The organism is Pseudomonas sp. W5-36 (assembly GCF_046540455.1).
Taxonomy (GTDB): Bacteria; Pseudomonadota; Gammaproteobacteria; order Pseudomonadales; family Pseudomonadaceae; genus Aquipseudomonas; species Aquipseudomonas graminis_B.
In genome coordinates, this window is record NZ_JAXCIQ010000019.1 from 1 (window position 1) to 111,158 (window position 111,158).

At 61.2% G+C, this 111,158-nt stretch carries 87 protein-coding genes and 1 pseudogene; 44 read left to right on the forward strand and 44 right to left on the reverse strand.

From position 1 onward, the window contains the following. Nucleotides 1–208: 208 nt before the first annotated feature. The 4 genes from SLW74_RS23010 to SLW74_RS23025 all read right to left on the reverse strand — a co-directional run bounded on the left by SLW74_RS23010 (nt 209) and on the right by SLW74_RS23025 (nt 3,677). Nucleotides 209–1,498: an Nramp family divalent metal transporter gene (locus SLW74_RS23010; RefSeq protein ID WP_410930273.1), complete on the reverse strand. Its 1,290-nt coding sequence runs from the start codon at nt 1,496–1,498 to the stop codon at nt 209–211. A gap of 172 nt (nt 1,499–1,670) precedes the next feature. Continuing rightward, entirely contained in the window at nt 1,671–2,336 is a 666-nt protein-coding gene (locus SLW74_RS23015) for a glycosyltransferase (RefSeq protein WP_065987137.1), read from the reverse strand. Nucleotides 2,337–2,546: 210 nt separating this feature from the next. Continuing rightward, nucleotides 2,547–3,110 carry a type 1 glutamine amidotransferase domain-containing protein gene (locus tag SLW74_RS23020; protein ID WP_065987214.1) on the reverse strand — a complete coding sequence of 188 codons (564 nt, stop codon included), beginning with the start codon at nt 3,108–3,110 and terminating at the stop codon, nt 2,547–2,549. Nucleotides 3,111–3,329: 219 nt separating this feature from the next. Beyond that, nucleotides 3,330–3,677, reverse strand: a complete 348-nt coding sequence (locus SLW74_RS23025) for a hypothetical protein (RefSeq protein WP_065987139.1) — start codon at nt 3,675–3,677, stop codon at nt 3,330–3,332. Nucleotides 3,678–3,977: 300 nt separating this feature from the next. On the opposite strand from SLW74_RS23025, the gene SLW74_RS23030 reads away from it, so the two are divergent. The 4 genes from SLW74_RS23030 to SLW74_RS23045 all read left to right on the forward strand — a co-directional run bounded on the left by SLW74_RS23030 (nt 3,978) and on the right by SLW74_RS23045 (nt 7,452). Beyond that, on the forward strand, nt 3,978–5,063 hold the full coding sequence (locus SLW74_RS23030) for a glycoside hydrolase family 3 N-terminal domain-containing protein (RefSeq protein ID WP_065987141.1): 1,086 nt from the start codon (nt 3,978–3,980) through the stop codon (nt 5,061–5,063). 116 nt (nt 5,064–5,179) lie between these two features. Next, on the forward strand, nt 5,180–5,944 hold the full coding sequence (gene tam, locus SLW74_RS23035) for a trans-aconitate 2-methyltransferase (RefSeq protein WP_410930227.1): 765 nt from the start codon (nt 5,180–5,182) through the stop codon (nt 5,942–5,944). A 72-nt stretch (nt 5,945–6,016) separates the two neighbouring features. Next, nucleotides 6,017–6,520: a cupin domain-containing protein gene (locus SLW74_RS23040; RefSeq protein ID WP_410930228.1), complete on the forward strand. Its 504-nt coding sequence runs from the start codon at nt 6,017–6,019 to the stop codon at nt 6,518–6,520. A 146-nt stretch (nt 6,521–6,666) separates the two neighbouring features. Next, on the forward strand, nt 6,667–7,452 hold the full coding sequence (locus tag SLW74_RS23045) for a sulfite exporter TauE/SafE family protein (RefSeq protein WP_410930229.1): 786 nt from the start codon (nt 6,667–6,669) through the stop codon (nt 7,450–7,452). A 187-nt stretch (nt 7,453–7,639) separates the two neighbouring features. On the opposite strand, the gene SLW74_RS23050 is transcribed toward SLW74_RS23045, so the two are convergent. Continuing rightward, nucleotides 7,640–8,071: a potassium channel family protein gene (locus SLW74_RS23050; protein ID WP_065987152.1), complete on the reverse strand. Its 432-nt coding sequence runs from the start codon at nt 8,069–8,071 to the stop codon at nt 7,640–7,642. Nucleotides 8,072–8,085: 14 nt separating this feature from the next. Beyond that, complete coding sequence (locus tag SLW74_RS23055) at nt 8,086–8,835, reverse strand: helix-turn-helix domain-containing protein (RefSeq protein ID WP_410930230.1); 750 nt, start codon at nt 8,833–8,835, stop codon at nt 8,086–8,088. 209 nt (nt 8,836–9,044) lie between these two features. Here SLW74_RS23055 and SLW74_RS23060 point away from each other — a divergent pair, with 209 nt between their 5' ends. The 4 genes from SLW74_RS23060 to adhP are packed head-to-tail and all read left to right on the forward strand — an operon-like array spanning nt 9,045 to nt 16,115. After that, complete coding sequence (locus tag SLW74_RS23060) at nt 9,045–10,247, forward strand: acetate/propionate family kinase (RefSeq protein WP_410930231.1); 1,203 nt, start codon at nt 9,045–9,047, stop codon at nt 10,245–10,247. Between the two features lie 59 nt (nt 10,248–10,306). Then, a complete protein-coding gene (locus SLW74_RS23065; protein ID WP_410930232.1) occupies nt 10,307–12,808 on the forward strand; it encodes a phosphoketolase in 2,502 nt (833 codons plus the stop codon). A 37-nt stretch (nt 12,809–12,845) separates the two neighbouring features. Then, on the forward strand, nt 12,846–15,029 hold the full coding sequence (locus SLW74_RS23070) for an ornithine decarboxylase (RefSeq protein WP_410930233.1): 2,184 nt from the start codon (nt 12,846–12,848) through the stop codon (nt 15,027–15,029). 54 nt (nt 15,030–15,083) lie between these two features. Beyond that, nucleotides 15,084–16,115, forward strand: a complete 1,032-nt coding sequence (adhP, locus tag SLW74_RS23075; protein WP_410930234.1) for an alcohol dehydrogenase AdhP — start codon at nt 15,084–15,086, stop codon at nt 16,113–16,115. 362 nt (nt 16,116–16,477) lie between these two features. On the opposite strand, the gene SLW74_RS23080 is transcribed toward adhP, so the two are convergent. From SLW74_RS23080 to glgA, 8 genes are all read right to left on the reverse strand, one after another. Then, nucleotides 16,478–16,783, reverse strand: coding sequence for a DUF6482 family protein (locus SLW74_RS23080; RefSeq protein WP_410930235.1), 306 nt, complete (start codon nt 16,781–16,783; stop codon nt 16,478–16,480). A 254-nt stretch (nt 16,784–17,037) separates the two neighbouring features. Next, nucleotides 17,038–17,367, reverse strand: a complete 330-nt coding sequence (locus SLW74_RS23085) for a hypothetical protein (RefSeq protein WP_065987159.1) — start codon at nt 17,365–17,367, stop codon at nt 17,038–17,040. Between the two features lie 685 nt (nt 17,368–18,052). Beyond that, a complete protein-coding gene (glgX, locus tag SLW74_RS23090) occupies nt 18,053–20,239 on the reverse strand; it encodes a glycogen debranching protein GlgX (RefSeq protein WP_192135929.1) in 2,187 nt (728 codons plus the stop codon). A 200-nt stretch (nt 20,240–20,439) separates the two neighbouring features. Then, nucleotides 20,440–20,892 carry a DUF2934 domain-containing protein gene (locus SLW74_RS23095; RefSeq protein WP_410930236.1) on the reverse strand — a complete coding sequence of 151 codons (453 nt, stop codon included), beginning with the start codon at nt 20,890–20,892 and terminating at the stop codon, nt 20,440–20,442. A 16-nt stretch (nt 20,893–20,908) separates the two neighbouring features. Continuing rightward, nucleotides 20,909–23,695 carry a malto-oligosyltrehalose synthase gene (locus SLW74_RS23100; RefSeq protein ID WP_410930237.1) on the reverse strand — a complete coding sequence of 929 codons (2,787 nt, stop codon included), beginning with the start codon at nt 23,693–23,695 and terminating at the stop codon, nt 20,909–20,911. Beyond that, nucleotides 23,692–25,776 carry a 4-alpha-glucanotransferase gene (gene malQ, locus SLW74_RS23105; protein ID WP_410930238.1) on the reverse strand — a complete coding sequence of 695 codons (2,085 nt, stop codon included), beginning with the start codon at nt 25,774–25,776 and terminating at the stop codon, nt 23,692–23,694. The genes SLW74_RS23100 and malQ overlap by 4 nt, the downstream gene beginning before the upstream one ends. Continuing rightward, nucleotides 25,766–27,592 (reverse strand): malto-oligosyltrehalose trehalohydrolase, encoded by a 1,827-nt coding sequence (treZ, locus tag SLW74_RS23110; RefSeq protein ID WP_410930239.1) that lies wholly within the window; start codon nt 27,590–27,592, stop codon nt 25,766–25,768. Before treZ ends, malQ begins: the two co-directional genes overlap by 11 nt. Nucleotides 27,593–27,617: 25 nt before the next feature. Beyond that, nucleotides 27,618–29,204, reverse strand: coding sequence for a glycogen synthase GlgA (gene glgA / locus SLW74_RS23115; RefSeq protein WP_410930240.1), 1,587 nt, complete (start codon nt 29,202–29,204; stop codon nt 27,618–27,620). A 604-nt stretch (nt 29,205–29,808) separates the two neighbouring features. On the opposite strand from glgA, the gene SLW74_RS23120 reads away from it, so the two are divergent. Next, nucleotides 29,809–30,300 carry a GNAT family N-acetyltransferase gene (locus SLW74_RS23120; protein WP_410930241.1) on the forward strand — a complete coding sequence of 164 codons (492 nt, stop codon included), beginning with the start codon at nt 29,809–29,811 and terminating at the stop codon, nt 30,298–30,300. Between the two features lie 437 nt (nt 30,301–30,737). Beyond that, complete coding sequence (locus SLW74_RS23125; RefSeq protein ID WP_410930242.1) at nt 30,738–32,294, forward strand: TerC family protein; 1,557 nt, start codon at nt 30,738–30,740, stop codon at nt 32,292–32,294. Nucleotides 32,295–32,385: 91 nt separating this feature from the next. On the opposite strand, the gene SLW74_RS23130 is transcribed toward SLW74_RS23125, so the two are convergent. Beyond that, a complete protein-coding gene (locus tag SLW74_RS23130) occupies nt 32,386–34,131 on the reverse strand; it encodes a phosphoethanolamine transferase CptA (RefSeq protein WP_410930243.1) in 1,746 nt (581 codons plus the stop codon). A 330-nt stretch (nt 34,132–34,461) separates the two neighbouring features. Continuing rightward, the gene (locus SLW74_RS23135; RefSeq protein WP_141695114.1) at nt 34,462–34,635 is read right to left on the reverse strand and encodes a DUF6026 family protein; all 174 of its coding nucleotides are present in this window, start codon (nt 34,633–34,635) and stop codon (nt 34,462–34,464) included. 321 nt (nt 34,636–34,956) lie between these two features. Here SLW74_RS23135 and gnd point away from each other — a divergent pair, with 321 nt between their 5' ends. From gnd to SLW74_RS23155, 4 genes are all read left to right on the forward strand, one after another. Continuing rightward, complete coding sequence (gene gnd / locus SLW74_RS23140) at nt 34,957–35,934, forward strand: phosphogluconate dehydrogenase (NAD(+)-dependent, decarboxylating) (protein ID WP_065987181.1); 978 nt, start codon at nt 34,957–34,959, stop codon at nt 35,932–35,934. Further along, nucleotides 35,934–37,457, forward strand: coding sequence for a glucose-6-phosphate dehydrogenase (gene zwf, locus SLW74_RS23145; protein WP_410930244.1), 1,524 nt, complete (start codon nt 35,934–35,936; stop codon nt 37,455–37,457). The genes gnd and zwf overlap by 1 nt, the downstream gene beginning before the upstream one ends. After that, entirely contained in the window at nt 37,454–38,272 is an 819-nt protein-coding gene (locus tag SLW74_RS23150; protein ID WP_192135946.1) for an HAD family hydrolase, read from the forward strand. Before zwf ends, SLW74_RS23150 begins: the two co-directional genes overlap by 4 nt. A gap of 97 nt (nt 38,273–38,369) precedes the next feature. Next, on the forward strand, nt 38,370–40,175 hold the full coding sequence (locus SLW74_RS23155; protein ID WP_410930245.1) for a glycoside hydrolase family 15 protein: 1,806 nt from the start codon (nt 38,370–38,372) through the stop codon (nt 40,173–40,175). 502 nt (nt 40,176–40,677) lie between these two features. Here the strand turns inward: SLW74_RS23155 and alkB are convergent. The 3 genes from alkB to SLW74_RS23170 all read right to left on the reverse strand — a co-directional run bounded on the left by alkB (nt 40,678) and on the right by SLW74_RS23170 (nt 41,951). Further along, on the reverse strand, nt 40,678–41,355 hold the full coding sequence (gene alkB / locus SLW74_RS23160) for a DNA oxidative demethylase AlkB (protein ID WP_410930274.1): 678 nt from the start codon (nt 41,353–41,355) through the stop codon (nt 40,678–40,680). 30 nt (nt 41,356–41,385) lie between these two features. Further along, nucleotides 41,386–41,565, reverse strand: a complete 180-nt coding sequence (locus SLW74_RS23165; protein WP_065987188.1) for a hypothetical protein — start codon at nt 41,563–41,565, stop codon at nt 41,386–41,388. A gap of 80 nt (nt 41,566–41,645) precedes the next feature. Next, nucleotides 41,646–41,951: a DUF1883 domain-containing protein gene (locus tag SLW74_RS23170; protein WP_037010615.1), complete on the reverse strand. Its 306-nt coding sequence runs from the start codon at nt 41,949–41,951 to the stop codon at nt 41,646–41,648. Between the two features lie 203 nt (nt 41,952–42,154). On the opposite strand from SLW74_RS23170, the gene SLW74_RS23175 reads away from it, so the two are divergent. Further along, the gene (locus tag SLW74_RS23175) at nt 42,155–42,511 is read left to right on the forward strand and encodes a hypothetical protein (protein WP_065987190.1); all 357 of its coding nucleotides are present in this window, start codon (nt 42,155–42,157) and stop codon (nt 42,509–42,511) included. Nucleotides 42,512–42,568: 57 nt separating this feature from the next. Here SLW74_RS23175 and SLW74_RS23180 read toward each other — a convergent pair whose 3' ends face one another. After that, nucleotides 42,569–42,850, reverse strand: coding sequence for a hypothetical protein (locus SLW74_RS23180; RefSeq protein ID WP_065987192.1), 282 nt, complete (start codon nt 42,848–42,850; stop codon nt 42,569–42,571). A gap of 202 nt (nt 42,851–43,052) precedes the next feature. Next, nucleotides 43,053–43,238, reverse strand: coding sequence for a hypothetical protein (locus SLW74_RS23185; RefSeq protein ID WP_065987194.1), 186 nt, complete (start codon nt 43,236–43,238; stop codon nt 43,053–43,055). A 349-nt stretch (nt 43,239–43,587) separates the two neighbouring features. On the opposite strand from SLW74_RS23185, the gene galU reads away from it, so the two are divergent. The 6 genes and pseudogenes from galU (at nt 43,588) to SLW74_RS23215 (ending at nt 50,809) form a co-directional block, all read left to right on the forward strand. After that, complete coding sequence (gene galU, locus SLW74_RS23190) at nt 43,588–44,418, forward strand: UTP--glucose-1-phosphate uridylyltransferase GalU (protein ID WP_065987196.1); 831 nt, start codon at nt 43,588–43,590, stop codon at nt 44,416–44,418. A gap of 147 nt (nt 44,419–44,565) precedes the next feature. After that, nucleotides 44,566–45,921, forward strand: coding sequence for a glutathione-disulfide reductase (gorA, locus tag SLW74_RS23195; protein WP_065987197.1), 1,356 nt, complete (start codon nt 44,566–44,568; stop codon nt 45,919–45,921). A 159-nt stretch (nt 45,922–46,080) separates the two neighbouring features. Beyond that, nucleotides 46,081–47,742 (forward strand): annotated as a pseudogene (locus tag SLW74_RS23200) (ATP-binding protein); the annotation flags it as partial. Nucleotides 47,743–47,989: 247 nt separating this feature from the next. Then, on the forward strand, nt 47,990–48,553 hold the full coding sequence (gene ahpC, locus SLW74_RS23205) for an alkyl hydroperoxide reductase subunit C (RefSeq protein WP_065987199.1): 564 nt from the start codon (nt 47,990–47,992) through the stop codon (nt 48,551–48,553). Nucleotides 48,554–48,710: 157 nt separating this feature from the next. After that, complete coding sequence (gene ahpF / locus SLW74_RS23210) at nt 48,711–50,273, forward strand: alkyl hydroperoxide reductase subunit F (RefSeq protein WP_296310009.1); 1,563 nt, start codon at nt 48,711–48,713, stop codon at nt 50,271–50,273. A gap of 230 nt (nt 50,274–50,503) precedes the next feature. After that, nucleotides 50,504–50,809 carry a DUF1883 domain-containing protein gene (locus SLW74_RS23215; protein WP_282373314.1) on the forward strand — a complete coding sequence of 102 codons (306 nt, stop codon included), beginning with the start codon at nt 50,504–50,506 and terminating at the stop codon, nt 50,807–50,809. A 69-nt stretch (nt 50,810–50,878) separates the two neighbouring features. Here SLW74_RS23215 and SLW74_RS23220 read toward each other — a convergent pair whose 3' ends face one another. Next, entirely contained in the window at nt 50,879–52,618 is a 1,740-nt protein-coding gene (locus tag SLW74_RS23220) for a dipeptidase (RefSeq protein WP_410930246.1), read from the reverse strand. A gap of 324 nt (nt 52,619–52,942) precedes the next feature. Here SLW74_RS23220 and SLW74_RS23225 point away from each other — a divergent pair, with 324 nt between their 5' ends. Beyond that, on the forward strand, nt 52,943–53,971 hold the full coding sequence (locus tag SLW74_RS23225) for an alpha/beta fold hydrolase (protein ID WP_410930247.1): 1,029 nt from the start codon (nt 52,943–52,945) through the stop codon (nt 53,969–53,971). A 219-nt stretch (nt 53,972–54,190) separates the two neighbouring features. After that, complete coding sequence (locus SLW74_RS23230) at nt 54,191–54,802, forward strand: hypothetical protein (protein ID WP_410930248.1); 612 nt, start codon at nt 54,191–54,193, stop codon at nt 54,800–54,802. A gap of 792 nt (nt 54,803–55,594) precedes the next feature. Here the strand turns inward: SLW74_RS23230 and SLW74_RS23235 are convergent. The 8 genes from SLW74_RS23235 to SLW74_RS23270 form a co-directional block, all read right to left on the reverse strand. Beyond that, nucleotides 55,595–56,530 carry a carbohydrate kinase family protein gene (locus tag SLW74_RS23235; RefSeq protein ID WP_410930249.1) on the reverse strand — a complete coding sequence of 312 codons (936 nt, stop codon included), beginning with the start codon at nt 56,528–56,530 and terminating at the stop codon, nt 55,595–55,597. Nucleotides 56,531–56,562: 32 nt separating this feature from the next. Then, entirely contained in the window at nt 56,563–58,056 is a 1,494-nt protein-coding gene (gene xylB, locus SLW74_RS23240; RefSeq protein WP_410930250.1) for a xylulokinase, read from the reverse strand. A 23-nt stretch (nt 58,057–58,079) separates the two neighbouring features. After that, nucleotides 58,080–59,597 carry a mannitol dehydrogenase family protein gene (locus SLW74_RS23245; RefSeq protein WP_410930251.1) on the reverse strand — a complete coding sequence of 506 codons (1,518 nt, stop codon included), beginning with the start codon at nt 59,595–59,597 and terminating at the stop codon, nt 58,080–58,082. 34 nt (nt 59,598–59,631) lie between these two features. Further along, nucleotides 59,632–60,735: an ABC transporter ATP-binding protein gene (locus SLW74_RS23250; RefSeq protein WP_410930252.1), complete on the reverse strand. Its 1,104-nt coding sequence runs from the start codon at nt 60,733–60,735 to the stop codon at nt 59,632–59,634. Nucleotides 60,736–60,826: 91 nt separating this feature from the next. After that, nucleotides 60,827–61,660: a carbohydrate ABC transporter permease gene (locus SLW74_RS23255; protein ID WP_065991391.1), complete on the reverse strand. Its 834-nt coding sequence runs from the start codon at nt 61,658–61,660 to the stop codon at nt 60,827–60,829. Between the two features lie 10 nt (nt 61,661–61,670). After that, nucleotides 61,671–62,603, reverse strand: a complete 933-nt coding sequence (locus SLW74_RS23260; RefSeq protein WP_065991392.1) for a carbohydrate ABC transporter permease — start codon at nt 62,601–62,603, stop codon at nt 61,671–61,673. Between the two features lie 81 nt (nt 62,604–62,684). Beyond that, nucleotides 62,685–64,007, reverse strand: a complete 1,323-nt coding sequence (locus SLW74_RS23265) for an ABC transporter substrate-binding protein (RefSeq protein WP_410930253.1) — start codon at nt 64,005–64,007, stop codon at nt 62,685–62,687. 242 nt (nt 64,008–64,249) lie between these two features. Then, the gene (locus tag SLW74_RS23270; RefSeq protein WP_065991394.1) at nt 64,250–65,155 is read right to left on the reverse strand and encodes an AraC family transcriptional regulator; all 906 of its coding nucleotides are present in this window, start codon (nt 65,153–65,155) and stop codon (nt 64,250–64,252) included. A gap of 247 nt (nt 65,156–65,402) precedes the next feature. Here SLW74_RS23270 and SLW74_RS23275 point away from each other — a divergent pair, with 247 nt between their 5' ends. The 3 genes from SLW74_RS23275 to cobF all read left to right on the forward strand — a co-directional run bounded on the left by SLW74_RS23275 (nt 65,403) and on the right by cobF (nt 66,854). Further along, nucleotides 65,403–65,585, forward strand: a complete 183-nt coding sequence (locus SLW74_RS23275; protein ID WP_296313294.1) for a type II toxin-antitoxin system HicA family toxin — start codon at nt 65,403–65,405, stop codon at nt 65,583–65,585. A gap of 36 nt (nt 65,586–65,621) precedes the next feature. Then, on the forward strand, nt 65,622–66,023 hold the full coding sequence (locus SLW74_RS23280; protein WP_296313292.1) for a type II toxin-antitoxin system HicB family antitoxin: 402 nt from the start codon (nt 65,622–65,624) through the stop codon (nt 66,021–66,023). 69 nt (nt 66,024–66,092) lie between these two features. Further along, nucleotides 66,093–66,854 (forward strand): precorrin-6A synthase (deacetylating), encoded by a 762-nt coding sequence (gene cobF / locus SLW74_RS23285; protein ID WP_410930254.1) that lies wholly within the window; start codon nt 66,093–66,095, stop codon nt 66,852–66,854. Nucleotides 66,855–66,863: 9 nt separating this feature from the next. Here the strand turns inward: cobF and SLW74_RS23290 are convergent, their stop codons facing one another. Next, nucleotides 66,864–68,177, reverse strand: a complete 1,314-nt coding sequence (locus tag SLW74_RS23290) for a glycosyltransferase (protein ID WP_410930255.1) — start codon at nt 68,175–68,177, stop codon at nt 66,864–66,866. Then, nucleotides 68,167–68,529 carry a response regulator gene (locus SLW74_RS23295; protein ID WP_369318135.1) on the reverse strand — a complete coding sequence of 121 codons (363 nt, stop codon included), beginning with the start codon at nt 68,527–68,529 and terminating at the stop codon, nt 68,167–68,169. The genes SLW74_RS23290 and SLW74_RS23295 overlap by 11 nt, the downstream gene beginning before the upstream one ends. A gap of 269 nt (nt 68,530–68,798) precedes the next feature. Here SLW74_RS23295 and SLW74_RS23300 point away from each other — a divergent pair, with 269 nt between their 5' ends. The 5 genes from SLW74_RS23300 (at nt 68,799) to SLW74_RS23320 (ending at nt 76,203) form a co-directional block, all read left to right on the forward strand. Then, entirely contained in the window at nt 68,799–72,308 is a 3,510-nt protein-coding gene (locus tag SLW74_RS23300) for a response regulator (protein ID WP_410930256.1), read from the forward strand. A gap of 49 nt (nt 72,309–72,357) precedes the next feature. Beyond that, nucleotides 72,358–73,179 (forward strand): CheR family methyltransferase, encoded by an 822-nt coding sequence (locus tag SLW74_RS23305; protein ID WP_065991398.1) that lies wholly within the window; start codon nt 72,358–72,360, stop codon nt 73,177–73,179. Continuing rightward, entirely contained in the window at nt 73,176–73,793 is a 618-nt protein-coding gene (locus SLW74_RS23310; RefSeq protein WP_065991399.1) for a chemotaxis protein CheB, read from the forward strand. The genes SLW74_RS23305 and SLW74_RS23310 overlap by 4 nt, the downstream gene beginning before the upstream one ends. Next, nucleotides 73,787–74,968: an ATP-binding protein gene (locus SLW74_RS23315; protein WP_410930257.1), complete on the forward strand. Its 1,182-nt coding sequence runs from the start codon at nt 73,787–73,789 to the stop codon at nt 74,966–74,968. Before SLW74_RS23310 ends, SLW74_RS23315 begins: the two co-directional genes overlap by 7 nt. Nucleotides 74,969–75,825: 857 nt before the next feature. Next, nucleotides 75,826–76,203 carry a response regulator gene (locus SLW74_RS23320; protein WP_065991401.1) on the forward strand — a complete coding sequence of 126 codons (378 nt, stop codon included), beginning with the start codon at nt 75,826–75,828 and terminating at the stop codon, nt 76,201–76,203. A 68-nt stretch (nt 76,204–76,271) separates the two neighbouring features. Here SLW74_RS23320 and SLW74_RS23325 read toward each other — a convergent pair whose 3' ends face one another. Both SLW74_RS23325 and SLW74_RS23330 read right to left on the reverse strand, forming a co-directional pair. Next, entirely contained in the window at nt 76,272–78,302 is a 2,031-nt protein-coding gene (locus SLW74_RS23325; protein ID WP_296308435.1) for a response regulator, read from the reverse strand. Then, nucleotides 78,299–79,783, reverse strand: a complete 1,485-nt coding sequence (locus tag SLW74_RS23330) for an ATPase domain-containing protein (protein ID WP_410930258.1) — start codon at nt 79,781–79,783, stop codon at nt 78,299–78,301. Before SLW74_RS23330 ends, SLW74_RS23325 begins: the two co-directional genes overlap by 4 nt. Before the next feature lie 280 nt (nt 79,784–80,063). On the opposite strand from SLW74_RS23330, the gene SLW74_RS23335 reads away from it, so the two are divergent. Together SLW74_RS23335 and nudC are read left to right on the forward strand one after the other, a co-directional pair. Further along, nucleotides 80,064–80,876, forward strand: coding sequence for a crotonase/enoyl-CoA hydratase family protein (locus SLW74_RS23335; RefSeq protein ID WP_410930259.1), 813 nt, complete (start codon nt 80,064–80,066; stop codon nt 80,874–80,876). A 90-nt stretch (nt 80,877–80,966) separates the two neighbouring features. Beyond that, the gene (gene nudC, locus SLW74_RS23340; RefSeq protein WP_065991405.1) at nt 80,967–81,833 is read left to right on the forward strand and encodes an NAD(+) diphosphatase; all 867 of its coding nucleotides are present in this window, start codon (nt 80,967–80,969) and stop codon (nt 81,831–81,833) included. Here the strand turns inward: nudC and SLW74_RS23345 are convergent. From SLW74_RS23345 to SLW74_RS23370, 6 genes are all read right to left on the reverse strand, one after another. Beyond that, nucleotides 81,795–82,568, reverse strand: coding sequence for a TSUP family transporter (locus tag SLW74_RS23345; protein WP_065991406.1), 774 nt, complete (start codon nt 82,566–82,568; stop codon nt 81,795–81,797). The two genes, nudC and SLW74_RS23345, sit on opposite strands and share 39 nt — an antisense overlap. A 141-nt stretch (nt 82,569–82,709) precedes the next feature. Next, complete coding sequence (locus SLW74_RS23350; RefSeq protein WP_410930260.1) at nt 82,710–83,849, reverse strand: Gfo/Idh/MocA family protein; 1,140 nt, start codon at nt 83,847–83,849, stop codon at nt 82,710–82,712. A gap of 126 nt (nt 83,850–83,975) precedes the next feature. Further along, on the reverse strand, nt 83,976–84,743 hold the full coding sequence (locus SLW74_RS23355; RefSeq protein ID WP_065991408.1) for an SDR family oxidoreductase: 768 nt from the start codon (nt 84,741–84,743) through the stop codon (nt 83,976–83,978). Nucleotides 84,744–84,768: 25 nt separating this feature from the next. Further along, entirely contained in the window at nt 84,769–85,836 is a 1,068-nt protein-coding gene (locus SLW74_RS23360) for a phosphotransferase family protein (protein WP_410930261.1), read from the reverse strand. A gap of 207 nt (nt 85,837–86,043) precedes the next feature. After that, nucleotides 86,044–86,358, reverse strand: a complete 315-nt coding sequence (locus SLW74_RS23365; protein ID WP_065991410.1) for an SCP2 sterol-binding domain-containing protein — start codon at nt 86,356–86,358, stop codon at nt 86,044–86,046. Between the two features lie 57 nt (nt 86,359–86,415). After that, nucleotides 86,416–87,126, reverse strand: a complete 711-nt coding sequence (locus SLW74_RS23370; protein ID WP_410930262.1) for a histidine phosphatase family protein — start codon at nt 87,124–87,126, stop codon at nt 86,416–86,418. A 206-nt stretch (nt 87,127–87,332) separates the two neighbouring features. Between SLW74_RS23370 and sohB the strand changes: the two genes are divergently transcribed. Beyond that, nucleotides 87,333–88,355 (forward strand): protease SohB, encoded by a 1,023-nt coding sequence (gene sohB / locus SLW74_RS23375; RefSeq protein ID WP_410930263.1) that lies wholly within the window; start codon nt 87,333–87,335, stop codon nt 88,353–88,355. Nucleotides 88,356–88,551: 196 nt separating this feature from the next. Here sohB and SLW74_RS23380 read toward each other — a convergent pair whose 3' ends face one another. Beyond that, nucleotides 88,552–89,046: a DUF934 domain-containing protein gene (locus SLW74_RS23380; protein WP_192135702.1), complete on the reverse strand. Its 495-nt coding sequence runs from the start codon at nt 89,044–89,046 to the stop codon at nt 88,552–88,554. Further along, nucleotides 89,030–90,688, reverse strand: coding sequence for a nitrite/sulfite reductase (locus tag SLW74_RS23385; RefSeq protein WP_065991414.1), 1,659 nt, complete (start codon nt 90,686–90,688; stop codon nt 89,030–89,032). Before SLW74_RS23385 ends, SLW74_RS23380 begins: the two co-directional genes overlap by 17 nt. 1,201 nt (nt 90,689–91,889) lie before the next feature. On the opposite strand from SLW74_RS23385, the gene tssL reads away from it, so the two are divergent. From tssL to tssF, 7 genes are all read left to right on the forward strand, one after another. Next, on the forward strand, nt 91,890–92,573 hold the full coding sequence (gene tssL, locus SLW74_RS23390; RefSeq protein WP_410930264.1) for a type VI secretion system protein TssL, short form: 684 nt from the start codon (nt 91,890–91,892) through the stop codon (nt 92,571–92,573). Nucleotides 92,574–92,575: 2 nt separating this feature from the next. Next, complete coding sequence (locus SLW74_RS23395) at nt 92,576–95,302, forward strand: type VI secretion system Vgr family protein (RefSeq protein WP_410930265.1); 2,727 nt, start codon at nt 92,576–92,578, stop codon at nt 95,300–95,302. Further along, nucleotides 95,299–97,221 (forward strand): phospholipase, encoded by a 1,923-nt coding sequence (locus SLW74_RS23400; protein WP_410930266.1) that lies wholly within the window; start codon nt 95,299–95,301, stop codon nt 97,219–97,221. The genes SLW74_RS23395 and SLW74_RS23400 overlap by 4 nt, the downstream gene beginning before the upstream one ends. 89 nt (nt 97,222–97,310) lie before the next feature. Beyond that, entirely contained in the window at nt 97,311–98,504 is a 1,194-nt protein-coding gene (locus SLW74_RS23405) for a DUF6396 domain-containing protein (protein WP_410930267.1), read from the forward strand. Next, entirely contained in the window at nt 98,501–99,349 is an 849-nt protein-coding gene (locus SLW74_RS23410; RefSeq protein ID WP_410930268.1) for a hypothetical protein, read from the forward strand. Before SLW74_RS23405 ends, SLW74_RS23410 begins: the two co-directional genes overlap by 4 nt. 300 nt (nt 99,350–99,649) lie before the next feature. Further along, nucleotides 99,650–99,913: a PAAR domain-containing protein gene (locus SLW74_RS23415; protein WP_410930269.1), complete on the forward strand. Its 264-nt coding sequence runs from the start codon at nt 99,650–99,652 to the stop codon at nt 99,911–99,913. A 52-nt stretch (nt 99,914–99,965) separates the two neighbouring features. After that, nucleotides 99,966–101,732 carry a type VI secretion system baseplate subunit TssF gene (gene tssF / locus SLW74_RS23420; RefSeq protein WP_410930270.1) on the forward strand — a complete coding sequence of 589 codons (1,767 nt, stop codon included), beginning with the start codon at nt 99,966–99,968 and terminating at the stop codon, nt 101,730–101,732. Between the two features lie 216 nt (nt 101,733–101,948). Here tssF and metH read toward each other — a convergent pair whose 3' ends face one another. Continuing rightward, nucleotides 101,949–105,659, reverse strand: coding sequence for a methionine synthase (metH, locus tag SLW74_RS23425; RefSeq protein WP_410930271.1), 3,711 nt, complete (start codon nt 105,657–105,659; stop codon nt 101,949–101,951). A gap of 170 nt (nt 105,660–105,829) precedes the next feature. Here metH and SLW74_RS23430 point away from each other — a divergent pair, with 170 nt between their 5' ends. The 3 genes from SLW74_RS23430 (at nt 105,830) to nfuA (ending at nt 110,080) form a co-directional block, all read left to right on the forward strand. Next, entirely contained in the window at nt 105,830–108,130 is a 2,301-nt protein-coding gene (locus tag SLW74_RS23430) for a fatty acid cis/trans isomerase (protein ID WP_410930272.1), read from the forward strand. A gap of 231 nt (nt 108,131–108,361) precedes the next feature. Then, nucleotides 108,362–109,381: an acyltransferase family protein gene (locus SLW74_RS23435; protein WP_065991424.1), complete on the forward strand. Its 1,020-nt coding sequence runs from the start codon at nt 108,362–108,364 to the stop codon at nt 109,379–109,381. 105 nt (nt 109,382–109,486) lie between these two features. Continuing rightward, a complete protein-coding gene (gene nfuA, locus SLW74_RS23440; RefSeq protein ID WP_065991425.1) occupies nt 109,487–110,080 on the forward strand; it encodes a Fe-S biogenesis protein NfuA in 594 nt (197 codons plus the stop codon). 79 nt (nt 110,081–110,159) lie between these two features. Here nfuA and cobM read toward each other — a convergent pair whose 3' ends face one another. Then, complete coding sequence (gene cobM, locus SLW74_RS23445; protein WP_065991426.1) at nt 110,160–110,906, reverse strand: precorrin-4 C(11)-methyltransferase; 747 nt, start codon at nt 110,904–110,906, stop codon at nt 110,160–110,162. Between the last annotated feature and the right edge of the window lie 252 nt (nt 110,907–111,158).

Below are 111,158 nucleotides of genomic sequence, written 5' to 3' on the forward strand. Positions count from 1 at the left end.
TGCTTCCTCGAACAGGCCTTATACATAGATGCAACCGGGTAGCAGTGTTCGAAAAGCAGGTTGAATGTGGGGGCGAGTCCATACATAGGACCGGCTTCAGCCGGGAAAGCGCCGGCAGCCACACCGCAGAGGTGATGTCGTTCAACCCGACGTATCTCAAGGTATAGCCGATCTCACAAATTAAATGCGCTGTCTTGGCGGACAGGATTCAATCCCCGAACGCCCCCACCAGCAACACCCCGTTCAGCACGATGATCAACAGCACGATGGCCCAGGCCAGGGTGGTCAGGATCGGCCCGGTCACGAAATCGCCCATCAGCTTGCGGTCGGACACGAAGCGCACCAGTGGCACGATGGCGAAGGGCAGTTGCATCGACAGGATGACCTGACTCAGCACCAGCAATTTGGCGGTGCCCTGGGCGCCGTAAATACTCGTCACCACAATCACCGGAATGATCGCCAGCCCCCGCGTCAGCAGGCGACGGATCCAGCCGGGCAGGCGCAGGCGCAGAAAACCCTCCATGACGATTTGCCCGGCCAGGGTCGCCGTGACGGTGGAATTGATCCCCGACGCCAGCAACGCCACACCGAACAGCATCGACGCCATGCCCACGCCCAGCATCGGCGAAAGCAAATGATAGGCCTGCTCGATTTCCACCACGTCCGTTTTGCCGGCCTTGTGAAACACCGTCGCCGCGGTGATCAGAATCGCCGCATTGACGAACAGCGCCAACGTCAGCGCGATGGTGCTGTCGGTCACCGCCCAGCGCAGGCCGATGCGTCGGCCTTCATCGGTGCGCGGGTAGGCGCGGGTCTGCACGATGGAGGAGTGCAGGTACAGGTTGTGCGGCATCACCGTGGCGCCAATGATGCCGATCGCCAGGTACAGCGCCTCGGGATTGGTCACCACCTCGGCCTTGGGGATGAAACCAGCAAACAGCTCCGCCAGATCAGGCTGGGCCAGCACCATCTGGATGGCGAAGCAGCCGAAGATGACCAGCAGCAGCGCGATCACGAACGCTTCAAGCGCCCGGAAGCCGCGGCCCATCAGCAGAAAAATCAGAAATACGTCGACCGCCGAAATCACTGCGCCCCAGATCAGTGGAATGCCGAACAGCAGATTCAGCGCGATGGCAGTGCCGATCACCTCGGCCAGATCGCAGGCGATGATCGCGATCTCGCAGGCAATCCACAGCCCGATGCACACCGGTCGGCTGCACCGTTCGCGGCAGGCCCGCGCCAGGTCCCATCCGGTGACGATGCCCAGCCGTGCCGACAGCGCTTGCAGGACGATGGCCATCAGGTTCGACAGCAGAATGACCGACAGCAGCAGGTAACCAAATTTGGAACCGCCGGCGATGTCGGTGGCCCAGTTGCCCGGGTCCATGTAGCCCACGGCGACCATATAGCCGGGGCCGGTGAATGCGAGGAGCCGCTTGAACCAGTTGCCGGTCTTGGGCACCGCGACACTGGCGCTGGGCATGCCCCCGCCGAGCATGTCGTCGCCGGGGCGGGCAGGGTGATCGATGGGCGGCATGGAAAGTCCCGGCGTTGAATATTGAATGATCAGAGGGGTCGGAAAGGCGCGGAACGCTGGCCCTGCCGCCCGGTGTCAGCGCGTGGTTACCGTCTGCCCGCAGGCCCGCCGTGGTGCTGCCCGACGGAGGGACTCAGCTGGACAGCGACGTCGCTGCCAGTGAGTTTAGATAATCCCCAAAGCCTTCTTTGCACCGGTAGTCTTTTCGTGCGCTGGTGGTGACGCTATTCGCGGAAATCCACGCGATCGACGCGCCGATGCGTTGCAGATCGGCGACCAGGTGCACGTCTTCGTGGGCGGCCAGCGCCTTGAAGCCGCCGGCGCGCTGATAGGCACTCGCGCTGACGCCCAGGTTCGCGCCGTGGATGTGCCGATGGTCATCCACTGGCCGGTACAGCGAATCATAGCGCTGGCGCACATGCTCGGGATGCCCGGACCAGTCGTCGACCTCGACGATGCCGCACACCGCGTCCACCTCCAGGCTGACCTGATGCGCCAGCCAGGCGTAGGGCACGACGCTGTCGGCATCGGTGAACGCCAGCCAGCGGGCGCCGCGTTCGAGCATCAGCCGCGCGCCTTCTGCGCGGGTCATGCCGACATTGCGGTAGGTGCACACGTGGGTGGTGATGCCGTGTACGGCCGCGACGCGGGCCGAGGCATCGGAGCAGTCATCCAGCATGATGAGGATTTCCACGGGCTCGCCGTGGAGGTCTTCGTGGACAGAAGCGGCGATCAGGGACTTGATGCAGTCGTCCAGGAAGTCTTCTTCGTTGTGTGCGGGGACAATGATTCCAATCATCGAAGTGTCTCGTCGCGGCACCTGCGCTGATCGCGGCGTCCTTCGATGTCGACCGAAGTGATGGAAATTTGGTTTCAAGTATTTTCGTTTAGCAGGACCATCGCCTCGCTTATCACGGGGTTAAGGCATGTCCCAGACGCAGCGACGCCGCTGATCAGCGGCGTCGATGGCTCTACGTGCGGCGAGACTTTACAGCCTGCCCATCTGGCTTCAGCCCGCCAGCAGCGCCTTGGCGATGGCCTCGTTGAACGCCGGCAGATCGTCGGGTGTGCGGGAAGTGATCAGGGTCCAGCCATTGGCCGGGCATTCCTTGACCTCGGCATCGACCCAGTTGGCCGCGCCAGCATTGACCAGGTCAGTGCGCACGCTTGGGTAGGAGGTCAGGGTTTTGCCTTCGATCACGCCGGCATCGATCAGCAGCCAAGGGCCGTGGCAGATCGACGCGACGGTCTTGCCGGCGTCGGCGAACGCTTTGACCAGCTTCTGTGCATCGCTGTCCTGGCGCAGGGTGTCGGCGTTGACCGTGCCGCCAGGAATGACCAGCGCATCGAAGTCAGCAGCAGACAAGCCGGCGAGCTTGGCGTCGGAGGTGACGACGGCGTCCTTGTCGGTGTCGTTCAGGAACAGTTGCGCAGTGCCGCCTTCAATCGAGGCGTGGGTGACCGCAGCACCTTGACCCTTCAACGCTTCCAGCGGCTTTAGCAGCTCGTCGCGCTCGATGCCGGTGTTGGACGTGATGATCAAAACCTTCTTGCCGTTCAGTTGATTGCTCATGCTTTCGCTTTCCTCTGAAATATAAGTGCTGAAGTTGAAAACGGCGCTTGCCATTGGCAAGCGGTGTCACGTTCAGAGGAAGGCGCAAAAGCAAAAGTTCAGCCCGATTGCACTGAAGGGTACCGGGGCGGTTATCAGTGTTTCAGGCCGCGCACCCGGATCTCGGGTGCGGCGAGCAGTGCCGTGCGACGAAACGGCGCACCACGATCCCCTCCATCATCACAGGCAATCGCGGACTGCGGTTTCCAGGGCATTGCGGCCGAAAGCCGACGACAACGGCGCGCGCTGATACAGGAAGACCCGGGTGTTGGGATTGCCTTTGTAGACTTCGAGGATTTCATCGGAGGCGATCTTGCCGGAGATCAGCAGTTTGTAGTGACCCTTGCTCTCGGTCATGGTCGTGCCGGGCTTGATCTGCTGCCACTTGGGGTAGATGCACTTGGCGTAGTCAGACGGCGTCTTGGCGGTGTCGAAATTGAACGACGGGTTGTTCGGCGTTGAACTGCAACCCGCCAGCACCGCGGCCAGGGTGCAACCCAGTAACGAGTACGGAAATAAACGGCGCATCAATTCATCCTGAATAAGAAAACGGAACCCATTCGGCAGGGTCGATGGGCGCCTATGTTGACCAGCAACCGTGCAAATGAAAAGCGCACGCCCTGAAATTTTTTACCCCCTGCTCAAGCCTCCGTTGCCCAGACGCCGTCGAGCCAGCGGGTCATTCATTCTGATGAGTGGCTTCACTCAGCCGTGCGCTGCTTTGTGCTCGTTACGTTTGCATGTTGCTCGTTCTATGAATAGAGTGAGCGGGAACGAGCATTAAGAAAACGTGAGCTCGTTCGTTAGTGCCTGATCGACGGAGAGCACATGTCACACGATGAACTGCAACGGGCTGCACGGTCAGTCTTGATGCCGGCGATCGCCGGACTCGCGCTGGATGAACCCGTGCGCCGGCATCTGCACGCCGGCGGCGTGTCGGTGCTGCTGGGCGAGACCCGCGACGAATACTTGGCGCGCAGCATGAGCTTCGAGCGTCGCCGGGAAGAAACCGACGGGCAATTTTCCGCGATCGCCAGGGAGGCGGCGGTGTGTGCGGCGGCGCCGGTGCTGATCGCCGTCGATCAGGAACTGGGCGGCATCCAGCGCCTGCACGGTCTGGTGCCCGGTATGCCGGCTTCCGCCGAACTGACCCACATGAGTACAAGAGACATCGAGTCGCGCTGCTATGAAATGGCCAGCTCGGCCCGGGTCATGGGCGTCAATCTGTTCCTGGCGCCGATTGTTGACGTGGTCACCGGGGCGAATCCCTGGCTGCACCAGCGCCACCTCGGCGCCGACCCTGCTGAGGTGGCGCGCATTGCCTGCGCCTTCATCCGCGGTGTGCAACGCGCGGGCGTGATTGCCACGGCCAAGCATTTTCCCGGTCACTACCAGGTCGAGCAGGACCCGGCGGTGGAGCGGGCTTTCGTCCCTGATGACGCCGCTGCCCTCAGCGACGGGCTGGACGTGTTCCGGCAGGTGATTGCGGCAGGCGTCGGCGCGATCATGCCCGGGCCGGCCGTGTTCCCGGCGCTGGACCCGCACCGGTCGGCCAGCACCTCGGCGGCGGTGATCGGCCTGCTGCGCGATGCACTGGGGTTCGGGGGACTGATCGTGTCCGACGATCTCGACGCCGTTTCTATCCTGCGCGGCAACAGCATCGCCGACACCGCCGTAGCGGCGCTGAACGCCGGCGCGCACCTGTTGCTCCTGTCGGCGGAAGCGGGGCTTGACGACATCGCGCGCGCCATCGTCGATGCAGTAATCAACGGAGGGCTGGATGCGCAAACCCTGCTTGCCGCCGCGCACACAGTTCGCGCCCAAGCCCACGCCTCCCGAGCCCAGGTGGATTCAGGCCTGTACGTCTCCTATCCGGTCTCAGGCGGTCATCTCACCCGACGCGTCATGATCTGAACAGCCGCTGCTCGCTGCCAACCACTTGCAGCTTATCGCTTGCCCCTCACCCCGTTTGTGCTCCCGGCCCGGGCGTTCTACTCTCGGCCACTCCGTACACTCAGAAGGAAAACCCGATGAGCTGGTCCGCCACGCAGTACTCCCTGTTCGAGCAGCAACGCACCCGACCGGTACGCGACCTCGTCGCCGCCATTCCCCTGACCTCGACGCGCACCGCCGTCGACCTCGGCTGCGGTCCCGGCAACTCAACCGAAGTGCTGGCCGAGCGCTTTCCGGAGGCCACGGTGACCGGGCTCGACAGTTCCGACGACATGCTCCGCGACGCCCGTCAGCGGCTGCCGGACATCGCATTCGAGCGGGCGGACATCGGCAACTGGAATCCGGCGCACACCTACGACGTAATCCTCGCCAACGCCTCGCTGCAATGGGTGCCTGACCACGCGTCGCTGTATCCACGGCTGGTTAGCCTGCTCAATCCAGGCGGTGTGCTGGCGGTGCAGACGCCGGACAACCTTGAGGAGCAGGCCCATCGTCTGGCGCGGGAGATCGCCGCGAGTGCGCAGTGGGCCGACAGGATCGGCGACGTCAAGCACCCCGATCGACACCCCGCCGCCTATTACTTCGAGCTGCTGAGGGCGCATTGCGCCGAGGTCGATGTCTGGCGCACCACGTATCACCATCCCCTCGCCGGTGGGCATGGGGCGGTGGTCGAGTGGTTCAAAGGCTCGGCGCTGCGGCCCTATCTGCAAAAGCTGGACGAAGCGGGTCAGCAGGCGTTTCTCGATGCGTACCTGCAGGCGATCAGTCAGGCCTACCCAGCGCAGGACGACGGCACGGTGCTGTTGCCGTTCCCGCGCCTGTTCATCGTGGCGACACGTTAAAGCGTGCGGCTCGCGTTAAGCCCCTGTGTTGCAAGCCGTGATCGATACCCCCCGTTTACTGATGGAGTGAGCATGAGCAACGACCCCGCCGAACTGGTCGCGCGCCTGATTCGCAATTTCAACGATGTGCCGCTGCAGCACGAGCGCCGCGACCCGCTGTACGAAAGCCAAGCCGCCCGCCTGGGCACCGACACCGCCGCGCAAAAGCTGGGTGCGTCGGTGGACATTGTCGCGCCGGGCAGGCGCTCGTGCCCTTATCACTTTCACTACGCCCAGGAAGAGATGTTCGTCATTCTGGTCGGGGAGGGCACCTTGCGCGTTGCGGGTGAAATGCTGCCGATCCGCAGCGGCGATGTGATCTTCATCCCGCCCGGTCCGGAGTATCCCCATCAGATCATCAACACCTCCGATGCGCCGCTGAAGTATTTGTCCATCAGCACGCGGGAGACGCCCGAAGTGTGCGAATACCCGGACTCCGGCAAGTATCAGGCGATGGTCACCCTCAATGGGGCACGCGCGTTTGCAGCCGTGCAGCGACCTGATGCCACGCTGGATTACTGGGAAGGCGAGCCTTGATTCACGGTTCGAAAATTCGCCCATGATTCATTCGGTTATAACCATAGAACGTCTCGATCTAGGCTCGATATAAGAAAAGCAGCGGTGCTTAGAGCAAAAATCGCTATTCTGCCCGCCGGCTTTCAAATGTGCAGTCAGGCAGAGCAATGGATTTTGGCAACGCAGGTTTCGTCGTCGCAGGGCTGGTGGTCGGTTTTATCGTCGGCATGACGGGGGTGGGCGGTGGATCGCTGATGACCCCGATCCTGCTGTGGTTCGGCATCAACCCCGCCACGGCGGTGGGCACCGACCTGCTGTACGCCGCCATCACCAAAAGCGGTGGCGTGCTGGTTCACAAAAAGAACGACAACATCGACTGGGGCATCACCGGCTGGCTGACCCTGGGCAGCGTGCCGGCCGCCGGGCTGACGCTGTGGTTTTTGAGCAGCCTGCACACGGCGCCGGACGCGATGAATTCGGTGATCAAACAGGCGCTGGGCGTGGTGCTGCTATTGACCGCCCTGGCGATCTTTTTCAAGAAGCGTCTGCTGGCATTCGCCCAGCGCCACGCGGGTGATCGCTACCGCCTCAGCACCCGAAACCTGAACGGGCTGACGGTGCTGACCGGCGTCATCCTTGGCACCATGGTCGCGCTCACGTCCATTGGCGCTGGCGCGCTCGGCACGGTGGCGCTGTTTCTGCTTTATCCCTTTCTCGAGACCCGTCGCCTGGTCGGCACCGAAATCGCCCACGCCGTTCCCCTGACCCTCATTGCCGGCATCGGTCACGCCAGCATGGGCAACATGAATTGGTCAATGCTGGGTTACCTGCTGATGGGCTCGCTGCCAGGCATCTACATCGGCAGCCACCTGACCGGTCGCATCCCCGACCCCGTCCTGCGTCCGTGTCTGGCGCTGATGCTGTTGGCGATCGGCTACAAGTTGGCGTTCTGAACGCTGGGTAGATGGACCTGCTGCGCTGCCACGTGTGGACGCGACCGGGTAGGCGCTCGACCTTGCTCGCGAAGGATTGGGAACATCCGCCAGCCCTTCAGCGGCCGGGATGCCGTCTTCGTGAGCACGCTCACTGCCGCAGGGTATGTGCTCGCTGCACGCTAGGCCGGCGCCCCCACGCCTGAGCTCACTCCTTCTCTGCGCCCCAATAACGCTGCATCTCGATGAACAGAAACGACGCGGTCCATGTAATCAGCACCAGCCCCGTCAACGCCTCCAGCCCCGTCAGGTATTTCAGGTGTCCGTTGGGCGTGATGTCGCCAAAGCCGATGGTGGTGTAGGTGGTGAACGAGAAGTAGACCGAGTCCATGAAGCTGCCATCGAAGTTTCCGGTCAGACTTCCCAATGAATCAGACCGGTTCATCAGGTAGTAGCCCAAGGCAAAGATCCACACCTCCACCGCGTGAGCGACCAGCGCACCCAGCACGCCGATGACCACCCGGAAACGGTGTTGCAGTCCTAGCCTCGGCATGAGCTGGTTGAGGCGAATCAGGCATTCGTAATGCACCATCACCGCTGTGGTGATGATCACGATGTTGATGAGCGTGACGGCAAACATGGCGCTCTCCCCAATCAAAGCGTCATGGGGCCTTCGCCGCCGGTGATGAGGGTGCGCAGCCGTTCGAGGTCGAGGATTTCCACCGCGCGCGCCGAGACACTGACGATTCCCTGACTGCGCAGCGAGCCGATGGCGCGGCAGATCGTCTCCAGGCGCATGCCCAGATAACCGCCGATGTCCTCCCGGCTCATGCGCAACACAAAGGCAGTGCCGGAGTAGCCCCGGTTCGCCATGCGGCAGGAAAGATCGAGCAAAAAGGCGGCCATGCGTTCCTCGGCATTGAGCTGACCCATCATCAGCAGCATCTCGTGGTCCCGCACGATCTCCAGGCTGAGCGCCCGGTTGAGGTTGCGCTGCAGCGAAGGCAACTCGCGCGCCAGCCGCTCCAGCTGACTGAAGTGGATGGGACAGACTTCGCTGTCCTCCAGGGCCATGGCGTCGCATTCATGACGATCATTGCTGATCGCATCGCAGCCCAGCAGCTCTCCGGACATGGGGAACCCGATCAGCCGCTCACGCCCATCCCGTGACGTAATGGTCGTTTTGAAATAGCCCGAGCGCACCGCATAGAGTGAGCGCAGGGGATCGCCGGCGCGGTACAGCACCGCGCCTTTTTTGATCTTCAGCCGTTGCGGGATGATGGTGGACAAGCGATCGGTGTCATGCACGCTCATCCCAAGGGACAGGCAGAGCTCGCCGACGTTGAAGAGCGCGCACTCTGCGTTGAGGAACGAGCCGGGAACGGCAGCCAGATGGGCGGTCATGTGCATCTCCTTGAGTGACCCAGCATAGGCGCCTGCGCTGCACAGTGACAGCGGCCATTGTGGAGGTGGATGAGCGGGGAGGGCTGACTGCGACCTTCTTGATCCAGATCAATACCAGGCCACTTCAGGCGCGCACACTGGCGGTCGGTTGATTCACTTCAGCCACCGCCCAACCCATCGCGATCATGGGAGGCTCATGAGGCTGCCCCATGACTGATCATTCGCGCCCGTCACTGCTGGTGCTGAACGTAGGTTCTTCCAGCGTCAAGTTTTCCCTTTACGACGCCACCGATGCCCCTGCGCAAGACCCCTGCCTGGGTCACGGCAGTTTCGAGGTACACCGGGACACCGAGCGCCTGATCTTCCGCCACGCCGACGGAACCCGGCAAAACGCGCAATGGCCACGCACCGACGGCCCGGCGGATAGCGGCACGTTGCGGAACATGATGGGCTGGATAGAGCAACACACCGAAGGGCACCTCTGTGCGGCGGCCCATCGGGTGGTTCACGGCGGCGATCGCACGCTCACGGGCGCCCGGGTGGATCCGGCCCTCATGGGCGAGCTGCAGGCGCTCATTCCCATGGCGCCCCTGCATCAGCCGCGGTGCCTGGCGCCGATTCACTATCTGGCGCGCGAGCACGGCGGCCTGGCGCAATATGCCTGCTTCGACACGGCCTTCCACCACACCCTCGATCCGCTGGAGACCTCATTCGGGCTGCCCCGCGCGATGACCGAACAGGGCCTGCGTCGCTACGGTTTTCACGGGCTGTCCTACGAATACATTGCCGGTGTCCTTCCCGAATACGATGAGCGCGCAGCGAAGGGCCGCACGATTGTGGCGCACCTGGGCAACGGGGCCAGCCTGTGCGCCCTGCATAACCGGGTCAGTCGGGCCACGACGATGGGCTTCAGCACGCTGGACGGTTTGTTGATGGGCACGCGTCCCGGTCGGCTCGACCCCGGCGTGTTGCTGTACCTGATGCGCGAGCGCGGCATGGACGCCGAAGCCCTCGAAGACCTGCTCTATCACCAGTGCGGTTTATTGGGCGTTTCCGGTGGTATCGCCAGTGACATGCGCGAACTGGCTGACAGCACCGCGCCAGCGGCAGCCCAAGCAATCGCGTTATTCGTGCGCAGCGTCGTGCGAGAGATCGGCGCCATGACGGCGGTCCTTGGCGGCCTCGATGCGCTGATCCTGACCGGCGGCATCGGCGAAAACTCGGCGCCGGTTCGCAACGCGATTCTTGACGGCTGCGCATGGCTTGGCCTGCAGCACTCGTCCTCACCCGACACGCCACAAGGCGCCTGCCTGTCGCTGCCCGACAGCAAGGTTTGCGCCTGGACCCTCCCGACCGACGAAAACGCTGTTATCGCCCGCCACGCCCTCAAGCTGTTGCACAGCGGCGCCTGAATCGACCAGTGCGCATTTGCGCGCCACACCTTTTGCGTATCGCCCCCAGTGGAGTCGCCATGTACAGCTTCAACCCGTCACTCTCCAGCGTCGATGAAACCCACGTCAGCCGCGGGTCCTGGATGGAGCCCGACACCTCGTCAGGCCCCCTGGCCCCCGAGTTGCTCACGCGCCTGCACCACTACTGGAACGCCGCGAATTACCTGTGCGTCGGCCAGATCTATCTGAAGGCCAACCCACTCTTGCGTGAACCGCTGCTGGCCGAGCACATCAAGCCCAGGCTGCTGGGGCACTGGGGGACGTCGGTCGGGCAAAACTTTATCTACGTGCACCTGAACCGGCTGATCAGTGAGCGACGCACTGAAACCCTCTTTATTTCCGGGCCCGGCCATGGCGGTCCGACCATGAACGCCTGCGCCTGGCTCGAAGGCACCTACAGCGAAGTGCACCCCGACATCACCGCAGATGAAGCCGGCATGTTGCGTTTCTTTCGCAGTTTCTCCACTCCCGGCGGCATTCCCAGCCACTGCGGCCCGCATACGCCTAACTCCCTCCACGAGGGTGGCGAGCTGGGCTATTCGCTGATGCATGCCTTTGGCGCGGTGTTCGACAACCCTTCATTGCTGGTGGCCTGTGTGATTGGCGACGGTGAGGCTGAAACCTGTCCGCTGGAAGGCAGCTGGAAAAGCGTGCACTTCCTCGACCCACGCCGTGATGGTGCGGTGCTGCCGATTCTGCATCTCAACGGCTACAAGATTTCCGGGCCGACGGTCGAGGCACGGCTTGCCGACGACGATCTGCTCGAGCTTTACCGAGGCCGGGGGTATCAGCCGATTATCGTCGCGGGCAATGACCTGCCGGGCATGCACCAGCGCTTCGCCGCCGCGCTCAATCGCTGTGACGACATCATCTGTGAGATCCAGGCCGCGGCCAGAGAGGGCGGCGGAGCCGTACGCGCGCGATGGCCCATGATTATTCTGCGCAGCCCCAAAGGCTGGACCGGCCCCAAGGTCGTCGACGGGCTGCCGGTCGAGGGCACGTTCCGCGCCCATCAGGTTCCCCTCGCCAACGTCGCCGGCAACCCCGAGCACCTCCAGCAACTGGAAGACTGGATGCGCAGCTACGAACCCCAGACTCTGTTCGATGAACAGGGGCGCCTGGCGCCAGGACTTCAAGCCCTGACACCGCCACCGGCGCTGCGCATGGGTGCGATCCCTTACGTGAACGGTGGCCGCATGCTGGTGGCGCTGGACCTGCCGAACTTTGCCGAATACGGGCTTGAGGTGCCTGGCCCGGGCCAGGTCATCGCCGAAGCGCCGCGCAAGCTGGGCGAGTACCTGCGCGACGTGATGCGCAACAACCCGCGCAACTTCCGCGTATTCGGGCCGGACGAGACCAACTCCAACCGGCTCAATGCGGTGTTCGAAGCGAGCAACCGGACGGCCGCCGGGCCGTGTCTGGACATTGACGACCATCTGGCCTCCGACGGGCGTGTGATGGAAGTGCTGAGCGAGCACCTGTGCGAGGGCTGGCTCGAAGGGTACCTGCTCACCGGGCGCCACGGCATGTGGTCAACCTACGAAGCGTTCGCGCAAGTGGTCGATTCCATGGTCACGCAACACGCCAAGTGGTTGCAGCAGAGCCGTGAGTTTGCCTGGCGCCGGCCGCTGGCCTCGCTCAACATCCTGATCAGCAGTCACGCCTGGCGCAACGACCACAATGGCTTCAGTCATCAGTCCACGGGGTTCGTCGACAACGTGCTGCAGCGTCGTTCGGATGTGGTTCGCGTGTACTACCCGCCGGACTCCAACTGCCTGGTCAATGTCTTCGACCACTGCCTGCGCAGTCGCAACTACGTGAACGTCGTGACCTGTGGCAAGCAGCCGGATTTCCAGTGGCTGGACTTCGATGCGGCGCTCAGGCACTGCTCCCAAGGCGCATCGATCTGGTCCTTTGCCAGCAGCGATGAAGGGGCGCCGGACGTGGTGCTCGGTTGTGCGGGGGATGTGCCCACCACCGAGGCAGTGGCGGCCGCCTGGTTGCTGCAAAAGCATGTGCCCGGCATCCGCGTGAGGCTGGTGAACGTGGTCGATCTCGGCATCCTGAGCGCCCCCGAGGATCGGCCCCATGGCATGGATCACGCCTCCTTCGAAGCCCTGTTTACCCGCGATACGCCGGTGATGTTCGCCTTTCATGGCTCGACCTGGGTCATTCACTCGATGGTCCACGGCCGCGCCAACGAAGCCCGTTTTCATGTGCGCGGCTTCAGCGACCGAGGCACCACCACCACGCCTTTTGACATGGTGGTGCTCAACCGCATGAGCCGTTATCACCTGGCGATCGACGCCTTGAGCCACGTCCCGCATCTGCGCGCCCACAGCCTTGATGCCGTGCACTTCTTCGAGAGCCAGTTGCGCAAACACGATGCCTGGATTCGGGAGCACTTCGAGGACATGCCGGAGATCAGGAACTGGCGCTGGACGGATGATTTCAGTGACTCCGATGCACCGCCGCCACTGGCCAAGGGGCATGTCCGCGGGCAGACCTTCACGGACGCGTGATCCATCAACCTTTTAGCTGCAACGGAAGGCCGAGCACATGAACAGACTCAAAATCGTCGCCAGCCCCGAGGCACGCCGTTGCTTCAACACCTCCCGCGAGGTGGTGGAGTTTGGCGCGACCGACCTGACCGATGTCGCGGCGGTCGTTCTCACCGCCCAGGACTGGCGCGAGGGTCGGGTCGACGGTGTCTGCCGGTCCGGGTTCGACATACCGGTGTTTTTTGCCGTGGCCAAAGACGACGAGCTGACCCGGGAAGCCATTCTCGACGTAGAAAAGGTGCTGCTGCAAATCAGCGGCGTGTTCGACCTCGGCGTCGACAACGCCGAGTTCTACGGCCACAAGCTCGAGCGGGCGGCCACGCAGTACGAGGAGGCATTGCTGCCGCCGTTCTTCGGTGCGCTCAAACACTATGTCGAGCGGGGCAACACCACCTTCGCCTGTCCGGGGCATCAGGGCGGGCAGTTCTTTCGCAAACATCCGTCGGGCCGGCAGTTCTTCGATTTCTTCGGGGAGACGTTGTTTCGCGCGGATCGCTGCAACGCCGACATCGAAATGGGCGACCTGCTGATTCACGAGGGCGCGCCCCTTGAAGCGCAGAAACGCGCGGCGAAGGTCTACAACGCCGACAAAACCTACTTCGTTCTCAATGGCACCTCGACGTCCAACAAGGTAGTGACCCAGGCGTTGCTGACCCCTGGCGATGTGGTGCTGTTCGACAGAAACAACCACAAATCCATTCATCAGGGCGCGCTGTTTCAGGCCGGTGCGACGCCGCTGTACCTTGAAACGGCACGCAACTCCTATGGCTTGATCGGCGGCATTGATTCGCACTGTTTTGAAGAAGGCTATTTGCGTGAGCAACTGAGCCTCGTCGCACCTGCCAAGGCCGATGAGGCGAGGCCGTTCCGCCTCGCAATCATTCAGCTGGGCACCTACGACGGCACGGTGTGCAATGCGCGGCAGATCGTCGATCGCATCGGCCACTTGTGCGATTACATCCTGTTCGATTCGGCGTGGCTGGGGTACGAGCAATTCATCCCGATGATGAAGGACTGCTCGCCCTTGTTGTTGGAGCTGGGCCCTGACGATCCGGGGATCTTCGTCACGCAGTCCATCCACAAGCAGCAGGCCGGGTTTTCCCAGGCCTCGCAGATCCACAAGAAGGACCGTCACATCAAAGGGCAGGCGCGCTACTGCAATCACCTGCGCCTGAACAATTCGTTTATGTCCCAGGCCTCGACCAGCCCTTTCTACCCGCTGTTTGCCTGTCTGGATGTCAACGCGCGCATGCACAGCGGACGCAGCGGCCATCGGTTGTGGGACGAGTGCGTGCGGGCCGGCATCGAGGCGCGCAAGCTGATGATGGACAATTGCACGCTGATCAAACCCTTTGTGCCGCCGACCATCGACGGTCGCTATTGGCAGGACTATCCGACGGACGAGATTGCCCGTGACCTGCGGTTTTTCCGTTTTCACCCGGACGAACGCTGGCACGCGTTCGAGGGGTATACGGAAAACCAGTACTTCATCGACCCGTGCAAACTGTTGTTCACCACCCCGGGAATTGATGCCGTGAGCGGGCAATACACTGACTTCGGCATCCATGCCGGCGTGCTGGCGACGTTCCTGCGCCAGTTCGAGATCGTCCCTGAAAAGAACGACCTGAATACCATTCTGTTTCTGCTGACCCCGGCCGAAGGCAAGGCAAAGATGGAGCATCTGGTGGCGCAAATCGGCCGCTTCGAGCGGTTCATCAAGGACGATGCGCCGATGGCCGACGTGCTGCCCGGGCTCTACAACGCCCATCAGGTCCGCTACCGCGACTACAGCATCCGCCAGCTGTGTCAGGAAATGCATTCCCTCTACGCCCGGCACGACGTGAAGCAGCTGCAGAAGGCAATGTTCCGCAAAGCGAGCATGCCCGTGGTGGCGATGGATCCCCGTGAAGCCAATCTGGAATTTGTGCGCGGCAAGGTCGAGCTGATTGCGCTGGAAGAGGCCCGCGGCCGGGTGGCAGCGGAAGGCGCATTGCCGTATCCACCGGGGGTCTTGTGCGTGGTGCCCGGCGAGGTCTGGGACGGCGCGGTGCTGGCGTATTTTCTCGCCCTGCAAGACGCGATCAACCAGTTCCCGGGCTTCAATCCAGAGCTTCAGGGTGTGTACCTGCGCACCGAAGACGACGGCCGCATCCGTGCCTACGGGCATGTGCTCCAGCAGTGAGCGCCGCGATTCCCGTCCCCCGAACTTAACCGGTCCCAACCAGAGGAAGACGCCATGAAAGGCAAAATGAAAGCGGCAGTGGTTGAAGCATTCGGCAGCCCGCTGGTACTCCGCGAGTGGGACATCCCCACGCCAGGCCCCGGGCAGATTCTGATCAAGACCGAAGCGTGCGGGGTTTGTCACACCGACTTGCACGCGGCAAGGGGCGACTGGCCGGTCAAGCCGTCGTTGCCATTCATTCCCGGCCATGAAGGCATCGGCATCGTCGTCGCCTTGGGCGCGGGCGTGACCCGCGTGGGCGAGGGGGATCGCGTGGGTGTGCCGTGGCTGTATTCAGCCTGCAGCCACTGCGAGTATTGCCTGAGCGCATGGGAAACCGTGTGCGCCAGCGCCGAGTTCGGTGGTTACACCCGCAATGGCGGGTTCGCCGAATACATCCTCGCTGACCCTGAATACGTCGCACGCATTCCCGCCGGGCTTGCGCCCCACGAAGCCGCGCCGATCATCTGCGCCGGGGTGACGACTTACAAGGGCATCAAGGAGGCCGATGTCAGACCGGGTCAGTGGATCGTGATTTCAGGGATTGGCGGTCTAGGGCACTTGGCCGTGCAGTACGCCAAAGCCATGGGCCTGCGCGTGTGTGCGGTGGACGTCGACGACGGCAAACTGGCCCATGCCACTCAGTTGGGCGCGGACGCGGCGGTGAATGTCCGCCACGGCGATCCGGTGCAAGCCGTCAGGGACGTCACCGATGGCGGGGCCCATGGCGTGCTGATCACCGCGCCTTCGCTGGCGGCCTTCAAGCAAGGGGTAGGCATGACGCGCAAATGTGGCACGTGTGTGCTGGTAGGACTGCCACCGGGCGAGTTTCCACTGTCGCTGTTTGAGGTGGTCGCCAACTGCATCACCGTGCGCGGCTCGTTCGTCGGCACTCGGCAGGACATGGCTGAAGCACTGGCGTTCGCCGCCGAAGGCAAGGTCAAGGCCGACATCGACCTGAGGCCGTTGGCCGAGATCAATCAGGTGTTCAGGGAGCTTGAAGACGGCGAAGTGAAATCCAGGATCGTGATCGACTTTCGCGGGTGATTGACCCGGCCTGTTCCCGGCTGAAGCCGGTCCTACTGTGCATCGCATGCAGTCAGTGGGATTGGCGTTGGCGCTGACTCGTAGGACCGGCTTTAGCCGGGAAGGCGCCGGTGGGCACGCCGCAAAATTCAGGTTGCTCACACTGGCCTCTTCCCGGCTAAAGCCGGTCCTACTGAGCATCGCATGCAGCCAGTAGTATTGGCGTTGACGCTGACTCATAGGACCGGCTTTAGCCAGGAAGGCGCCGGTGGGCACGCCGCAAAATTCAGGTTGCTTACACTGGCCTGTTCCCGGCTGAAGCCGGTCCCACTCATGCACCGTATGCATCCAGCAAGAACCCGCAAGCATCACCCGCAGCTAGATCAATTACCCGAGTGAAAGGGAATCTGCTGGCGTGGCGCGTCGGGTGTGGTGTGGGGCTGGCCGACCATTTCGTCGTAGACCACCGGGTGGACGATAAACAGTTTCACTTCCTGGGTGGACGACAGGCATTTGCGCGCTTCGTCGATCGACGCCACGTGCAGCACCTTGCCATCGGGGCTGGTGACCGCATTGGACTTGCCGTCCATGAGCGCATGAATAACATAGGAGCCACCTTCGACCGAGACCAGATTGACCTCGGTGACTTCTCCGGCCTTGACGTGTTTGCTGAGCTTGTCCAGATCCATTACGGCACCTTAATGTCGCCCGCGGGCGTTGTCTGTTCCATGGATTGATGCGAAACCGTCGAAGCGGCCTGCCTGTATTGGAAGAGGATGGCGGTGCCAAGTTCAACGCAAAAACGGGGAGGGGGACGAGGAGGCGTTGCCGGGGATTTTCCAGAAGAGTGCCGGCACAGAAGAGAGGGCGCCGGCACCGGGAAACCTGCCGCCACCTGCCAACACCATCAGCAGGCAGCGGCCGGAATTCATGACATCAGCAATCAGCAGAGCTTGTCGATGACGCGCAGGCCTGGCGCTTTCTGCACGGCGCCCCATTCACTGCTCAGGGTTTCCAGCACCTGGCCAAGGAACTGCTTGTCCGCGGCGGCCTTCTTGCCGACATAGCCGTGGCCTTTGCGGTACATCTTCAGCCGGGCACGCATATGCGGGTGCTGATTCTCGAATTGCTCTTCCTCGGTGCAGGCACCCAGGCCGTCCATGTGCACGTTGCCTTCCTCGCACACCCAGAGGATGTGGCTATCAAGGGAATCCTTGCGTGCGGCGAACAGTCGAGCCAATTGATCAATGGTAGGTTGGTTGTTCAGATTCATGGTTGTTACCCCTTTTTGACCACTGGTTAATCTATCGAGTGAGTTCAAACGCAATGGCGAATCGTCCGTCGACTCGCGCTCCTTCCATATGCTGACAAGCAAGGTCCGTCGGTACACAGAGCCGGTGCCGGGCCGCACGTGTGTAGGCATTGATAAGAGCAGAGGAGGAAGGTCGGACCCGGGGGAGAAACGGCGGACGCCTTGGGGACACGGGCGACTGAGTGGTCGACCACAAGTGTCATGAGGACGTGTCGCCGGCGCTCGGCCTGGTGGGTCGATCTTGCCGGTTCGGCTTCATCAATCTGCCTTGTGGGCAGCACACATCCAGAGGTTGTTCGACGGCTGTATCGAACGGGCCCGGAATACTTTTGCCAGCTCTCCCGATCGGGGAGACGCCTGCACTATGCAGTCGGCAAAAGGCCTCGTCAATGGTTTTGTAGTGATTATTTTGGAGCACTACAAGATTTGTAGTTTCAGAACACGAAGGTCGATTCGTGACTACAAAGTCAATGAATCCGGGGGGCACAGCGCAGGGGCAAAACGCAGAAGGCAAAACGCAGAAGGCAAAACGCAAAACTGGGTGCCTGAAACGACACTTGCCCGCGACCGGGTCAGGCAGCCGTTGTTTCCGGCTGGCCGACCCCATCGCGGGCAAGCGTGTCGCTATGAATCCAGACGCGAGTACTTACGCCTGTGGAGCCTTTTGCAGTTCAAACAGCAACAGCGAACGCGGTGTGACCGTGTACTCGCTGCCGAACTCGAACTGATCCTTGCCATCGATCTCCGGCTGATTGGTGTCAATCAGGCTGGTCCAGTTGAGGCCTTCCGGCACTTCCGGCAGCGTGAAGTTGACGCCGTCGTGGTGCGAGTTGACCAGCAGCAGCAGCGTGGCTTCAGAGCCGCGACGACGGATACCGGTTTCCTGCGCGCGGCCATCCATTAGCATGCCCAGGCAGCGCCCATTTGGGTCTTCCCACTGCTCGATGCTCATCTCTTCACCGCTAGGCGACAGCCAGGTCACGTCCTTGACGCCCAGTGCATCGTTGTAATCGCCTACCAGGAAGCGGCTACGACGCAGGATCGGGTACGACTGACGCAGCTTGATCAGACGCTTGACGAACGCCAGCAGGGCCTTACCGTCTTCGTCCAGATCCCAGTTGACCCAGCCGATCTCGCTGTCCTGGCAATAGGCGTTGTTGTTGCCGTGCTGGGTGCGGGCGAACTCGTCACCGGCGACCACCATCGGCGTGCCCTGGGCCAGCAGCAGCGTCGAGAAGAAGTTACGCATCTGACGCAGGCGCAGTGCGTTGATTTCCGGATCGTCGGTCGGGCCTTCGACGCCACAGTTCCACGAACGGTTGTCGTTGCTGCCGTCCTGGTTGTTCTCGTCGTTGTCTTCGTTGTGCTTGTCGTTGTACGACACCAGGTCGTGCAGCGTGAAGCCGTCGTGGGCGGTGATGAAGTTCACCGACGCGTACGGCCGGCGGCCACGCTGGTTGAACAGGTTGCCCGACGCGGTCATGCGGTTTGCGAAGTCTGCCAGCTGGCCTTCGTCGCCTTTCCAGAACGCACGGATGTTGTCGCGGAATTTGTCGTTCCACTCCGCCCAGCCCGGCGCGAAGTTGCCGACCTGGTAGCCGCCTGGACCGCAGTCCCATGGCTCGGCGATCAGTTTCACCGACCGCAGCACCGGATCCTGGCGGCAGGCCACGAGGAAGCTGTGGCGTTCGCTGAAACCGTCGTGGTAGCGGCCGAGGATGGTGGCCAGGTCGAAACGGAAACCGTCGACGTGCATTTCGGTCGCCCAGTAACGCAGCGAGTCGGTGACCATCTGCAGAACGCACGGGTGGCTCAGGTCGAGGGTGTTGCCGGTGCCGGAATCGTTGATGTAGTAACGCTTGTCATCCGGCATCAGGCGGTAGTAGGAAGCGTTGTCGATACCGCGCATGGACAGGGTCGGGCCGCGCTCGTTGCCTTCAGCGGTGTGGTTGTAGACCACATCCAGAATCACTTCCAGGTTGGCATGGTGCATGTGCGCAACCATTTCCTTGAACTCGGAAATTTTGCCGTGGGCCAGGTAGCGCGGGTCCGGTGCGAAGAACGCCAGGGTGTTGTAACCCCAGTAGTTGGTCATGCCCTTTTCCAGCAAGTGCTGGTCGTTGACGAAGGCGTGGATCGGCAGCAATTCGATCGAGGTGACGCCTAGACCTTTAATGTGCTTGATCACGTCATCGACCATCAGGCCGGCGAAGGTGCCTTTGACTTCATCGGGCACGGAAGGGTGACGCATGGTGAAACCGCGGGTGTGGGTCTCGTAGAAAATCGTCTTGTCCCACGGCACGTCGACGCGCTGCTCGCGGCCCCAGGTGTAGGCAGGGTCGATGACCTTGCACTTGGGCACGAAGGGCGCGCTGTCACGCTCGTCGAAGCTCAGGTCGTCGTCCGGGTGACCGATGGTGTAACCGAACAGTGCCTCGGACCACTTCAGCTCGCCGACCAATTGCTTGGCGTACGGGTCGATCAGCAGTTTGTTGTGGTTGAAACGGTGGCCGTTCTTCGGATCGTACGGACCGTAGACGCGGTAACCGTAGACCTGACCCGGGTGGGCGTCGGGCAGGTAACCGTGATAAATCTCGTCGGTGTATTCCGGGAGCTCGATACGCTCAAGCTCCACTTCGCCGGCGGAGTCGAACAGGCACAGCTCGACCTTGGTGGCGTTGGCGGAAAAGATGGCGAAGTTGACGCCAAGGCCGTCCCAGCTGGCGCCCAGCGGGAAGGGCAGGCCTTCACGGATGCGCGAAGCCGTGACTTCGGGGCTGCCAGCGTTGCCGGATTCATTCTGTGTAGCGGCGTTCTTATCTTGCGTGCTCATGTGTATTCCTGACGTTCGAATGAGTTCCTGAAGGCGAACAAAGCCGTGGCCTCAGTCCATGACTGCGCCATCGATGCAACAGGGTGGGTGCAACAGGGTGGTGCGACTGAATCAAAACTACCGCAGGGACACGACCGTTTTGCGACGATCCCTGCGGCAGGGGTACTGGCTTTGCGACGATGACGCGTTACGCCTGGGAATCAGGGCGTAGGTGGCTTCGCTGCGGCGGGCTTCTTCGCAGAAGACTTGGCGGCAGGTTTGGCCGGTTTGGCGGAAGCGTCAGCAGCGCTTGCTGAAGCTTTTGGCTTGGCAGCAGGCTTGGCCGGCGCTTTTGCCGCTGGCTTCGGTGCAGGCTTGGCGTCTGCCTTTGCATCAGCACTGGCCGGCTTGTCTGCAGGTTTGGATGCAGACTTCGCAGCAGGTTTGGCCGCAGCTTTAGCAGCGGGGTTGGCGGCAGCAGCCTTGGGCTCCGCTTTGCCGTCAAGCTTGGACTTCGCCGTCTTCGCAGCAGCCGGTTTTTTAGGCGACTTCGCCTCGGCGGCGGCCAACTTGCTAGCCATTTCCCAGTGGCGGGCGTCTTGCCCATGTGGCTTGCCTTCCGTTTCCCAGATCTGGTGGGCAAGCTCGCTGATTCTTTTATCGTCGGCACTCATCTCGACACTCCCGGTATCACAAGGTTTGTATAAGCAGGTTTACAGAAATTTCCTTGAGCGCTGCGCTGAGCAACAGTTCCTTGCTGGATGTGACTGTAGCCTGTGAAAAAAGTCCCTTCCAATTTGGATGTGAATCAGCGAACGGCAGGTTGATTCGTGTATCGCCCCAATTTGCTGCACTGATGAATGGAGTTTGCGCAGTGCCCAATAGTTCAGCCGGCAAGCGCGGAACCACAACAATAGCCCGCATCTCCTTCGTTACCCGGGCAAAAGCCACGACGTGATCGGCTTTTTCCCCGACCACTTCCAGCGGTTGATATTCGCCTTCACTGAACAGAGCGGGGTACTGGTTGCGCAGGCTAAGCACCTGAGCAATCAACGCCTGCTTGATCCGGCCGTCGTGCCACTGGTTCAACAGCTCGGTGACCGGCACGGACGCCTGCAACGCTTGTTCGCGAGCGGGGTAATCCACCGGACGGCGGTTGTCCGGATCCACCAGGCTGAAGTCCCAGAACTCGGTGCCCTGATACAGATCAGGCACACCGGGCGCTGTCATTCGCAGCAAAGTTTGCGCCAGACTGTTGAGCGCGCCGGCGGTCGCGATGCGATTGGCCGTGGCACCAATGGATTGGCGCAGTGCCAGACCGTCGGCGCTGAGCAGCACGTGCTCCAGAAACTCGCGGCAAGCGGTCTCGTAGGCTTCGTTGGGAGCGCTCCAGCTGCTGTGCAGTTTGGCTTCACGCAGGGCCTTTTCCTGCCACTGAGTCAGGCGCTTTGCGTAGGCTTCGAAGGCCGGCTCACCTTCGAGATCCAGCGGCCAGCTGCCGATGATCGCTTGATACAGCATCAGCTCGTCACCGGGGCTGATGTGGGTGTCGCCGGTCTTGAGCGGTGCCGAAAGCTGCTGCCAGCGTTCGACCTGTTCGGCGTACCAGGGCGCCAGTTCACTGAGCACGGCCAGACGGGTGCGAGTGTCTTCGCCGCGCTTGTGGTCGTGGGTCGCGGTGGTCAGCAGGTTGTTCGGAAAGCTCTTGTGACGCTCGATCGAGACCTGATGAAAAGCCTCTACCGGTGCACTGAAATGTTGCGGGTGGAAGCCCACGTCATTGCGCGACAGCAACACGGCGGAGCGGTAGAACGAGGTGTCTTCCACCGACTTGGCGGCCACTGGCGAGGTCAGCTGCTGGAAACGGTTGCCGGCCTTGCGGCGCATTTCGCGCAATGGGCCCGTCGGGTAGTCACGCAGCTTCTCGCCACCCAGCCACAACTTGAGCGAGTCCAGCACCGGCCAGTCGCCTTCGCTGAGCATCTCGCGCGCGCCATCCATGGCCTGCTGGAAGAAACGCTCGTCTTCGGCAGAACGGCCGCAAGCGGTGAGGTAAGTGCGGTAGACCGGGAAGTTACTGACCAGCGCCAGCAGCGCCCGGCGGATGGCGCCAAGGGTCATGTCGCGGGTCATCACGTCACTGCGCGACACCTGCAGCAACGCCTGGGCCAGGTTCTCGAAATCACCGGCCAGTGTGCCGTGAAGGATCAGGTCGCGAGCTTCCAGGACTTCCTTGTTGAAGTCGGCCGTGCGTCCGCTGAGGCGGCTCCACAGCTCGCCCAATACCGCTTCACCCTTGGGATCATGCTGCAGGAGCGACACCTGGTTCATGAATTCATAACCGGTGGTGCCATCGGTATTCCAGTCGGTGCGCAGTTGCTCGTCGGAACCGAGGATCTTTTCGACGAAAATCGGCAGACGGTCCAGCTCGGTGCCTGCCGGGCGCCGTTTCATCAGGCTGTCGACGCGACGGCGCAGCTTGCGGCAATAGCCGCGCGGGTCGGCCAGGCCATCGATGTGGTCGATGCGCAGACCATCCACGAGGCCTTCAGCGATCAGTTCGAAGATCTTGCCGTGGGTCGCCTCGAATACCTGCGAGCGCTCGACCTTCAGGCCGCCCAGCTCGTTGATGTCGAAGAAACGCCGCCAGTTGATGTCGTCGCCTGCGGTGCGCCAGCTGGCCAGTCGATAGTCCTGCTGCTCAAGCAAACGGTGCAGGCGATCGAAGCCCTCCGGCGTGGTGGAGTCGAACTGCGCCAGGCCTTCTTCAACGGCCTTGACCAACTCGGGCTTGGCCTTGACCGCCTCGGCCAGTTCCGCCTTGGCCTGGCGCGCACGCTCATAGGCCTGCGGATAGTGGTCGAGTTCGGCAAAGCGCTGGGCCAGTTCGTCCAGCTCGGGACGTTTCGCAGCCTTCAACAGCGGCGCATACGTAGCCGGATTGATCGGGAAGAGATGCTGGTAGTGCTCGGCGTGGAAGCTGCCGTTTTCTGCATCAAACCGCAGCGGCACTTCGCCGTTCTGCAACACGGTGCCGTAGTCAGTGCTCAGGAACGGCAGCAACAGTTGGCCCTTGAGCAGCGGGTCCGGGGAATTCCACTGGATGTCGAAGAATTTGGCATACGGGCTGCGTTGACCCCATTCCAGCAGGTCAAGCCACCACGGGTTGTCATTGCCACCGACCGCCATGTGGTTGGAGACGATGTCGAGAATCAGGCCCATGCCGTTCTCGCGCAGCGCCGCGACGAAGCGCAGCAACGCAGGCTCACCGCCCAGCTCGGGGTTGATCACCCGTGGGTCGACCACGTCGTAGCCGTGCATGGAACCGGCGCGGGCTTTCAGCAACGGCGAGGCATAAATGTGGCTGATGCCCAGGCTAGCGAAGTACGGCACCAGCTTAGTGGCGTCGTCCAGCGTGAAGTCTTTGTGGAACTGCAAACGCTGGGTGGCGCGCAGGGATTTAAGAGGGGTACTCATTTTTGATCACGCTCCGCGGCTTGTTTACGTGCCGCTGCCAGAATTTCAAGGCGTCGCGCTGCATCGGCGTTGTCCAGCAGTGAACCGCTGTCGCCGTTGAGCCGACGTCGCCAATTGGGATGACTGTCGATAGTGCCGGGGAAGTTCGCCTGCTCCTCGATACCGAGGGCGTCCTCGATCGGGAGCAACACCAACGGAGCCGGGGTGTGGCCGAGGTAAGCGATGCTGTGGTCGATGATGTCGGCGGCGCTGATGTCGTCACCGCCGCTTGGCAGCGTGTAGTTCTGCTTGAGTGCCTTGACCAGCCCCTGGCGTTCACGCTCGCGGCTGTCACGCATCTTCTGCTCGGCTTCGTCGTCGACAAACCCGAGGGTCTTGTTCCACTGGATGTCCAGCTCGCTCAGCCAACCGGTGAGGGTAGGGAGGTCATGGGTGCTGGTGGTCGCCAGTGCATCTCTGGACCATTTGGTGATCGGCTTGAACGTCGCATCATCCTGTTCGAACAACAGCACGCGCATGCCGAGGATTTCACGCTCGGACAGTTTTTCGTGCAGGCCTTCAGGCACGGTGCCGAGGTCTTCGCCGAGAACGATCGCTTCGTGCCGCCAGGATTCCAGGCTCAACAAACGCAGCATGTCGTCCAGCGGGTAGTTCAGGTAAGCACCTTCACTGGCAGGCGACCCCATCGGCACGACCCACAGGCGCTGCAGACCCATCACGTGGTCAATGCGCAGGCCGCCGACGTGGGCGAAATTGGCGCGGAGCATTTCAATGAACGCCTGGAAGCCGTTGCGCTTAAGGCCCGTCGGCGAGAACGCCGAGATGCCCCAGCTCTGGCCCGAGCGATTGAGAATGTCCGGCGGGGCGCCGACGGTCAGCGCGGAAAGCAGCTCGTCCTGACGGCTCCAGGCCTGACTGCCGGCACCGTCGGCACCCACGGCCAGATCGCCGATCAAGCCGACGCTCATGCCGCTCGAACGCGCCGCGGTCTGCGCGCGCTCAAGGCCGCGAGCGATCAGCCACTGGGCGAACGCGTGGAAGCCGATCTCTTTCTCATGCTTGGCGGCGAAGGCGTCGAGGGCGGGGTTCTTCGGATCTTTGTACTGCTCCGGCCATTCATGCCAGTTGCCGCCGATGCCCAGTTCATCGCCGGCATCACGCAAGGCCTCAAAGCGGCAGTGGTTTTCCAGCGCTTCACCGCCTGCGCGGCGGAAGCTGTTGAAGTCCTCGCGGAAAGGGTGATCGCTGCCCGTGAAGCCGGCATACAGCTCGCGGAACAGTGTCCATTTGGCCTTTGCCGCGGCCGGCCAGTCGATCAGCTGAAGCCCTTCGAGGCGCTTGAATTCCTCGGCCAGGCCAGCCTTCTCGATCGCGACTTCAACCGCACGGTCTCCCAGAATGGTCCCGGGCGCTGCGTACAGCGCGTTGAGGAACAACCGGCTGGACGGCGAATAGGGGCTGTAGCGCTCGCTGTCGTTGGAAAACATCGCGTGAACCGGGCTGATGGCCACGGCCGAGGCGCCACGTGCGCCGGCATCGCGAACGAAAGCTTCCAGCCCCTGGGTGTCGCCGATACCGCCATCACCGTCGCGACGCAGGTAGTACAGCTGCGTGGTCAGGCCCCAGTCGCGGGCGATGGAGTCGTTGCTGGCCATGGTCAGGCTGTAGCAGGTCTTCGGCGCAACGGCGATGGTCAACTGCTGACCATCCACTTCCAGCTGGTGATAGCCGACGGCGGCCAACCCTGGCAGGGCGGCCTTGTCGGTCAGCTTTGCTTCGAGCAGCGAGCCGTCCTCCAGCGTCAGCTTGAACGCGGTGGCTGGCGCGAACCAGCTCGACAGGTCCAGATCCTTGCCATGGTCGACGGTCATCAAAGGTGGCGGGGTGGCCGGCTGGCTTTCTTCGTTCAGGCGTTTGAGGCTGGCTTCGACGTCTTCTTCTGTCTCGGCGGGGTACCCCAGACCGCCGAGGACCTTGCGCAGGACCTCGGGGCTCACGTGTTGCGGTTTGGCGTTGGCGTCCTTCCAGTCAACCGACAGGCCCGCCTGGGCCGCCAGTGTTTCCAGTTGCTCATTGCTCATCCTGTTCCTCCACAACATCACTCGATTTCAGGCTGACAATGGCCGTGTATGGATTGAGGGTGGCGGATGGGGAAAGTTCTGCGGACTTGGCGTGGGACTGATGAAGCACTCTGTAGCCGCTGTAATCATCGGTGTCGACCGCCTCGGTGCCGAGGTTCAGGTCGATGCGCAGCTCGCTGCCGTCGCCCAGTGTCCAGCGTGCGCTGACGGCTTTGTCGCCCAGCTCTTTCACGCCAAGGGAGCTGGCGCCGTGCAGGCGAGGGAACAGTTCGGTCTTGCGAATGTGCAGCAACGTTTTGTAGAGCTCAAGCCAGTTGCGATGGTCCTGACCCTTGTCGGTTTCCAGCAGCAGCGCATCGAACGCCGGGCGCGAGGCTTCGAAGGTCTTCAGCGCGTTGGGATCGGGGATCTGTTCGCGCTTGGCCGGGTCCTTGAACGCGGCAAAATCCTTGAACTCGCCACGACGGCCTTCGCGCACGGCGTCCGCCAGCTCGTCATGGAAGTCGGTGAAGAACAGGAACGGTTCGCTCGCGCCCCATTCATCGCCCATGAACATCAGCGGCACCATCGGTGACAGCAGCAACAGTGCGGTCGCCGCCTGCAGTGCTTGCGGCGGGCTCAGCTGGACCAGCCGCTCGCCGAAGGCACGGTTGCCGATCTGGTCGTGGTTCTGCAAGAACAGCACGAAGGAGGTCGGCGGCAGGTGGCCGCTGGGTTCGCCCCGGGCGTGACCATGGCGGGTGGATTCGCCTTGATAGACAAAGCCTTCACCCAGCAGACGGGCAAGCTTCTGCGTGGGCTTCTCGGCGAAGTCGGTGTAGTACGCGTCCGTCTCGCCGGTCAGCAGGACGTGCAGCGTGTTGTGGCCGTCATCGTTCCACTGGGCGTCGTAGCCCTGATCCATGCGCCCGGCTTCGTTGAACTCGTTTTCCAGGGTCAGCCAGACGTGACGTTCGGACGGGATTGCATCGCGTACGTGTTTGGCCAGGTCTTGCAGGAAGGTCGGGTCTTCGATGGCGTGCACAGCGTCGAAGCGCAGGCCGTCGAACCGATAGTCCTGCAGCCACATCATGGTGTTGTGGATGAAGAAGTCGTGCACCTCACGGCGGCGGAAATCGATCGCGTCGCCCCACGGGGTCTTCTTGTCGCTGCGGAAGAAGTGCTTGGCGTAGGCGCCGAGGTAATTGCCGTCCGGGCCGAAGTGGTTGTAGACCACGTCGAGAATGACCGCCAGGCCCAGACCGTGGGCGGTGTCGATCAAGTGCTTGAGCTGGTCGGGCGTGCCGTAGGAGGACTGGGCAGCATAAGGCAGCACGCCGTCGTAGCCCCAGTTACGGTTCCCCGGGAACTGCGCGATAGGCATCAGCTCGATAGCGGTGATGCCGGTATCGACCAAGTGCTGGAGGTGCTTTTCAACGCCCTCATAGCCACCCAGTGCACCGACGTGCAGCTCGTAGATGACGGCCTCGTGCCAGGGCCGGCCTTGCCACTCAGTGTTTTCCCACTGATAGGCGGCCTGGTCGACAACGATGCTGTAACCATGCACGTCGCCGTCCTGCGCCCGGGAAGCCGGGTCAGGAACAGTGAGGTTGTTTTGTGCATCGAGGGTGACGTTGTAGCGATAGCGTGTGCCGGCAACACACTCGGTGTCGAGAACGAACCAGCCGTCCTGCTCTGGCTGAAGGGCCTGGGCAGGCCCGTTTTCGAATTCGACGCTGACGTTTTTGGCATCCGGTGCCCAGAGGGCAAACTGGGTGTGTTGTTGATCCAGCATGACGGCGCCGTGGCGCCAGTTTTGATCCGTGCGCGAAGGCATCCGTAATTCCTTGATCATTGAGTTATCAGTAGTGCAGTACCGCGACCGCATTCTTTTTCAGCAGCTCCTGGTACAGATCAGCGTAGGGTTCTACCGCTTTGTGCCAATCGAACGGAGCGGCCATGGCGCGGCAGCGCATGGCGTTGAGCAACAGCGGGCTTTCGAAGACCTTGAAGGCGCGGGTCAGGGCGTCGGTGTAGCTTTCGACGGTGGATTCGTCGAACAGAAAGCCGGTGCAGCCGTCTTCAATGGTGTCCGCCAGGCCGCCCGTGCGACGTGCGACCGGCAGCGAGCCGAAGCGCTGTGCGTACATCTGGCTAAGGCCGCAAGGCTCATAGCGGGAAGGCATCAGCAGAAAGTCACTGCCGGCGAACATGCGACGTGCGTCGGTTTCGTTAAAGCCCACCCGGACGCTGACCTGACCCGGGAAACGGGCGGCGAGGTCGCGCATGGCGTCTTCTTCTTCAGGCTCGCCACGGCCGATGATCGCGATCTGGCCGCCGTTGTTGACGATGTGCTCGGCCACGCCAATGGTCAGGTCCAGACCCTTTTGGTAAACCAGACGGGAGACCACGGCGAACAGTGGGCCAGTGGACGGCTCCAGTTCGAACAGCTCGCGCACGTAGTCAGCGTTGATTTCCTTGCGGGTCCACTCATTCGGGGCGAAGCGGCAAATCAGGTGTTCGTCGGTGGCCGCGTCCCAGCTCTCGTCGATGCCGTTGGGGATGCCGCTGAGCTGACCGCGGTCGGCCTTGCTCTGCAGGAAACCTTCCAGGCCGCAGCCGAAATCAGCCGTGGTGATTTCCTTGGCGTAGGTCGCGCTCACGGTGGTGATGTGGCTGGAGTAGGCCATGCCCGCTTTGATGAACGACAGCTGGCCGTAAAATTCCATGCCCTCCGGGTTCAATGCCGAGTCCGGAATGCCCAGCTCGCGGCTGGAGGCAATGCTCACAAAGCCCTGATACGCCAGGTTGTGAATGGTGAAAATCGACGGCGTGGTCTGACCGCGCCATTTCATATACGCCGGCGCCAGGCCTGCTGGCCAGTCGTGGGCGTGAACCAGCTCGGGGCACCATTGGGTCTTGACCGCGCCGGCTGCGAAGTCGGCGGCCGCCAAGCCCAGGCGGGCAAAACGGATGTGGTTGTCGGACCAGTCGCGGCCGTCATTGTCACCGTAGGGCGTGCCTTCACGCTCGTACAACTCGGGACAGATCAGGACGTAGATGACCAGACCGTCTTTCATGTCCATCCGGCCGATCTTGCAGGGAGGCAGCGCGGCGTGGCCGGGCAGCTCGCTGATGATGTGGATCGGATAGCCGCTATTGATGACCTGCGGATAGCCGGGAATCAGCACGCGTACATCGTGCAGGTGGCGCATGGCGCGCGGCAGTGCGGCAGACACATCGCCCAGGCCGCCGGTTTTCACCAGGTCGGCCATCTCTGAAGTCACGAACAGGACTTTCTTGCGGGTAACCGAAGAAACCACTGGTTGAACAGGAGGCAGTTGCAGCACAGGTGCGCTCGTCGTTGCGAAGACCGGCAGATGGGTCAGCTCGCTGGCCGGCTGATTAAAACTCTCTCCCTTCTGGGTTTTGACAGCGGCACTAATCATCGTTTTCTCCAGTTCGATATGCAGTGTTGGTACAGCACTTAGTTGTAAGCGGCCATTTCCTATGGCCAGGCACACAAGACCTACGCAAGATCGATACCCATTTACCGACTGCAGATAAAGGAACAAGGTGAAAGCGTACTCTGCTTCGATTTTTCAACAGCATAGTTGCTCTATTCACATGACCCCGGCGCCTGTGTAGAAGTTTCGACAATTTTTCCGGGCCGTGTCTGGCATGCGGGGTTGCGATCCGGCGCATCCTGTCATTCGGGGAGTTCTGCCGATCTGCAAGCCCGTGAATGCGCCGTTGTGGAGCATGGGGTGTCGGCCCGTATAACGGGGTGCCGCCGGTCGGATTGTTGGACAATCATCGTGCCGATGGTCTACTCCCGCGCAGGGCCTGCGCCTTTGTGGGACGCGGGACGCACATTTCGATAGCGCTGCCTTTTCTCGGTGCGTGCCGGAACAAATCCTGACCGATCAGAGACATTTCCTACTTCTGTATAAGGATATTTTTGCGGCCAGGGCGTTAGAATCGCCGCCACGCGGCACGTCGGCACACTGAGTCGAGCGCCTGTTGAGGTTTCTCCAGCGGTAGAGGAAGTCAATGCAAGCCCCTGAGGTTCTGGTACTGCAAGCCAGCTATAGCAATTCGGTTCACGCTGAAGCCATCGGGTTTCTGCTCAATCAATACGCCGAGGACGCGATGGGCGGTGGGAAGTCGCTGTCCACGGACACCCGTCAGCAGTTGGCGATCGAACTGGCCAAGCGCCCCCATGCGTTCAGCGTGCTGGCGTTCATCGCCGGCGAGCCGGTTGGCCTGGTCAACTGTTTCGAAGGGTTCTCGACCTTCGCCTGCCGGCCCTTGGTTAACGTCCATGATGTGGCAGTGATCGCCTCGGCCAGAGGGCAGGGCATCAGTCAGAAGATGCTGGCGAAGGTCGAGGAAATCGCCCGCCAGCGCGGCTGCTGCAAAATCACCCTCGAAGTGCTGGAAGGCAACGAAGCCGCCAAAGGCGCCTACCGCAAGCTCGGTTTCGCCGACTACCAGCTGGACCCGCAGATGGGGCGAGCGTTGTTTTGGCAAAAAGCGCTGTAGCTGAGCGCTGTTAGTGGGACCGGCTTCAGCCGGGAAGAGGCCGGTGTGAACAGCCTCAATTTTGCGGTGTGACGCCTGACGCTTTCCCGGCTGAAGCCGGTCCTACCAAGGCGTTCACTTACGCTCCTGCAAACGCACGCAATAATGCATTCACTCACGCTCCCGCTAAACGCACGCAATAATGCGCAAATCCTTTGTAACAGTTCTGTCCTGTAAGGCGATTCCGAGAGCGCGATAGGATCGCCTCCCGTATTGCTTTCAGGACTCACATGTCGCTCTCTCTGGAACCTCCCAGTCGCCGGTCCCTTTCGAACAGGATTCCAGGCGTTCATTCCGCGTCATCACCCTTAAACAAGATTTCTATCTGGCTCGACCCACTTTGCCGTGTGTCGGGCCTTTTCGTGTCTGTCCCATTGATCGAGAAGGGGCGCTGACCCATGGAATGGATTGCTGATCCCACGGCCTGGCTTGGCCTGTTGACCCTTATCGTGCTTGAGCTGGTGCTCGGCATCGACAACCTGGTGTTCATCGCCATCCTCGCCGACAAGTTGCCGCCCGAGCAGCGCGACCGCGCGCGGGTGCTGGGGCTGTCACTGGCGTTGATCATGCGCCTGGGCCTGCTCGCGAGCGTTTCGTGGATGGTCACGCTGACCGAGCCGCTGTTCGAGATTTTCGAGAAGAGCTTTTCCGGTCGCGACCTGATCATGCTGTTTGGCGGCGTGTTCCTGCTGTTCAAGGCGACGATGGAATTGCACGAGCGGCTGGAAGGTCACGTCACCCAGCGGGCCGGCAGTACGACCTACGCGCTGTTCTGGCCCATCGTCGCGCAGATCGTCGTGCTCGATGCGGTGTTCTCCCTGGACGCTGTGATCACCGCCGTGGGCATGGTCGATGAGCTGTCGATCATGATGATCGCCGTGGTGTTCTCGATCGCCATCATGATCATCGCCAGCAAGCCGCTGACCGCCTTCGTCAACGCGCACCCGACGGTGATCATGCTGTGCCTGGGCTTTCTGATGATGATCGGCTTCAGCCTGACCGCCGACGGCCTGGGGTTCCATATTCCCAAGGGCTATCTGTACGCGGCCATCGGTTTCTCGATCCTGATCGAGGTGTTCAACCAGATTGCCCGTGCCCGTCGCAAGCGCAGCGTCAAAGGCGACCTGCCGCGCCGCGAACGCACGGCCCACGCCGTGTTGCGCCTGCTGGGTGGCCGCAGGCCGAGTGCCGAGGAGGTCGGTGAGGAGATCGCCGACATGCTCGATGGCGACAGCGACGAGGTGGTGTTCGACCGCCGCGAGCGGGTGATGATCAGCGGCGTGCTGCAGTTGGCCCAGCGCCCCATTCGCGGTGTGATGACGGTGCGCAACGACGTCGACGTGATCGATCTGGATGACACGCCGGAAGGCATTCGCCAGCGACTGGTCAACTCACCGTACTCACGGCTGCCGTTGATCCGCGGGGGCCGTATCGACGAGCCGCTGGGCTTTGTGCACAAGAAGGAAATGCTCAATGCCTGGCTGTCCGGTGCCGAGCCGAACATCGAACACCTGGCTCGACCGACGCTCAATCTGCTGGAGAGTTTCTCGATCCTCAACGCCCTGGAACAGATGCGCGCCCAGTCCACGCACATTGCGTTCGTGATCAACGAATTCGGCGACTTCGCCGGCATCCTGACCATGACCGACATCCTCGAATCCATCGCCGGCGAGTTGCCGGACGCCAGCGAAATCGAGGGCCCGGACTTGATCGAAGAGGGCGAGGGCGTGCTGGTCAACGCCGCCATGAACCTGAGCCACCTGCGCGAACGCATCGGCTTCAAGGCGCGGGCGACCGGGGACTATCAGACCCTGGCCGGACTGGTGGTGAGCCTGCTGGATCGCTTGCCGGTGACAGGTGATGAGCTGCAATGGGAAGGCTGGCACATTAAGGTCGTGCAAGTGCAGGAGCGGCGGGTGACCCGCGTACTGTTGCGCCAGACGCCGTCAACATAACCTCCGCTGACGCCTACTCATCCCGGCGGAAACAAAAAAGGCCTGCATTGCGCAGGCCTTTTCGTTTGGAGCGAACCTTACTTCGCCTCTATTACTTGTTCACCACCTGAGGCATGGCGCCGGGCTGGCTGGCGGCCTTCTCCATGTGGGCAAAGTCACTCAAGCCCTTCGGCGCATAGGGGTCGCCGATCAGTCGAGGGCGCGCCTTGAAGTCCAGGCTGACCAGGCTCTTGGTGGTATCGAGTTCATCAAAGCTCAGCCCTGCCAGTTGCGCCCAGGTGTGGATCAGGTTGGAACTGGTGTAAGGACGGTCGTGGATGCTCTCGAAATTCCAGTCATGGGTCTGCTTCCACTTCGGCGAGGCGTAGGCAATGAACGGCACGGTGTACATCGGGATCGTCGGCTTGTTCTCGTTGCGGCCCAGGGTATTGCGGCCTGGCGAGTCATAGACGTCTTCGCCGTGGTCCGAGAGGTACAGCAGGAAGCCGTTCGGGTCGGCCTTGCCGTATTCCTTGATCAGGCTGGAGACCACAAAATCGTTGTACAGCACGGCGTTGTCGTAGCTGTTGTAGAACTCCAGCTTGCTGTCATCGATGTCCGCCGGCACGCCCTCACGTCCGCTGAACTTCGCGAATTCTTCCGGGAAGCGGTACTGATAAGCCATGTGCGTGCCGAGCAGGTGAACCACAATCAGTTTGCGCGGCGCGGCATCGGTCAGTGCCTTGGCGAACGGCGCGAGCACGTCGCCGTCGTATTGGCGGGCGTTCTGGTTGCGGTTGTTGTTCAGATAGACCTGCTCGTCAGCCTGCTCGGAGAAAGTGGTCAGCATCGTGTTGCGCTTGGTCATCGTCTGCTGGTTGGTGATCCAGAAGGTCTTGTAGCCCGCCTGTTTCATCACGCTGACGATGGACGGCGTCTTCAGGTAAAGGTCCGGGTTTTCCTCGTCGGCGAAGGTCAATACCTGCTGCAGCGCCTCGATGGTGTAAGGCCGTGGGGTGATGACGTTGTTGAACACCTGCAACTGGTCCTTCATGGCGTCCAGGTTCGGCGTCGTCTGGCGCGGGTAGCCGTACAGATGCATGCGCCCGCGGTTGGTCGACTCGCCAATCACCAGCACCAGGGTGGTGGGCAGGTTAGCTTGCTGGTCCTTGAGATTTTTCAGTGGAGCGATGTTGCTGCTGCTGGTCAGCATGTCCTGCATGCCATCCAGCTGCTGGGTGTAACGGTGATAGGCAACGATCATCTGCCATGGCACCGCCGGTTCGATGCGCGACTCGAACGCTTCGAGGGCAGAGGCGGTGTCGTCGTGGCGGGCGAACTGCTTGGCCAGCGGGTAACCGATGATGCCGATCAACAGTGCGGCGGCCACGGCGTACGCGCGAGGGCGCGGCATGTACACCGGGCGAAGGCGGGTCCACAGGAATATCGCGAACGCGGTGTGGGCGATGAACGCCAGCACGATCCACCACGCGAAGTACTGGGTCATGTATTCGCCGGCTTCAGAGATGTTCGATTCGAACATGATGAAGATGACGCTCTGGGAAAACTCCTGCTGGTAAATGAAGAAGTAACCCAGGCTCGCCATGGAGCAGGCCCATAGGACCACGCCGATGACGGCCGCCATGATCCGGGTCTTTTGCGGGAACATCAGCATGGGCGCGAGCCAGATGCCGCTGATCACGAACGCCTGACGGAAGCCGGCAAAGCCGGTGATACCGGTCAGCTGAATAAGCAGCTGAGTGATGCCCGAGAAGTACCAGAAAAACACGAACAGCCAGATGATGCCCGCCCAGTCGAACCCTTTCGGAGTCGCAGTGCTCCGTTTCATCGTTGTCATCAAGCGCTCCGCTATAGACCTTTTCAGGCGGCAGAACACCGCCTGAACTCATTCCAGTGCCAGCAATTGGCCAGCAACCAACCTGTTAAGGGTCGGGATTATGTTTTCAGACGGGTGAAAATTTTGTCACGCGGAGCGTTGCGAAAACGGTGAAACCGGCTATGGACCTCAATCGCAGTCGAGGCGGGGAACGTAACAACGTGTGTCGGGTCCGACGGAGGGTCGAAAGACGCGTCAAGTGCGCGGCATTGCGAGTACAGGCAGGGGAGGCGAGGGATGCGCCGGCAAGCCTGCAGATCAGGCTTGCCTTGGGAGGAGGGGTGTCGCGGATCAGGCGTGCAGGGCGTTGCTGCTGCCGATGAGCTGGGCATGCTGCAGCATCGAAGTCAGCTGGGCAACTTTCTTCTGCAATACGGCGCGTTCTTCCCTGAGCTGGCGCAGCTCGTCACGACGGATTGTGACGTAAAGGGTCTGTGGAGCGTTGGCTGTCATTACTGTGCCCATTGCACACCTCGCAAATGGCGGATTCAACTTCATAAGGTTCAAGCAAGGACGCCTGCTACTTGGCATGTCCTGCTCACTACCTCTATCGGCCGGGATTCTGATTTCTTTTGCGTAAAAAAGGAACTTTTTTATTTTTGATTGTCGCGAACGTTTCTTGATCGCGAAAACGTGCGTCATAGGGCAGTCTTGCAGACCTCTGTGCCCCCGCACATGAAACTTTTTTCACCGGGAAACCATAGTTTGCCTCCCCGGACTAACCCACTATGCGGCACTGGGCTATAAACTGAGGCACCTCTGAATTTGATTAAGGAGCACCTCTACATGCAACTCGGGATTGTTGGACTAGGCCGCATGGGCGGCAACATCGCACGTCGACTGATGCTCAATGGCCACACGACTGTGGTCTATGATCGCGATGAGAAGTCTCGCACCGTGCTCGCCAACGAAGGTTCAACGCCAGCCCATGACCTCGCGTCACTGGTTGCGGCGCTGGAAAAACCGCGGGCCGTCTGGGTGATGTTGCCTGCTGGCGCTCCAACCGAAGACACCATCAACGAGCTGGCCACTTTGCTCGATGCCGACGACGTGATCATCGACGGCGGCAACACCTTCTACAAGGACGACGTGCGTCGCTCCCTCGCCCTGAAAGACAAGAACTTGCACTACGTCGATGTCGGCACCTCGGGCGGCGTCTGGGGTCTGGAACGCGGCTACTGCATGATGATCGGCGGCGAGACCGACGTCGTCACGCGCCTTGACCCGATCTTCAAGACCCTGGCCCCGGGCATTGGCGACATCCCGCGCACCAGGGACCGTGCCAAGGACGCCGACCCGCGTGCCGAACACGGCTACATCCACGCCGGTCCGCCGGGCGCCGGGCACTTCGTCAAGATGATCCACAACGGCATCGAGTACGGCATGATGCAGGCCTTCGCCGAAGGCTTCGACATCCTCAAGACCAAGAATTCGGACAACCTCCCGGTTGAACAGCGCTTCGACCTTAACCTCGGCGACATCGCCGAAGTCTGGCGTCGCGGCAGCGTGGTGTCTTCCTGGCTGCTCGACCTGACCGCCGACGCACTGGCCACCGACCCGCAGCTCAACGCCTATTCCGGCTCCGTGGCCGACAGCGGTGAAGGCCGCTGGACCATCGAAGCGGCCATGGAGCAGGCGGTACCGGTTCCCGTGCTGTCCACTTCGCTGTTCGCCCGCTTCCGCTCCCGTCAACAAAGCACGTACGGCGACAAGATGCTGTCCGCCATGCGTTTTGGATTCGGTGGTCATAAGGAACCAAAATAATGGGTTTATCCCGCAGCAAGCAGAATACGCCGGTCGCTCCGGCGACCACGCTGTTCCTCTTCGGCGCCCATGGTGACCTGGTCAAACGGCTGTTGATGCCGGCCCTCTACAACCTGTTTCGCGACGGGTTGGTGGGGGAGGACCTGCACATCGTCGGCGTTGACCACAACACCGTCAGCGATGCCGATTTCGCCAAGAAGCTCGAAGACTTCATACGTCAGGAGGCGGCCAGCAAGGTCGCCCAGGGCGGCGAAGAGCCGCTTGACCCGGCGTTGTGGGGCAGCCTGTCGAAGCGCATCACTTACATCACCGGCGATTTTCTCGACGATTCCACGTACGCGGACATCGACGCGAAGATCAAGAGCACGGGCACCCGCAACGCCGTGTTCTACCTGGCGACTGCGCCGCGTTTCTTCAGTGAGGTGACGCAGCGTCTGGGCTCTTCCGGGCTGATGGTCGAGGACGACGAGAGCTTTCGTCGCGTGGTGATCGAGAAGCCGTTCGGCCACGATCTGCCCAGTGCGGTGGCCCTGAACAACTGCTTGCTGAAGGTCATGAGCGAGAAGCAGATCTACCGGATCGACCACTATCTGGGCAAGGAAACGGTGCAGAACATTCTGGTCAGCCGTTTCTCCAACGGCCTGTTCGAGTCGTTCTGGAACAACCATTACATCGACCACGTGCAGATCACCGCAGCCGAAACCGTGGGTGTCGAAACCCGCGGCAGTTTCTACGAAACCACCGGCGCCCTGCGGGACATGGTGCCCAATCACCTGTTCCAGCTGCTGGCGATGGTGGCGATGGAGCCGCCCGCTGCTTTCGGCGCCGATGCCGTGCGCGGCGAAAAGGCCAAGGTCGTCGGCGCGATCCGGCCCTGGTCGGAAATGGAAGCGCTGGCCAATTCGGTGCGCGGTCAGTACGCCGAGAGCAACATCGACGGCAAGCCCGTCACCGGGTACCGCCAGGAAGACCGTGTCGATCCCGAGAGCAACACCGAGACCTACGTCGCACTCAAGGTCATGATCGATAACTGGCGCTGGATGGGCGTGCCGTTCTACCTGCGCACTGGCAAGCGTATGAGCGTGCGCGACACCGAGATCGCCATCTGCTTCAAGCCTGCACCGTATGCCCAGTTTCGCGACACCGATGTCGACAGCGTCGCGCCGAATTTCCTGAAGATCCAGATCCAGCCTGACGAAGGCATGTGGTTCGATCTGCAGGCGAAGAAGCCCGGCCCGACCCTCGACATGCAGACCATTGAATTGGGTTTCGCCTACAAGGACTTCTTCGAGATGCAGCCGTCGACCGGGTACGAAACCCTGATCTACGACTGCCTGACCGGTGACCAGACCCTGTTCCAGCGTGCCGACAACATTGAAAACGGTTGGCGTGCCGTGCAGCCGTTCATCGATGCCTGGGCCAAGGATCCGCAGGTGGACCTCTACCACGCGGGTGAGGACGGGCCCTCGGAGGCCGATGAGTTGCTGGCCCGTGACGGCCGCACATGGCAGCGCCTGGGATGAGTGACGCTTCGCAGTCCCTCATCCAGTTCATGTTGTCCGACATCGATGGCACGCTGCTGCACCCCGATCACAGCCTGAGCCAGGCCAACATCGATGCGGTGCGCAAGCTGCAGGAGGCCGGCATTCATTTCTCGGTCGCCAGCAGCCGGCCCCCTCGGGCCATGCGGCAGCAGATTGAAGCCCTGGGCATCACGCTGCCGACCGTGGCGTTCAACGGTGCCAACATCATCAATCCTGACGGCAGCCTGCTGAAGGCCCACCGCATCAATGCCGCCGCGGCACGCACCAGCCTCGAGCTGTTCGCCAGCGAGGCGGTGGCGGTCTGGGTGTTCGCCGACGACCAGTGGCTGCTGCTCAATCCCGAGGGGGATTACGTCGACCACGAGCGCAACACGCTGGGCTACGACTTCGTTCATGTCGCCAGCTTTGACGACTACCTGGACCGCATCGACAAGATCGTCGCGGCGAGCAAGGACTTCGAGCTGCTCAAGCGCCTCGAGGTCAAGCTCAACCCGCTGATTGCCGAGTCGGCGTTGGCAGCCCGTTCACAATCCTATTACCTCGACGTCACCGCACTGGACGCCAACAAGGGCACTGCCCTTGAGACGCTGGCCGATGCGTTGGGCGTGCCGCTGGCTCACACCGCCGCGATCGGCGATGCGGGCAACGACGTGGCGATGTTCCTGCGCGCCGGGCTGTCGATTGCCATGGGGCAGGCCGAAGTGGGCGTGAAGACCCAAGCCAACTACGTTACCGACAGCAATGCCGATGACGGGCTGGCCAGGGCCATCGAGCGATACATCCTGCCCCGTTGATTCGGGGCGGCGGTTGCGCTGCTACTCATGGGTACAGCTACTCAAGGGCACGGCGCACAACAACACTAACGTGCTCACCGAGAGGGATAACCGCCCGATGGCTGTGTTGATTGAAGACTACGCGCTGCTCGGCAACTGCCGGACCGCCGCGCTGGTGGCCCGCGACGGGTCACTGGACTGGCTGTGTTTCCCGCGCTTTGATGCGCCAGCCTGTTTCGCCGCGCTGCTGGGTGACAGCAACAACGGGCGCTGGAAGCTGGCCCCGGTTGACGGCCGCGCCCGGACGCGCCGCAGCTATCGCGACGGCACACTGATTCTCGAAACCCTCTTCACCACCGACACCGGACAGGCGTTGCTCATCGATTTCATGCCCATGGAGATCGACAGCAGCGTGGTGCGCATCGTCGTCGGCGTGGAAGGGCGCGTGGATTTCTCCATGGACCTGGCGATTCGCTTTGACTACGGCAGCACGGTGCCGTGGGTCGAGAAGCGCGAGCCGCACACCATGACCGCCGTTGCCGGCCCGGACATGCTGGTGCTGCGCACGCCTGCCGAACTGCACCCGATGGACCACCACACCGAGAGCCTGTTCAGCGTTGAAGCAGGCCAGCGGCTGGGTTTCGCGTTGTCCTGGCAGGTCTCCCACGAGCCGGTTCGTGGGGGCTTCGATATGGAGTTGGCGCTGCAGCAGACCGAAACGTTCTGGCGGGGTTTTTCTGACCGCTGCCCGGATGTCGGTCCCTGGACGGATCAGGTCAAACGTTCGCTGATCACCCTCAAAGCCATGACCTACGCGCCCACCGGCGGGATCGTCGCAGCGGTGACCACGTCGCTGCCCGAACAGCTGGGCGGCGAGCGCAACTGGGATTACCGCTTCTGCTGGCTGCGCGATGCGACCATGACCCTGCTGGCGTTCATGAACCTGGGCTACTTCGAAGAAGCGACTGCGTGGCGCAACTGGCTGCTGCGCTCCATCGCCGGCAACCCGGATCAAGTCCAGATCATGTACGGCCTGGCAGGCGAGCGACGTTTGCTGGAGTATGAATTGCCTTGGCTGGCCGGTTACGCGCAATCGCGTCCGGTGCGGGTGGGCAACGGCGCGGCCAGTCAGGTGCAACTGGACGTCTACGGCGAAGTCGCCGACGCCATGACCCAAGCCCTTAAAAACGGATTGCCGGCGCTGCCGCGCGGCACGGAAATCCAGAAAGTGATCATGCCGTTTCTGGAAAAAGTCTGGCATCAACCGGACGCCGGCATTTGGGAAATCCGTTCGGCGCCGCGGCACTTCACCCATTCCAAAGTCATGGCCTGGGTGTCGTTCGACCGCAATGCCGGGGTGTTGGCCAAGAGCGATGACCCGGAAGACCGCGAGCGGGGACGGCACTATCGGCAGGTTGCCGATCAGATTCACGCCGACGTCTGCGCCAACGGTTACGACGCCGCACTGGGCAGCTTCGTGCAGACCTACGGCGGCCAGGAAATGGACGCCAGTCTGCTGCAGATCGCGCTCACCGGCTTCCTCCCCGTCGACGACCCCCGCGTCACCGGCACCGTCACGCGGATAGAACAATCGCTGATGAAAGACGGCCTGCTATTGCGCTACGACAGCGAGCGCAGCACCGATGGCGTGTCGGGCAGCGAAGGGACGTTCCTGGTATGCTCGTTCTGGCTCGCTGACGTCTACGTACTGCAAGGTCGCGACGAAGAAGCCCAACTCCTCTTCGAACGCCTGTGCGGTCTGTGCAACGACGTCGGCCTCCTCGCCGAACAATACGACCCCCAGCAAAACCGCATGCTCGGCAACTTCCCCCAGGCTTTCAGCCACATCGGCATCATCAACACCGCCCTCAACCTGCACCGCGTCGTCTGCCCCGTAAAAACCCGTGCGGCCACACCGTCATAGTGGGGTTGGCATCGCCGGGAAGACGATGCGTTACACCCATGGATTGAGGGCGCCTGCACGGGCCTCTTCCCGGCTAAAGCCGGTCCCACTAAAAGCACCGCATTCACCCTGTAGGACCGGCTTCAGCCGGGAAGCTTTTGCTGTTGATTTTGATCTTCATACGCAAAAAGCCCAGACACCGCAGAACGCGACTTGGGTGCAGGCTGAACGCAGGTTTCGCGGAGTGGGCCGAGCCGCATGGATGCGGCGAGAGCGCCGTCAGGACATGGATGTCCGTTCGGCGCGGGCCCACGGAGCGAGACCGGAGTGAGGGTACTCCGACGAAGGAGGAGCCCAACCAGGAGCACAAGCCCTTGGTTACTTGGGGCTTTATCAAGTAACTCGCCGGAGGCGAAATGTCTGCCGTTAGGCAGACCCCTCTCAGCCGCACCGCGCACTCGGGGACAAGCGCACTCGGGGACAGATTAATTTACGATGAAGCGCTGTAAATAAATCAGTCCCCTCACCGCGCCTTACGGAACGTAAAATTGATCCGCTGCTCCCCCAGCTCCGGATGCTCCGCCTGCCGAATCGGCAGCACCCCATGAAAGCGCAACCGATCAACCCCGCCCCACACCACCACATCCCCATGAAACAACGGCACCCGCTGAGTCGGATCACCGCGCCCATGACCACCGAACAAAAACATCGCCGGCAACCCCAGCGACACCGACACCACCGGCCACTCCAAACCGCGCTCATCCTTATCCTGATGAAGCGACATCTTCGCCCCGGGAATATAACGATTGATCAGGCACGCATCCGGCACAAACCCCTCAAACCCCGCCGCCGAGGCCGCCGCCACCGCCAGCTCCATCAGAACCTCGGGCATCGCCGGCCACGGCTGACCCGTCATGGGATCGACCGGAGAATAGGCATAGCCACTCCGGTCAGTCGTCCAGCCGAACTCCCCGCAACTGCTCAGCGCGACCGACATCGTGTAACCACCGGGCGTGACCATGTTGCGGAACGGCGCCTGCGCAAGAACCGACTCCAGCGCAGGCAGCAATGGCTCGATAAAGGGCAGGGCGAAGCCACGGAACACAAACGACTCCGGCCCGATCTGCTCCCGGGAAGGCAACTGCGGCGTATCCTCCGCGAACAGATCAAACGTCGCCGGCGTCGTGCCTTTGCGCTGCATCACCATGGGCTTCCCCGATCCAGATTTCGCCTACAGCGCTTTGCTGACCTTCACATCGCTGATGACATCATCACCGTCGGCGTGCATTTTCTGCAGGGCTGCCAGGGCTTCCTCGGCGGAAGGGGACTGCAACAGGGCAAATTCGAAACGACGCTCACCGTTGAGCTTGTAGCTGATCGCGTATTTGACGACGGGGGCAGGGGTGCTCACATTTGACTCCTTGGAAACGCTGACCGGATGTTCGCAAAAAAACCACAAAGATTTCACGTCGTCCGGTGTTCAATGGCGCCTTAGCTCAGACGCGAGGACGAGCGGCGGACGATCTTGATGGAATGGGTGAAAGCGGTTTTGCGCCCGCCATGGCTGTCCAGTTTGCGGCCAGCGGTGTCGATGGTGATGTTCCAGAAGCCGGTGCTGGGCACCGCGATCTTGGCAGGGAAACGGTCAAATGCGCCGCCGTGGTAAGTGTGACGGCCGCCGTTCTTGAAGCTGCGGAAGTTGGCATCACTCATCAGGCGTATGTTGCAAAGCTGGGAGCACTCGATGACGACCATGTCGTCTTCGTTGAGGTGCTCGCGCTGGTGAACGAATTTCATGGGTGTCTCCGGAGACAGCGTTCTCGAAAACCCGAAACGATAGCACGGCGAGCCTGGGCATTGATCATCCCGGCGGGTTTTATTGCGCTGCCCTCAGCCCGATTCAGCGCAGCGCTGACAGCAAGGCTGGCAGTTAAAAAAGCAGGCGTGCGGGATTTAATCCGGGTCAGGCTTGTCGTAAGGACCTTTACTGGAGGGATTGTATGAAATTGGCGGTTGTTATTCTGGCCCTGGCGATGACCGGCTGCGCCACAGTTACAGACATTGAACACACCCCGGCGACCATGAGTGTGATGTCCGGCAAGTCGCCGAAGGATTATGCCGCGTGCTTTGTCGGACGCATCTCCGACAGCCGCAAGCCGCCGCAGATCGAGCCGCACAAAGAGGGCCTGCGCATCATCGTTCCACAGAAGCTGCTGAGCAGTGATCCTGCTGCCATCGTCGACATCGAGACCCGCTCCGGCGGCAGCTCGATCAAGCTGTTCGAGCGCATGTCGAACAACCCGCTGCGACCCAAAGACGTGCAGCATGCCGTGACGGCCTGTATCTCGGGCGAATGAAGCGGTTGAGACAGCATCAGGAAGTGACGTGGGTACAGCGGTAAACGGCCAGCGACGTTATTTGCAGACCACCAGCACCGTGCGGTTTTTATAGTTGCCGACATCGACACCCAGGGTCTTGTCATCTTCCTTGGGTTGCGGCGTGCCATTAGTGCTGACGATGTTGTAGCCGGTGCCCGCGCAGGAAGCGTCAGCCTTTTCGTAGCAAGCGGCCCAGGACATGGCTTCGCCGGAGCAGTCGATGCTCAACGCCTGTTTGCCGTCTTTGAGGTAGGTGTTCTGCGCAGTCGCGCAACCGGTCAAGGCCAGTACAGCAATGACGGATAAGATCTTGATCATGGTGGAATGCTTCGCGATGAGGGCCGGTGTGGGGTGTGCTGCTTTGGGATTGCTAGTCTCAGACTTGGGGTGGGTGCCATCGTTCCGGCATCACCCGACATTTTTTGCAGGGTGCGCGTGCTGAGTTAACCGCACATGAGCACTGCTGGACCCGAGCTGCGCCCGGGCCATGCCCCATTGCGGGGCTGGCCGGGCCAGGGGATCAGTCTTTCTTGTCAGCCCGACGACGCGGGGCTGGCGTGTCTTCGAATACGGCGGCGACTTCAATGGCGCTGCTCTCGCTGGAGAACGGGCCTGCCACGGCTTCACCGTCGTGGCCGACCAGCCACCATTGGCCGTCCTGGAGTTTCTTGATCTGGTACCCGTTCACGCTTTTGACTTCAGACATCGACTTGTCTCGATTAGTGATTCAGGCGCCCATGATAGTCGGCAAATGCCAAAGGGCAATCGCACAATTTCCCACGGGGGATGGCGAACAGAGCTACGCTTGCGAAGGTCACCGAACGGCGGTTACGCGGCGCTGGATGCCCTCGTCTGACGGACAGCATGGAATTCCAGTAATCAGTGGGTGAAGCGTGGCGAGGCAGCGGGTTACTGAGCTATTTGCGGAACTATCTGCGGAACTATCTGCGTCAGCGTTCCTCTACCTAGGCAGCGAACGGCCAGTAGCGGCATTGTAAGGTTATCGCCGCCTCATTAGACTGCGCCGCAACACCCCCAGCTCATCAAGGATTTATATGATCAAGAAATGCTTGTTCCCTGCAGCCGGATACGGCACTCGCTTTTTGCCAGCGACCAAGGCCATGCCCAAAGAGATGCTGGCAGTTGTTAACAAGCCACTGATCCAATACGGCGTAGAAGAGGCATTGGAGGCCGGCTTGACCGAAATCTCCATCGTCACTGGCCGCGGCAAGCGCGCGCTGGAAGACCACTTCGACATCAGCTACGAGCTCGAACACCAGATCAAAGGCACCGACAAAGAGAAATACCTGGTCGGCATCCGCAAACTGATCGACGAATGCAGCTTCTCCTACACCCGTCAAACCGAAATGAAAGGTCTGGGCCACGCAATTCTCAGCGGCCGGCCTCTGATTGGCAACGAAGCATTTGCCGTAGTTCTGGCAGATGACTTGTGTGTCAATCCCGGCGGTGACGGTGTCCTGGAGCAGATGGTCAAGCTGCACAAGCAGTACAAATGCTCGATCGTCGCCATTCAGGAAGTGCCTGCCGATCAGACTCACAAATACGGCGTGATCGCGGGTGAAGAGATCAAGCCTGGCCTGTTCCGCGTGACCGACATGGTCGAGAAGCCAAAGCCTGAAGATGCGCCTTCGAATCTGGCGATCATTGGTCGTTACATCCTCACCCCGGACATTTTCGAGAAAATCGAGCAGACCGAGCCGGGCAAAGGCGGTGAAATTCAGATCACTGACGCTTTGATGAAGCAAGCTGCTGAAGGCAACGTACTGGCCTACAAATTCAAAGGCACGCGTTTCGATTGTGGCGGTGCGGCCGGCTACGTCGAAGCCACCAACTTCTGCTTCGAGCATTTCTACAAAGAACTGTAATCTGCACATGACAGCAGTTGTACTGGCTTTTGCCACGCCGCTGTATGTATGACAAAGCCACCTTCGGGTGGCTTTGTCGTTTCTGCCCTGCGGAACTTGCCGAGCGCGCTCAAGCGGTTATGCTAGCGCATCGCTTAGGAGAGACAGATGAGCTACGACTTTGACCTTTTTGTAATCGGCGCAGGCTCGGCGGGCGTCCGGGCGGCGCGGTTTTCCGCCGGCTTCGGTGCGCGCGTGGCCGTTGCCGAGAGCCGTTATCTGGGGGGCACGTGCGTCAACGTCGGTTGCGTACCGAAGAAGCTGATGGTCTACGGCGCGCACTATTCCGAAGACTTCGAACAGGCGAAAGGCTATGGCTGGAGCAGTGGCGAGGCGCATTTCGACTGGCCCACCCTGATCGCCAACAAGAACCGCGAGATCAGCCGCCTCAATGGCGTCTACCGCAAGCTGCTGGACAGCAGCGGCGTGTCACTGATGGAAGGCCATGCACGCCTGCGCGGCCCCCACGAAGTCGAAATCAACGGCCAGGTTCACACGGCCGAGCACATCATGATTGCCACCGGTGGCTGGCCACAGGTGCCGGACATTCCGGGCCGCGAGCACGCCATCACCTCCAACGAAGTGTTCTTCCTCGAGCAGATGCCCAAGCGCGTCGTCGTGGTCGGCGGCGGCTACATCGCGGTGGAGTTCGCCTCGATCTTCAACGGCCTGGGCGCTGACGTTTCGCTGATGTACCGCGGCGAGTTGTTCCTGCGCGGCTTCGATGAGAGCGTGCGCACCCATCTGCACGAAGAGCTCGCCAAGCGCGAGATGGACATTCGCTTCAAGACCGAGATCAGCAGTATCGAGAAGCTGGCCGACGGCACCTTGCAACTGAGCCTGAACGACGGCAGCCGTTTCAACACCGACTGCGTGTTCTACGCCACCGGGCGCCGCCCGATGCTGGACAACCTGGGCATGGACACCGTCAACGTCGAGCTGGATGACAAGGGCTTCATCAAGGTCAACGGTGATTACCAGACCACCGAGCCGTCGATCATCGCCGTCGGCGACATCATCGGCCGCGTGCAGTTGACGCCGGTGGCGCTGGCCGAGGGCATGGCCGTCGCGCGGCGCCTGTTCAAGCCCGAGCAGTACCGCCCTGTGGATTACCGCCACATTCCCACTGCCGTGTTCAGCCTGCCGAACATCGGCACGGTCGGTCTCACCGAGGCCGAAGCCATGAAGGACGGGTATGAGGTGCAGGTGTTCGAAAGCACGTTCCGGCCGATGAAGCTGTCGCTGACCGATAATCAGGAGCGCACCCTGATGAAACTGGTGGTCGATGCCAAAACCGATCGCGTGCTGGGTTGCCACATGGTCGGCCCGGACGCCGGCGAGATCATTCAGAGCCTGGCGATCGCCCTCAAGGCCGGCGCCACCAAGCAGATTTTCGACGACACCATCGGTGTGCACCCGACGGCGGCGGAAGAATTCGTCACCATGCGCACACCGACACGCTAAGCATCACCCGGCACGTGTTGTTAAGCCTCGCGCGGCACACGTGAACGGTCCGGCCTCCATGGAGGGAGCCGGGCCAGCCATTGTTTTTAGGGACGGACCCACTCTTTGACCAGCACGAGTTTTTCGGCAGCCATGCCCTTGAATCCAGCAGGACCTGATGACCAGGCGCTTTCCAGAACCGAAGCGCTTGATGAGAGTGAGCGGCAGTTTCGCAGCCTCGCCGATAACATGAGTCAGTTGGCCTGGATCGCTGACCCCGCCGGTCACATCCATTGGTACAACGAACGCTGGTACAGCTACACCGGCACCTCATACGAAGCGATGATGGCGCTGGGCTGGCGATCGTTGCATCACCCTGACCATGGGCAGCGGGTCGAATCACGTCTGCAGCGCTGCTTCGCCACCGGCTCGTTGTGGGAGGACACCTTCCCGCTGCGCGGCAAGGACGGCCAGTACCGCTGGTTCCTCTCCCGCGCATTGCCGATCCGCGATGAGCGCGGCAGCATCATCCACTGGTTGAGCACGAGCACGGACATCACGGCCCAGGTCAGTGCCGAGGACGCGCTGCGCGAGCTGAACGAGAGCCTCGAACAGCGCGTCGCCGAGCGCACCCGCGAACTGGCCGAAAGCAACGAGCGACTGCAGGTCGAAATCAGTGAGCGTGCCCAGGCTGAAGAGGCCTTGCGCCACGCGCAGAAAATGGACGCCATCGGCCAGCTGACTGGCGGCATCGCCCACGACTTCAACAACATGCTCACCGGCGTGCTCGGCGCACTGGACCTGATCCAGCGTCGGGTCGCCGCAGGGCGTGTGTCGGAGATCGATCGTTACATCGAGGCCGCCATGGGCTCGGCCAACCGCGCTGCGTCGCTCACCCATCGCCTGCTTGCGTTCGCCCGTCGCCAGTCACTGAACCAGCGGCCGGTGGACGTCAACCACATGGTGACGTCGATGGAAGAACTGCTGCGCCGGACCATTGGTGAAAGCATCGAGCTGGAAGTCGACCTGCACACGATCTCGTGCCTGACCAACACCGATGAGCATCAGCTCGAGAATGCGTTGCTTAATCTGGTCATCAACGCCCGCGACGCGATGCCCGATGGCGGTCGGTTATTGATCCAGACCGAACTGACCCACATTGCCCTGCTGCAGGACGCGCTGGCGCCGGGCGACTACGTGCGCCTTCGTGTGCAGGACACCGGGCTGGGCATGTCCAGCGAGGTTATCGCACGGGCCTTTGATCCGTTCTTCACCACCAAGCCGATCGGGCAGGGCACTGGCCTGGGCCTGTCGATGGTCTACGGCTTCATCAACCAGACCGGCGGCCGGGTCAGCATTTCCAGCGAAGAAGGGCGTGGTACGCGCATCGACTTGCTGTTGCCGTGTCACCACGAGGTTGCCGAGCTTCCCCCCGCCGTCCCTCGCAGCTTCGAGCCGCCTCGCGCCGGCCTGGGCGAGCGCGTGCTGGTGGTGGAGGACGAGGCTGAGGTGCGCATGCTGGTGGTGGACGTGTTGAAGGAGCTGGGTTATCGCGTGAACGTCGCCTGCGACAGCCATGAGGCACTGGTGGTTTTGCAGGGAGCCGAGCCCGTTGATCTGCTGGTCACGGATGTGGGACTGCCGGGGCTGAATGGTCGCCAGTTGGCAGAAGTGGCACGCCAGCATCGCCCGGGGCTGAAGGTTTTGTTCATGACCGGTTATGCGCGGGAGGCCGAAGTGCGTGGTGACTTCCTCGACGATGGTATGGATTTACTCACCAAACCTTTCAGCATCGACGAACTTGCCGTGCGGGTGCGAAGCCTGATCGAATCAGCAGCCTAGGACTGGCTGGATCACCAGGACTGGCTGGATCCGTAGGACCTGCTTTAGCCGGGAAGCTTTCCGGTCGACGGTGCGGGTGGCCCAATCGCAGCTGCCCAACAACGTCTTCTATTAATAAAGCATCCTTATAGTCAAAACCAATCATCAGCATGAGCTTTGCCAATGAGTCCCTGCTGACGATTTTGCGTAGTATCCTCCCCATCGAATTTGTAACACCCCATTTTCACAACCCTCAGGAGATTCACTGATGCCTATCATCAACAGCCAAGTCAAACCGTTCACGGCAACTGCTTTCAAGAACGGCAACTTCGTAGAAGTGTCGGACGCCGACCTGAAAGGCAAATGGTCTGTGGTGTTCTTCTACCCGGCTGACTTCACCTTCGTTTGCCCAACCGAGCTGGAAGACCTGGCGGACAACTACGCCGAGTTCCAGAAACTGGGCGTCGAAATCTACAGCGTTTCCACCGATACCCATTTTGCCCACGCTGCCTGGCACAACACTTCGCCAGCCATCGGCAAAATCCAGTACACCATGATCGGTGACCCGACCCTGAAAATCTCCCGCAACTTCGACGTCCTGATCGAAGAAGCAGGTCTGGCTGACCGCGGTACTTTCGTGATCAACCCGGAAGGCGAAATCAAAATCGTCGAACTGAACGACGGCGGTGTTGGCCGTGACGCTTCCGAGCTGCTGCGCAAAATCAAGGCGGCTCAGTATGTTGCTGCCCACCCGGGCGAAGTCTGCCCAGCCAAGTGGAAAGAAGGCGAGGCCACCCTGGCTCCTTCGCTGGACCTGGTTGGCAAGATCTAAGTCGTCATGACCGGATCGGGGGCGATGAGCCCATGAGCACGTAAACCGCATCGCCCCCAAAAAACGCCCGGGCGGTCATCGCCTGGGCGTTTTTTTTTGTAGAACCCGCTAGATCTTGAACGTATCCAGACCTGAAAGTGAAGAAGGAAGCCGAACCATGTTGGACGCCAATCTTAAAGCTCAGTTGAAATCTTACCTGGAGCGGATCACTCGCCCGATCGAGATCGTTGCGTCCCTTGATGACGGCGCAAAATCCCAGGAAATGCTGGCCCTGCTCAATGACATCGTCAGCAGCTCCGACAAGATCACCCTGGACACCAATGGCAGCGATGCACGCACGCCGTCCTTCGCCCTGAACAGCCCGGGCCAGGACATCAAGCTGCGTTTCGCCGGTCTGCCAATGGGTCACGAATTCACCTCGCTGGTGCTGGCGCTGCTGCAAGTCGGCGGCTACCCGTCCAAATCCTCCGAGGACACCATTGAACAGGCCCGCGGCCTGACCGGTGAGTTCAAGTTTGAAACCTACTTCTCGCTGACCTGCCAGAACTGCCCGGACGTGGTCCAGGCGCTGAACCTGCTGGCTGTTCTTAACCCGAACGTGGAACACGTCGCCATCGAAGGCAGCCTGTTTCAGCAGGAAGTCACCGACCGCCAGATCATGTCCGTGCCAAGCATCTACCTGAACGGCGAGCTGTTTGGTCAGGGCCGGATGAACCTGGAAGAGATTCTGGCGAAGATCGACACCAGCGCCGGCGATCGTCAGGCCGACAAGCTGAATGGCAAAGAAGCGTTCGACGTGCTCGTCGTCGGCGGTGGCCCGGCCGGTTCGTCGGCAGCGATCTACGCTGCCCGTAAAGGCATCCGCACCGCTGTGGCAGCCGAGCGTTTCGGCGGTCAGGTGCTCGACACCATGGCGATCGAGAACTTCATCTCGATGCAGCACACCGAGGGGCCAAAGCTGGTTGTCGCCCTCGAAGAACACGTCAAACAGTACGAAGTCGACGTCATCAACCTGCAGCGCGGCGAGCAACTGATTCCGGGCAAGAACGGTGAGCTGCACCAGGTGAAGTTCGCCAGCGGCGGCGTGCTCAAAAGCAAGACCGTGATCCTGGCGACCGGCGCACGCTGGCGCGAAATGAATGTGCCGGGTGAGCAGCAGTACCGCAACAAAGGCGTGGCGTACTGCCCGCACTGCGACGGTCCGTTGTTCAAGGGCAAGCGCGTGGCGGTGATCGGCGGCGGCAACTCCGGTGTGGAAGCGGCCATCGACCTGGCGGGTATCGTGTCCCACGTGACCCTGCTGGAATTCGACGCCAATCTGCGCGCCGATGCGGTCCTGCAACGCAAGTTGCACAGCCTGCCCAACGTGACGGTGCTGACCAGCGCGTTGACCAGCGAAGTCACCGGCGACGGCCAGAAGGTCAACGGCCTGCGCTACAAGAACCGCCTTACCGGTGAAGACATCACCATCGAGCTGGAAGGTATCTTTGTGCAGATCGGCCTGCTCCCGAACACCGAATGGCTGAAGGGCACCATCGAGCTGTCGCCACGGGGCGAGATCATCATCGACCCACGCGGTGAGACGTCGATCCCGGGCATCTTCGCTGCCGGTGACGTGACCACCGTGCCGTACAAGCAGATCGTTATCGCAGTCGGCGAGGGCGCCAAAGCCTCCCTCAGCGCCTTCGACCACCTGATCCGCACCAGCGCCCCGGCGTGATACCTCGCTAAAACTGGTCCTACTGGCTCATGCGGTGTCGTAGGACCGGCTTCAGCCGGGAAGGCGTCGGTTGCCATACCTCTGAACCAAGGGCCAGAAACAAAAAAACCTCATGAGCGATCATGAGGTTTTTTTTGGGCTGTAGCTCAGGCGGTCATGTGAGCACCGCCTTCCTGGCCAGGCCTCCGTGATATTCTCGCGGCCGTTTTCAACTCTGCCGTGGGATCCCCGTGAAATTCATCCACCAACGCGAACACCTGAATGAAGGCGACATTGTGGTGATCGAGTCCTCGAACGCCTGCAATATCCGCCTCATGAGTGATGCCAACTTCCGCAGTTTCAAGAACGGCGGTCGGCACACCTATCACGGCGGCGCCTTCGACCGCTTCCCGGCGAAAATCGTGGTGCCCAGCACCGGCTTCTGGAACATCACGCTGGACACGGTCACCCAACGGGCGATCAGCGTGACCCGCAAGCCCAACCTCAAACACTCGATCAAGATCGTGCGTCGGACAGGCTCAAAGCTTCAAAACTGAGAGCCTGATGACTGCATATTCAGCGGCGCGAATCAGGCCCGCCATTGCAGCGGGCCCGGGGCAGGGCGGTCAGAGTTTCGGCAGTTGACCGATGCGGCCCATCATCTCGGTGACGATCTGCAAGTCCAGCAGGAACTGCTCGGTGGTCTTGAACTCGGCGTCGGTGTGACCGGTGTATTTGACGTCGGGTTTGGCCAGGCCGAACTGCACGCCGTTGGGCAGCTCATGCACTGACGTGGCGCCGGCGGACGTGCCGAACTTGTGCTCCATGCCCAGATTCTCGGTGGCCACGGCCAACAGCGCCTTGACCCACTCGCCCTCAGGGTTGCGGTACATCGGCTCGGCGATCGAGTAATCAAAGCCCGGCGTGATATGGCTCTGCTGGGTCCAGGTGGTCAGCTTCTGGGCGATTTCCGCTTTCAGTGCTTCCGGCGATTTGCCCCTTGGCACGCGCAGATTGACGGCCAGCTTGAAGGCCTTGTCGTCCATCGCCACGTAGGTCAGTGAGGCCGTCAGCGGGCCCATGAACTCATCGCTGAAGCCGACGCCCAGTTTGCTGCCCAGGTAATCAAGGCCCCAGTTGTCAGCGGCATAGCGCGCGGCGTCGGTGATCGCGTTGTGCTTGAGCGCGACCTTGCCATCCAGACCGTTGATGAAATCGAGCATCCGCGCCACCGGGTTGACCCCCGATTCGGGCTCGGAGGAGTGCGCCGAGACGCCGGTGACCGTCAGCTTGACCTCTTTGCCGGCGACTTCTGCGTCGACCTTGAAGTTGCCGCCGTTGCGCTGGGCGTACTCAGCGCCGGCTTTCTGCAGCTCGGCGGCGAGTTCAGCGGGCTGATCGCTCACCAGCGTGACGACTGATTTTGACGGGATCTGGTTGGTCGCCATGCCGCCGGTCATCGAAGTGATTTCCGCGCCCGCGCCTTCGGCGGTGCGACGGGGGAAGCTGGCCATGACCGTGCCGTAACCCTTTTCCGCGATCACCACCGGGTAGCTGCCATCGAGTGCCAGGTTGTAGGCCGGCGTCGGGTTGCGCTCGAAGTAGTAGGGAATGGCGTCGCCGGAGGTTTCTTCGGTGGTGTCGATCAGCAGCTTGAAATTGCGCGCCAGTGGCAGCTTCTCTTCCTTGATCACCTTCATGGCGTACAGCGCGACGACGATACCGTTCTTGTCATCCTCGGTGCCGCGGCCGTACATGCGGTCGCCGATCAGGGTCACTTTGAACGGATCGAGGCGGGTGCCGTCAGCCAGCACCCAGTTTTCCAGGGTGACCGGAACGACGTCGGCGTGGGCATGAATCCCCACCACTTCAGGGCTTGAACCCTCAAGGGAAACCTCGTACACGCGGTTGTCGATATTGCGGAAGGTCAGGTTGAACGACTGGGCGAGGGTTTTGATTTTCTCGGCAATCTTGATGAACGCGGGGTTGTCGTGTTGCGCGACGCCAGCGGTCTGGAACGTGGGAATGGCGACCAGTTCGCGCAGGGTTTCGGTGGCGGCGCTGCCGTATTTCACCCGCGCATAAACCCCCAACAGGCGATGGATATCGTTCTGCTCATCGGCGGACAGTTTTTTATTGGCGAGGAAGGCGCTGATCGCCGGCTCGATGCCCGCCGCCTTGACCACGTCGGTGGTGCTGACGGTCTTGAGGAACTGGCGGAAATCAGTGACGGCGTTTTCCTTGAAGGTGCCGACAATCGTGCTGCTCTGTTGCGCGGTGAGGTTGGCAAAGGCAGCGGGTGTGAAGGCGCAGACGCCGGCGAACATCAATGTAGCGGCGGTGAGGTGCTTGAGCGAAAAGTCCATTGGGTGGGGCATTCCTTGGCAGGCATGTTGAGAGAAATGTCTGATCCTTCGATCAGAAACCAACGCACGCTACCATCGCCGGTTGAGCAGGGGGAGTCCTCATGCTGATATCTGTCGCCTTGACGGGTGAAAGCGGCGCACAACCGTAAATGACTCAGGCTATTGAATGGCCTGAAAAAATAGTCGTGAACCGGCCTCGCTCATACGGCATAACCGTCTACGCTGATGGCGCAGCGCGACGGCATGGTGTTGACGTACATGGTTTTCCGGAGCCGCAAATCTTTCAGGCGCTATCACGGCCGGGCGTTATCACTAAGGAATTCCATGAAATTGCGTCATTACGCTGACCGGACGCTGTGTGCGTTGCTGGTCATGATGAGTGTGGGCATCTGCCAGGCGGCAGAGCAGCAACGGGTGAACATTGGCTCGTTGAACATGACCGGCGGCAAGATCTCGCGTTGCGACTTGGGTTATCGCACCTACGGCACGCTGGCAGAAGATCGCAATAACGTCGTGCTGGTGACTACCTGGCTGGCCGGGCGGACGTCCGACCAGGCCGACATGATCGGCCCCGGCAAGTTGGTCGACACCAATCGCTGGTACGTGGTGGCGATGGACGCCATCGGCAATGGCGTGTCGTGCTCGCCGTCCAACAGCCCGATTGCGCCGCGCCTGAAGTTTCCGCAGTTCGGCATCCGCGACATGGTCAAGGCGCAGCATCGGTTGCTGGCCATGTACCTGGGCATTGATCACGCCCACGCCATCGTCGGCATTTCCATGGGTGGCATGCAGGCGTTGCAGTGGGCGGTGATGTACCCGGACTTCGCCAGCAAGGTGGTGACCATCGTCGGCACGCCTCACCCGACCGAACGCGACCTGCAGGCCTGGAATGCAGAACTGGCCGCCATCGAACGCGCGCCCGGCTGGAACGACGGCAACTATGCGTCGGGCACGGCTTTCAAACAGCTCGCGGCGACACACAACGGTTATCTATGGACGCCGGGACACAGGGCGGCCAAGACCGTCGGCACCGGTCCCTCACCTGCCGGCACGTTGCCCGCCACCGCGAGCAATCAGTCCTTCAGCACGGTCGACTGGTACCGGCAATTGCAGGCGATGACGTCGTTCGATCTGTTGCGTCACGGCGACATGGCCGCACTGGCCGGGAAAATCAAGGCGCGACTGTTGATCATCACCTCCGAGCAGGACCGCATGGTCGACCCGGCGCCTTCCAAGGCGCTGGCCGCCCAGAAGCGCGCGCAGTTGCTGGTACTCAACAGCGATTGCGGACACATGGCGCCGGCGTGTGAGGCGGGCCAGGTGAATGAGGCGGTGAAGGCGTTTCTCAAATAGGGCGGCGGCCTCGGGTTGTCAGCAGCGCGCTGGCCGGTACGGCAAGCCGGCGGCGAGGATCTGCCGCAGACGGCAAGCATTGTCGATCATGGCGGCCCCTCATGGCTTGACGCTGGGCCCGCAGGCCCGTGTTGACGGGTCTTTCAGGGAGGGCAGGCTGGATGGCATCGGTTTTGCTGCTGTCGGGGTACATCGGACAACCTGAACAGGAGGTGAAAGATGTTGATCGGCAACAGTGCTATCCAGCAGTTCGTGTCAAAAGCCGTGAGCCACACCCATTACGCCACGACGGACACGGACGCCTACACCAGCGCCATGGCCGGCGCCGCCACACCCGTGGCGGCGATTGCGAGCAATGGCGAAGGCGCGGCGCAAAGCAGCAACGAGGGCAAGCAGGGCTACGACGAGTCGTTTGCCAAGATGATGGTGAACCTGAAGGCAGCGGCGGCCAACACGGCGTCGTCGGTGACGGACGATGACAAGGCAGCCGCCGCTGCGGCGTTTGTGTCCAGCGCTGACAAGCAGGTCGCTTCGTCTGACAGTGTCAGCAAGACGGTCTCTGATGATCTGGCGGCCAGTGATGGCGCGGGTTCTGATGGCGTGGGTTCGGTGAAGGATCAGTTTCTGTCCTACATGAACCAGACCGACGCGGAGAAGGTGCGGCAGCGGTTGACGGGCGTCAGCAAGGCGGAATACGACGCCATGACGCCGCAGGAGCAGGCGGCGGTGGACAAGCAGGTGACTGAGCTGCAGAAGCAGAAGACGGATCAGCAGGTGGCTGAGCGGGAGGTGAAGACCAGGATCGCCATGGCAAAGGCGGAGATGGCCTGATCTGTTTCAAGGGCGTCTGCCTAAGGGCAGACGTTTCGCCTTCGGCGAGTTACTTGGAAAAGCACCCCAAGTAACCAAGGGTGCTTGCTCTCGGTTTGGCCCGACTTCGTCGGGTTCCTTCACTCCGGTCCCGCTCCGTGGGCCCGCGCCGAACGGACATCCATGTCCTGACGGCGCTCTCGCCGCATCCATGCGGCTCGACCCACTCCGCGAAACCTCCGTTCAGCCTGCACCCAAGTCGCGATAGGTGTCGTCTGAGGGTTATGTGTTTGAAGATCAAGATCAGAAGCAGATCAGAAGCAGATCGAGGGCGGGTCAGGCGCTAAGGACTTGTGGGAGTGAGCTTGCTCACGAAGGGGCCGGTACATGCATCGGATATGGGGTGTTTTGGATAAAGCATTCGCGAGCAAGCTCACTCCTACAGGGAGGGGGGCTATCAGCAAAAATGCCGGCGCATGAGGTGGCCTCTTCCCGGCTAAAGCCGGTCCTACTAAGCGTAAGCGCGCTTTTGATCTTCCTACGCAAAAGGCTCAGTCACCGCCAATCGCGACTTGGGTGCAGGCTGAACGCAGACGACGGGGAGTGGGCCGAGCGGCATGGATGCCGCGAGAGCGCCGTCAGGACATGGATGTCCGTTCGGCGCGGGCCCACGGAGCGTCGTCGGAGTGAGGGTATTCCGACGAAGGAGGAACCTAACCAGGAGCAAGCACCCTTGGTTACTTGGGGTGCTTTTCCAAGTAACTCGCCGAAGGCGAAACGGTCTGCCCCCAGGCAGACGCCCTTGATCTTGATCTAAACGACTTCCGCCCGATAGGGCAAATCCGGCCCCTCGCGCGTGCAGGTCACCGCCGCCGCAGCCACCGCAAACTCCAGCATCTTCGTCAGCGTCTCGCGATCTACCCCCGCCAACGCAGAGGGCACATCCAGACCCCGCTCCGTCAGAAACGCAATCAACGCCGCCTGAAACGTATCACCGGCACCCACCGTATCCACCGTCTCCACCTTGCGCGCCGCCACCGACCACGTGCCCAAATCCCGCGTAAACACCGTGGCGCCCTGACGGCCGCGGGTCATGATCACCCACTGGCAATTGTCCTTCAGCCAACCCTCGGCCACCGCCGCCGCCTCTTTGTCCGGATACAACAGCTCCAGGTCCTCATCACTGACCTTGATGATGTGCGCGTGCTCGGCAAACTTCGCCACCTGACTGCGCCACAGCTCGATGCTCGGCGCCGGATTCAGGCGCACATTGGGATCGAACGTGATCAAGCGCTTGCCGCTTTCCCGCCGCACCAGCGTCAGCAGCGCGTCGGCGATCGGCTGCACCACCAGCGAAAACGAACCCACATGCAGGCCCCGCACGCTGTCGTCCAGCGTCGGCAGCTGCTCGACGCCCAGCATCCGGTCCGCGCAGCCTTCGCCGCGAAAACTGTACTGCGGCGAGCCGTCGGCGCCCACGGCGACCATCGACAGGGTGGTGGGTGCGTCGACAGGCACCAGAAAGTCATCGCGCACGCCTTCTTCCGCGAGCACGGTCGTCAGGCGCTTGCCCAGGTAATCGCTGGAAATCCCGGCAAAAAAACCGGCATCGATGCCCAGCCTGCGCAGGCCGACCGCGACGTTGAACGGCGAGCCGCCGGCGATGGCCTGATACCCCACTTTGTTGCGTTGTCCGCTGTCCGGCTGACAGAAAAAGTCGAACAGTGCTTCGCCACAGACCAGATACATAGTTGCTCCATAAAGGCCGACGGGGCTGTCCGTCAGAGGCCCTGCAATTGAGTGCGATAGTGCTGATAAACCGCTTGGTACGCCGCAACGTGTTCGGCAACCGGCCGGGTTTCGCTGGCCGGGTCGAGGCTGACGCAACGCTCGGTCAGCGCCTGCAGCGACTCGCCGTCGCCGTCACCACCGGCATCGAGGTGTGAATGACACCACGCCGCCTGGATCGCTGCGCCCAGGGCTGCCGCTTCGGTGCCGGTGGTGCAGATGACCGGCGTGTCCATGATGTCGGCCACAATCTGCCGCCAGACCGCGCTTTTCGCGCCGCCGCCGATCAGGCGGATGTTATCGCTCTTAATGCCGCTGTCGCGCAACAGGTCCAGGCCGTAACGCAGGCCGAAGGTGGTGCCCTCGACCACCGCCCGGCAGAGGTTGGCCTGGGTCAGGTTGGTACTGTCCAGCCCGAGAATGCTGCCGGTGGCGTGGGGCAGGGCGGGCACGCGTTCGCCGTTGAGGAAGGGCAGCACGAGCACGCCTTGTGCGCCAATCGGCGAGGACGCCACGGCAGCGTTGAACGCGCCGATGTCCAGCGCGAACAGCTCGCGGAAGGCACTGGTGGCGTTGGTCAGGTTCATGGTGCAGATCAGTGGCAGCCAGCCGCCCGACGAGGAGCAGAAGGTCGCCACCGATGGCTGAGCGCTGACGTTGCCGGCGTCGGCGAAGGCGTAGACCGTGCCCGACGAACCCAGGCTCATGGTGATCGAGCCCGGTGCGATATTGCCGGTGCCGATGGCGCCCATCATGTTGTCGCCACCGCCGCTGGAGACGATGGCCTTCGGGTTGAGGCTCAGTCGCTCGGCGATCGCGGGGAGAATCGTGCCGACCGGCTGATGCGCCTCGAGCAGCTCCGGCAGCGCCTTGACCAGCCGGCCACTGGGATCGATGTGCTGAAGGATGTCCAGGTCCCATGCGCGGCTGCGCACGTTGAAATAACCGGTGCCCGATGCATCGCCGAACTCGCTGCAACTGCGGCCGGTGAGCCAGTAATTGAGGTAGTCGTGGGGCAGCAGAATTTTGTCGATGCGGGCAAACAGCTCGGGAAACTGCTCTTTGCTCCACAGCAGTTTCGAGACCGTGTAGCCCGGCGCGATGGCAATACCCAGGCGCTCCAGGGACCCGGCTTCACCGCCCAGATACGTCAGCAGCCGATCATTTTCAGGCGCAGATTCCGTGTCGCACCACAGCTTGGCGGGGCGCAGCACCTGGCCTGTTTCGTCAAGCATGACCAGGCCATGTTGCTGCCCGGACACGCCGATGGCCTGGATGTCCGCGCCGGACACCCCGGCTTGCTGCAGGGCCGCGGCCGTGGCTTGCTCGAACGCATCGAGCCATTCCTGCACATCCTGCTCACGGCGACCGTTGGCGCCACTGATCATGTGGTGCGCACCCGAGCCTTCGCCCAGAACCTTGCCGCTGACCGCATCCAGAACAATCGCTTTGGTGCCTTGGGTACCGCAATCGATGCCGAGAAACATATTCACCTCTTCCCCTATGAAGCTCAGGCGGTTTTCGCTAACAGGTTTTCCAGGGTTTTGCTGACGCCCAATTGCTTCAGGCTGTTCAGGTTGTGTTCGAACGATGCCACGAACTCGGCGGACTGTGGAATCGCCGCACCGAAGATTTCTTCCACCTCCAGCAGGCGCTGGGTCACCAGCACGTCATCGGCCACCAGCGCCTTGCAAAAGTCCGCGCGCGGGTCGACGACGGTGTACGGAACGCCGTTCTCGCCGGTGAAATCGCCGGTGCGGTTGCCCTGCAGGTACAGCGCCCAGGCCGCAACCACCAGGGAAGCGCGGTCCATGTTGCCGCTGTCCAGGATCAGACGATTGATCGTCGGCACGGTGAATTTCGGGAATTTCGACGAGCCGTCGGAGCACACCCGCTCCAGCTGGTCGGCTATCGCTTGGTTGGAGAAGCGGTCGATCAGGGTCTGTTTGTACTCGGTCAGGTCGATGCCCGGCACCGGCGCCAGTTGCGGGGTGACGTCCAGGTCCATGTAGGTGCGGATGTAGCCGACGAACAGCGGGTCGTTCATGGTTTCGTGGACGAAGCGATAGCCCTTCAGCGCGCCGAGGTAGGTCAGCGCCAGGTGGCTGCCGTTGAGCAGCTTGATCTTCATTTCTTCGTACGGGGTTACGTCGTCGGTGAACTGCACGCCGACCTTTTCCCAGGCCGGACGGCCGTTGACGAACTTGTCTTCCAGCACCCACTGCACGAAGGGTTCGCAGACCACCGGCCAGGCGTCGTCGATGCCTTTCTGGTCGTGCAGTTGCAGGCGGTGGGCGGTGCTGGTCATCGGCGTGATGCGATCGACCATGGCGTTGGGGAAGCTGACGTGTTCAGCGATCCAGTCATGCAGTTCCGGGTCGCGCTGTTGGGCGAAGGCCAGCAGGGCTTTGCGTGTCACCGCGCCGTTGTGCGGCAGGTTATCGCAGGACATCAGGGTGAACGCCGGTGTGCCCTCCGCGCGGCGGCGGGTCAAGGCGGCGCACAGGTAACCGAACACGGTTTTTGGCGTGGCGGGGTGTTCGAGGTCGTACTGGATCTGCGGCAGGTGGCTCATGAATTCGCCGGTGCTGTCGTCGATGCAGTAGCCGCCTTCGGTGATGGTCAGCGAGACGATGCGGATGTCCGGGCTGGCGAGTTTGTCGATCAGCGTCAGGTCGCTGTCGGTGGACATGAGCATCTGGCTCATGGCGCCGATCACCCGGGTTTCGGTGTCCGGGGTGTCGCCCAGTTCGAACAGCGTGTAGAGAAAGTCCTGGCCCTTCAGCGCCTCGAAATTGGCACGGTCTTCCTCGCGCAGGCTGACCCCGCAAATGGCCCAGTCCAGGCCTTCGCCGCTGCCTTCATTGGTGCCGAGGGACATCAGCGCATCGGTGTAAAACGCTTGGTGGGCGCGGTGAAAACCGCCGACGCCGATGTGCACGATGCCCTGGCGACGCTCGTCAAGGGAGTAGGCGGGGATGGCAATACCGGCGCCCAGGTTGGAGAGGTTCTGCTTGTTCAGTTTCATGACGGTGTTCCCGAATGCGGTGGAGTGCGAGGGATCAGGCAGCGGCCTGCAGCGCGCGGCGGATGACCTGGCCCTGGGCGTCGAACAGGTGGCAGTGCGCGCTGTTCAGGTGCAGTTTCAGGGTCTCGCCGTACTGGCTGGCCAGGTCCCCACGAATGCGCATGGTCAGCGGCTCGCCGGAGGTGGTGCGCACGTGGCAATAGGTGTCGCTGCCCAGGCGTTCGCTGACATCGGCGATGACGGTCAGCTGGCAATCGCCTTCGTTGGCCAGCTCCAGGTGCTCGGGGCGAATCCCCAGGGTCACCGAGTCGCCGACGCTCTGTTGCGCGTTGGTGAAGGGCAGCAGGACTTTTGTCCCGGCGTCCAGGGTGACTTCACAGGCCGAGGTCTCGACGCCGCTGATGATGCCCTTGAGGAAGCCCATCTTCGGCGTGCCAAGAAAACCTGCGACGAACAGGTTGGCCGGGTGGTGGTACAGCTCCAGCGGCGAACCGACCTGTTCGACGCGACCGCCGTTGAGCACGACCACTTTGTCGGCCAGGGTCATGGCTTCGACCTGATCGTGGGTCACGTAGATCATCGTTGCCTGCAGCTCTTTGTGCAGGCGCGACAGCTCCAGGCGGGTCTGCACCCGCAGGGCGGCGTCGAGGTTGGACAGCGGTTCGTCGAACAGGAAGATCTTCGGGTTGCGCACGATGGCTCGACCGATCGCCACCCGCTGGCGCTGACCGCCCGACAGCTGCTTGGGCTTGCGCTCCAGCAGCGGGCCTAGCTCAAGAATGCGCGCGGCTTCATCGACTTTTTTCTTGACCTCGGCCTTCGGCGTGCCAGCCAGATCCAGGGCGAACGACAGGTTTTTGCCGACGGTCATGTGGGGGTACAGCGCGTAGGTCTGAAACACCATCGCCAGGTCGCGCTTGGCCGGGGTGACTTGAGTGATTTCGCGGCCATCCAGTTCAATGCTGCCGCTGGTAACGTCTTCAAGGCCCGCGATCAGGCGCAGCAGGGTGGATTTGCCACAGCCCGACGGACCGACGAAGACCACGAATTCACGGTCTTTCACGTCCAGGTCGATGCCTTTGATGATCTGGTGGCCGTCGAAGCCTTTTTGCAGATTTCTGATTGTCAGGTTAGCCATGAGGGGCTCCAGTTTTATTCTTCAAAGTTCAGAGGCTAAAAATCTGCCCGGGATCGTTACCACGCAGAGCGTGGAAACCATCATGTGTCGATCATTTCACCGCACCAAACGACAGCCCGCGGACCAATTGTTTCTGGCTGATCCAGCCGAAGATCAGGATTGGCGCGCAGGCCAGGGTCGACACCGCCGACAATTTGGCCCAGAACAACCCTTCAGGGCTGGAATACGAGGCGATCAACGCGGTCAGCGGGGCGGCATTCGAAGAGGTCAGGTTCAGTGACCAGAACGCCTCGTTCCAGCACAGGATCAGCGACAGCAGCGCCGTCGATGCCAGCCCGCCCTTGCAGATCGGGATCAGCACGCGAAAGATTTCCTGGCGCGTGGTGGCGCCGTCCAGCCGCGACGCTTCAAGAATCTCCCCGGGGATGTCCTTGAAGTAGGTGTAAATCATCCAGACCACGATCGGCAGGTTGATCAGCGTGTAGATCACGATCAGCGCAATGCGCGAATCCAGCAGGCCGAAGGTCTTGGCCAGCAGGTAGATCGGCATCAGCACGCCCACTGGCGGCAGCATTTTGGTCGAGAGCATCCACAGCAGCGTGCCCTTGGTCCGTTTGGTTTCGAAAAACGCCATGGAGTAGGCCGCCGGCACCGCGATCAGCAGGCACAGGATCGTCGCGCTGAAAGAGATCAGGATCGAGTTCCAGGCGAAGTGGAAGTAGTCACTGCGCTCCTGGATGTGCAGGTAGTTTTCCAGGGTCGGTGTGAAGATGAACTGCGGCGGCGTGGCGAACGCGTCGATCTCGGTCTTGAAGCTGGTCAGGACCATCCAGAAGATCGGGAAGAAAATCAGCGCCGCGATCAGCCACGACAAGGTGCCGAGCAGGGCACTTTGCAGGCGACGGGATTGTTTGAGCGTCATCATGGCCTTGCCCTCAAGACTTGTCGGTGAGGTTTTTGCCGATCATCCGGACCAGGATGATCGCGGCAATGTTGGCGATCACGACGGCAATCAAGCCGCCCGCCGATGCCATGCCCACGTCGAATTGCAGCAGTGCCTGGTTGTAGATCAGGTACGCCAGATTGGTGGAAGCGAAGCCCGGGCCGCCGTTGGTGGTGGTGAAGATTTCGGCGAACACCGAGAGCAGGAAGATCGTTTCGATCATCACCACCACGGCGATTGGGCGCGCCAGGTGCGGCAGGGTCAGGTGCCAGAAGATGGCGATCGGGCCGGCGCCATCCAGACGCGCCGCTTCTTTCTGTTCCTGATCCAGGGACTGCATGGCGGTCATCAGAATCAGGATCGCGAAGGGCAGCCACTGCCACGACACAATGATGATGATCGACAGCATCGGGTAATTCGCCAGCCAGTCCACCGGCTGGGCACCGAACAGCTTCCAGACCCAGGCGAGAATCCCGGACACCGGGTGGAAAATCAGGTTCTTCCAGATCAGCGCGCTGACCGTCGGCATGATGAAAAACGGCGAGATCAGCAGCACGCGCACGATGCCGCGACCGAGAAACTCACTGGCTTCCAGCAACGCCGAGATCAGCACGCCGAGGATCACGCTGATGGCCAGCACACTGCCGACCAGCAACAGCGTGTTCATGGCGCCGGGCAGAAAGCCTGCGTCGGTGACGAAGAATTCGAAGTTCTCAAGCCCGACGAATTCGTTTTCGCCAGGGTTGAGCAGGTTGTAGCGGATCAGCGAAAAGTAGATGGTCATGCCCAGCGGCACAATCATCCAGACCAGCAGCAACAGCACCGAGGGGCTGACCAGAAACCAGCCGGGCTTGGTGACGCTGCCCTTGGCAGACGACTTATCGTCAGCCGCGGCGGTGCGCGGGGTGAGGGTTGAGGTGTTCATGTTGACTCCGGACCGGGCAGAAGCGTGAGCGTGAACGTGGGCGGCAGGCAATCAGCGCCTGCCGCCGTCAAGCAGCGGGTGTCAGCCCTTTTTCGGATAACCCGCGCGCTTCATTTCACGCTCGGCCACGCTTTGCGCGCTGGTCAATGCCTGATCCACGGTGGAGGTGCCCACCAGTGCTGCCGAGAACTGTTGGCCGACGGAGGTGCCGATCGACTGGAACTCGGGAATGGTCACCAACTGGATGCCCACATACGGCACCGGCTTTAGGGTCGGCGCCTTCGGCGTGACGGCCTTGAGGGATTCCAGGGTGATGTTGGCGAACGGCGCAGCCTGTTTGTAGGCATCGGTGTAGGTCGATGCGCGGGTGCCTGGCGGCACGTTGGACACGCCGTCTTTCTCGGCGACCAGCGCGGCGTACTCTTTGGACGTGGCCCATTCGGTGAAGGCGCGGGCGTCCTTGTCGTTCTTGGCGCTGGTCGGAATCGCCAGAGCCCACGAATACAGCCATGCCGAGCCTTTGTCGGTGACTTCGTGCGGCGCATAGGTGAAACCTACGCTGTCGGCGACTTTACTCTGTGATTTGTCGGTGACGAACGAGCCGGCCACGCTGGCATCGACCCAGATTGCGCACTTGCCGCTGTTGAACAGGGCGAGGTTTTCGTTGAAGCCGTTGCTGGAGGCGCCGGGTGGGCCGTCCTTCTTCATGACGTTGGTGTAGAAGGTCAGCGCGTTCTTCCATTCAGGCTGGTCGAATTGCGGCTTCCACTGTTCGTCGAACCAGCGGGCGCCAAACGAGTTGGCGATGGTGGTGATCAGCGCCATGTTCTCGCCCCAGCCTGCCTTGCCGCGCAGGCAGATGCCGTACTGTTCCTTGGACTTGTCGGTGAGTTTGTCGGCGAATTCGGAGATCTGCGTCCAGGTCGGACGCTCCGGCATGGTCAGGCCGGCGGCCTTGAACAGGTCTTTGCGGTAGTAAGTGATCGAGCTTTCTGCGTAGAACGGCAGGGCGAAGAGTTTGCCTTCGACCGACAAGCCGTCGCGTACCGAAGGAAATACGTCGTCCAGCGCGTAGGACGCCGGCAGGTCATTCATTTCCTTGAGCCAGCCCTTGGCACCCCAGAGTGAGGCTTCGTACATGCCGATGGTCAACACGTCGAACTGGCCGCCTTTTGTGGCGATGTCGGTGGTCAGGCGTTGACGCAGCACGTTCTCTTCCAGCACCACCCACTTGAGCTTGATGTCTTTGTGCTGTTCTTCGAAGGTCTTGGACAGCCGCTGCATGCGGATCATGTCGCTGTTGTTGACGGTGGCGATGGTGACTTCACCGGCAGTGGCGGTGGTGCACAGGGACAGGAGGGTCAGACAGGTACCGGCAAGGAGAACATTTGCAGAGGTCTTCATTTATCACTCCTCTTCTGCGCCCAGGCGGACGTCAGAAGCTTGGTTATTGTTTTTGTTTCTTCCGGAGGCCAGGAAGAATGTCAGCTGATTACAGCCTTGTGCGCGCTGGTTGACAAATCCTGCGGCGCACTTGAACTGATACTTTTTTGCACTGAGGTTTCCGACGGGCGCGCTGCACAACTGCGCCAGCGCGTGGGGCGGGGCAGTTCCAGCGTAGTTGATGGGTGCGACGGGGCAACGAATCAGTACAGGTTTTGTTCGGTCAGGCGCTGTACAGCGAGGCGTCGGTAGTGCGAGGGGGTCATGCCTTTGAGTTTCTGGAAACGTCGATTGAAGTTGGAGATGTTATTGAAACCTGACTCGAAGCAGACGTCGGTCACCGGCCGGTCGCCATCGGCGAGCAATTCACAGGACTTGCTGATCCGCAGCCGGTTGACGAATTCCACAAAGCAGCGCCCGGTGGCCTGCTTGAACACACGGGAAAAATAAGTCGGCTTCATGCCCAGGTATTCGGCCACTTCTTCCAGCGGCAGTTCGCGGGCGTAGTGGGTGAAGATGTATTCCACGGCTTTGTTGGTGCGCTCCACGGCGTGGTCGTCGGACAGCTGGGACGCGGTGGTGCCCGACAGCAACTGGAAATCATCACTGGCCGCCAGCACTTCCAGCAAAATGAAAAAGTGCCCCAGCCGGGTCATGCCCGTGGTGTCGGCGATTTTCTGCATCAGCTTGGTGGCCTGGCGGACGGTCCGCTTGCAGCGGAATTCAATGCCGTACCGGGCGCGCTCGAGCAACGGCGCCAGGGCCTTGAGTTCGGCAAACACCTGATTGCCGCTTTCGAGCAACTCTTCGGTGAAGTTCACCAGCATGTCGCGTTTGGGCACGACCTCGTCTTCCGCGATCTGACTGATCCAGTTATGGGGCAGATTGGGGCCGGTGAGGAACAGCGTCTCGGGGTAGAAATTGCCGATGTAATCGCCGACGAAGACCTTCCCGGAACTCGCAACGATCAGGTGCAGCTCGTATTCCTTGTGGAAATGCCAGCGCACCAGCGGACAGGGAAAGCCATGCTCACGGTAGATGATCGACAGACCGTTATGGTCATCCATCAGCTCATAGGCGGGGTCGGTGACTCTTGTTGTTTTGGTCATGCATGTGCCGGTCTGGAGAATGGCGTGAGGTTAATGTGCACTATTTGTCGGGCGGAATACAGATACAGGCGTTAAACAGAGGCAGATGGGCGCACGACTTCAGAGGGGCCGGCTTTAGCAAGAGAGGGGCGCGCAGCGGGATCGTCCCGGGATCACGTTACATACCGTCGCTTAAAAGATTTCCCAAGCGGTGGCGCAACAAAGTGCGGTGTGTACTATCCACATCAGTCAACAAAGGGATAGGCTGATGCGGAGCAGGGACATGATCAGAAGGGTCGAGGACGACGGTTGGTATGTGGTCGAGGTCAAAGGCAGTCATCGTCAATACAAGCACCCGATAAAACAGGGACGTGTCACGGTCCCTCATCCCAAAGATGACCTGCCAAAAGGGACGGTTCACAGCATATTGAAGCAGGCCGGCCTCAAATGAATGTCTCGAAGCAAATCGGCTCGGAAGGATAAGAACATGAAATTACCCGTCGTTTTACATAAGGATCCCGACTCGGTGTACGGCGTCACCGTGCCTGATATTCCGGGCTGTTTTTCCGCTGGCGCGACCATTGGCCAAGCACTGGACAATGTGAAAGAAGCCCTGGCGCTGCATTTTGAAGGGCTGGTCGCTGATGGCGAGGCGCTGCCGCAGCCGATGGACATCGACGCGCATATCCATAATCCGGACTATCAAGGCGGCGTGTGGGCTGTGGTCGAATTTGACGTGACACCGTATTTCGGTCGCTCAGTGCGGTTCAATGCGACACTGCCGGAAGTGCTGCTGGAGCGCATCGATGCCCGTGTCAGGAGCGATCAACGTTACCGATCGCGCTCGGGCTTTCTGGCAACAGCTGCGTTGCGCGAGCTGCACGAATAGATGCTCGGAATGCCGCTTCCCTGCGTATTGGAGCACCTTCTGCGAACGCCTTCAGAGAACCGCCACCCCATGAAAAAAATCCTCGTGATCGGCATCGGCGCAGGCAATCCCGAGCACATCACCATTCAGGCGATCAAGGCGCTGAACCGCACCCAGGTGTTTTTCATGCTCGACAAGGGCTACGCCAGTGACGACCTGCTGGCGTTGCGCCGGGAGATTTGCGAGCGCTACATCGAGGGCCATGACTATCGTTTGGTGCAGGTGAGCGATCCCCGGCGCAAGGACGATTCGCCGTCTTACCGCAGCGGGGTCGAACACTGGCACGAGCAGCGCGCCGTGTTGTTCGAGCAACTGATCGCCGATGAAGTAAAGGCGGGCGAGACCGGTGGGTTTCTGGTGTGGGGCGACCCGGCGCTGTATGACGGCACCCTGAAGATTCTCGATCAGGTGCTCGCCCGCGGCCGTGAGTCATTTGCCTACGACGTCATTCCGGGTATCACCAGCGTGCAGGCGCTCGCCGCCGGACACCGCATCGGCCTGAACCGCATCGGCGAGCCGATCCACATCACCACCGGCCGGGAGCTTGCAGCGGAGCAGGGCGAGCACATCAGCAACAGTGTGGTGATGCTCGACGCCTATTGCACCTTCGAGCGGTTCGTCGATCAGGATTTACACATCTATTGGGGCGCCTACCTCGGCACCCCTGACGAGATGCTCATTTCAGGCCCGCTGCACGAGGTCAGCGCGCAGATACGTCAAGCGCGTGAAGCCGCGCGGGCAGAGAAAGGCTGGATCATGGACACCTACCTGTTGCGCCGCGCCGTCCGCTAGATAAACGCTTCAGGCGTTCTTGTTCTTGGCTTCAATCCACTGGGACATGTACTGCGTGCTCTTGTGCTGATGATGGCGAAGCATGGCGCCGGTGAAGTGGGCCGCGCGATGGGCCTGCAGCGTGTCCTGCAATGTGAGGATACGGTCGATCAGCACGGCGCAATGGCGGTCATGGCCAAAGCGCGCCGGCAGCAATTGCCAGCCGTCCTGTTGTGCCTGTTCCCAGCGCGCCTGATCGCTGTAAAGACTGACCGCCGCGTCTGCCAGCCCTTGCGCATCACAGGCCACGGCGCCAGGAAATGGCAGCTCGCCGTGCATGGCCTCGGCGCCGATGGGCGTCGTCACGGTGGGCGTGCCGCAGACCATGGCATCGATGATCTTGCCCTTGATTCCCGCGCCGAATCGCAACGGCGCCAGGGACACCCGCGCAGCGCCCATCACTTCCAGCGCGTCTTCGGCCCAGTTCATGATGTGAAATCCCTGGGCGGCGTTATGCAATGCCGCAGCCTTGGGCGGCGTGTAGGCGCCATACACATGAACCTGAGCAGTGGGCAGTTGCGCGCGAATCAGCGGCCAGACGGTGTTTTTCAGCCATAGCACGGCATCCCAGTTCGGGGCGTGGCGGAAATTGCCAATGGTGATGAAATGCGCCCGGTCTTCAAAGCTTCGCGGGCCAAGGGGCGCCTCGCGAGGCTCTCTTACCAGCAGCGGGACCCAATGGAGCTGAGCCGCGGGCACCGAAAACGCCTGGGTCAGTAGGTCGCTTTCGACGTCGGAGACCATCAGGCTCAGGTCACTGCGGTGGATCGCGGCGATCTCGCGCTGGGCCAGGTCAGTGGTCGCCATCCGGGTGAACAGCTGATCCCGGGGCGTCTGGAAATAGTCAGTCAGGTCAGCATCGGGCTTGCCGTCGAGGCGTTCCTTGACCGCCTGATGACGGGCATGGCGCAGGCTCTGCAAGTCGGAGCTCTCAAGCAGGCGAAGGGCGTTCGGGCAGTGCTTCTCCACCCGCCAGCCGAACTGCTCCTCCATCAGAAACTGGTCGAACAACACCACGTCGGGCTGCAGCTCATGGATGAAGGCGTCAAAGCTGCTGTGGTTGAGGGCGATGGCGACTTCCATGATGCCCAGCGCGGCCAAGTCGGCCTTGTGCTCGCCTTCCGTGGCGGCGCTGGCGAACGTGATCCGCCAGCCCTGTTCGAGAAAACAGTCGATGAGTTGCATGACATGCCCGCTGGCCGCAGAGGAACGCGGCTCGGGCCAGACGTAGCCAATGATCAGCACATGGATCGGGGATCGCTGCGCCAGTTGCTCAGTCGCCAAGGATGCCCTTTACCTTGTCACGCAGCTGGTCGATGGAAAACGGCTTGCCGATATTGTGCATGCCCTCAGGCACATCAACGGAGTCCGCGTAGCCGCTGGCGAACAGCACCGGGATGTCCGGGCGGGCCTCACGTGCCTTGACGGCGAGGTCCTTGCCGTTCATGTCCGGCAGGCCCAGGTCGGTCATCATCAAGTCGATGGTCTGGCCAGCGTTGTGCAGGACCGCAAGGGCCTCGGCGGCATCTGCTGCTTCCAGCACGGTGTACTCAAGCTCCTCGAGGACGTCGACAATCAACATCCTGACGATGTTGTCATCTTCGACCACCAGAATCGTGCGGGGTGAATCGGACATGGCAAGTTCCTTAATTGGGCAGGGAGCGCATCGCACGGCATCGGGGCTTACAGCGTTTCGCTGGGGGCGCAATTGTGCCAAGTTCTGAGCCGCAACAACACGATTCAATTGAGTGTAATGGCTTTTTGGCTGCACTCAAATGTACAGTGCCGGCCTGATTGTTCCCGATCTAATGTCAGAAAATTCAATCTTCTACGTCGTACGCTGGAGTTTTTGCCGAGGTTTGCGGCAAACTCCGTCGTTTAGACGAATCCGCCTGAGCCCTCGCGATGATCACCAACTCTGCAGTCGATGAGCAACGTTTCCGCAAACTGTTAAGTCGCAACGTCAGTTTACCTTTGGCCGTCGGCGTGCTGAGTGCGGCCTTCTTCGTCATTCTCATCTCTTATCTGTTGTCGGCCATTCAGTGGGTCGAACACACCGACCGGGTCATCAACAACCTCAATCGCTCGCTCAAGCTCTCGGTGGACATGGAAACCGGCATGCGCGGCTTTCTGCTGACCGGCGATGAGCGTTTCCTCGACCCCTACGAAGTGGCCAAGCCGGCCATCATGAGCGAGCTCCAGGGCCTTGAAGAACTGGTCGCCGATAACCCGGATCAGGTCGACCGCTTCAAGCGACTGGCCGCGCTGCAATCATCCTGGAACGACTTCGCCCAGGAGATGATTAATCTGCGCCGCGCCGGTGGCGACTATCAGACGCCGATCAAGGAGCGTCGCGGCAAGCGCCTGGCCGACGAGATGCGTGATCAATACGAGCAAGCGGCCAACGTCGAGCACCAGCTGCGTCTGACACGCAACACCGACGTGACCCACACCACCGTGATGTCGGTCTCGCTGTACGTCACGTTCATTCTGATCGTCAGCGGGATTCTCGCCTGGGTCGGACGTCGTGACATGACCACGCTGTCCAACACCTACGCCGCCAACCTGCGGGCGCAACAGCTGGACGCTGATCGCTTGTCCCATGTCGCCTGGCTGCGCAACGGTCAGAGCGAACTGGCCGAGCAGGTGATCGGCCAGCTCACCCTCAATCTGCTGGGCCGCAACGTGCTGCATTTCTTCGCCCAGTACCTGGGTGCGGTGGTGGCGGCGGTGTACGTACGCCAGGAGCATGGCGGTCTGGTGCGCGTGGCGTCCTATGGTTTCTCCCGCGAGCAGGAACAGCACGAGCAGTCGATCTATAGCGGTGAAGGCGTGGTCGGAAAGGCGGCCGAGCAGGATCAGATCATCACCCTGGACAACGTCCCTCAGGACTATTTCAAAGTCACCTCCGGCCTGGGTGAAGGCTCACCGCGCAGCGTCGTGGTGGTGCCGACCAGCAACGATGACCACGTCAACGGCGTGATCGAGCTGGGCTTTCTTCGCGAGCTGACGCCCCGTGACCTGGAGTTCCTTGAGCTGGTGGCCGAGAACGTGGGCACCTCTATCGAGGCAGCCCGCTACCGTCAACGTTTGCAGGAAGTGCTCGCCGAAACCCAGCAGCTCAACGAAGAGCTTCAAGTGCAGCAGGAAGAACTGCGCACCGCCAATGAAGAGCTGGAAGAACAGTCGCGGATTCTCAAGGAGTCCCAGGCGCACCTGGAAATCCAGCAGGCGGAGCTTGAGCAGACCAACGAACAGTTGGCCGAGCAGAGCAAGGCGCTGGGCGATCAGCGTGATGCGCTGGACCGCAATAATGAAGAACTGCACATCGCACAGATTGAACTGGAAGCCCGCGCCGACGAGTTGCAGCGCTCAAGCAAGTACAAATCCGAGTTCCTGGCCAACATGTCCCACGAGCTGCGCACGCCGCTGAACAGCTCGTTGATTCTGGCCAAGCTGCTGGCGGAAAACCCGCAGGACAACCTCACCGCCGAGCAGGTCAAGTTTGCCGAATCGATCTACTCCGCCGGTAATGACTTGCTCAACCTGATCAACGACATTCTGGACATCTCCAAAGTCGAAGCCGGCAAGCTCGACATGCGGCCGGAAAACAGCAGCGTCAGCCGCTTGGTCGAAGGCCTGCGCATGACCTTCGAACCGTTGGCGGCCGAGAAGAAGCTGGAGTTCTCGGTGGAGATTCAGTCAGGCACGCCGGTCTCGCTGTACACCGATCGCCAGCGCCTGGAGCAGATCCTCAAGAACCTGCTGTCCAACGCCGTCAAGTTCACCGAAAGCGGCACCGTCAGCCTGACCGTGTCCCGTCAGCCGGGCGAGGGCGTGGCCTTCACCGTTCGCGACTCCGGGATCGGCATCGCCGAGGAGCAGCAGGAGAGCATCTTCGAAGCGTTCCGTCAGGCCGACGGCACCACCAATCGCCGTTACGGCGGCACGGGCCTGGGGCTGTCGATTTCCCGCGATCTGGCCCGCCTGCTGGGCGGTTCGATCAGCGTGACCAGCGCGCCGGGGCAGGGCAGTATTTTCACCCTGGTCATGCCGGAAGAGTACGTCGAAGTCGAGCCTTCACAGTACGTCGAGGGGCCAGCAGCGGCTGTGCAGCCTGCGCCGGTTCCAGCCCGCATCACGCCGCCTGCGCCTGTCGCTGCCAAGCCTGCGGCGGCGGCAACACCCATTCCGCGCTTCGCTGATGACCGCGAGAAGGCGCCGTTCACCAATCGCTGCATCCTGGTCATCGAAGACGAAGTGCGCTTTGCCCACATCCTCTACGATCTGGCCCATGAACTGGGCTACAACTGCCTGGTGGCCCATGCCGCCGACGAAGGCTTCGACCTGGCCTCTTCGTTTATACCGGACGCTGTGCTGCTGGACATGCGCCTGCCGGACCATTCCGGTCTGACGGTCCTGCAACGTCTGAAAGAGCTGCCAAGCACCCGCCACATCCCGGTGCACGTCATTTCCGTCGAAGACCGTCAGGAAGCGGCGCTGCAAATGGGCGCCATCGGCTACGCGGTCAAACCGACCACCCGCGAGGAGCTCAAGGATGTCTTCGCCCGCCTCGAAGCCAAGCTCACCCAGAAGGTCAAACGCATCCTGCTGGTCGAAGACGATGCCTTGCAGCGTGACAGCATCGCGCGCCTGATCGGCGACGATGACATCGAGATCACGGCAGTCGGCTTCGCTCAGGACGCCCTTGATCTGCTGCGCGACAACGCCTACGACTGCATGATTATCGACCTGAAACTGCCGGACATGCTCGGCAACGAGTTGCTCAAGCGCATGTCCATCGACGAGATCTGCGCGTTCCCGCCGGTCATCGTCTACACCGGCCGCAACCTGACCCGTGACGAAGAAGCCGAGCTGCTGAAGTACTCGCGCACCATCATCATCAAAGGCGCGCGCTCGCCGGAGCGGTTGCTCGACGAGGTGACGCTGTTCCTGCACAAGGTCGAGTCGCAGATGTCGAACGAGCGCCAGAAGATGCTGAAGACCGCGCGCAGTCGCGACCGTGTGTTCGAAGGGCGCAAGATCCTCGTGGTCGACGACGACGTACGCAACATCTTCGCCCTGACCAGCGCGCTGGAGCACAAAGGCGCCATCGTCGAGGTGGGGCGCAATGGGCTGGAGGCGATCGAGAAGCTCAACACCGTCGAGGACATCGATCTGGTGCTGATGGACGTGATGATGCCGGAAATGGACGGCTACGAAGCCACCATCGAGATTCGCAAGAACCCGCGCTGGCGCAAGCTGCCGATCATTGCTGTCACCGCCAAAGCGATGAAAGACGATCAGGATCGCTGCCTGCAGGCCGGTTCCAACGACTACCTGGCGAAACCGATTGACCTGGACCGGCTGTTCTCGCTGATTCGCGTGTGGTTGCCCAAGATGGAACGTATCTGAATGAACCGGATCAATTGACCGCCTTTTTGCCCGATCCAGAGTGTTGCCGATGCACCAAGAACGAGACGCCGATATCGAGTTACGCTTGCTCATTGAAGCGATTTACTTGAAGTACAGCTACGATTTCCGCGATTACTCGGGTGCGTCGGTGAAACGACGTGTGGCCCACGCGTTGCGTCAATTTGAACTGAAGACCATTTCCGCGTTGCAGGAGCGGGTGTTGCATGACCCTTCGGCGTTCATGCAACTGCTGCAATTCCTGACGATCCCGGTCAGCGAGATGTTCCGCGATCCGACGCACTTCCTGGCGATCCGCGAAGAAGTCGTGCCGCTGCTCAAGACCTACCCGTCGGTCAAAGTCTGGATTGCCGGGTGCAGCACCGGGGAGGAGGTTTACTCGATGGCGATCCTGCTGCGCGAGGAAGGCCTGCTCGATCGCACCATCATCTACGCCACCGACATCAATCCCAATTCGCTGGAGAAGGCCAAGCAAGGCATCTTCTCCATGGAAAACATGCGCGCCTACAACGAGAACTACATCAAGGCCGGCGGCAAGCGGCTGTTTTCGGAGTACTACACGGCCGCCTACGACTACGCGATCTTCGACAAGACCCTGCGGGAGAACGTCACCTTCGCCGATCACAGCCTGGCGACAGACAGCGTGTTCTCCGAAACACAGTTGATCTCCTGCCGCAATGTGCTGATCTACTTCAACAAGAAGCTGCAGGACCGCGCCTTCGGGCTGTTTCACGAGTCCCTGTGCCACCGCGGATTCCTCGTGCTGGGCAGTAAGGAAACCCTGGATTTCTCCGGGTACAAAAACCAGTTCGACCCTCTGGTCAAACTCGAGCGGATCTACCGCAAATCATGAGAACGTCGTTTCCTTGCCCGTCCCCCGACCAGCCCGCGCTGCCGGCGGTGGACGCGATTGTGGTCGGCGCATCGGCCGGCGGTGTCGAAGCGCTGTTGAAGATTTTCCGCACGCTGCCCAAGGGCTATCGGTTGCCGATCGTTGCGGTGCTCCACGTGCCGGACCAGCGCCGCAGCCACCTGGCCGAGGTCTTCGCCATGAGCGTGGCCATGCCGGTCAAGGAGGCCGACGACAAGGAAACCATCGCGCCGGGCACGCTGTACTTCGCCGCGCCCGGGTATCACCTGTCGGTGGAGAATGATTTCAGTCTGTCATTGAGCCAGGAAGAACGGGTACATCATTCGCGCCCGAGCATCGACGTACTGTTCGAATCGGCTGCTGACGCGTACGGTAAGCGGCTGGCAGGGGTGCTGCTGACCGGCGCCAGCAGCGACGGCGCGCGCGGTACCGCAAAAATCAAAGAGTACGGTGGCCTCACCGTGGTCCAGGACCCGGCACAAGCGCTCGTGCGAACCATGCCCGAGGCGGCGCTTGCCCTTCATACGCCGGATTTTCTATTGCCTTTGCCCGACATTGGGTCCCTGCTTGTCGAGCTGGAACGAATTGCATGCTGAGTGAAATCAAAGCCAAACTGCTGATCGTCGACGATCTGCCGGAAAACCTGCTCGCCCTCGAAGCGCTGATCAAGCGCGAGGATCGTCAGGTGTTCAAGGCGTTGTCTGCGGACGAGGCGTTGTCGTTGCTGCTCGAACACGAGTTTGCGATGGCGATTCTCGACGTGCAGATGCCAGGGATGAACGGCTTCGAACTCGCCGAGCTGATGCGCGGCACGGAGAAGACCAAGAACATCCCCATCGTCTTCGTCAGTGCCGCCGGGCGCGAGCTGAATTACGCGTTCAAGGGCTATGAAAGCGGTGCCGTGGATTTCCTGCACAAGCCCCTCGATATTCACGCGGTGAAGAGCAAGGTCAATGTGTTCGTCGACCTGTATCGCCAGCGCAAGGCCCTGAAGCAGCAGCTCGAAGAGCTTGAGCACAGCCGTCAGGAACAGGAAGCCCTGATGCGCGAGTTGAAGTCGACGCAGAGCGAGCTGGAACGTGCGATTCGCATGCGTGATGACTTTATGTCGATCGTCTCCCACGAGGTGCGCACGCCGCTCAACGGGCTGATTCTGGAGACCCAGCTGCGCAAGCTGCACTTGGCCAAGGACAATGCGTCGGCGTTCACCATGGAGAAACTTCGGGCCATGGTGGATCGTGATGAGCGGCAGATCCAGAGCCTGATTCGCTTGATCGAGGACATGCTCGATGTGTCGCGGATTCGTACGGGCAAGCTGTCGATTCGGACCAGTCCTTTTGATTTGTCGGAGTTGGTGGTCAATCTGGTGGAGAGCTATTCCGCGCAGATCGCCGCCGCCGGCAGCGCGGTGACGCTGCATGCGACGACGCCGGTGATTGGGGTGTGGGATGAGTTTCGCATCGAGCAGGTGGTGGCGAATCTGTTGACCAATGCGTTGCGCTACGGCGCGCATAGGCCAATTGAGTTGCGCGTTTACAGCGAGGCCGGTGAGGCGCGGGTGGAGGTGCGCGATCACGGGATCGGGATCAGTCCGGAAAACCAGAAGCGTATTTTTCAGCAGTTCGAGCGGGTCGCGGCCAGTCATGCGGTGGCGGGGCTTGGCCTTGGGTTGTTTATTTCCGACCAGATAGTGGGCGCCCATGGCGGGCGGATCAGTGTCGAGAGCGAGGAAGGGGCGGGGTCGATGTTTCGGGTTTCATTGCCGCTCTGATCAAGATATCTAAGATCAAGATCACAAGCGTCTGCCTGGGGGGCAGACTGTTTCGCCTTCGGCGAGTTACTTTTAAAAAGCACTAAAAGTAACCAAGGGTGCTTGCTCTTGGTTGGGTTCCTCCTTCGTCAGGGTTCCTTCACTCCGGTCCCGCTCCGTGGGCCCGCTGCCATCCGCCATCCATGGCGGGGGGCAGCTCTCGCCGCATCCATGCGGCTCGGCCCACTCCGCGGAACCTACGTTAAGCCTGCACCCAAGTCGCGTGCTGCGGTGTCTGGGCTATCGCGTAGAAGATCAACAGCAAAAGCTTCCCGGCTAAAGCCGGTCCTACAGTCGGAGCCAGTCCCACTGACTGAACGCGCTGCTGTTTAGTGGGACCGGCTTCAGCCGGAAAAAGCCAGCCCAAGCGCCAACAATTTTGCTGATAGCACCCCCTACCTGTGGGAGCGAGCTTGCTCGCGAATGCTGTTGCTGTTGCTGTTGCTGTGATCTTGATCTTCATACACAAGCCTGCCAGACGACGCAAAACGCGACTTGGGTGCAGGCTGAACGCAGGTCTCGTGGAGTGGGCCGAGCGGCATGGATGCCGCGAGAGCCGCCCCCCGCCATGGATGGCGGATGGCGGCGGGCCCACGGAACGGGACCGGAGTGAAGGAACCCTGACGAAGGAAGGGCCCAACCGAGAGCAAGCACCCTTGGTTACTTGGGGTGCTTTTCCAAGTAACTCGCCAAAGGCGAAACAGGAGGCCGTTAGGCCGACCCATCTGGCCTTCAATCAAATAACTGAACACCCTGCGCAACCTCCAGCGCGGGCCATGGTCGTAATGGCAGCTATCTATAAGATCAAAGGCGTTCAAATGAGCTCTGATGCAGAAAATGTCGTACTCATCGTCGAAGACGAGCCGCTCATTCTGATGCTGCTCTCCGACTACCTGTCGGGCGAAGGCTATCGGGTGTTGCAGGCGGAGAACGGCGAGCAGGCGTTCGAAATTCTTGCCACCAAACCCCACCTCGACTTGATGATCACCGATTACCGCCTGCCCGGCGGCGTTTCCGGCGTCATGATCGCCGAGCCCGCCGTCAAGCTGCGACCGGAACTCAAGGTCATCTTCATCAGCGGCTACCCGGCTGAGATCGTTGATTGCGGCAGCCCGATCACCAAAAAAGCGCCCATCCTCGCCAAACCGTTCACCATGGAAACGCTGCACTCGAAGATCCAGACCCTGCTCAACTGATTCTGCTGCCCCTTAGATACAAACAACAAAGCCGGCAATCGCCGGCTTTTGTGTCAACCCCTCTCGCGTCAACCCTCGATCATTTCCCGCACCTTGGCCGTCAGTTGGTCAAAGGCAAAAGGCTTGGTGATCATCTGCATGCCTTCTTCCAGGAACCCCGAGCGGGCACTGGCGTTTTCCGCATAACCGGTGATGAACAGTACTTTCAGGTCCGCGCGCAGCTGCCGGCCAATGTCCGCCAACTGCCGCCCATTCATGCCCGGCAGGCCGACGTCGCTGATCATCAGGTCAATGCGCTGGCTCGATTCCAGAATCGGAATCGCGCCGACCGCATCACCGGCTTCGACGTACGCATAACCCAGTTCGCTCAGCACCTGGCTGACCAGCGCGCGCACGGCCGGATCGTCCTCAACCAGCAGAATGGTCTCGCCCTCACGGGCCTGCGGTGTGTCGTTGGGCAGGGCGGGGCCCTCCTGCTGCGCCGCGCCCTGATAACGCGGCAGGAACAGCTGCACCGTGGTGCCGTCGCCGACCTGGCTCTCGATCGCGACGTGGCCGTGAGACTGCTTGCTGAAGCCGTAGATCATCGACAGGCCGAGGCCGGTGCCCTGGCCGATCGGCTTGGTGGTGAAAAACGGATCGAAGGCCCGGCTGATGACGTTCTCCGGCATCCCGCAGCCCGTGTCGCGCACACTGAGCACCACGTAGTCACCTGGCAGCAGGTTCTCGTAAGCGTTGGTGAAGTCGCGGTCGAGGCGGCGGTTGAAGGTCTCGATCATCAGCATGCCGCCCTCGGGCATGGCGTCGCGGGCGTTGAGCACCAGGTTGAGCAGGGCGCTTTCAAGCTGGTTCGGGTCGGCCTCGGCGGTCCACAGTTCCGGGTCCAGGCACATGTCCAGGCGGATGCTCTCGTTGACGCTGCGATTCAGCAGTTCACCCATGGAGTTGACCAGGTCATTCATCAGGACCGGCTTGGGGTCCAGCGACTGACGGCGCGAGAACGCCAGCAAGCGGTGGGTCAGGGCGGCGGCGCGATTGGCCGAGGTCACACCCAGGTCAATCAGGCCATCAAGGTCGTCGGTGCGCCCCCGTGCCAGACGGCGCCTGAGCAGTTCGAGGCTGCCGATGATGCCGGTGAGCATGTTGTTGAAGTCGTGGGCGATACCGCCGGTAAGCTGGCCCACTGCTTCCATTTTCTGCGACTGACGCAGGACTTCTTCGTTGTGGCGCAACTGTGAAGTGCGTTCCTCGACCTGCTGCTCTAGGGTTTCGTTGAGCCGGCGCAGCTGCTGCTCGGCCAGCTTGCGTTCGGTGATGTCCGAGGTGACCCCGGAGAGCAGGCTGACGCGGCCATTGCGCGCGCGGATCGCCCGAGCCCTGATGTCCATCCAGTGGACCGAGCCGTCCGGCCAGACGTTGCGGAACTCGATGATGAAATCGGCCCCGCTGTCCAGGGTGTGCTGAAGCACCGACTGCATGCGCGGCTGATCTTCGGGGTGCACCGCGCTTAGCCAGTCTTCATAGGAGAGCGTGTCGCGCTCGTCCCAGCCAAAATGCGCTTTGGTGATGTCCGAGCATTCCAGCGCGAGGAATTCAGTGTCAAGCTGCCAGGAACCCAGTCGCCCGGCTTTCAGCGCATGTTGCAGGCGCTGCTCGCTTTCCAGCAATTCTTCCAGGCGGCTGCGGGCTTCATATTGTCGTCGACGCCCGCGGACGGCGGTGCTCACCAGGCTGATCAGCGTGGCAGGGTGGAACGGCCGCTCCAGGAACGTGACGTTGCCGAGCATCTTGCCCAGGTGCGCCGAGGGGTTCTGTTTCGGGCCGCCGTGGTGGGTCAGCAACACGATGGGGAAGTCCGACCAGGCCGGTTGATTGGCCAGCAGGCTGAGCAGCGGGTTGATGTCCGCGCTGCGCAACGCCTCATCGGCGATGATCGCCAGGCCGGCACCGGACATCAGCTCACTGCACAGCTGCGTCAGGTCGTGGGTGATGATCGCCGGATAGCCGGCTTCCTGCAGCATGGTCAACGCGATCTGGCTGTCGCGTCCGAGAGGGGCCAGGATAATGGCCCGCTCCGATAACTGTCCCGGAGTGCTCACGCGTCGGTGTCCTGCAGCAGCGGGCTGCGATCACCGAGGTATTGCGGGATACCCCTCAACACGCCCTGAAAGGCTTCCAGCGGTTCGCCGATGGTCATGCCGGACGCACTGATGCGGTATTCACGAATGGTTGACTCATGGGTGCCTGTGCGTTTTTTGATGACGGAAATGGCCCGACGGACCTGACCCAGTGCTTCGAAATAACGCAGCAGGATCACCGAATCGGCGAGATAGGTAATGTCCACTGGCGTCTGCATGTCGCCGACCAGGCCGTGCTGGGCGACGGTCATGAACGTCGAGGCGCCGTGACGGTTGAGGTAGAGCAGCAACTCGTGGACGTGCAGGACCAGCGCGTTCTCCTCAGGCATCGCGGCCTGATAGCCGTTGAGGCTGTCGATCACCACGGTCTGGATGCCCAGTTCGTCGACGCAGCGGCGAACGCGGTGGGCAAATTCGCCCGGCGACAATTCAGCGGCATCGACTTGATCGATGAGCAGGTTGCCGGTCTCTTCAAGTGCGTGAAGATCAATGCCGAGTTTGCTCATCCGGGTGTACAGCAGGCCAAGTTCTTCATCGAAGATAAACAGCGCGGCCTTCTCGCCGCGCTCCACTGCCGCGGCGGCGAATTTCAACGCAATCAGCGATTTACCGGTGCCCGCAGGCCCCAGGATCACCGTGCTCGAACCGCTGTCCAGACCGCCACCGAGCAGGGCGTCGACTTCCTTGATGCCGCTGCTCAGCTGGCGGCTGAAGTAGCCAGCCCGGTGCTCGGCTGCTACCAGACGCGGGAACACCTGAATGCCGTCGTCCATGATGTTGAAGTCGTGATAGCCGCCGCGGTATTTCTGGCCGCGGTACTTCACCACCCGAAGGCGTCGGCGTTCGGCGCCGTAGGTAGGCGTCTGACCTTCGAGTCGGATCACGCCGTGGGCCACGCTGTGCACGGTTTTGTCCAGGGATTCAGTGGTGAGGTCGTCGAGCAGTACGACGGTGGTGTCGTAGCGCGCGAAGTAATGCTTGATCGCCAGAATCTGCCGGCGATAGCGCAGCGAGCTCTGCGCCAGCAGGCGGATTTCCGAGAGGCTGTCGATGATCACCCGCGAAGGTTTGACCTGCTCGACAATTTCGAAAATCTGCTTGGTGGCCTCGCCCAGCTCAAGGTCAGAGGAGTACAGCAAGCTCTGCTGATGGGCCGCATTCAACAAATCTTCAGGGGGGGTGAGCTCGAATACCGAGATGTTCTCGTCCAGCTCCCAACCATGGGAGCGTGCGCCATCGCGCAATTCGCGTTCGGTTTCAGACAGCGTGATGTACAGACCACGCTCGCCCGCCGCCGAGCCTGCCAGCAGAAACTGCAGCGCGACGGTGGTCTTGCCGGTGCCGGGCTCTCCTTCCAGGAGAAACACGTGGCTGCGCGAAAGACCACCCGCAAGGATGTCATCCAGGCCCACGATACCGGTTGCCGCTTTTGATGTAGTCAAGAATCGCCCTCTTGCGACCTGAGAAAAGGTCGGGCGCCGAAACAGGTTCGAACGCCCCCGGCAGACATGTTCGGAAGGTCCGATTCCATGCAGCCAAGACTCTGGACCTTTGCCGGCTGAGACCGTTCAGTTTATTGCTGGCCGACCGATGGCATCCCCGGAATGCAACGGGTTCGCTGTCCGGCAAATGGCGCAACCGTGGCCTGCGGGCGCACCGACCGACTTGCTATGATCCGGCGTCATGGAATAAACCCCGTCTGCCCTAAAAGGATCTAAAGCCGTGTCTGACTACAGTGCGTTCAAGGTGGAACTGGCCGACCACATTGCCCACGTCCAGATCAATCGTCCGGAAAAAATCAACGCGATGAACGCTGCGTTCTGGCAGGAAATCATCGAGATTTTCCGTTGGGTCGAGGACACCGACGACGTCCGCGTGGTGGTGCTCAGTGGCGCCGGCAAGCACTTTTCTTCCGGCATCGACCTGACGCTGCTCGCCTCGGTGGCCAGCGAGCTGGGCAAGGACGTGGGCCGCAACGCCCGCCTGCTGCGGCGCAAGATCCTGCAGATGCAGGAATCTTTCAGCGTGGTTGATCGATGCAGCAAGCCGGTGCTCGCCGCCATTCAGGGCTATTGCATCGGCGGCGCCATCGATTTGATCAGCGCCTGTGACATGCGTTATGCCGCGGACGATGCGCTGTTTTCCATTCGCGAAATCGACATGGGCATGGCGGCGGACGTCGGCACCCTGCAGCGACTGCCGCGCTTGATCGGCGACGGCATGATGCGCGAAATGGCCTACACCGGCCGTAACGTCGGCGCCGAAGAAGCCCTGCGTATTGGCCTGGCCAATCGCACATTCACTGACCTGCCGCAGTTGCTCGAAGGCGTGTTCGCCATCGCCCGGGACATCGCCGGCAAATCACCCATCGCCATCAGCGGCAGCAAGCGCATGATCGGCTACATGCGCGATCACAGCGTGGACGACGGTCTCGAATACGTTGCCACCTGGAACGCTGCCATGTTGCAATCGGCCGACCTGAAGCTGGCGATGGTCGCTCACATGAGCAAACAGAAGCCGGTCTTCGACAATTGACTGACCTATTTGAATGCATCACCGACGGCTGCCTGTGAGTCTTTCTACCGGGTTGCAGACGGGCCCGTCGGTGCTCAGAGGAGTTGAGGCATGACGCCCCCGAAGCGTTGGACTACCGCCGTGCTTGATGTTCAGGCACCCGGCGGCTGGGCCGTGGTTCAGAGTGACCAGGGCTTTTTGAAAGACAGCAACGGCGTGCTGTTCCCCCGCGAATGGCTGAAGCGCCAGGCGCTGCCGTTACTGCACGAGCATGGCATTGGCCATTTTGACGGCGAGCCGGTGTACGTGCAGACCCTCCAACATTCGCCGGGGTCGGATCTGGCGTTGGAGGCTGAGGGTTCGCAGTGGCAGACCCTCCGTCAGTTCATGCTCGCCGACGACGCCGATGTGTTCCAGATGCTTGGCTACGCGGCGCAGATCAGCACCTGGGCCCGTGAACATCGTTTTTGTGGGCGTTGCGGTCAGGCGGCGCAGCAAGTGCCGGGGGAGCGGGCGATGTATTGCCCGCACTGCGATCTGCGCGCGTATCCGCGGATTTCGCCGAGCATGATCGTGCTGATCACCCGCGGCGATGAAGTGCTGCTGGCGCGCTCGCCGCGTTTTGTGTCGGGGGTCTACAGCACCCTGGCCGGGTTCGCCGAACCGGGCGAGTCCGCAGAGGACTGTGTACGGCGCGAGGTGATGGAAGAGGTCCGGGTCACCGTCAAGAATATCCAGTACAAGGGCAGCCAGTGCTGGCCGTTCCCGCACTCGATGATGCTCGGCTTCCACGCCGAATACGACAGCGGCGAGATCGTGCCCCAGGCAGACGAAATCGAAGACGCCCAGTGGTTCAGCATCCATGACCTGCCGCCGTTGCCGGCCAGTCGCTCGATTGCGCGCTACCTGATCGATCTGTATCTGGCCCAGCGCTCGGGCTCAGTTGAACCAGTGCTGCCAGGCCAGGCGGACGGTTAGGCCCAGCACCACGGTAATGAAGACAGGGCGGATGAACTTCGCGCCGCCCTTGATCGCGGTTCTGGCGCCGAGAAAGGCGCCGACCATCAGCGCCAGGCCCATCGACAGACCAATGACCCAGTCCACCGAGCCGTTGATGGCGAAGATCATCAGCGCGGCGGCGTTGCTGACGAAGTTCATGCTGCGCGCGACGCCGCTGGCTTTCACCAGATCGACCGGGTACATCAACAGCGTGCTGACCGTCCAGAACGCCCCGGTGCCGGGCCCGGCCACGCCGTCGTAAAAGCCCAGCCCGAGGCCTTGGGGCAGCTGCCATTTGGTCTTGATCGGCGCATTGCTGTCCAGCGGCGCCTTGGGCGTGCCGCCGAACAGCAGGTACAGCCCGCAGCCGAACACGATCACCGGGAGCATCTGGTTCAGCAGTTCGGCCGGCAGATAATGCGCGACTACGGCACCGATCAGCGCACCCACCGCCGTGCCGATCAGGGCGCGTTTCCACTGCCCCGGGTTGAACAGCTTGCGCCGGTAAAAGGTGTAGCTGGCGGTGGCCGAGCCAAAGGTCGAGCTGAGCTTGTTGGTGCCCAGCACCAGATGGGGCGGCAGGCCGGCAGTGAGCAGTGCAGGCGTGGTCAACAGCCCGCCGCCGCCTGCGATGGCGTCGATGAAACCGGCGGCAAAGGCAACGACAGCCAGCACCAGAAGGGTAATGGGTTCAACGGTGAGTTCGAACGGCATGGGAAGGCGCTTATCGGGCAGATGGGCAGAATGGCTGCCCGCAAGCGCAGCATTCTACCTGCAAGGCGCGCGGTGTAGTAGGACCGGCTTCAGCCGGGAAGGGGCCGGTGGGGACACCCTTGGCTTTCGGTCTGACCTGACTCAAATATCCGACACACTCACCCAGCGCATCTCCTTCGCCGCGATGCGAATCGCTGTAGCCAGGCGCTCGACCTCCATTGCTTCGGCAAAATCCGTCCCGCTCGAAACCTGCCCACCCAGCGCCTGGATGAGGTCGTGCACTTCCAGTGTCTTCAGTTCGTTGTACCCCAACTGATGCCCTGGCGCCGGGCAGAAAGACGCGTACCCGGGTTGCGCAGGACCGGCCAGAATCCGCTGAAAGCCGTCGCGTCCCGGGGATCCTGTTCGGTACAGCCGCAGCTCGTTCAAGCGTTCCTGATCAAACGACAATGTCCCTTCGGTGCCACCGATCTCGAAGCTCAGGTGATTCTTGTAGCCGTGCTTCAGCCAACTGCTGCCGAACGTACCTCGCGCGCCGTTGGCGAAGCGCAGCAGCGCGTAGGTCTGGTCATCGATACTGATCGCCCGTTGCTCTTCGCTGCCGCGCGTGGCCGGGCGTTGCGGATACACGGTTTGCGAGTCTGCGCACACCGCGTCGACATCGCCGAGCAGGTACCGCGCCATCGCCAGCAAATGACTGCCGAGGTCCGCCAGGGCTCCGCCGGCATGGGCCTCTTCGCAGCGCCACGACCACGGCGACAGCCCATCGCCCATGAAGTCCTCGCTGAATTCCCCCTGAAAACTGACGATCCGGCCCAGCTCGCCACGCTCGATCATTTGCTTTGCCAACCCGATGATCGGGTTGTGCTGGTAGTTGTAACCGACCCTTGTCACCACGCCGGCCTTGCGCGCTGCCGCCTGCATCTCCCGCGCCTGCGCCAGACTCACCGCCAGCGGCTTCTCGCAATACACTGCCTTGCCCGCTTCAAGGGCCGCCATGGCCATGGGGAAATGCAGCTGGTTTGGCGTGGTGATCGCTACCAGATTGACCGCTGGATCGCTGATCAGCTGTTGCCAGTCGTCATGGCTGCGCTGGAACCCCCAACTGGCTGCGCACTGTTGCGCACGCGCAGCATCGGCATCGGCCAGCGCGACAAGGATGAGGTTGAAGGGCAGATCGAACGTAGTGCGTGCGTTGTGAAACGCCAGGGCGTGAGCCCGACCCATGAAGCCCGTGCCGATCAGGCCGACGCCCAGTTCTGGAAGAGAATTCCCGCGCATGACAGCGTGTCCTTTAAGACGTGTTGTTGTGCGGAAAATGTAGGCGGTTGGGCGCACCCGATGGAATCTTTATTCCATCAGGAACACCTCAGTTTCACCTCAGCGGCGTGGGTTTACCTCCACGACTCAGGACAGAAACCCGCCGTCCACATTCAACGCCACGCCCGTCGTGTAGCTCGACGCGTCGCTCGCCAGGTACAGCACCGTCCCCGCCATCTCGCTCGGCGCCGCCACGCGCTTGAGGGGAATCTGCGCCAACGCGGTGTTGAGGATCTTCTCGTTGCTCACCAGCGCCGAGGCGAATTTGGTGTCGGTCAGGCCCGGCAGCAGGGCGTTGCAGCGGATGCCGAACTGCGCGCATTCCTTGGCGAAGACCTTGGTCATGTTGATCACCGCCGCTTTGGTCACCGAATAGATGCCCTGATACACGCCCGGCGAGACGCCGTTGATCGACGCCACGTTGATGATGCTGCCGCCGCCGTGTTCGCGCATCAGCTTGCCGGCCTCCACGGACATGAAAAAGTAGCCGCGGATGTTCACGTCGACGGTCTTCTGGAACGCACCGAGGTCGGTGTCCAGCACGTTGCAGAACTGCGGGTTGGTCGCCGCGTTGTTCACCAGAATGTCCAGGCGGCCAAACTGCTCGCGGATCTGCGCGAACACGGCTGTGATCTGTTCCATTTCACCGATGTGGCAGGCGATGGCGGTGGCCTGGCCGCCCTCGGCAATGATCGCGTCCGCGACCTGCTGGCAGCCGTCGATCCTGCGGCTGGAGACGATGACATGGGCGCCTTGCTGGGCCAGCAGTTTGGCGATCGCTTCGCCGATGCCACGGCTGGCCCCCGAGACGAAAGCGATCTTGCCATCCAGGTCGAACAGTTGGGTCTTGGACATTGTAGTTTTCCTTGTCGTGTCGCAATCAGAGGCTGGAACGCTCAATCACTTGCAGGGCCATGCGCTCGAGCAGGGCGTTCATGTGAATGAACTGAGCGAAGCGCTTGTCCTGGGTCTGGCCGTGGAAGAAGCGGTAGTAGATTTGCTGGACGATGCCCGCCAGACGGAACAGACCGTAGGTGTAGTAAAAATCGAAATTGTCGATGGCAATGCCCGAGCGCTCGGCGTAGTACGCCACGAACTGCTCACGGGTGAGCATGCCCGGCGCATGGCTGGGCTGGCGCCGCATCAGTTGCACCGGCGCGGGGTCGTCCGCCTGAATCCAGTACGCCAGACTGTTGCCCAGGTCCATCAGCGGATCACCGAGCGTGGTCAGCTCCCAGTCCAGCACGCCGATGATTTGCATCGGGTTGTCGGGGCCGAGGATCACGTTGTCGAAGCGGTAGTCGTTGTGCACCAGGCTGGAGACGGGGTGGTCCGCCGGCTGCTTTTCGTCCAGCCAGCGGGCGACCTTTTCCCAGCTCGGCGCATCGGCGGTACGGGCTTTCTCGTAACGCTCGGTCCAGCCGCGAATCTGCCGCTCGACGTAACCCTGGGGCTTGCCCAGGTCGCCGAGGCCACAGGCGGTGTAATCCACCTGATGCAGTTCCACCAGCCGATCGATAAAGCTTTTGCACAGGGTTTCGGTCTGCGCGGCATCGAGGTTCAGCTCGGCGGGCAACTCCGCGCGCAGAATGATGCCCTTGACCCGCTCCATCACGTAAAACTCGGCACCGATCACGCTGTCGTCAGTGCAGTGCAGGTACGCCCTGGGGCAATAGGGGAATGCGTCGCGCAGTTGATTGAGGATGCGGAATTCGCGGCCCATGTCGTGGGCGCTTTTCGCCTTGTGACCGAACGGCGGGCGGCGCAGAACCATTTCCTGCTCGGGGTACTTCAGCAGGTACGTCAGGTTCGACGCGCCACCGGGAAACTGGCTGATCTGCACGCTACCGCTCAGGCCGGGGACGTGGGCTTTCAGGTACGGGTCGATCAATGCAGCGTCGAGTTCTTCGCCGGATCGAACCGGGGTGGACTGGTCGGTGAGCGCCATGCGTATCCCTGCAGATTATTTTGGTGGGCCAGGATCATTGGCTAATCTAATGCGCTCCGGCGCTGGCGAACAAGGGCTATTGGCGCGGGTGTTACGCCGCAATCAGCCGACCTGATTCACAGGCGGGAGGCGCTGTCTTGCACGTCGCCCGGACGAAAAAAAACCGAAGCCGGGCAGCTTCGGTTCTTTCGCAACGGCGGTGCGTCCTCAGGAAGGAAACAGCTCGCTCAGTTTCATCGCCAGCATCATGTCGCCTTCAGCGCGCAGTTTGCCGCCCATGAACGCCTGCATGCCGTCGGTCTCGCCGCTGACGATGCCTTCCAGGGTTTCGCCGTCCATCACCAGGGTGACCTGCGCGTCCGGGTTCTCGCCTTCCTGCAATTCGCAGGTGCCGTCCTTGACGATCAGGGAGAAGTTCTTGGTTTCGTCGATGCGGAAACCGAACACCAGGTCCAGGCCCGCAGCAGCGGCTGGGTTGAACTTGGCTTTCATGGCGTGGACGGCGTTTTCTACGGAGCTCATGGTGTGATCCTTTTATATGAGTGGTGATGAGCACTTTGCGAGTGCGATTGGCCGGGCTCAGCGATAGGTGATGAGCTCCGGCGCCTTCATCAGTTGCAAGTGCGCGTAACTGTTGAAGGAAGCCAGGGACACCTCGCGCTCACGGAACTTCACGTGATTGAGCGAGGTGTTGACGATGTGCCAGTTCAGTTCAAAAGCCTGGGTGGCCGGCATCTGTGTGATCAGGTGGAGCAGGGCGGTGATGGTGCCACCGGAAGTGAACACGGCGATGCGGTCGCTTGGCCCGGCGCTGTCGAGGATGCTGCTCAGGCCGGCTTCGACTTGCTCGACGAAGGCCTGCCAGCTCTGCAGGGCGGCGGCGTCGTGATCGCCCACCAGCCAGCGGCGGATGATCGCGGCGAACAGACGCTGGAACTCGGCGCGGTTGTTGGCCGCGTCGCGCATGATCTCAAAGGCGTCCGGTTCTTCATCCAGCATCGCCGGGAGCAGCGCGCGGATCACGCCTTCTGCGTTGAATTCGTTGAAGGCGATGTCGGTTTCAAGTTCGGGGGTGACAAAGCCGGCGGCGTTGAGCTGGGCGATCACCGTTTCGGCCGTGTGGCGCTGGCGGAACAAGGCGCCGCTGATGCAGCGGTCGAAGTTCAGACCCAGCTGGGCGAGGTGTGCGCCGAGGATTTCGGACTGACGAAAACCGGTAGGCGACAGGACGTCGTAATCGTCCGCACCAAACGAGGCCTGGCCATGTCGTATGAGATAGATGCTGCCCACGACCGCTTCACCCTGGCACGTTGAAAGTGCTGGGAGGTTATGAGGACGGCCCGCGGTCTGTCAATGAAAAAACATACGCTCGTTTGAATTGGCCGATCTGTCCCGTATTCGCCGTCGCGTCACTGGCTCGGCCACCGGCGCGCCGGTATGCTTGGCCCCATTCGCGATCCTCTGCCGAGGGTCTGCTGTACCGGTAAGGAGTTTCTGTGGAGTTCATTTTCGATTACGCCAGCTTCCTGGCAAAGACCGTCACCATCGTGATCGCGATCATTGTGGTGCTGGTGGTCATCGCGTCGATGCGCGGTCGCGGGCGCCGTGGCGCAGGCGGCCAGTTGCACGTCACCAAACTCAATGACTTCTACAAAGGGCTGCGTGATCGCCTCGAAGGTTCGCTGCTGGACAAGGCGCGGCTCAAGGCGCTGCGCAAGGCCCAGGCCAAGGAGCTGAAGAAGGACAAGAAGTCCACCGAGGTCAAGTCGCGGGTCTACGTGCTCGACTTTGACGGTGACATCAAGGCTTCGGCCACCCAGAACATGCGCAACGAGATCACCGCGCTGCTGGCCCTCGCCACCCCCAAGGATGAAGTGGTGCTGCGCCTGGAGAGCGGCGGCGGCATGGTCCACAGCTACGGTCTGGCGTCGTCGCAGCTGGCGCGGATTCGTCAGGCGGGCATTCCGCTGACCGTCTGCATTGACAAGGTCGCGGCCAGCGGCGGCTACATGATGGCGTGCATCGGTACCCGTATTATCAGTGCACCGTTCGCAATCCTCGGGTCGATCGGCGTGGTGGCTCAACTGCCCAACGTCAATCGTCTGCTGAAAAAGCATGACATCGATTTCGAAGTGCTGACCGCCGGCGAGTACAAGCGCACGCTAACGGTGTTTGGCGAAAACACCGAGAAGGGCCGTGAGAAATTCCAGGAAGATCTGGACATCACCCACGAGCTGTTCAAGAACTTTGTCGCCAGCTACCGCCCGCAGTTGCAGATCGACGAAGTCGCCACCGGCGAGATCTGGCTGGGCATTGCCGCCAAGGACAAACTGCTGGTGGATGAGCTGAAGACCAGCGATGAATACCTGTCGGAGAAAGCCAAGACCTCCGAGGTGTTCCACCTGCACTACGCCGAACGCAAGAGCCTGCAACAGCGGGTTGGCATCGCCGCGAGCATCTCGGTTGACCACCTGGTGACAGGGTGGTGGGGCAAGCTGACGCAGCAGCGGTTCTGGTGACTGATCCCTTGAGCTCATCGCGTGAAGGCTGCAGGAACCCATTGTAGGACTGGCTTTAGCCGGGAAGGCGTCGGACGCCACACCGCAAGATTGACGGTGTTTGCACCTTGAGCCAGCTGAATTAAAAAGCCCCGACTTCTTACGAAGCCGGGGCTTTTTATCAAGCGTGTTTAAACGCGGAATCAGCAGCAGCGACTCAACGCCGCCGAAACAGCGGCAGCGGCTCGTCGGTGGCAGCCTGATACGTCACGGAAAAGTCCTTCAGACCTTCCAGCGCCTCGTACGGATCCTTGTCGGCACGAATGGCGAACGCATCGAACCCGCAGCGGTGCAGGTAGAACAGCTGATCGCGCAACACATCGCCAATCGCCCGCAGTTCGCCCTTGTAACCGTAGCGGTCACGCAGCAGGCGCGCATTGGAGTAGCTGCGGCCGTCAGTGAATGCCGGGAAGTTCAGGGCGATGACCTGGAACTGATCCGCGTCGTCGCCGATTTCCTCGGCCTCCTCGTCGCTGTCCAGCCACACACCCAGGCCGCCGTCGCGGGCCTTCAACGCATGGGCATGCTCGCGCCACAGGTTAAGGGGCACGATCAGGTCATCGCAGTTGGACAGGCTGTCGAACGTCGTGTCCTTGGGCAGCAGATGCCAGGTCTCGTCGATGACCTCGTTGTTCTTAATGATTCGCTGCATAGACGCGCTCCTTGAAAGGGTCGATGCCAATACGCTGGTAGGTGTCGATGAAGCGCTCGTCTTCGTTGCGTTTCTCAACATAGACGTCGATCAGCTTCTCGATCACATCCGGCATCACGTCCTGTGCGAACGATGGGCCAAGGATCTTGCCCAGGCTGGCGTCGCGGCTGGCGCTGCCGCCCAGAGACACCTGGTAAAACTCTTCGCCTTTCTTGTCCACGCCGAGAATGCCGATGTGGCCCACGTGGTGGTGGCCGCAGGCGTTCATGCAGCCTGAAATGTTCAGGTCCAGCTCGCCGATGTCGAACAGGTAATCGAGATCGTCAAAACGACGCTGGATCGATTCGGCAATCGGGATCGACTTGGCGTTGGCCAGGGAGCAGAAGTCGCCGCCCGGGCAGCAGATGATGTCCGTCAGCAGGCCGATGTTCGGCGTTGCGAAGCCTTGCTCGCGCAGTTCGCCCCACATCGCGAACAGCTGGCTCTGCTCGACGTCGGCCAGAATCACGTTCTGCTCGTGGGACGTGCGCAGTTCACCGAAGCTGTAGCGATCGGCAAGGTCGGCGATGCCGTCCAGTTGCTTGTCGGTGAGATCGCCCGGCGCCACGCCGGTCGGTTTCAGCGACAGGGTCACGGCCGCGTAGCCCGGCTTTTTGTGGGCCAGGACGTTGCGCGAGCGCCAGCGTGCGAAACCGGGGTGCTGTTGATCCAGCTGAGCCAGTTCGGCGCTGTAATCGGTCAGCGCCTTGTAGTCCGGGTCGACGAAGTGTTTGGCAACGCGATGCACCTCGGCCTCGGTCAGCGTGGTCTGGCCGCCGCGCAGGTGAGCCATTTCGGCCTCGACCTTCTCGGCGAACACTTCAGGGGTCAGCGCCTTGACCAGAATCTTGATGCGCGCCTTGTACTTGTTGTCGCGACGGCCGTAGCGGTTGTACACGCGCAGGATGGCGTCGAGGTAGCTCAACAGGTCCTGCCACGGCAGGAACTCGTTGATGAACGCACCGACCACCGGCGTGCGGCCAAGGCCACCGCCGACCAGCACGCGGAAGCCCAGCTCGCCGGCAGCATTCTTGAGCGGCTCCAGGCCGATGTCGTGGACCTCGATAGCAGCGCGGTCGGAGGCCGAGCCGTTGATCGCAATCTTGAACTTGCGCGGCAGGTAGGCGAATTCCGGGTGGAACGTCGTCCACTGACGGACGATTTCACACCAGGGGCGCGGGTCCACCAGCTCGTCGGCAGAGACGCCGGCAAACTGGTCCGTGGTGACGTTGCGCAGGCAGTTGCCGCTGGTCTGGATCGCGTGCATCTGCACGGTGGCCAGTTCGGCGAGAATGTCGGGGATGTCTTCGAGTGCCGGCCAGTTGAACTGCACGTTCTGGCGGGTACTGATGTGCGCGTAGCCCTTGTCGTAATCACGGGCGATCTTCGCCAGCATGCGGGCCTGGCGCGAGGTCAGCTGGCCGTAAGGCACAGCGACGCGCAGCATCGGGGCGAAGCGTTGGATGTAGAGGCCGTTTTGCAGGCGAAGCGGGCGGAACTCTTCTTCGCTGAGCTCGCCGGCCAGATAGCGGCGGGTCTGGTCGCGGAACTGCTTGACGCGGTCCTCGACGATCCGCTGATCGTACTCGTCGTATACGTACATGGTGGTCCTGTTCTCAGGCGGTTCACTGCTGCTGGGCCAGCCGGAAAGGCGATGCGTTGTCGTCTGCTTTCAGGCTACCGAACAAATCTGCGCGCACGGCCGCGCACTCCTTGCGGAGCCGGGGGAGGTTACCAGTTTGCAGATATGCGCAAAAGTGATGTTTGAGTATATGCACAGAACCAAAAGTGCTAAGCAGCACGTCGGCTCGGCTTAACCTCACTTGTGATGAGGGCATGGCTCGACTTTACTCTGGCAATGACCGATGACACACGTCGCTGGTCCGCGAGTTTTGCGATCACCCATAAAACAGACAAAAGGCGATGCAATGCGAAATCACCCGAAAGTTGCCAAATCCGAGAGCCATGTGGATGCATGGGCCATTCTGTTCATTGTCGTGCTGGTGGTGGGGGCGGTGGTGTTCTGGGTGACACACCAGTAGCGAGGACCTCCACCTATCTGTAGGCCTGCTGCTGGCGAACCCGTTCATGCAGGCACTGCAACGGCGTCTGCGAAATCGGGTTCGCCATCATGTCGGCTCCGTCGGGCACCCTATGCCGGCCTTTATAAGGCTGCTCGCCTTGTGAGCGCGGTTAGCCGCCGATCGCTTTGCCATTTCCAGTCTTCATACTTCGGCCCTCACGATTTAATACTCAGGTGTTTCCGGCTGAATCGGCTAAAGGACCTGCATGTAAAATTTAAATGATGGGTCAGCGTTCGATTAAACAGAATGTATATTCGGGCAGCCCACCGATGGCTATAAATCCTCGCTGTTGGTGTTGGCGTTCACAGTGCTGGCTTTAACTGACTTTAAATTCTGGCTTCAGATTCTTTTCACTTAACGTATCAGAACTTTCCGTAGGATCGCTCCTGATATTTGTAAGAAGTTTCTTGATGTGAAAAGGTGGGTAGCATTTTAATTTTTCAGTCATTAGCCTTGCTCCTCAACGTCGGGTGGGATCTGGGCGACGTAGCTGCGGGCCCAAGGCTGTGGGGCCGAAGGGCAGGCTGCCGGGGCCGCGTTGTCCATGCTCGCACACGCCAATTTTCGCCATCAAAATATCCAGTGTCCAAACGGACGGAAAATCCGTAGACGCAATATTCTTTATTCCCTGCGCGCACTTCATTGATGTGGGCCGGGGTCACGTTATCGCCTGAGTGATCGATTAATCATTCAATCCTGAAAATGCTCTCGGTGTTACCTATGAATTCAATAAGTCATGAGCCCTCCGGTATTGTGCCGATTAATGTAGACCTTATCTTCCAGGATACCTATTTGCTGGCGGTTGAACTGCGTCACGGTCGCACCATGACCGACAGCAAAACATTGCGCGAGACGTGTATTGCCCAAGTTGAAGGCGCGCGCAGCGTATTGCAGGAAGCAGGCATGAGCCAGCGCAGTATGGACTTGATCATCCATGCGCAATGCGCGCTGCTTGATGAAGCCGTGTTGACCAACGTCGGGGACGGCGTCCGACAGATATGGATCAACGAATCGTTGCAGGCCCGCTTCTGCGGGCACCATCGAGCGGGTGAAATCCTGCATGAGCAAATGCGGGAAGTGCTGCGCGAGCCTGCGCCGGACATGCACGTCGTGACCCTATTCCAGCGGGTGATGATGTTGGGATTTCTGGGCGGTTATCGATCGCTGGATGACGAAGAGCGCATGGTTCTGAAAAACCAGCTGGACGCACTGGCAGGGCCGCAACTGTTCCCGGTGCGGCCGACCTGGATTGACGCCAGAGGCCCTGTCCGCACATTCCCCTGGTGGCTACGTTCTCCACTCCTGCACCTGGCAATCGCGGGACTCGCGCTGGTAGTCCTGTGGTGGTTCCTGAATCGTACGCTCGCCAACATGGTCGACGAGCTTGTCGTGAGGGGCGTCTGACCATGATGGACTCACTCCCGGCCTTTTTTGACCACAGCCGCCACACCCTGCGCGTCGACGACTTGAATGCCGACCTCGACGTGCTGACGTTCACGGGCGAAGAACACCTCAGCCAGCCGTTCACCTACGTCATCGAGTTCACCTCGACGGTTCAGGATATTGGCGCCGGTCACATGCTCGGCAAAGCCGCGCAGTTCACGCTGCACACTGCTCCCCACGTGCTCCCCAGCGCCATGGGCGGTTTGCCGTTACCCGCCGTACCCCCGCTGCGCACCCTGTGTGGCGTGGTCACCGGTTTCAAATGCCTGTCAGCCTCCAGGGACGAGGCGCGTTACGAAGTCACCCTTGAACCGCGGCTGGCTCTGCTGTCCCGCGGGCATCAGTACCGTATCTACCAACACATGTCGGTGCCGGAGATTGTCGACAGCATTCTGCGCAGTCGCCACGACATGGAAGGCCATGATTTCCGCTTCAAGCTCGTCCGTGACTACCCCCGGCGCGAGCAAGTGATGCAATTCGGCGAAAGCGATCTGGCGTTCATCTCACGGCTGCTGGCCGAGGTGGGCATCTGGTTTCGTTTCGCCCACGACGCCCGTCTCGATATCGACGTGATCGAATTCAACGACGATCAGCGCCATTACCAATGGCCGCAAATCACGGTGCCGTGTCGCTCGCCCTCGGGGCTGGACAGCCATGACCAGGACGCTGTGTGGCAGCTGCAATCCGACCATTGCGTGGTGGAAAAGCGCATCCACTTTCGTGCCTACGACCCACGGGATGCCAATGCCTGGCTCGACGGCGAGGTGGACCAGAGCCGCCGCGCCACCACCACCTACGGCGAGGCCTATCACTATGCCGAACCCTATACCGTGCTGGGCGACGCACGTGATCAGGAGGAAGACCTTATAAGCGAAAGCGGTTTCTTCTATGGCCGGCTGCGCCACGAACGTTATCTCAATGCCCAGACGCGTTTAACCGGCGTCAGCAGCAGTGCGACCCTGGCGCTGGCGCAAATCCTCAACGTCACCGGTGACGCCCCCAACGCGTTTGAACCCGGCGCCGTGATTACGGGCCTGAGCCTGCGCGCCGCCCGGGACCGCAGTTTGGAAGTCGCCTTCGTGGCCATTCCCTTCAGCGAGACCGTTTGCTTCCGTCCCCCGGTGCCGCGCAAGCCGCAAGTGGCCGGCACCGTTGCCGCCCGTGTGACCAGCGTCATTGCCAACGACCCGTACAGCCACATCGACAAGGAAGGTCGCTACAAGGTCAACTTCCTGTTCGACCGTGACCACTGGGAGCCCGGTGAAGAAAGCGCGTGGCTGCGTCTGGCCCGGGCCTACGCCGGCGACACCCACGGCCTGCACCTGCCGCTGATTGCCGGCACTGAAGTGGCCGTGGCCTTTGAGCATGGCGACCCCGACCGGCCCTACATCGCCCATGCCTTGCACGACGACCGGCATCCTGACCCGGTGACCCTGGCGGACCGGGACTTCACCCGTAATGTGCTGCGCACCCCCGCCAACAACAAACTGCGCATGGAAGACGAGCGCGGCAAGGAGCACGTCAAGCTCAGTACTGACCACAGCGGCAAGAGCCAGCTGAATCTGGGGCATCTGGTGGATGCCAACAAGGACAAGCGCGGCGAAGGCTTCGAACTGCGCACCGATGGGTGGGGAGCGATTCGCAGCGGCAAAGGGCTGTTCATCAGCGCCGATGAACAGGCCGGCGCCCAAGGGCAGCAGCTGGAGATGGCAGCGGCGATTGCCCACCTGCAGCACGCGGTGGAGCAACTGCAAGGGCTGTCCCAGGATGCTCAGGCGAGCAGGGCCGAGCCCGCTGGCGTTCAGGCACAAGTGGACTTGCTGGAGCAGAATCTCGAACAGCTCAAATCCGCCGTGCTGTTGCTCAGCGCGCCCCAAGGGATTGCCCTCACCAGCGGCAAGCACCTGCAACTGGCGGCCCACGACAACCTCATGCTCAACGCCGGCGGCGAAGCCGACATCAGCGTGGTCAAGCGGATGTTCATCGGGGTCGGCAAAGGCTTGAGCCTGTTCGTGCGCCAGCTGGGCATCAAGCTGATCGCCAATCAAGGCCCGGTCAGCGTGCAGGCGCAGAACGACACGCTGGAGCTGCTGGCCCGACAAGGCCTGAGCATCACCAGCACCGAAGACGAAATCCACATCGTCGCCAAGAAGAAGATCGTGCTCAACGCCGCAGGCAGCTACCTGACGCTGGAGCAGGGCCTCATCGAGTCGGGGACGGCGGGCGACCATCTCCTCAAGGCCGCGAGTTTTCAGTTCCTCAAGGGCGGCGCGACCATGGCTGCCGACCATCCCGACTCCCCGAAACAGCTGACCCGCCAGCCCCTGCGCCTGAAGCTGGCCGCAACGCCCAACCTTGGCAGCAGCTGGACTCACATGCCCTACAAGCTTTATGCCGATGGCGGACTGATCACCGAGGGTGTCATGGACGGCAGCGGGCACGTCGAGGTTGATCATCAGCCAACGACGCAGGAATACCGGCTGGAAATGGCCAACGGCGTCAGCTACCGCATTCCCGCCGTGACCACTTACAAACATCCCGAGCAGGGAAGGCTGGCGAATCAAGGCCTGCACAACCACCGTTCCGCGCCGGACACCCCGGTCAATCAGCCGGCTTCACACACCGACCACCGCACGCAGTATGCCGCCGTGCTGAATAACACCGCCGATCAGGAAGAGGAGGCCCCATGACGCAGCCCGAAATCGTCGCGCCCGTATCGTTTCAAGAAACCGACACCGTGACTCTGACGCCCCCCTGGTTCGTGCAGGACTCTGAGTACCCGCCAGCTTTGACGACGTACATGCCGCTGGTAAACGGCGAAGAGACCTTTGGTGCCGTGCACCGTGCCATTGCAAGCGCGACACGTTCGGTCGATATCATTTGTTGGGGGTTCCAGCCGTCGATGTATTTCATTCGCAACGGGGGGAAGCACCCCAGCATCGGCGCGCTGCTCATGGAAAAGGCCAAGGAGGGTGTAAAGGTACGCGTATTGGGCTGGGAGGCGCCGTTCAATACCGCAGGCATGGCGGGCGAAGCTAACCTTCCAGGCAAGGGGTTGCTTGCGCTCGACGATCGTAAAATGCAACACACCGCCGACGTCGAATACGGCTATGACCGTTATTGGTTCGCCAAGTGTGCCATTGCCGCTGGCCAGGCACCCAAGCGCATCAGTGAACAATACCCGGCTTACGCCAGTCGCGGCTTCAGCCTGTTCGACCGCGCCGAGATCGTTCACCAGGCCCGGTATCACAGCGCCGATCCGAACCTGAGCGCCATCACGTTCGCAGCCCTCGGTATTGCCGTCACCCACCATCAGAAAACCGTGCTGGTGGACTATGAAGCGCCCGAACACGCGGTGGGTTTCGTCATGGGCCACAACACCCTCGACGAATATTGGGACACGGATCGGCACTCGGCGCTCAAGCGCGACAAAGCCAATAAACCCGCGCCCAATGCCGGGCCTCGGGGTGACACGCCGCGTCAGGACATTTCCAGCCAGGTGGCCGGGCCGATACTTGAGCACCTGCACCACAACTTCGCCACGGCCTGGTTCGACGCGACGGGCGAAGACCTGATGACCACTCGCGACGCCATGGCCCTGGGCAAACGCCTGCAATGCCCGCCCGACCAGCAACGGCACTTCGCCCAGATCCTGCGCACCCAGGCCCAGGAAGGCCGTCGCGACATCGAGACGCTCTACCTGCAAGCGGTGAACAACGCCACGGGCTTCATCTACATCGAAAACCAGTACTTTCGCTGGCCGCCCCTGGCCGAAATGATCAAGAAGGCCGCCATCGCCCAGACCCAGGGCGGACGCGACCCCGGCAAGCACGGCGCATTGCACCTGTTCGTGATCACCAACGTGACCGACGACGGCATCGGCAAAGGCACGGTCAACACCCACCGCATGCTCGACAGCCTGGGGCGCGCCGACACCATGCCGAAAATCACCCAACTGCAGCGCATCGAGGCTGCAAAGGCAAAAGCCGCCGCGCAGGAGCAGGACCTGAGCGAATTGATCGCAGACCAGGCGACAACCCTCGCCACCGAACTGTTGTCCCTCTCGACGACCCTGCTGACCGGGGGCGACAGTGCGATCAGCGAGAAGGCCCGCGAAAAGCGACGCGACGCCGAAAGCGCGGCGGCCTTCCGGATGGCTGTGCTCGAAGACCAGATCAAGGCCATCCAGCAAGAAGTGCTCAAGCCCGAGGACATCCCTAACCTCAAAGTGCACATCTGCTCGCTGGTGGCGCCCGATTCACCTCCCGGTAACTGGATGCCGGTGTACATCCATTCCAAGCTGATGATCGTCGACGACGTATTTACCACCCATGGCTCCGCCAACATCAATACCCGCAGCATGCAGGTGGATAGCGAATTGAACGTTGCCCATGAGTGGGCGAGTGAAACTCAGGCGTTGAGGCGGACGTTGTGGGATCTGCATACGGCGGGGAAGGGGATGCAGGATGATCCGGAGGCGGCGTTCGTCGCTTGGCAGGACATCATCATCAAGAACAAAGTCCGGCAGAGCGCCGAGACGAAAAATGAACCCTATGCGCCCCTCGTCGAGTTTCATTACTGCCCTGCAACGCGGACGAACCTCGACTGATGCGCCGGTTACTACTGCTCGCCTGCCTGACTCTGATCGCATGCGACAACCGCAACGAATTACGACCATCGACGGACATGGACATCCAAATGAAATCTCTCGCCGCAATCAAGGACAACTTGGCTTTCACTTGCAAGCACGAAACTCTCCCTTCAGCCAGTGCCGACAGCGATGTGCTGTTTAAATACGCCCGTTGGCTGGAGAAAAACAACCAGCTGAAACAAAATCCGGATATCGACCTTGAAATCGCACGGCTTTACCGGATCGCCACTGAGAATGGTCACCCCAAGGCCAATATCAACCTGCAGAACGGAGGCCTGCGCGGGAAATACAAAATGCGGGGTCACGAACACCTGCGCTTCAGTCAAGACCTGATCGATGCAAACGTAGCCACGGGTTACTACTTTGTGTCGGTGTTTCTAAAAAACGGTATCGCCGATCTGAAGCAAGACATGGAAATGTCGCTGCGCTATCTGCGAAAGGCCGCTGACGAGGGCAGTGCCCAAGCCCAATACGAAATCGGGGACGCGCTGGCGCCTAGCAGCAGGGCACCGGATGTAGCGCGACAGATGCGTCGTTGCGCCGCCGAGCAAGGACATGGCGCGGCCGCGAATATTTTAGGCGTCTATCTGCAAGACAACGGCGCACATGCAGATGCTCTTGAAGCATTTCAGCTTGGAGTCGCCGCAGGCGACGAAAGCTCTTCCAGTTTTCTGCAGAACGGTTTCCGAGGGCCAGAACCCACCGACGAATTGTATTACCTCGGTCTGGAGGAGGACCTCCAACGCGCCGACCGCTACAAAACCATCTGGCGCATCCTGGCGAGGTACTCCTACGCTCACCCCAAAATCCCCGAAATCAACGACATCCTCCCGCTGCCCCCGGCCAAGCTGCCGCCGTGGGACGGCAAGCTGCAATGGCTGGAAGCCCGCGAAGCCAATGTCCCGCCTGAAAAACCATCGCCTGAGTTAATTCAGCGCCTGACTCAGGACCTGAAACTCGACCCCGCCACCGGCAGACCGATGCCGGGCGCCAAGGGCTTCAGCCAGGCAGACCTGTCAGCCGACCAATGCGTCGCCGGGACCAAGTGCCCGGTCAGCGGTTGGTGGCAGGTGGTCGTGCACCGGGAGCTGCACACCGCCGACGGCCAGTCCATTGTTCGTCACTTCGAGCAAGGAGACGTTTTCCCTGTCGAGCGCATGCGCTATTACCGTGACCGAATCTGGCCGCTGCCCAAGAGCGAACACGAAGGCCCGGTGCGGGTCTGGTGGAGGCTGGCATGAAGAAGTGGTTTCTGAAGGCGTTCTTCCTGCTGTCCGCAACAATGCTGCTGACCACAGGGTTGTTTGAGCTCTACAGCAAAATGCCAGTCTGCGAAGAGCTGGTAAACGGACGGGGCGCGCTGAACAATAGTTGTCTGCCCTATGATCAGGTACTCGCAGGTGACTACAGGGTCCGAAAAGGCCAGGTGTATTGGGAAGACCGAGAATATGCACCTGAAAAAAACTGCGGGTTCGGGGTTTATTCGATACTTGCAAATATAACTAGTTTTAAGTGTTTGTTGGAGATGAAGGGCTACATTCGGACAGTAGAGCACCGGACGTTAATCAAGGTAGAAAAGCTGTCGCCTAGATTCAGAGTTTTAGAAAGCAAAGAGCCCGGGCTGTTGGACTGGCAAAAAGAGCAATTCTACAAATATGCTGTGGGCGAACAGGGTGTGTACTTCGAAGGACGGTTGTTGGAAGGGGCCGACCCCAAAGACTTCTCGGTTATCTTCCCGCTGGGCGATTCTGAGGTGTGGAGCTTTTTCAACGTCTCCCGTGCTGGAAGTCTTACCTTTGTGAGCGGGAAAAGCTTGGGAAACGTCGATCCAGCTTTATATCATTTGCTCCCACCTGTTAAAGGTCCAAGCGTTCCCGCTGGTTGTGGGGCGAATACGCTGGCTGAGCCGCTTCAGGCTGAAGGTGGCAGTTCATTCAATGGGGTGGCTAACTGTGGACTGGCTGTTTCTCATAATCTGAACGTGTTGGCACCCTGCGAAATGTCGGAGAAAGGTGTAAGGGGCGCGTGCTGGTCATTGAAGAAGATTTCGGATTCGGCCATCGACAAGGGAGTAGCGGCACAATAGGGCAAGGACGTCTTCTATTTTCATCGTTATGGAGTAAGTAAGTTTATAGGTGCGGCCTTGACCGATTACTTCGTGTTTGAGCGCGATGGAATGTTGTACATTGATAGTGGCGGCACAAACTTCAGAATGTTGTTGGGACGGAGCAACTTTGCGACACTTATATTGAGCAGAAAGTGAACCAGCTAATGCGCTGGCGTAATTGTCTGTATGGTTTTATTTTTAAAAAAAATAGAAATCTCATCTGGCTTGCTTATTTGGCTCGATGCATTACCCATGAATTTCAATCAGAAGGTATCCCTTATGAAAGGCATCATCCGCATCGGCGACAGCACCACCGGCGGCGGCATCGTCAAAACCGGCTCGGACGCAATGATCTTCGAAGGCATTGGCGCAGCGCGCGTAGGCGACATTGTCCTTTGCCCGCTGCCAGGCCATGGCACCACCCGCATTGCCCAGGGCAACTCAGGCTACAGCGACGACGGCGTACCCATCGCGTTCCACGACGACCTCTGTGAGTGTGGCTGCGCATTGATCACCTCCCTCCCGGAAGCCAGCGCCGGCTGAGCAGGCAGGATGTTTATCAACACCCGAGACACCCAAGACAAGGACATCTGCCATGAGCAAGGACAACCCGACGCTGGCGTACTTCGACGCCGAGATGCGCTACCTGCGCGAAGCGGCTAAAGAATACGGCGCCGCATTCCCCGACCGCGCCGCCGCGTTGAATCTGGACAGACCCGGGGCTCAGGACCCCGCTGTCGAACAGCTGTTTCAGGGCTTTGCGTTCCTGATGGGGCGTCTGCGGGAAAAGCTCGACGATGACCTACCGGAGTTGACGGAAGGCTTGGTCGGCCTGGTCAGGCCGCAGTACCTGCGCATGATTCCGTCGCTGTCGATCGTCGAGTTCTCGCCTGACATCCATGAGATGAAGACCAACGAGACGATCCGCAAAGGCTTCGAGGTGCGCTCGCGACCGGTCGGCCCACAGGGGACTCGCTGCCGTTACACCACCACGCAGGACCTGACGCTGCGTGCGCTGTCCCTCGATGCCGTGGAGGTTGGACAGCAGGCGGATGGCCGCTCGGTGATCAGCCTGTGTTTCTCCCGGGGCAAGCTGTTGCAATGGGACACGATGGACCTGGGCAACCTGCGGTTGTACCTGAATGCCAGCGCGCCCGTGGCCAGCGCCTTGCATCAGGCGCTGGCGCTCAATGCCCGCAAGGTCTACCTGCGCAGGGGGAGCTCGGAGCGCGAGGAGGTCGCTGTCAAATTCAGTCCCAAGGGCTTCGGCGACGAGGATCGCCTCTGGCCTCAGGGCGATGACCGTTTCAGCGGCTGCCCGTTATTGCTGGAGTATTTCAGCTTCCCCGAGAAATTCATGTTCCTTACGATCAAGGGCCTGGAGCAGGTGAAACTGGACGCCAACACAAAGGCGTTAGAGCTTGAAGTGGTGCTCGGTCAACCCTGGCCCCGCGGGTTCGCGCTCAGTGCAGAGCACGTCCGTCTTCACGCCGTGCCGGTCATTAATCTGTTTGCCCTGGAGGCGGACCCTCTGGCCCTCGATCCCTTACAGACCGATTACCGGCTGCGGCCAGTGCAGGTGGAGGATGCCGACACGGACATCTATTCCGTGGACAGCGTTATCGCGGGCAAGCGTGCTGCGCGGCACGAGTATGTGCCCTTCAGCCATTTTCAGCACAGGGGCGGAATGCTGCGCGACGACGCTCCGGAGCGCTATTTCCATACCCGGCTCAAACCCGCGCCAGATGGGTCCCACGACACATGGCTGGTTCTGGGGGGGGACGGTTTCGAACAGGACCGCTTGAACCCGGCACACCGCCTGACACTGCAGTTGACGGGCACCAACGGCGAGCTGCCGCGAATGGCGCTGGCCGAAACAGTGCTGGACCAGCCTGCGCAGTCCAGTCGGCGGACATTGACGGTGCGCAACCTCTGTGCGCCGACGATGCCCTGTTACGCCCCTGACAAAGACCGTTTTCACTGGCGTGTTCTCAGTCACCTGGGCTCGAGTTTTCTGCCGCTGCTCGACAATGCCGAGGTCTTGCGCAATACGCTGGCGCTTTACGACTGGACCGACAGTGCGCTGAACCGGCGCCGGTTACAGTCGATCATCGAGGTTCGTCATCACCTGATCCAACGTTTTGAGGGCGGCTTTCTGCTGCGCGGTGTGGACATTGAAGTCACGCTGGAGGCAGGCCATTTCGCGGGGGAAGGGGACATCTGCCTGTTTGGTGAGCTGCTCAACCGCTTCTTTGCGCAATACGCCGACATTCATCTGTTCAACCAGCTGACATTGATCCTGCAACCGCAGAATAAACATTTGCGGTGGAGCGAAAATCACAGCCAGCGAGTGCCCGGGTGAATCGTTAATTGGCGAGCACCGTCGCAGATTTTCTTTCATTGAGACGCTACGCTGCCGCAGAGCAAACATAGCGGTGTGGGAGCGAGCTTGCTCGCGATATAGGGCGGCAATCCGCCGACTATTTCAGCGTCTGGAATGCCGTATTCGCGAGCAAGCTCGCTCCCACAGGTCCTGCAGTGGCCGAATCCAGTTCAGCCGAAAATGACTGGGCCGTGATTACTCGTCATACCCCAGGTTCGGCGCCAGCCAGCGTTCGGTCACGCTCAGATCCTGCTGCTTGCGCGCGGTGTAGCTTTCCACCTGATCCTTGTCCACTTTCCCCACGGCAAAGTACTGCGCCTGCGGGTGGGCGAAGTACCAGCCGCTGACCGCCGCTGCCGGGAACATCGCGTAGTGCTCGGTGAGAAACACGCCGCTGACGCCGGGTTTGCCGTCGCCCTGGGCCGGGTCGAGGAGGTTGAACAGCACGCCTTTCTCGGTGTGATCCGGGCAGGCCGGGTAGCCGGGGGCAGGGCGGATGCCGGTGTATTGCTCCTTGATCAGCTCGTCGTTGCCCAACTGCTCGTCGCGGGCGTAACCCCAATACTCTTTGCGCACCTGCTGGTGCAGCCATTCTGCGCAGGCCTCGGCCAGACGATCGGCCAATGCCTTGACCATGATCGCGTTGTAGTCGTCGCCCTTGTCCTGGTACGCCTTCGACACCTCTTCGGCGCCGATGCCGGCGGTGGTGATGAAGCCACCGACGTAATCGGTGACGCCGCTGCCCTGGGGGGCGACGAAATCGGCCAGGGAGAAATTCGGCTTGCCGTCGGTCTTGATGATCTGCTGGCGCAGGTGATGCAGCTTGGCCAGTGGCGCGCCGTTATCGTCGAGCAGTTGAATGTCGTCGTGGTCAACCTGATTGGCCGGCCAGAAGCCGAATACGGCGCGGCTGCGGATCAGCTTCTCGTCGATCAGTTTGCGCAGCAACTCCTGGGCGTCCTTGAACAGCGAGGTGGCCGCTTCGCCCACCACTTCGTCGGTGAGGATGCGCGGGTATTTGCCGGCCAGGTCCCAGGAAATAAAGAACGGCGTCCAGTCGATGTAATCCACCAGCACGTTCAGGTCGATGTCTTCCAGCACTTTGACCCCGGTGAACGTCGGCTTCACCGGCTGGTAGGCGGCCCAGTCGAACTGCGGCTTCTTGGCGATGGCCGCGCCGTAGCTCAGGCGCTCGGTGCGGGCGCTGCGGGCGGAGGTGCGCTCACGCACCTCCACGTATTCGGCGCGGGTCTTCTCGATGAAGCCGGCTTTGAGTTCCTTGGACAGCAACTGCGTCGCCACGCCCACGGCGCGAGAGGCGTCGGTGACGTAAATCACCGCGTCGTTGCTGTACTTGGGCTCGATCTTCACCGCCGTGTGGGCTTTGGAGGTGGTCGCGCCGCCGATCATCAACGGCAGGTGGAAGTCCTGACGCTGCATCTCGCGGGCGACGTGAACCATCTCGTCCAGGGAGGGCGTGATCAGGCCCGACAGGCCGATGATGTCGCACTTCTGCTCGCGGGCGACCTGCAGGATCTTCTCCGCCGGCACCATCACGCCGAGGTCGACGATGTCATAGCCGTTGCAGCCCAGCACCACGCCGACGATGTTCTTGCCGATGTCATGGACGTCGCCCTTGACCGTCGCCATGAGAATCTTGCCCTTGGCCTCGGGCTTGTCGCCTTTCTCTTCTTCAATGAAGGGAATCAAGTGCGCCACGGCCTGCTTCATCACGCGGGCGGACTTAACCACTTGCGGCAGGAACATCTTGCCCGAGCCGAACAGGTCGCCGACCACGTTCATGCCGGCCATCAACGGGCCTTCGATGACCTCGATCGGGCGCTTGAAGGACTGGCGCGACAACTCGGTGTCTTCAACGATGTGCGTGGTGATGCCCTTGACCAGTGCGTGCTTGAGGCGCTCGTTGACCTCCCAGCCGCGCCACTCTTCGGTTTCCGCTTCCTTGACCGAGCCGTCGCCTTTGTACTGGTCGGCGAGGGCCAGCAGCGCGTCGGTACCTTCCGGCGTGCGGTTGAGCACCACGTCTTCCACCGCGTCGCGCAGCTGGGCCGGGATCTGGTCGTAGATCTCCAGCTGGCCGGCGTTGACGATGCCCATGGTCAGGCCGTTGCGGATCGCGTACAGCAGGAACACCGAGTGAATCGCTTCGCGCACGGGGTTGTTGCCCCGGAACGAGAACGACACGTTGGACACGCCCCCCGACGTCAGCGCATACGGCAGTTCGTCGCGGATGTAGGCGCAGGCGTTGATGAAGTCGACGGCGTAGTTGTTGTGCTCTTCGATGCCGGTGGCGATGGCAAAGATGTTCGGGTCGAAAATGATGTCTTCCGGGGGGAAGCCCACTTCATTAACCAGAATGTCGTAGGAGCGCTTGCAGATTTCCTTCTTGCGCGCCTCGGTGTCGGCCTGGCCGGCTTCGTCGAAGGCCATCACCACCACCGCCGCGCCGTAGCGCTTGCACAGCTTGGCGTGATGGATGAACTGCTCGACGCCTTCTTTCATGCTGATCGAGTTGACGATGCCCTTGCCCTGGATGCACTTGAGGCCGGCTTCGATGACTTCCCATTTCGAGGAGTCGATCATGATCGGCACGCGGGAGATGTCAGGCTCGCCGGCAATCAGGTTGAGGAAGGTCACCATGGCCTTCTTCGAGTCCAGCATGCCCTCGTCCATGTTGATGTCGATCACCTGGGCGCCGGCTTCGACCTGCTGCAGGGCGACTTCCAGGGCTTCGGTGTAGTTGTCTTCGCGGATCAGGCGGGCAAAACGGGCAGAACCGGTGATGTTGGTGCGCTCGCCGACGTTGACGAACAGCGAGCTGCGATCGATGGTGAACGGTTCCAGACCGGACAGGCGGCAGGCCTTGGGAATCTCAGGAATCGGCCGCGGCGCATAGGGCGCGACGGCGTTGGCGATGGCCTTGATGTGCGCCGGGGTGGTGCCGCAGCAACCGCCGACGATGTTGAGGAATCCGCTCTGGGCGAACTCTTCGACGACTTTGGCCATCTCTGCCGGGGCTTCGTCGTACTCACCGAATTCGTTGGGCAGGCCGGCGTTGGGGTGCGCCGAGACGTGGGTCTCGGCCTTGTTCGACAGCTCTTCCAGGTACGGCCGCAGCTCGCTGGCGCCCAACGCACAGTTGAGGCCCACAGAGATCGGCTTGGCGTGACGTACCGAGTTCCAGAACGCTTCGGTGGTCTGGCCGGAAAGGGTGCGGCCGGAGGCGTCGGTGATGGTGCCGGAAATCATGATCGGCAGCTCGAAGCCCAGCTCGTCGAACACGCCCTGAACGGCGAAGATCGCCGCTTTGGCGTTGAGGGTGTCGAAGATGGTTTCGATGAGGATCATGTCCGCACCGCCTTCGATCAGGCCTTTGGTGGCTTCGGTGTAGTTCTCCACCAGTTCGTCGAAGGTCACGTTGCGGTAGCCGGGGTTGTTGACGTCCGGCGACAGCGAGCAGGTGCGGCTGGTCGGGCCGAGCACGCCGGCGACGAAGCGCGGCTTGTCGGGGGTTTCCAGGGTCTTGGCGTCGGCGACCTGGCGGGCCAGGCGCGCGCCCTCCACGTTCAGTTCGTAGACCAGCGCTTCCATGCCGTAGTCGGCCTGGGACACTTGGGTGGCGTTGAAGGTGTTGGTTTCGAGAATGTCGGCACCGGCGTCGAGGTATTCCTTCTCGATCGCACCAATCACGTCAGGCCGGGTCAGGATCAGCAGGTCGTTGTTGCCCTTGATGTCGCTCGGCCAGTCGGCAAAACGCTTGCCGCGGTAGTCTTCTTCCTCCAGCCGATAGCTCTGGATCATGGTGCCCATGCCGCCATCGAGGATCAGGATTCGCTGTTGAAGAGCCTGCTGGAGTGCTTGAAGACGCGCGCTGCGATCTGACATGAAGGTTACCCGGATGAAGAAGTACGAAATAAGGTGGCGCTGAAAGGTGCGAAATAATAGCAAACCTGTACGGATTTAAATCATTCCGGGATTTACATGAATTCTGTTCATGTTACGCGGCACTGCCAAACGGTAGAATCCCGGCGATTCATTTTCAGGACGCCCGTTCCATGTTGCATCGCGTGCTCGCCAGTTCCCTGGCCTTGTTGTTTTGCGGTGCAGCGTTCGCGCAGTCACCCCTTCAGTCTCCGGCTATTTCCTACAGCCGCGATATCCAGCCGATCTTCACCGAGAAGTGCGTCGCCTGCCACGCCTGCAACGACGCTGCCTGTCAGCTGAACCTGGGCAGCGGCGCAGGTGTGCTGCGCGGTGCATCGAAGGTGCCGGTTTACGAAGGCGACCGCAGCAAGGCGGTCGCCCCCACCCGGATTTTCGTCGACGCGCAGGGCGCTGACGCCTGGCGCAAGAAAGGCTTCTATTCAGTGCTGGACGGGCAGAGCAATCAGGCGGCGCTGATGGCAAAGATGCTCGAGTTCGGGCACAGCGCGCCATTGGTGCCCAACGCGCGGCTGCCGGATGACATCGTGCTGTGCCTGAACCGCCAGAACATGTGCCCGTTGCCCAACGAGTTTGCCGCCTATGCCACGGCGCGTCCGGGGCAGGGAATGCCGCTGGCGGTGACCGGCCTCACCGACGCTCAATACAGCACGCTGCAACGCTGGCTGGCAGCCGGGGCACCCGTGGAGCAGACGCCGGTGCAACCGAGTACGGGCGAAGCGGCGCAGATCACCGAATGGGAGCGCCTGCTCAATCGCCCCGGATCGAGCGAAGCGTTGGTCGGCCGTTGGCTGTACGAACACCTGTTTCTGGCCCACGTGTATTTCAGCGACGGCGAGCCGGGGCACTTCTTCCAGTGGGTGCGCTCGCGCACGCCGAGCGGCCAGCCGGTTGACCTGATCGCCACGCGCCGTCCCGACGACGATCCTGGCACCACCTTCTATTACCGCCTGATGCCGGTGCAGGGCGTCATCGTCCACAAGACCCACATCACCTACCCGATGGGCCCGCAGAAGCTGGCCCGGGTCAAGCAACTGTTCTACAGCGGCACCTGGCACGCCACCGAGCTGCCCGGCTATGGCCCGCAGCATCGGGCCAATCCGTTCGAAACGTTCAAGCAGATCCCCGCTGACGCGCGCTACCAGTTCATGCTGGACAATGCCGAATACTTCGTTCGCACGTTCATTCGCGGCCCGGTGTGTCGGGGCGAGATCGCCACGGATGTGATTCGCGATCATTTCTGGGCGCTGTTTCAAGCGCCCGACCACGACCGTTACATCACCGACGCGGCCTACCGGGCCAAGGCCACGCCATTGCTGGCGATGCCGGGGCAGGACGATGACGTCGGCAGCGTGCTGACCCTGTGGCACGACTACCGCGACAAGCGCAATCAGTACGAAGACCTGCGCAGCGATGCCTACGCGCACATGCCCCCGCCGGGTTGGGCGACGCTGTGGGCGGGCAACGACAACGCGCTGCTGACCATCTTCCGCCACTTCGACAGCGCCTCGGTGAACAAAGGGCTGATTGGCGCGCTGCCCAACAGCGTCTGGCTGTTCGACTACCCCTTGCTGGAGCGCACCTATTACCAGTTGGCAGTCAATTTCGACGTCTACGGCAACGTCTCCCATCAGGTGCAGACGCGCTTGTATTTCGACCTGATCCGCAACGGCGCCGAGGTCAACTTCCTGCGCCTGATGCCGGCCGACAAGCGCGATGACATCCTCGGCGACTGGTACCAGAACGGCGGCAAATTAAAGATGTGGCTGGATTACCAGGCCATCGACGATGACACCCCGAGCGGCCTGACACTCGATGAGAACAACCCCAAGCGTGACTTCGAGCGCAAGTTGATCGAGCGTGCGGGCACCTTGAACGTGACGCCGGACCCGATCAATCGCTGCGACGGCGCCTACTGTTCGCGTGAGGGACTGGACCCGGTGTTCAGCGAGGTGGAGCAGACATTGAGCCGGCTGACGTCGCGGCCGGCGGCGGGGCTGAAGGTCATTCACCAGTTGCCGGAAGCGACGATGCTGCGGATCCAGGATGGCAGCGGCAAACGCATCGTCTACAGCATGCTGCGCAACCGGGCCCACAGTAACGTCGCCTTTCTGATGGGCGAGGATTACCGCTACCAGCCCGGTCTGGACACGCTGACAATCTATCCGGGTGTGCTGAGCAGCTACCCGAATTTCATGTTTAACATCCCGGCCAGCGAGGTCGGTGCGTTCGTTGACGCAATGGAGCAGGCCCACGATCACAAGCAGGCGTTCGACGCTATCGTCCAGCGCTGGGGCGTGCGCCGCAGCCATCCGCTGTTCTGGACGTACTTCCACGACCTGGACCGCTACCTTCAGGAAACCGAGCCGCGCGAGGCGGGTGTCTTGGACATGAATCGCTATGAGAATCTCTGAGCCGCCCGCGAGCCGCCCTGCAGAAAATCTTCACACTACGCGTTGGCCCCGCTGATGCTGCTTCAAACAGGGAAACCCTTGTAAAACATGGCGCGCAGCCATTATGCAGCCCGTCAGTGACGCCGAACCTTTTCGCAACTTATGAAGTCCGACCTTGGGAGTCGCTCTTCGACACCTTGCCTTTTCGGGCGTGGCAGCGAAGGTCAATCCAGACGAAGCAAGAGGTTGCAGATGTTGATTTCGGTTCAGGCCCTGCGGGCACTCGCCGCGTGGGCTGTTGTGTGTCACCACTTCATGCAGATTTTTTTCGACTTCCATCCGAGTGGGCCGGTCGGCCGTTTTTTCACTGAAAAAGGCGCCGTTGGCGTCGACATTTTTTTCGTCATCAGCGGTCTGGTCATCTACCTGTCAACCGTAGACAAGGACATTCCCGCCGGCCGCTTCATGCTCAACCGTGTCATTCGCATCGTCCCGGCGTATTGGCTGTACACCCTGGTGATGGGCCTGCTGGTGGTTGTCGCTCAGCCGCTGCTGCCCCACCAGGTCGTCGACTGGCAAAGCTTTGTGCTGTCGCTGTTGTTCATCCCCTCGGAAAACCCGGGCGGCTACGGCCTCTATCCCACCCTCAACGTGGGCTGGACGCTGAACTACGAAATGCTGTTCTACGTACTGTTCTCGATGGTGTTCCTGTTCCAACAGCGTCTGCGCCCGTTGATTCTCGCGGCGGCGCTGTTTGCCATCACCGACGTGCTGGGTCGTTCGGGGCTGGTCAGCCGGTTCTACGCCAATGACATCGTCTATGAGTTCCTGCTCGGCATTTTCGTGGGGGTGATGTATCGCCGGGGCTGGATCAGTGAGCGGTTGTGGCTGCCGTTGCTGGCCATTGGCGCTGCGCTGTTTACCATCGACCATCTGCAACCGGCGCCGCGCATCATCAACTGGGGCCTGCCGAGTGCGGTGATCGTGGTCGCCTGCATCTCCCTCGAACCCTATCTGCGCAACTATCGCCTGCTGAAGACCATGGGCGACTGCTCGTATTCGGTGTACTTGCTCCACGTGCTGGTGCTGTATGCGGGATGGCTGGTCAGTGAGCGTTACGGCCTGAACCCGTATCTGGTGTTTGCGGTGTGCGTACCGGTCATCGCGCTCGGCGCGTGGCTCAGTTATGAATGGATCGAGAAGGGCTTGTACCGCCGCATGAAAGGCTGGCTGGACCAGAGACGGGCAAGCAAGGAGGCGGCGCTGTCCTGACAGACACCGGGTAGCGGTCGGGTCACTTACCCGACTAAAACACTAGGGCTTTGTCAGGCGCAGTTGATTGGCGTAAACTGTGCCCCACGTCTGCGAGGAATTTTCATGACCGCTATTACGATTACCGATGCCGCCCACGATTACCTGGCCGATCTGCTGGAAAAGCAGAACACGCCCGGCATCGGCATCCGCGTGTTTATTACCCAGCCTGGCACCCAATACGCTGAAACCTGCATTGCCTACTGCAAGCCAGGCGAAGAAAAACCCGAAGACACGGCCATCGGCCTGAAAAGCTTCACCGCCTGGATCGACGCGTTCAGCGAAGCGTTTCTGGACGACGCCGTTGTCGATTACGCCACCGATCGCATGGGCGGCCAGCTGACCATCAAGGCGCCTAACGCCAAAGTGCCGATGGTCAACGCCGACAGCCCGATCAACGAACGCATCAATTACTACCTGCAAACCGAGATCAACCCGGGTCTCGCCAGTCATGGCGGCCAGGTCACCTTGATCGAGGTTGTTGAAGAGGAGGAGGCGAACGTCGCCATTCTTCAGTTCGGCGGTGGTTGCCAGGGTTGTGGTCAGGCGGACGTGACGCTGAAGGAAGGCATCGAGCGCACGCTGCTGGAGCGCATTCCCGAGCTGACCGGTGTGCGTGACGTGACCGACCACACCCAGAAAGAAAACGCGTATTACTGAGAAGTGATTGTGTTGCAGGCAAGGCCCCGACGCGTTCGGGGCTTTTTTATGGGCGCTCGGTAAGGGTGACGGATGCAGGCTAAGGCCTGAACACATGGGCGTGGCCGGCGCGATACAGCGAGGATTCGCTGAACACGTCGTTGCCGAGCACTCTGCCTACCAGAATCAGCGCGGTGCGGCGGAATCCCTTGATCCGCACCTTTTCCTCGATGTCCGCCAGTGTGCCGGTGACCCAGTCCTGGTCCGGCCAACTGGCGCGATGCACCACGGCAATGGGGCAGTCCGCGCCATAGTGCGGTGTCAGCTCGGCGACGATCTTGCCCAGGTTATTGACCCCCAGATGAATCGCCATGGTCGCTTGATGCCGCGCCAGATCGCCGAGACTTTCGCCTTCGGGCATGTCGGTTTTGTCGGCGTAGCGGGTCAGGATCACGCTCTGGGAAATGTCCGGCAGCGTCAGCTCGGTGCCCAACAGCGCGGCGCACGCAGCGGTGGCGGTGACGCCGGGGATGATTTCGAAGGGGATGTGCAGCGCGCGCAGGCAACGGATTTGCTCGCCGATCGCGCCATAGAGACTCGGATCGCCGGAATGCACCCGCGCCACGTCATGCCCTTGTGCATGAGCGGATTTCATCAGCTCGATGATCTGCTCCAGGTGCAGTGAAGCGCTGTTGGTCACCTGAACCGCCTGATGCCCCTCCAGCACCGCCTCAGGCACCAGCGAGCCGGCGTAGATAATCACCGGGCAGGCGCGGATCAGCCGCTGGCCTTTGACAGTGATCAGGTCTGGATCGCCGGGGCCGGCGCCGATGAAAAAAACGGTCATGGGGTGTCCTGATTGGCATTCATTTGAACGATGGTTCGCCGGATGCTTGTCGCTGAATGCACGCGGCCTACTTCTGTAGGACCGGCTTTAGCCGGTAAGGGGCCTGCATGTACACCCTCATATTTGCAGTGTGATGCTTGACGCTTTCCCGGCTGAAGCCGGTCCTATGTATGGACTCGCCCCCACATTCAACCTGCTTTTCGAACACTGCTACCCGGTTGCATCTATGTATAAGGCCTGTTCGAGGAAGCA

Coding starts and splice junctions, on each gene's coding strand:
- SLW74_RS23150 (WP_192135946.1), top strand. CDS start 37,454: ATGAGTGACGCTTCGCAGTCCCTCATCCAGTTCATGTTGTCCGACATC.
- metH (WP_410930271.1), bottom strand. CDS start 105,659: ATGTCAGATCGCAGCGCGCGTCTTCAAGCACTCCAGCAGGCTCTTCAA.
- SLW74_RS23260 (WP_065991392.1), bottom strand. CDS start 62,603: ATGAACACCTCAACCCTCACCCCGCGCACCGCCGCGGCTGACGATAAG.
- SLW74_RS23235 (WP_410930249.1), bottom strand. CDS start 56,530: ATGTATCTGGTCTGTGGCGAAGCACTGTTCGACTTTTTCTGTCAGCCG.
- ahpF (WP_296310009.1), top strand. CDS start 48,711: ATGTTGGACGCCAATCTTAAAGCTCAGTTGAAATCTTACCTGGAGCGG.
- SLW74_RS23410 (WP_410930268.1), top strand. CDS start 98,501: ATGAAGAAGTGGTTTCTGAAGGCGTTCTTCCTGCTGTCCGCAACAATG.
- SLW74_RS23230 (WP_410930248.1), top strand. CDS start 54,191: ATGTTGATCGGCAACAGTGCTATCCAGCAGTTCGTGTCAAAAGCCGTG.
- treZ (WP_410930239.1), bottom strand. CDS start 27,592: ATGCCTTCGCGCACGGATCAAAACTGGCGCCACGGCGCCGTCATGCTG.
- SLW74_RS23350 (WP_410930260.1), bottom strand. CDS start 83,849: ATGCGCGGGAATTCTCTTCCAGAACTGGGCGTCGGCCTGATCGGCACG.
- gnd (WP_065987181.1), top strand. CDS start 34,957: ATGCAACTCGGGATTGTTGGACTAGGCCGCATGGGCGGCAACATCGCA.
- SLW74_RS23380 (WP_192135702.1), bottom strand. CDS start 89,046: ATGCAGCGAATCATTAAGAACAACGAGGTCATCGACGAGACCTGGCAT.
- SLW74_RS23225 (WP_410930247.1), top strand. CDS start 52,943: ATGAAATTGCGTCATTACGCTGACCGGACGCTGTGTGCGTTGCTGGTC.
- nfuA (WP_065991425.1), top strand. CDS start 109,487: ATGACCGCTATTACGATTACCGATGCCGCCCACGATTACCTGGCCGAT.
- SLW74_RS23400 (WP_410930266.1), top strand. CDS start 95,299: ATGACGCAGCCCGAAATCGTCGCGCCCGTATCGTTTCAAGAAACCGAC.
- tssF (WP_410930270.1), top strand. CDS start 99,966: ATGAGCAAGGACAACCCGACGCTGGCGTACTTCGACGCCGAGATGCGC.
- SLW74_RS23125 (WP_410930242.1), top strand. CDS start 30,738: ATGGAATGGATTGCTGATCCCACGGCCTGGCTTGGCCTGTTGACCCTT.
- SLW74_RS23310 (WP_065991399.1), top strand. CDS start 73,176: ATGAGAACGTCGTTTCCTTGCCCGTCCCCCGACCAGCCCGCGCTGCCG.
- SLW74_RS23045 (WP_410930229.1), top strand. CDS start 6,667: ATGGATTTTGGCAACGCAGGTTTCGTCGTCGCAGGGCTGGTGGTCGGT.
- glgX (WP_192135929.1), bottom strand. CDS start 20,239: ATGAGCACGCAAGATAAGAACGCCGCTACACAGAATGAATCCGGCAAC.
- SLW74_RS23065 (WP_410930232.1), top strand. CDS start 10,307: ATGTACAGCTTCAACCCGTCACTCTCCAGCGTCGATGAAACCCACGTC.
- SLW74_RS23295 (WP_369318135.1), bottom strand. CDS start 68,529: ATGTCCGATTCACCCCGCACGATTCTGGTGGTCGAAGATGACAACATC.
- SLW74_RS23020 (WP_065987214.1), bottom strand. CDS start 3,110: ATGAGCAATCAACTGAACGGCAAGAAGGTTTTGATCATCACGTCCAAC.
- SLW74_RS23095 (WP_410930236.1), bottom strand. CDS start 20,892: ATGAGTGCCGACGATAAAAGAATCAGCGAGCTTGCCCACCAGATCTGG.
- SLW74_RS23280 (WP_296313292.1), top strand. CDS start 65,622: ATGAAATTACCCGTCGTTTTACATAAGGATCCCGACTCGGTGTACGGC.
- SLW74_RS23185 (WP_065987194.1), bottom strand. CDS start 43,238: ATGTCTGAAGTCAAAAGCGTGAACGGGTACCAGATCAAGAAACTCCAG.
- SLW74_RS23300 (WP_410930256.1), top strand. CDS start 68,799: ATGATCACCAACTCTGCAGTCGATGAGCAACGTTTCCGCAAACTGTTA.
- SLW74_RS23130 (WP_410930243.1), bottom strand. CDS start 34,131: ATGACAACGATGAAACGGAGCACTGCGACTCCGAAAGGGTTCGACTGG.
- SLW74_RS23345 (WP_065991406.1), bottom strand. CDS start 82,568: ATGCCGTTCGAACTCACCGTTGAACCCATTACCCTTCTGGTGCTGGCT.
- SLW74_RS23170 (WP_037010615.1), bottom strand. CDS start 41,951: ATGAAATTCGTTCACCAGCGCGAGCACCTCAACGAAGACGACATGGTC.
- SLW74_RS23050 (WP_065987152.1), bottom strand. CDS start 8,071: ATGTTTGCCGTCACGCTCATCAACATCGTGATCATCACCACAGCGGTG.
- SLW74_RS23360 (WP_410930261.1), bottom strand. CDS start 85,836: ATGGCGCTCACCGACCAGTCCACCCCGGTTCGATCCGGCGAAGAACTC.
- nudC (WP_065991405.1), top strand. CDS start 80,967: ATGACGCCCCCGAAGCGTTGGACTACCGCCGTGCTTGATGTTCAGGCA.
- SLW74_RS23085 (WP_065987159.1), bottom strand. CDS start 17,367: ATGAATCTGAACAACCAACCTACCATTGATCAATTGGCTCGACTGTTC.
- SLW74_RS23355 (WP_065991408.1), bottom strand. CDS start 84,743: ATGTCCAAGACCCAACTGTTCGACCTGGATGGCAAGATCGCTTTCGTC.
- adhP (WP_410930234.1), top strand. CDS start 15,084: ATGAAAGGCAAAATGAAAGCGGCAGTGGTTGAAGCATTCGGCAGCCCG.
- SLW74_RS23070 (WP_410930233.1), top strand. CDS start 12,846: ATGAACAGACTCAAAATCGTCGCCAGCCCCGAGGCACGCCGTTGCTTC.
- SLW74_RS23220 (WP_410930246.1), bottom strand. CDS start 52,618: ATGGACTTTTCGCTCAAGCACCTCACCGCCGCTACATTGATGTTCGCC.
- SLW74_RS23305 (WP_065991398.1), top strand. CDS start 72,358: ATGCACCAAGAACGAGACGCCGATATCGAGTTACGCTTGCTCATTGAA.
- alkB (WP_410930274.1), bottom strand. CDS start 41,355: ATGCAGCGCAAAGGCACGACGCCGGCGACGTTTGATCTGTTCGCGGAG.
- malQ (WP_410930238.1), bottom strand. CDS start 25,776: ATGAGCAATGAGCAACTGGAAACACTGGCGGCCCAGGCGGGCCTGTCG.
- xylB (WP_410930250.1), bottom strand. CDS start 58,056: ATGTTTCTCGGCATCGATTGCGGTACCCAAGGCACCAAAGCGATTGTT.
- SLW74_RS23040 (WP_410930228.1), top strand. CDS start 6,017: ATGAGCAACGACCCCGCCGAACTGGTCGCGCGCCTGATTCGCAATTTC.
- SLW74_RS23430 (WP_410930272.1), top strand. CDS start 105,830: ATGTTGCATCGCGTGCTCGCCAGTTCCCTGGCCTTGTTGTTTTGCGGT.
- tssL (WP_410930264.1), top strand. CDS start 91,890: ATGAATTCAATAAGTCATGAGCCCTCCGGTATTGTGCCGATTAATGTA.
- SLW74_RS23135 (WP_141695114.1), bottom strand. CDS start 34,635: ATGGGCACAGTAATGACAGCCAACGCTCCACAGACCCTTTACGTCACA.
- SLW74_RS23435 (WP_065991424.1), top strand. CDS start 108,362: ATGTTGATTTCGGTTCAGGCCCTGCGGGCACTCGCCGCGTGGGCTGTT.
- SLW74_RS23100 (WP_410930237.1), bottom strand. CDS start 23,695: ATGAGTACCCCTCTTAAATCCCTGCGCGCCACCCAGCGTTTGCAGTTC.
- SLW74_RS23080 (WP_410930235.1), bottom strand. CDS start 16,783: ATGGATCTGGACAAGCTCAGCAAACACGTCAAGGCCGGAGAAGTCACC.
- glgA (WP_410930240.1), bottom strand. CDS start 29,204: ATGATTAGTGCCGCTGTCAAAACCCAGAAGGGAGAGAGTTTTAATCAG.
- SLW74_RS23320 (WP_065991401.1), top strand. CDS start 75,826: ATGAGCTCTGATGCAGAAAATGTCGTACTCATCGTCGAAGACGAGCCG.
- galU (WP_065987196.1), top strand. CDS start 43,588: ATGATCAAGAAATGCTTGTTCCCTGCAGCCGGATACGGCACTCGCTTT.
- SLW74_RS23255 (WP_065991391.1), bottom strand. CDS start 61,660: ATGATGACGCTCAAACAATCCCGTCGCCTGCAAAGTGCCCTGCTCGGC.
- SLW74_RS23270 (WP_065991394.1), bottom strand. CDS start 65,155: ATGACCAAAACAACAAGAGTCACCGACCCCGCCTATGAGCTGATGGAT.
- gorA (WP_065987197.1), top strand. CDS start 44,566: ATGAGCTACGACTTTGACCTTTTTGTAATCGGCGCAGGCTCGGCGGGC.
- SLW74_RS23015 (WP_065987137.1), bottom strand. CDS start 2,336: ATGATTGGAATCATTGTCCCCGCACACAACGAAGAAGACTTCCTGGAC.
- SLW74_RS23055 (WP_410930230.1), bottom strand. CDS start 8,835: ATGACCGCCCATCTGGCTGCCGTTCCCGGCTCGTTCCTCAACGCAGAG.
- SLW74_RS23030 (WP_065987141.1), top strand. CDS start 3,978: ATGTCACACGATGAACTGCAACGGGCTGCACGGTCAGTCTTGATGCCG.
- ahpC (WP_065987199.1), top strand. CDS start 47,990: ATGCCTATCATCAACAGCCAAGTCAAACCGTTCACGGCAACTGCTTTC.
- SLW74_RS23275 (WP_296313294.1), top strand. CDS start 65,403: ATGCGGAGCAGGGACATGATCAGAAGGGTCGAGGACGACGGTTGGTAT.
- SLW74_RS23060 (WP_410930231.1), top strand. CDS start 9,045: ATGACTGATCATTCGCGCCCGTCACTGCTGGTGCTGAACGTAGGTTCT.
- SLW74_RS23385 (WP_065991414.1), bottom strand. CDS start 90,688: ATGTACGTATACGACGAGTACGATCAGCGGATCGTCGAGGACCGCGTC.
- SLW74_RS23175 (WP_065987190.1), top strand. CDS start 42,155: ATGAAATTGGCGGTTGTTATTCTGGCCCTGGCGATGACCGGCTGCGCC.
- SLW74_RS23120 (WP_410930241.1), top strand. CDS start 29,809: ATGCAAGCCCCTGAGGTTCTGGTACTGCAAGCCAGCTATAGCAATTCG.
- SLW74_RS23155 (WP_410930245.1), top strand. CDS start 38,370: ATGGCTGTGTTGATTGAAGACTACGCGCTGCTCGGCAACTGCCGGACC.
- SLW74_RS23415 (WP_410930269.1), top strand. CDS start 99,650: ATGAAAGGCATCATCCGCATCGGCGACAGCACCACCGGCGGCGGCATC.
- SLW74_RS23180 (WP_065987192.1), bottom strand. CDS start 42,850: ATGATCAAGATCTTATCCGTCATTGCTGTACTGGCCTTGACCGGTTGC.
- SLW74_RS23405 (WP_410930267.1), top strand. CDS start 97,311: ATGAAATCTCTCGCCGCAATCAAGGACAACTTGGCTTTCACTTGCAAG.
- SLW74_RS23395 (WP_410930265.1), top strand. CDS start 92,576: ATGATGGACTCACTCCCGGCCTTTTTTGACCACAGCCGCCACACCCTG.
- SLW74_RS23315 (WP_410930257.1), top strand. CDS start 73,787: ATGCTGAGTGAAATCAAAGCCAAACTGCTGATCGTCGACGATCTGCCG.
- SLW74_RS23265 (WP_410930253.1), bottom strand. CDS start 64,007: ATGAAGACCTCTGCAAATGTTCTCCTTGCCGGTACCTGTCTGACCCTC.
- SLW74_RS23365 (WP_065991410.1), bottom strand. CDS start 86,358: ATGAGCTCCGTAGAAAACGCCGTCCACGCCATGAAAGCCAAGTTCAAC.
- cobF (WP_410930254.1), top strand. CDS start 66,093: ATGAAAAAAATCCTCGTGATCGGCATCGGCGCAGGCAATCCCGAGCAC.
- zwf (WP_410930244.1), top strand. CDS start 35,934: ATGGGTTTATCCCGCAGCAAGCAGAATACGCCGGTCGCTCCGGCGACC.
- tam (WP_410930227.1), top strand. CDS start 5,180: ATGAGCTGGTCCGCCACGCAGTACTCCCTGTTCGAGCAGCAACGCACC.
- cobM (WP_065991426.1), bottom strand. CDS start 110,906: ATGACCGTTTTTTTCATCGGCGCCGGCCCCGGCGATCCAGACCTGATC.
- SLW74_RS23010 (WP_410930273.1), bottom strand. CDS start 1,498: ATGCTCGGCGGGGGCATGCCCAGCGCCAGTGTCGCGGTGCCCAAGACC.
- SLW74_RS23250 (WP_410930252.1), bottom strand. CDS start 60,735: ATGGCTAACCTGACAATCAGAAATCTGCAAAAAGGCTTCGACGGCCAC.
- SLW74_RS23025 (WP_065987139.1), bottom strand. CDS start 3,677: ATGCGCCGTTTATTTCCGTACTCGTTACTGGGTTGCACCCTGGCCGCG.
- SLW74_RS23245 (WP_410930251.1), bottom strand. CDS start 59,597: ATGAAACTGAACAAGCAGAACCTCTCCAACCTGGGCGCCGGTATTGCC.